At 65.2% G+C, this 106,633-nt stretch carries 114 protein-coding genes and 1 other RNA gene; 54 read left to right on the forward strand and 61 right to left on the reverse strand.

The features are described from left to right. Positions 1-306 precede the first annotated feature (306 nt). From ACR652_RS22730 to ACR652_RS22740, 3 genes are all read right to left on the reverse strand, one after another. The gene (locus ACR652_RS22730) at positions 307-867 is read right to left on the reverse strand and encodes a hypothetical protein (protein WP_434508754.1); all 561 of its coding nucleotides are present in this window, start codon (positions 865-867) and stop codon (positions 307-309) included. Then, positions 854-3,490 carry a leucine--tRNA ligase gene (gene leuS / locus ACR652_RS22735; protein ID WP_434508755.1) on the reverse strand — a complete coding sequence of 879 codons (2,637 nt, stop codon included), beginning with the start codon at positions 3,488-3,490 and terminating at the stop codon, positions 854-856. The genes ACR652_RS22730 and leuS overlap by 14 nt, the downstream gene beginning before the upstream one ends. A gap of 127 nt (positions 3,491-3,617) precedes the next feature. Further along, positions 3,618-4,202 (reverse strand): HdeD family acid-resistance protein, encoded by a 585-nt coding sequence (locus ACR652_RS22740; protein ID WP_434508756.1) that lies wholly within the window; start codon positions 4,200-4,202, stop codon positions 3,618-3,620. A gap of 170 nt (positions 4,203-4,372) precedes the next feature. Between ACR652_RS22740 and ACR652_RS22745 the strand changes: the two genes are divergently transcribed. Then, positions 4,373-5,047: a YggS family pyridoxal phosphate-dependent enzyme gene (locus ACR652_RS22745; RefSeq protein WP_434508757.1), complete on the forward strand. Its 675-nt coding sequence runs from the start codon at positions 4,373-4,375 to the stop codon at positions 5,045-5,047. A 9-nt stretch (positions 5,048-5,056) separates the two neighbouring features. Here the strand turns inward: ACR652_RS22745 and ACR652_RS22750 are convergent, their stop codons facing one another. Further along, a complete protein-coding gene (locus ACR652_RS22750) occupies positions 5,057-5,587 on the reverse strand; it encodes a L,D-transpeptidase family protein (RefSeq protein WP_434508758.1) in 531 nt (176 codons plus the stop codon). A 56-nt stretch (positions 5,588-5,643) separates the two neighbouring features. On the opposite strand from ACR652_RS22750, the gene ACR652_RS22755 reads away from it, so the two are divergent. The 6 genes from ACR652_RS22755 (at position 5,644) to ACR652_RS22780 (ending at position 10,706) form a co-directional block, all read left to right on the forward strand. Next, positions 5,644-6,225, forward strand: coding sequence for a winged helix-turn-helix domain-containing protein (locus ACR652_RS22755; RefSeq protein ID WP_434508759.1), 582 nt, complete (start codon positions 5,644-5,646; stop codon positions 6,223-6,225). A gap of 60 nt (positions 6,226-6,285) precedes the next feature. After that, the gene (locus ACR652_RS22760) at positions 6,286-6,732 is read left to right on the forward strand and encodes a cyclic nucleotide-binding domain-containing protein (RefSeq protein ID WP_434508869.1); all 447 of its coding nucleotides are present in this window, start codon (positions 6,286-6,288) and stop codon (positions 6,730-6,732) included. A 144-nt stretch (positions 6,733-6,876) separates the two neighbouring features. Then, the gene (locus tag ACR652_RS22765) at positions 6,877-7,269 is read left to right on the forward strand and encodes a hypothetical protein (protein WP_434508760.1); all 393 of its coding nucleotides are present in this window, start codon (positions 6,877-6,879) and stop codon (positions 7,267-7,269) included. 138 nt (positions 7,270-7,407) lie between these two features. Then, positions 7,408-9,036, forward strand: a complete 1,629-nt coding sequence (locus ACR652_RS22770) for an alpha-D-glucose phosphate-specific phosphoglucomutase (RefSeq protein WP_434508761.1) — start codon at positions 7,408-7,410, stop codon at positions 9,034-9,036. A 91-nt stretch (positions 9,037-9,127) separates the two neighbouring features. Beyond that, entirely contained in the window at positions 9,128-9,337 is a 210-nt protein-coding gene (locus ACR652_RS22775; RefSeq protein WP_434508762.1) for a cysteine rich repeat-containing protein, read from the forward strand. Positions 9,338-9,389: 52 nt separating this feature from the next. Next, positions 9,390-10,706: a DUF3422 family protein gene (locus ACR652_RS22780; protein WP_434508763.1), complete on the forward strand. Its 1,317-nt coding sequence runs from the start codon at positions 9,390-9,392 to the stop codon at positions 10,704-10,706. On the opposite strand, the gene ACR652_RS22785 is transcribed toward ACR652_RS22780, so the two are convergent. After that, on the reverse strand, positions 10,707-10,967 hold the full coding sequence (locus tag ACR652_RS22785; protein ID WP_434508764.1) for an exodeoxyribonuclease VII small subunit: 261 nt from the start codon (positions 10,965-10,967) through the stop codon (positions 10,707-10,709). It abuts the gene before it with no gap. A 74-nt stretch (positions 10,968-11,041) separates the two neighbouring features. After that, positions 11,042-12,442 (reverse strand): cation diffusion facilitator family transporter, encoded by a 1,401-nt coding sequence (locus ACR652_RS22790; protein ID WP_434508765.1) that lies wholly within the window; start codon positions 12,440-12,442, stop codon positions 11,042-11,044. Positions 12,443-12,569: 127 nt separating this feature from the next. On the opposite strand from ACR652_RS22790, the gene ACR652_RS22795 reads away from it, so the two are divergent. The 3 genes from ACR652_RS22795 (at position 12,570) to ACR652_RS22805 (ending at position 14,569) form a co-directional block, all read left to right on the forward strand. Continuing rightward, on the forward strand, positions 12,570-13,010 hold the full coding sequence (locus tag ACR652_RS22795; RefSeq protein ID WP_434508766.1) for a VOC family protein: 441 nt from the start codon (positions 12,570-12,572) through the stop codon (positions 13,008-13,010). Positions 13,011-13,462: 452 nt separating this feature from the next. Next, complete coding sequence (locus ACR652_RS22800; RefSeq protein ID WP_434508767.1) at positions 13,463-13,819, forward strand: hypothetical protein; 357 nt, start codon at positions 13,463-13,465, stop codon at positions 13,817-13,819. A 105-nt stretch (positions 13,820-13,924) separates the two neighbouring features. After that, complete coding sequence (locus tag ACR652_RS22805) at positions 13,925-14,569, forward strand: DedA family protein (RefSeq protein WP_434508768.1); 645 nt, start codon at positions 13,925-13,927, stop codon at positions 14,567-14,569. Here the strand turns inward: ACR652_RS22805 and ACR652_RS22810 are convergent, their stop codons facing one another. Further along, positions 14,570-15,079, reverse strand: a complete 510-nt coding sequence (locus ACR652_RS22810; RefSeq protein ID WP_434508769.1) for a DUF2244 domain-containing protein — start codon at positions 15,077-15,079, stop codon at positions 14,570-14,572. 48 nt (positions 15,080-15,127) lie between these two features. On the opposite strand from ACR652_RS22810, the gene nth reads away from it, so the two are divergent. Next, on the forward strand, positions 15,128-15,817 hold the full coding sequence (gene nth / locus ACR652_RS22815) for an endonuclease III (RefSeq protein WP_434508770.1): 690 nt from the start codon (positions 15,128-15,130) through the stop codon (positions 15,815-15,817). Positions 15,818-15,825: 8 nt separating this feature from the next. Here the strand turns inward: nth and recN are convergent, their stop codons facing one another. Continuing rightward, positions 15,826-17,502, reverse strand: coding sequence for a DNA repair protein RecN (recN, locus tag ACR652_RS22820; protein WP_434508771.1), 1,677 nt, complete (start codon positions 17,500-17,502; stop codon positions 15,826-15,828). Positions 17,503-17,609: 107 nt separating this feature from the next. Between recN and ACR652_RS22825 the strand changes: the two genes are divergently transcribed. Then, the gene (locus ACR652_RS22825) at positions 17,610-18,509 is read left to right on the forward strand and encodes an alpha/beta hydrolase (protein ID WP_434508772.1); all 900 of its coding nucleotides are present in this window, start codon (positions 17,610-17,612) and stop codon (positions 18,507-18,509) included. 98 nt (positions 18,510-18,607) lie between these two features. Here ACR652_RS22825 and ACR652_RS22830 read toward each other — a convergent pair whose 3' ends face one another. The 19 genes from ACR652_RS22830 to rnpB all read right to left on the reverse strand — a co-directional run bounded on the left by ACR652_RS22830 (position 18,608) and on the right by rnpB (position 41,636). Then, positions 18,608-19,498, reverse strand: coding sequence for an outer membrane protein assembly factor BamD (locus tag ACR652_RS22830; RefSeq protein ID WP_434508773.1), 891 nt, complete (start codon positions 19,496-19,498; stop codon positions 18,608-18,610). Positions 19,499-19,672: 174 nt separating this feature from the next. Next, positions 19,673-20,575, reverse strand: a complete 903-nt coding sequence (gene lpxC, locus ACR652_RS22835; protein WP_434508774.1) for a UDP-3-O-acyl-N-acetylglucosamine deacetylase — start codon at positions 20,573-20,575, stop codon at positions 19,673-19,675. Between the two features lie 190 nt (positions 20,576-20,765). Beyond that, positions 20,766-22,496 (reverse strand): cell division protein FtsZ, encoded by a 1,731-nt coding sequence (gene ftsZ, locus ACR652_RS22840; RefSeq protein WP_434508775.1) that lies wholly within the window; start codon positions 22,494-22,496, stop codon positions 20,766-20,768. Positions 22,497-22,651: 155 nt separating this feature from the next. Beyond that, positions 22,652-23,965, reverse strand: a complete 1,314-nt coding sequence (gene ftsA / locus ACR652_RS22845; RefSeq protein WP_434508776.1) for a cell division protein FtsA — start codon at positions 23,963-23,965, stop codon at positions 22,652-22,654. Between the two features lie 4 nt (positions 23,966-23,969). Then, positions 23,970-24,875, reverse strand: coding sequence for a cell division protein FtsQ/DivIB (locus ACR652_RS22850; RefSeq protein WP_434508777.1), 906 nt, complete (start codon positions 24,873-24,875; stop codon positions 23,970-23,972). 56 nt (positions 24,876-24,931) lie between these two features. Beyond that, entirely contained in the window at positions 24,932-25,855 is a 924-nt protein-coding gene (locus tag ACR652_RS22855) for a D-alanine--D-alanine ligase (protein WP_434508778.1), read from the reverse strand. 99 nt (positions 25,856-25,954) lie between these two features. Continuing rightward, a complete protein-coding gene (locus ACR652_RS22860; RefSeq protein ID WP_434508779.1) occupies positions 25,955-27,553 on the reverse strand; it encodes a hypothetical protein in 1,599 nt (532 codons plus the stop codon). Position 27,554: 1 nt separating this feature from the next. Next, positions 27,555-28,475: a UDP-N-acetylmuramate dehydrogenase gene (murB, locus tag ACR652_RS22865; RefSeq protein WP_434508780.1), complete on the reverse strand. Its 921-nt coding sequence runs from the start codon at positions 28,473-28,475 to the stop codon at positions 27,555-27,557. A gap of 133 nt (positions 28,476-28,608) precedes the next feature. After that, on the reverse strand, positions 28,609-30,018 hold the full coding sequence (gene murC / locus ACR652_RS22870) for a UDP-N-acetylmuramate--L-alanine ligase (protein ID WP_434508781.1): 1,410 nt from the start codon (positions 30,016-30,018) through the stop codon (positions 28,609-28,611). Between the two features lie 11 nt (positions 30,019-30,029). Then, on the reverse strand, positions 30,030-31,130 hold the full coding sequence (murG, locus tag ACR652_RS22875; protein WP_434508782.1) for an undecaprenyldiphospho-muramoylpentapeptide beta-N-acetylglucosaminyltransferase: 1,101 nt from the start codon (positions 31,128-31,130) through the stop codon (positions 30,030-30,032). A 1-nt stretch (position 31,131) separates the two neighbouring features. Beyond that, positions 31,132-32,298: an FtsW/RodA/SpoVE family cell cycle protein gene (locus tag ACR652_RS22880; RefSeq protein WP_434508783.1), complete on the reverse strand. Its 1,167-nt coding sequence runs from the start codon at positions 32,296-32,298 to the stop codon at positions 31,132-31,134. Then, positions 32,295-33,722: a UDP-N-acetylmuramoyl-L-alanine--D-glutamate ligase gene (murD, locus tag ACR652_RS22885; protein ID WP_434508784.1), complete on the reverse strand. Its 1,428-nt coding sequence runs from the start codon at positions 33,720-33,722 to the stop codon at positions 32,295-32,297. Before murD ends, ACR652_RS22880 begins: the two co-directional genes overlap by 4 nt. Before the next feature lie 2 nt (positions 33,723-33,724). Next, positions 33,725-34,807, reverse strand: a complete 1,083-nt coding sequence (gene mraY, locus ACR652_RS22890) for a phospho-N-acetylmuramoyl-pentapeptide-transferase (RefSeq protein ID WP_434508785.1) — start codon at positions 34,805-34,807, stop codon at positions 33,725-33,727. 12 nt (positions 34,808-34,819) lie between these two features. Next, entirely contained in the window at positions 34,820-36,238 is a 1,419-nt protein-coding gene (locus ACR652_RS22895) for a UDP-N-acetylmuramoylalanyl-D-glutamyl-2,6-diaminopimelate--D-alanyl-D-alanine ligase (protein ID WP_434508786.1), read from the reverse strand. Then, positions 36,235-37,692 carry a UDP-N-acetylmuramoyl-L-alanyl-D-glutamate--2,6-diaminopimelate ligase gene (locus ACR652_RS22900; RefSeq protein ID WP_434508787.1) on the reverse strand — a complete coding sequence of 486 codons (1,458 nt, stop codon included), beginning with the start codon at positions 37,690-37,692 and terminating at the stop codon, positions 36,235-36,237. The genes ACR652_RS22895 and ACR652_RS22900 overlap by 4 nt, the downstream gene beginning before the upstream one ends. After that, positions 37,692-39,485 (reverse strand): peptidoglycan D,D-transpeptidase FtsI family protein, encoded by a 1,794-nt coding sequence (locus ACR652_RS22905; protein WP_434508788.1) that lies wholly within the window; start codon positions 39,483-39,485, stop codon positions 37,692-37,694. The genes ACR652_RS22900 and ACR652_RS22905 overlap by 1 nt, the downstream gene beginning before the upstream one ends. After that, positions 39,482-39,958: a cell division protein FtsL gene (ftsL, locus tag ACR652_RS22910; RefSeq protein ID WP_434508789.1), complete on the reverse strand. Its 477-nt coding sequence runs from the start codon at positions 39,956-39,958 to the stop codon at positions 39,482-39,484. Before ftsL ends, ACR652_RS22905 begins: the two co-directional genes overlap by 4 nt. Then, a complete protein-coding gene (gene rsmH, locus ACR652_RS22915) occupies positions 39,958-41,112 on the reverse strand; it encodes a 16S rRNA (cytosine(1402)-N(4))-methyltransferase RsmH (protein ID WP_434508790.1) in 1,155 nt (384 codons plus the stop codon). Before rsmH ends, ftsL begins: the two co-directional genes overlap by 1 nt. Positions 41,113-41,247: 135 nt before the next feature. Beyond that, positions 41,248-41,636, reverse strand: an RNA gene (rnpB, locus tag ACR652_RS22920) — RNase P RNA component class A. Positions 41,637-41,804: 168 nt separating this feature from the next. On the opposite strand from rnpB, the gene ACR652_RS22925 reads away from it, so the two are divergent. Further along, entirely contained in the window at positions 41,805-42,209 is a 405-nt protein-coding gene (locus tag ACR652_RS22925; protein WP_434508791.1) for a hypothetical protein, read from the forward strand. An 80-nt stretch (positions 42,210-42,289) separates the two neighbouring features. Here the strand turns inward: ACR652_RS22925 and ACR652_RS22930 are convergent, their stop codons facing one another. Next, entirely contained in the window at positions 42,290-42,814 is a 525-nt protein-coding gene (locus ACR652_RS22930) for a hypothetical protein (protein ID WP_434508792.1), read from the reverse strand. Positions 42,815-42,910: 96 nt separating this feature from the next. On the opposite strand from ACR652_RS22930, the gene ACR652_RS22935 reads away from it, so the two are divergent. Continuing rightward, entirely contained in the window at positions 42,911-45,154 is a 2,244-nt protein-coding gene (locus tag ACR652_RS22935) for a primosomal protein N' (RefSeq protein WP_434508793.1), read from the forward strand. On the opposite strand, the gene ACR652_RS22940 is transcribed toward ACR652_RS22935, so the two are convergent. From ACR652_RS22940 to ACR652_RS22955, 4 genes are all read right to left on the reverse strand, one after another. After that, the gene (locus tag ACR652_RS22940) at positions 45,155-45,640 is read right to left on the reverse strand and encodes a hypothetical protein (RefSeq protein WP_434508794.1); all 486 of its coding nucleotides are present in this window, start codon (positions 45,638-45,640) and stop codon (positions 45,155-45,157) included. Between the two features lie 19 nt (positions 45,641-45,659). Next, positions 45,660-46,451 carry a DUF2092 domain-containing protein gene (locus ACR652_RS22945; protein WP_434508795.1) on the reverse strand — a complete coding sequence of 264 codons (792 nt, stop codon included), beginning with the start codon at positions 46,449-46,451 and terminating at the stop codon, positions 45,660-45,662. An 88-nt stretch (positions 46,452-46,539) separates the two neighbouring features. Continuing rightward, entirely contained in the window at positions 46,540-46,875 is a 336-nt protein-coding gene (locus ACR652_RS22950; protein WP_434508796.1) for an HdeA/HdeB family chaperone, read from the reverse strand. A 106-nt stretch (positions 46,876-46,981) separates the two neighbouring features. Next, positions 46,982-47,245 carry a hypothetical protein gene (locus ACR652_RS22955; RefSeq protein WP_434508797.1) on the reverse strand — a complete coding sequence of 88 codons (264 nt, stop codon included), beginning with the start codon at positions 47,243-47,245 and terminating at the stop codon, positions 46,982-46,984. Positions 47,246-47,537: 292 nt separating this feature from the next. Between ACR652_RS22955 and ACR652_RS22960 the strand changes: the two genes are divergently transcribed. Continuing rightward, positions 47,538-48,152: a hypothetical protein gene (locus tag ACR652_RS22960; protein ID WP_434508798.1), complete on the forward strand. Its 615-nt coding sequence runs from the start codon at positions 47,538-47,540 to the stop codon at positions 48,150-48,152. A 16-nt stretch (positions 48,153-48,168) separates the two neighbouring features. Here ACR652_RS22960 and ACR652_RS22965 read toward each other — a convergent pair whose 3' ends face one another. Further along, positions 48,169-48,471 (reverse strand): DUF6496 domain-containing protein, encoded by a 303-nt coding sequence (locus ACR652_RS22965; RefSeq protein ID WP_434508799.1) that lies wholly within the window; start codon positions 48,469-48,471, stop codon positions 48,169-48,171. Here ACR652_RS22965 and ACR652_RS22970 point away from each other — a divergent pair. Further along, positions 48,460-48,759: a hypothetical protein gene (locus tag ACR652_RS22970; protein ID WP_434508800.1), complete on the forward strand. Its 300-nt coding sequence runs from the start codon at positions 48,460-48,462 to the stop codon at positions 48,757-48,759. The genes ACR652_RS22965 and ACR652_RS22970 overlap by 12 nt on opposite strands. 115 nt (positions 48,760-48,874) lie before the next feature. Here ACR652_RS22970 and phaR read toward each other — a convergent pair whose 3' ends face one another. Beyond that, the gene (gene phaR, locus ACR652_RS22975; protein ID WP_434508801.1) at positions 48,875-49,507 is read right to left on the reverse strand and encodes a polyhydroxyalkanoate synthesis repressor PhaR; all 633 of its coding nucleotides are present in this window, start codon (positions 49,505-49,507) and stop codon (positions 48,875-48,877) included. 249 nt (positions 49,508-49,756) lie between these two features. On the opposite strand from phaR, the gene ACR652_RS22980 reads away from it, so the two are divergent. The 3 genes from ACR652_RS22980 to ACR652_RS22990 all read left to right on the forward strand — a co-directional run bounded on the left by ACR652_RS22980 (position 49,757) and on the right by ACR652_RS22990 (position 53,293). Continuing rightward, complete coding sequence (locus ACR652_RS22980; RefSeq protein WP_434508802.1) at positions 49,757-50,932, forward strand: acetyl-CoA C-acetyltransferase; 1,176 nt, start codon at positions 49,757-49,759, stop codon at positions 50,930-50,932. 179 nt (positions 50,933-51,111) lie between these two features. Beyond that, a complete protein-coding gene (gene phbB / locus ACR652_RS22985; RefSeq protein ID WP_434508803.1) occupies positions 51,112-51,837 on the forward strand; it encodes an acetoacetyl-CoA reductase in 726 nt (241 codons plus the stop codon). A 190-nt stretch (positions 51,838-52,027) separates the two neighbouring features. Beyond that, the gene (locus ACR652_RS22990) at positions 52,028-53,293 is read left to right on the forward strand and encodes a DUF2235 domain-containing protein (RefSeq protein ID WP_434508804.1); all 1,266 of its coding nucleotides are present in this window, start codon (positions 52,028-52,030) and stop codon (positions 53,291-53,293) included. A gap of 31 nt (positions 53,294-53,324) precedes the next feature. Here the strand turns inward: ACR652_RS22990 and ACR652_RS22995 are convergent, their stop codons facing one another. Beyond that, positions 53,325-53,597: a hypothetical protein gene (locus ACR652_RS22995; protein ID WP_434508805.1), complete on the reverse strand. Its 273-nt coding sequence runs from the start codon at positions 53,595-53,597 to the stop codon at positions 53,325-53,327. 67 nt (positions 53,598-53,664) lie between these two features. Between ACR652_RS22995 and ACR652_RS23000 the strand changes: the two genes are divergently transcribed. Next, on the forward strand, positions 53,665-54,129 hold the full coding sequence (locus ACR652_RS23000; RefSeq protein WP_434508806.1) for a MarR family winged helix-turn-helix transcriptional regulator: 465 nt from the start codon (positions 53,665-53,667) through the stop codon (positions 54,127-54,129). Positions 54,130-54,160: 31 nt separating this feature from the next. Then, the gene (locus tag ACR652_RS23005) at positions 54,161-55,453 is read left to right on the forward strand and encodes an epoxyqueuosine reductase (protein WP_434508807.1); all 1,293 of its coding nucleotides are present in this window, start codon (positions 54,161-54,163) and stop codon (positions 55,451-55,453) included. Positions 55,454-55,503: 50 nt separating this feature from the next. On the opposite strand, the gene ACR652_RS23010 is transcribed toward ACR652_RS23005, so the two are convergent. Continuing rightward, positions 55,504-57,588: an elongation factor G gene (locus ACR652_RS23010; RefSeq protein ID WP_434508808.1), complete on the reverse strand. Its 2,085-nt coding sequence runs from the start codon at positions 57,586-57,588 to the stop codon at positions 55,504-55,506. A gap of 154 nt (positions 57,589-57,742) precedes the next feature. Here ACR652_RS23010 and rph point away from each other — a divergent pair, with 154 nt between their 5' ends. From rph to ACR652_RS23085, 15 genes are all read left to right on the forward strand, one after another. Next, positions 57,743-58,459 (forward strand): ribonuclease PH, encoded by a 717-nt coding sequence (gene rph, locus ACR652_RS23015; RefSeq protein ID WP_434508809.1) that lies wholly within the window; start codon positions 57,743-57,745, stop codon positions 58,457-58,459. 145 nt (positions 58,460-58,604) lie between these two features. Continuing rightward, positions 58,605-59,234: an RdgB/HAM1 family non-canonical purine NTP pyrophosphatase gene (rdgB, locus tag ACR652_RS23020; protein ID WP_434508810.1), complete on the forward strand. Its 630-nt coding sequence runs from the start codon at positions 58,605-58,607 to the stop codon at positions 59,232-59,234. Positions 59,235-59,389: 155 nt separating this feature from the next. Beyond that, a complete protein-coding gene (gene adh / locus ACR652_RS23025) occupies positions 59,390-60,904 on the forward strand; it encodes an aldehyde dehydrogenase (RefSeq protein ID WP_434508811.1) in 1,515 nt (504 codons plus the stop codon). Between the two features lie 118 nt (positions 60,905-61,022). Continuing rightward, entirely contained in the window at positions 61,023-61,388 is a 366-nt protein-coding gene (locus ACR652_RS23030) for a DUF779 domain-containing protein (protein ID WP_434508812.1), read from the forward strand. 17 nt (positions 61,389-61,405) lie between these two features. After that, entirely contained in the window at positions 61,406-61,921 is a 516-nt protein-coding gene (locus ACR652_RS23035) for a methylated-DNA--[protein]-cysteine S-methyltransferase (RefSeq protein WP_434508813.1), read from the forward strand. Between the two features lie 63 nt (positions 61,922-61,984). Continuing rightward, positions 61,985-62,365: a flagellar basal body protein gene (locus tag ACR652_RS23040; RefSeq protein WP_434508814.1), complete on the forward strand. Its 381-nt coding sequence runs from the start codon at positions 61,985-61,987 to the stop codon at positions 62,363-62,365. Then, positions 62,362-62,781 (forward strand): flagellar basal body rod protein FlgC, encoded by a 420-nt coding sequence (gene flgC, locus ACR652_RS23045; protein WP_434508815.1) that lies wholly within the window; start codon positions 62,362-62,364, stop codon positions 62,779-62,781. The genes ACR652_RS23040 and flgC overlap by 4 nt, the downstream gene beginning before the upstream one ends. A gap of 208 nt (positions 62,782-62,989) precedes the next feature. After that, entirely contained in the window at positions 62,990-64,177 is a 1,188-nt protein-coding gene (locus ACR652_RS23050) for a tyrosine-type recombinase/integrase (protein WP_434508816.1), read from the forward strand. Positions 64,178-64,305: 128 nt separating this feature from the next. Continuing rightward, positions 64,306-64,530: a helix-turn-helix transcriptional regulator gene (locus tag ACR652_RS23055; protein ID WP_434508817.1), complete on the forward strand. Its 225-nt coding sequence runs from the start codon at positions 64,306-64,308 to the stop codon at positions 64,528-64,530. Between the two features lie 46 nt (positions 64,531-64,576). Next, positions 64,577-64,792, forward strand: a complete 216-nt coding sequence (locus ACR652_RS23060; protein ID WP_434508818.1) for a hypothetical protein — start codon at positions 64,577-64,579, stop codon at positions 64,790-64,792. A gap of 515 nt (positions 64,793-65,307) precedes the next feature. Beyond that, positions 65,308-67,713 carry a phage/plasmid primase, P4 family gene (locus tag ACR652_RS23065; RefSeq protein ID WP_434508819.1) on the forward strand — a complete coding sequence of 802 codons (2,406 nt, stop codon included), beginning with the start codon at positions 65,308-65,310 and terminating at the stop codon, positions 67,711-67,713. Positions 67,714-68,249: 536 nt separating this feature from the next. Further along, positions 68,250-68,600, forward strand: a complete 351-nt coding sequence (locus ACR652_RS23070; RefSeq protein ID WP_434508820.1) for a hypothetical protein — start codon at positions 68,250-68,252, stop codon at positions 68,598-68,600. A gap of 254 nt (positions 68,601-68,854) precedes the next feature. Then, entirely contained in the window at positions 68,855-69,145 is a 291-nt protein-coding gene (locus tag ACR652_RS23075; RefSeq protein ID WP_434508821.1) for a hypothetical protein, read from the forward strand. Beyond that, positions 69,145-69,624 (forward strand): hypothetical protein, encoded by a 480-nt coding sequence (locus ACR652_RS23080; RefSeq protein ID WP_434508822.1) that lies wholly within the window; start codon positions 69,145-69,147, stop codon positions 69,622-69,624. The genes ACR652_RS23075 and ACR652_RS23080 overlap by 1 nt, the downstream gene beginning before the upstream one ends. Continuing rightward, positions 69,621-70,064 (forward strand): hypothetical protein, encoded by a 444-nt coding sequence (locus ACR652_RS23085; RefSeq protein ID WP_434508823.1) that lies wholly within the window; start codon positions 69,621-69,623, stop codon positions 70,062-70,064. Before ACR652_RS23080 ends, ACR652_RS23085 begins: the two co-directional genes overlap by 4 nt. Here ACR652_RS23085 and ACR652_RS23090 read toward each other — a convergent pair. After that, positions 70,061-70,738: a hypothetical protein gene (locus ACR652_RS23090; protein ID WP_434508824.1), complete on the reverse strand. Its 678-nt coding sequence runs from the start codon at positions 70,736-70,738 to the stop codon at positions 70,061-70,063. The genes ACR652_RS23085 and ACR652_RS23090 overlap by 4 nt on opposite strands. On the opposite strand from ACR652_RS23090, the gene ACR652_RS23095 reads away from it, so the two are divergent. The 5 genes from ACR652_RS23095 (at position 70,731) to ACR652_RS23115 (ending at position 75,749) form a co-directional block, all read left to right on the forward strand. Then, positions 70,731-72,347, forward strand: coding sequence for a phage major capsid protein (locus ACR652_RS23095; RefSeq protein WP_434508825.1), 1,617 nt, complete (start codon positions 70,731-70,733; stop codon positions 72,345-72,347). The genes ACR652_RS23090 and ACR652_RS23095 overlap by 8 nt on opposite strands. Positions 72,348-72,456: 109 nt before the next feature. Beyond that, entirely contained in the window at positions 72,457-74,829 is a 2,373-nt protein-coding gene (locus ACR652_RS23100; protein ID WP_434508826.1) for a phage tail length tape measure family protein, read from the forward strand. A 42-nt stretch (positions 74,830-74,871) separates the two neighbouring features. Further along, positions 74,872-75,108 (forward strand): hypothetical protein, encoded by a 237-nt coding sequence (locus ACR652_RS23105; protein ID WP_434508827.1) that lies wholly within the window; start codon positions 74,872-74,874, stop codon positions 75,106-75,108. A gap of 165 nt (positions 75,109-75,273) precedes the next feature. Continuing rightward, a complete protein-coding gene (locus ACR652_RS23110; protein WP_434508828.1) occupies positions 75,274-75,510 on the forward strand; it encodes a hypothetical protein in 237 nt (78 codons plus the stop codon). Continuing rightward, entirely contained in the window at positions 75,507-75,749 is a 243-nt protein-coding gene (locus tag ACR652_RS23115; RefSeq protein WP_434508829.1) for a hypothetical protein, read from the forward strand. The genes ACR652_RS23110 and ACR652_RS23115 overlap by 4 nt, the downstream gene beginning before the upstream one ends. 331 nt (positions 75,750-76,080) lie before the next feature. Here the strand turns inward: ACR652_RS23115 and ACR652_RS23120 are convergent, their stop codons facing one another. Genes ACR652_RS23120 through ACR652_RS23130 form a run of 3 tightly spaced genes read right to left on the reverse strand, consistent with a single transcriptional unit; the run spans position 76,081 to position 76,964 of the window. Next, positions 76,081-76,374: a GcrA family cell cycle regulator gene (locus tag ACR652_RS23120; protein WP_434508830.1), complete on the reverse strand. Its 294-nt coding sequence runs from the start codon at positions 76,372-76,374 to the stop codon at positions 76,081-76,083. Between the two features lie 54 nt (positions 76,375-76,428). Further along, the gene (locus ACR652_RS23125; protein ID WP_434508831.1) at positions 76,429-76,731 is read right to left on the reverse strand and encodes a hypothetical protein; all 303 of its coding nucleotides are present in this window, start codon (positions 76,729-76,731) and stop codon (positions 76,429-76,431) included. After that, positions 76,728-76,964, reverse strand: a complete 237-nt coding sequence (locus tag ACR652_RS23130; RefSeq protein WP_434508832.1) for a helix-turn-helix domain-containing protein — start codon at positions 76,962-76,964, stop codon at positions 76,728-76,730. Before ACR652_RS23130 ends, ACR652_RS23125 begins: the two co-directional genes overlap by 4 nt. A gap of 99 nt (positions 76,965-77,063) precedes the next feature. Here ACR652_RS23130 and ACR652_RS23135 point away from each other — a divergent pair, with 99 nt between their 5' ends. The 9 genes from ACR652_RS23135 to ACR652_RS23175 all read left to right on the forward strand — a co-directional run bounded on the left by ACR652_RS23135 (position 77,064) and on the right by ACR652_RS23175 (position 81,614). Next, a complete protein-coding gene (locus tag ACR652_RS23135; protein WP_434508833.1) occupies positions 77,064-77,297 on the forward strand; it encodes a hypothetical protein in 234 nt (77 codons plus the stop codon). Next, on the forward strand, positions 77,290-77,454 hold the full coding sequence (locus ACR652_RS23140) for a hypothetical protein (protein WP_434508834.1): 165 nt from the start codon (positions 77,290-77,292) through the stop codon (positions 77,452-77,454). The genes ACR652_RS23135 and ACR652_RS23140 overlap by 8 nt, the downstream gene beginning before the upstream one ends. 378 nt (positions 77,455-77,832) lie before the next feature. Next, positions 77,833-78,168, forward strand: a complete 336-nt coding sequence (locus tag ACR652_RS23145; RefSeq protein ID WP_434508835.1) for a hypothetical protein — start codon at positions 77,833-77,835, stop codon at positions 78,166-78,168. 208 nt (positions 78,169-78,376) lie between these two features. After that, positions 78,377-78,595 carry a hypothetical protein gene (locus tag ACR652_RS23150; protein WP_434508836.1) on the forward strand — a complete coding sequence of 73 codons (219 nt, stop codon included), beginning with the start codon at positions 78,377-78,379 and terminating at the stop codon, positions 78,593-78,595. Next, positions 78,585-78,743: a hypothetical protein gene (locus ACR652_RS23155; RefSeq protein WP_434508837.1), complete on the forward strand. Its 159-nt coding sequence runs from the start codon at positions 78,585-78,587 to the stop codon at positions 78,741-78,743. The genes ACR652_RS23150 and ACR652_RS23155 overlap by 11 nt, the downstream gene beginning before the upstream one ends. A gap of 200 nt (positions 78,744-78,943) precedes the next feature. Further along, positions 78,944-79,261 (forward strand): flagellar hook-basal body complex protein FliE, encoded by a 318-nt coding sequence (locus ACR652_RS23160; RefSeq protein ID WP_434508838.1) that lies wholly within the window; start codon positions 78,944-78,946, stop codon positions 79,259-79,261. A gap of 12 nt (positions 79,262-79,273) precedes the next feature. Continuing rightward, positions 79,274-80,062 carry a flagellar basal-body rod protein FlgG gene (flgG, locus tag ACR652_RS23165; protein WP_434508839.1) on the forward strand — a complete coding sequence of 263 codons (789 nt, stop codon included), beginning with the start codon at positions 79,274-79,276 and terminating at the stop codon, positions 80,060-80,062. Continuing rightward, a complete protein-coding gene (flgA, locus tag ACR652_RS23170) occupies positions 80,059-80,517 on the forward strand; it encodes a flagellar basal body P-ring formation chaperone FlgA (RefSeq protein WP_434508840.1) in 459 nt (152 codons plus the stop codon). Before flgG ends, flgA begins: the two co-directional genes overlap by 4 nt. After that, the gene (locus ACR652_RS23175; RefSeq protein WP_434508841.1) at positions 80,514-81,614 is read left to right on the forward strand and encodes a flagellar basal body P-ring protein FlgI; all 1,101 of its coding nucleotides are present in this window, start codon (positions 80,514-80,516) and stop codon (positions 81,612-81,614) included. The genes flgA and ACR652_RS23175 overlap by 4 nt, the downstream gene beginning before the upstream one ends. On the opposite strand, the gene ACR652_RS23180 is transcribed toward ACR652_RS23175, so the two are convergent. From ACR652_RS23180 to ACR652_RS23275, 20 genes are all read right to left on the reverse strand, one after another. Further along, a complete protein-coding gene (locus ACR652_RS23180) occupies positions 81,608-82,687 on the reverse strand; it encodes an EscU/YscU/HrcU family type III secretion system export apparatus switch protein (protein ID WP_434508842.1) in 1,080 nt (359 codons plus the stop codon). The two genes, ACR652_RS23175 and ACR652_RS23180, sit on opposite strands and share 7 nt — an antisense overlap. Then, positions 82,688-83,710, reverse strand: coding sequence for a flagellar motor switch protein FliG (locus ACR652_RS23185; protein ID WP_434508843.1), 1,023 nt, complete (start codon positions 83,708-83,710; stop codon positions 82,688-82,690). 23 nt (positions 83,711-83,733) lie between these two features. Then, positions 83,734-84,081: a flagellar motor switch protein FliN gene (gene fliN / locus ACR652_RS23190; protein ID WP_434508870.1), complete on the reverse strand. Its 348-nt coding sequence runs from the start codon at positions 84,079-84,081 to the stop codon at positions 83,734-83,736. Between the two features lie 40 nt (positions 84,082-84,121). Continuing rightward, entirely contained in the window at positions 84,122-85,045 is a 924-nt protein-coding gene (locus ACR652_RS23195) for a FliM/FliN family flagellar motor switch protein (RefSeq protein WP_434508844.1), read from the reverse strand. Continuing rightward, positions 85,042-85,917, reverse strand: a complete 876-nt coding sequence (gene motA, locus ACR652_RS23200) for a flagellar motor stator protein MotA (RefSeq protein ID WP_434508845.1) — start codon at positions 85,915-85,917, stop codon at positions 85,042-85,044. The genes ACR652_RS23195 and motA overlap by 4 nt, the downstream gene beginning before the upstream one ends. A 74-nt stretch (positions 85,918-85,991) precedes the next feature. Then, a complete protein-coding gene (locus ACR652_RS23205; protein ID WP_434508846.1) occupies positions 85,992-86,462 on the reverse strand; it encodes a transglycosylase SLT domain-containing protein in 471 nt (156 codons plus the stop codon). 37 nt (positions 86,463-86,499) lie between these two features. Further along, positions 86,500-87,060: a flagellar hook-length control protein FliK gene (locus ACR652_RS23210; RefSeq protein WP_434508847.1), complete on the reverse strand. Its 561-nt coding sequence runs from the start codon at positions 87,058-87,060 to the stop codon at positions 86,500-86,502. 668 nt (positions 87,061-87,728) lie between these two features. Then, entirely contained in the window at positions 87,729-88,469 is a 741-nt protein-coding gene (locus tag ACR652_RS23215; RefSeq protein ID WP_434508848.1) for a hypothetical protein, read from the reverse strand. Positions 88,470-88,837: 368 nt separating this feature from the next. Continuing rightward, positions 88,838-89,845: a flagellar motor protein MotB gene (locus ACR652_RS23220; RefSeq protein WP_434508849.1), complete on the reverse strand. Its 1,008-nt coding sequence runs from the start codon at positions 89,843-89,845 to the stop codon at positions 88,838-88,840. Beyond that, positions 89,842-90,516, reverse strand: coding sequence for a hypothetical protein (locus tag ACR652_RS23225; protein WP_434508850.1), 675 nt, complete (start codon positions 90,514-90,516; stop codon positions 89,842-89,844). Before ACR652_RS23225 ends, ACR652_RS23220 begins: the two co-directional genes overlap by 4 nt. Beyond that, positions 90,513-92,183: a flagellar basal-body MS-ring/collar protein FliF gene (fliF, locus tag ACR652_RS23230; protein WP_434508851.1), complete on the reverse strand. Its 1,671-nt coding sequence runs from the start codon at positions 92,181-92,183 to the stop codon at positions 90,513-90,515. Before fliF ends, ACR652_RS23225 begins: the two co-directional genes overlap by 4 nt. Before the next feature lie 158 nt (positions 92,184-92,341). Beyond that, positions 92,342-93,235 carry a flagellin gene (locus tag ACR652_RS23235; protein ID WP_434508852.1) on the reverse strand — a complete coding sequence of 298 codons (894 nt, stop codon included), beginning with the start codon at positions 93,233-93,235 and terminating at the stop codon, positions 92,342-92,344. A gap of 172 nt (positions 93,236-93,407) precedes the next feature. Then, positions 93,408-94,301, reverse strand: coding sequence for a flagellin (locus ACR652_RS23240; protein ID WP_434508853.1), 894 nt, complete (start codon positions 94,299-94,301; stop codon positions 93,408-93,410). Between the two features lie 223 nt (positions 94,302-94,524). Further along, entirely contained in the window at positions 94,525-95,034 is a 510-nt protein-coding gene (locus ACR652_RS23245; RefSeq protein WP_434508854.1) for a YchJ family protein, read from the reverse strand. A gap of 141 nt (positions 95,035-95,175) precedes the next feature. After that, positions 95,176-95,409 (reverse strand): formate dehydrogenase subunit delta, encoded by a 234-nt coding sequence (locus tag ACR652_RS23250; protein ID WP_434508855.1) that lies wholly within the window; start codon positions 95,407-95,409, stop codon positions 95,176-95,178. Then, positions 95,399-96,226 carry a formate dehydrogenase accessory sulfurtransferase FdhD gene (gene fdhD / locus ACR652_RS23255; protein ID WP_434508856.1) on the reverse strand — a complete coding sequence of 276 codons (828 nt, stop codon included), beginning with the start codon at positions 96,224-96,226 and terminating at the stop codon, positions 95,399-95,401. Before fdhD ends, ACR652_RS23250 begins: the two co-directional genes overlap by 11 nt. Continuing rightward, positions 96,223-99,102: a formate dehydrogenase subunit alpha gene (fdhF, locus tag ACR652_RS23260; RefSeq protein ID WP_434508857.1), complete on the reverse strand. Its 2,880-nt coding sequence runs from the start codon at positions 99,100-99,102 to the stop codon at positions 96,223-96,225. Before fdhF ends, fdhD begins: the two co-directional genes overlap by 4 nt. A 9-nt stretch (positions 99,103-99,111) precedes the next feature. Continuing rightward, positions 99,112-100,662: a formate dehydrogenase beta subunit gene (locus ACR652_RS23265; protein WP_434508858.1), complete on the reverse strand. Its 1,551-nt coding sequence runs from the start codon at positions 100,660-100,662 to the stop codon at positions 99,112-99,114. After that, entirely contained in the window at positions 100,659-101,135 is a 477-nt protein-coding gene (locus ACR652_RS23270; protein WP_434508859.1) for a formate dehydrogenase subunit gamma, read from the reverse strand. The genes ACR652_RS23265 and ACR652_RS23270 overlap by 4 nt, the downstream gene beginning before the upstream one ends. Before the next feature lie 127 nt (positions 101,136-101,262). Beyond that, positions 101,263-102,162, reverse strand: a complete 900-nt coding sequence (locus ACR652_RS23275; RefSeq protein WP_434508860.1) for a LysR family transcriptional regulator — start codon at positions 102,160-102,162, stop codon at positions 101,263-101,265. A gap of 308 nt (positions 102,163-102,470) precedes the next feature. On the opposite strand from ACR652_RS23275, the gene ACR652_RS23280 reads away from it, so the two are divergent. Next, a complete protein-coding gene (locus tag ACR652_RS23280) occupies positions 102,471-103,988 on the forward strand; it encodes a D-alanyl-D-alanine carboxypeptidase family protein (protein ID WP_434508861.1) in 1,518 nt (505 codons plus the stop codon). Continuing rightward, positions 103,985-105,166: a CobW family GTP-binding protein gene (locus ACR652_RS23285; protein WP_434508862.1), complete on the forward strand. Its 1,182-nt coding sequence runs from the start codon at positions 103,985-103,987 to the stop codon at positions 105,164-105,166. Before ACR652_RS23280 ends, ACR652_RS23285 begins: the two co-directional genes overlap by 4 nt. A gap of 129 nt (positions 105,167-105,295) precedes the next feature. On the opposite strand, the gene ACR652_RS23290 is transcribed toward ACR652_RS23285, so the two are convergent. Then, entirely contained in the window at positions 105,296-105,757 is a 462-nt protein-coding gene (locus ACR652_RS23290) for a hypothetical protein (RefSeq protein ID WP_434508863.1), read from the reverse strand. 173 nt (positions 105,758-105,930) lie between these two features. Between ACR652_RS23290 and ACR652_RS23295 the strand changes: the two genes are divergently transcribed. Then, positions 105,931-106,146 carry a double zinc ribbon domain-containing protein gene (locus tag ACR652_RS23295; RefSeq protein ID WP_434508864.1) on the forward strand — a complete coding sequence of 72 codons (216 nt, stop codon included), beginning with the start codon at positions 105,931-105,933 and terminating at the stop codon, positions 106,144-106,146. Positions 106,147-106,348: 202 nt separating this feature from the next. Beyond that, on the forward strand, positions 106,349-106,633 hold a 285-nt coding region (locus tag ACR652_RS23300; RefSeq protein ID WP_434508865.1), incomplete at its 3' end, for a hypothetical protein.

The raw sequence follows: 106,633 nt of genomic DNA on the forward strand, positions 1-106,633 counted from the left end.
CTGCATGCTGGTGGAAGCGCCGATATGGCGGCTCGGGCTTGCGTCGGCCCCTTGCGAGCCGGCGGGCTGACCCTCCCCTGCATTTTCTGATCGGTTGAGAGGTTGGAAGGGCGCGCCGCCGCCTCTCGATGGATCCAAGAACGACATCCTCTCCTCCTCATGTCCGAAGCCGGCCGGCGGCCAGCCAGTCTAGGACAGGTCGTCTTCCCACCTGTCCGTGGAGGAGGATTTTAAGCTTAAGCCAGCGCTCCCGTCACGCCGCCCAGGATTTTATTTCTCCCCGTGACGCCTTGGCTGCGTCTACGCCTAATGCGCCGCCGCAAGCGCTGGCCCCCGCATCGCAAACTCGGTCGAAATGCGTGTGCGAATATTGTCGGCGATCATCTTGGCGTCGCGAATCTCGCCGTCGCGCGCGGCGCGAACGTTCGAGAAGCGGTTTGAAAAGCGGTCATAGCTCGCGATGTTGAAGGCCGTGCCCTTGAGCACCTCCGCATTCTGCGGCCAGGTGACGAGCCGGTAGTCGGCGTCGATGATCACCGTCGCGGAGGTCGCGCGGCCCGTGACCGTGTCGAGGATCGGGGTCTGCACGCGCTCCTGCAGGACGACGCTCAGCCGATAGCGCGGCTGGACGGCCGACCCCGTGCCGTTGAAGGCGTAAATGAGCTCGTTGCGCAAGTAGTGGCCGGCGCGCCCCGGAATTTCGTCGACCTCGATCGCCTGAAGCTCCGACGCCAGCGCCGAGGACTCGAAGGCGCCGCTCGCGCCGTACAGTGGCTCGACGCAGCCCGAGAGCGGAACCGCGCCGGCTAGCGCCAGCAGGCCAAAGAGCGCCCCGAGGCCAGGCCTCGCCCTGTCAAACGACCACATTGACGATCCTCTTCGGCACGAGAATGAACTTCTTGAGCGGCTTGCCTTCCATGGCCCGCAGGACGCCATCCTGCCCCAGGGCCTCTTTGCGAATCGTTTCTTCATCCGCGTCATGGGCAACGAGAATTTCAGCCCGCTTCTTGCCGTTGACCTGAACCGGCAGGCTGATCATCTCCTGCGCCACGAGCGCCGGGTCGGCGACGGGCCAGGACGCCTCCGATACCAGCCCTTTATGGCCAAGATCAGTCCAGCATTCCTCCGCCACATGCGGCGTCATCGGCGCGACGAGCCGCGCCAGCGCGTCCGCCGCCTCCCGGAAGGCGAAGGCAAGATCGGCGCCGACGGGGGTCTCCGTCACCGCGTCCAGCGCCGCCGTCAGCTCATTGACGAATTCGCGGATGCGGGCGATGGCGCTGTTGAAACGCAGCCGTTCGATGTTCTCGCTGACCTGGGCGATGGTCTTGTGCGTGGCCTTGCGCAGTTTCAGCGCCTCGGCGCCGACCTCGGCCGGCGGCAGGGTTCCCGCCGGAGCGGCGACGCGCCCGAGTTCGCCGGTGATGCGCCACAGGCGCTGCACGAAGCGCCAGGCGCCCTGCGCGCCCTCGTCGGACCAGATCACGTCGCGGTCCGGCGGGCTGTCCGAGAGCACGAACAGGCGAGCCGTGTCCGCGCCATAGCTCGCCACGATGTCGTCCGGGTCGACCGTGTTCTTCTTCGACTTGGACATTTTCTCGATGGGGCCGATCTGCACCTCGGCGCCGCCGTCAATCAGGAAGGCGCGGCGACGGCCGCCCTCGCCCGCCTCGATGCGGATCGAAGCCGGAGAAACCCAGCCGTCCGGCCCCTTGTAGGTCTCATGCACGACCATGCCCTGGGTGAAGAGCCCGGCGAAGGGCTCGGAGGCGGTCGCATGGCCCGAGTCGCGCATGGCGCGCGAGAAGAAGCGCGAATACAGCAGATGCAGGATCGCGTGTTCGATGCCGCCGATATACTGGTCGACCGGCAGCCAGCGCGCGAGCGCCTCCGGGGCGGCCGGCTGATCGGCGTTGTGCGGGTCGGTGAAGCGCGCGTAGTACCAGGACGAATCGACGAAGGTGTCCATCGTGTCGGTCTCGCGGCGGGCCGGCTTGCCGCAGGAGGGACAGGGGACGTTCTTCCAGGTCGGATGGCGGTCGAGCGGATTGCCGGGCTGATCGAAGGTCACGTCCTCCGGCAGCTTTACCGGAAGATCGGCCTCCGGCACGGGGACGGGGCCGCAGGTCTCGCAATGGATGATGGGGATCGGGCAGCCCCAGTAGCGCTGACGGGAAATCCCCCAGTCGCGGAGCTTGTAATTGACCTTGCGCAGCCCCTGCGGCCGAAAGAACAGCGCCGTCGTTTCGAGCCGGCTCGCAACATGCTCCTTGGCCTCCGGCACGGTGAAGCCGTCGAGGAAGTCCGAATTCACGAGCCGGCCGTCGCCGTCGAACGCCTCGACGCTGTCGGCGATTTTCCGTTCGAGCGCCTCCGCCTCCTCGCCCTCGGGGCACACCACGACCCTGAAGCCGAGGCCGTATTTGGTCGCGAAGTCGAGGTCGCGCTGATCATGCGCCGGGCAACCGAAGATGGCGCCTGTGCCATAATCCATCAGGATGAAATTCGCGACATAGACCGGCAGGGTCCAGTTCGGATCGAAGGGATGAACGACCCGCAGACCCGTGTCGAAGCCCTGCTTCTCGGCTGTCTCGATCGCCTCCGCCGACGTGCCGCCGCGCCGGCACTCCTCGCAGAACTCGGCCAGAGCCGGGTTCGCTTCGGCGGCCGCCCTGGCCAGCGGATGGTCCGCGGCGAGCGCCACGAACTTCGCGCCGAAGAGCGTGTCGGGCCGGGTGGTGAAGACCTCGATCTCCTGCGTTTCGCCCAGCGGCGCCGCGAGCGCGAAGCGCAGCAGCGTGCCTTCCGAACGGCCGATCCAGTTGCGCTGCATGAGGCGCACCTTCTCGGGCCAGCGGTCGAGCGTGTCGAGCGCCTCCAGCAGCTCCAGCGAATAGCTGGTGATCTTCAGGAACCATTGGGTCAGTTCGCGCTGCTCGACCAGGGCGCCGGAACGCCAGCCGCGCCCGTCGATGACCTGCTCATTGGCGAGCCCGGTCATGTCGACCGGGTCCCAGTTCACCTTGGACTTCTTGCGATCGACGATGCCGGCTTGCAGGAAATCGAGGAACAGCTTCTGCTGATGCTTGTAATAGTGCGGATCGCAGGTGGCGATCTCGCGCGACCAGTCGAGCGAGAGGCCCAGCGTCTTGAGCTGGGCGCGCATGGCGGCGATATTGGCGTAGGTCCACTGCGCCGGATGTGCGCCCGTCTGCGCGGCGGCGTTCTCCGCCGGCAGGCCGAAGGCGTCCCACCCCATGGGATGCAGCACGTCGAAGCCCCGCGCGCGCATGAAACGGGCGATGACGTCGCCCATCGAATAATTGCGCACATGGCCCATGTGGAGGCGTCCCGACGGATAGGGGAACATCTCCAGCACATAATATTTAGGGGCCGAGGGGTCGGCCCCGGCCTGGAAGACCTCGCGCTCCTCCCAGATCTTCTGCCATTTCGGCTCGGATTCGGCGAAATTGTAGCGATCGGGTCTCATGGGGCGCGCTTGTCCGGTCAAAGCGATTGGATTTGCCCCTTAAATGCCGGGCGGGCGGGGGGATGTCAAAGGGGACCCCGCGCGGGGGCGCCCCCGCTCCGCCCCGGCTCGCGCCCGAGGCCCGGGTCTAGAACGCCCGCCGGGCCGGCGGGCGGGCGGCAAGGCCCATCGCGACCCAGCCGACCCCCTCGAACAACAGGTTCACCCCGAGGAAAATCCCCAGCACGTAAAGGCCGGACTGCGGCCATTCGGCCAAAATGCAGACGCCGAGCAGCAGGCTCAGCGCGCCCCCGATGGCGATCAGCTCCCACCGCCCCAGATCGCGCAGGCGCCAGGCGAGGAGCAGCTTCAGCGCGCCCCCGAGGACGAGCAACGCCCCGATCAACACCGTAAAGGAGACGGCGGCGAAGATCGGGAAGCGGGCGGCGGCCACGCCCGCGAACAGCGTGAGCGCGCCAATGACGCCCCACAACGCCGCCCGCCCCCACGGGCGAATCTGGAAAGCGGTGACGATCTCCCAGGCGCCCGCGATGACCATGGCCGACGCAATATAGGCGATGGCGACCAGAGTCGCGGCCAGCGCGTTGAAGAGCGCGAAGGCGCCGCCGATGAGGAACAGCACGCCCAGCGCGACGATCCAGCCCCATTTGCGGCGGACATGCGCGGTCGCGACGCCGGCTGGATGGGTCTCGAACAGCTCTGCTCCGCTCATGTCTGCCTCCCGGGGGCCGTCCGCGCGGGGCGGCGGCGCATTTCGGGAGCTAACGGCGCCGGCGGCCGGGGGTTCCCGGCGCTTGCGTCTCCCCGCCGGCGCCGGTGTTTCCTCGCCGGGAGTTTTGGTGATAACTCGGCGCGCCCCTCCCCTTTTCCAGAGACCATGCCTTGTCCAGCACCGACCGCCTGAACGACGCCAAAGCCGCCATTCGCCGCGCCGCCGAGGATTGCGACCGCGATCCGGAAAGCGTCACCCTCGTCTGCGTCACCAAGACCTTTCCAGCCGAGGACGTGGTTCCGCTGCTTGAAGCCGGCCATCGCGTCTTCGGCGAGAACCGCGTTCAGGAAGCCATGGGCAAATGGCCGGGCCTGCGCGCGCGCTATCCGGGGATTGAGCTGCATCTGATCGGCCCGCTACAGTCCAACAAGACCCGCGAGGCCGTGGAAACCTTCGACGTCATTCAGAGCGTCGACCGGGAGAAGATCGCGCAGGCGCTCGCGGAGGAGATGTCGAGGCAGGGCAAGCGTCCGCGCCTGTTCATTCAGATCAACACCGGCGCCGAGCCGCAAAAGGCGGGCGTCCTGCCGCAGGAGGCCGACGCGTTCATCCGCCATTGCCGCGAGACCTTCGGGCTCCAGATCGCCGGCCTGATGTGCGTCCCGCCGGTCGACGAACAGGCCTCGCCGCATTTCGCGCTGCTCGCCGACATAGCCAGGCGCAACGGACTGAGCGAGCTGTCGATGGGGATGAGCGCCGATTTCGAGCTCGCCATTCAGCTCGGCGCGACCTGTGTCCGCGTCGGCTCGGCGATCATGGGCGCGCGGGACTATCCGCAGACATAAGCCCCGCCGTTACGTCACGACGATCTCGACCCGCCGCCCGAGCCTGGCCGCCAGCCGCCGCATGTCGGCGGCGCGCAGGGCCACGCAGCCGGCCGTGGGGCCAAGCTCCTGCGTGGCGATATGGAAGAAAATGGCGCTACCCCGACCGCGCACCCTGGGGACGATGTTGTAGTCCATCACGCCGACGACGTCGTAGAGCCGGTCCTTGCGCCACATCTCCTCGTGACTTGGCCGGAGCGGCGCCCGAAGCGGGCGATTGTAGAGGAAGGACCGCGCGTCGTCGCACCAGACGTCGTCCCGGCGCGTCAGCCGCCACGGCGCTTGCAGGGGCGCCGGGTTGCGCAGGAAGAAGGACAGCAGCCGCCAGCGGCCCGCCGGAGTCGCGCCGTCGCCCTCGCGCTTGTCATGGGTGATCCCGGCGCGGCCGAGCGCGCAGGGATAGAGCGTCGCCCCCGCGATGAGGCGCCCTTCATGCGGCTTGCCGCCGACGCGCCGGGCGACGCGCAGCGTCCCGAGCCTGGTTGCACGCGGAGTCTTCATGGAGGAATATCGCCTCTTCCGGTTTTGTCGTTCCATAGCAGAGACCGACGCGCTGCATGACACGAATGTTGTTCATCGCCGCAGGGCCGCCGCTGCTGGCGAGCCTGTCGGAGCAATTCGAGGCGCTCGGCGGCTTCGCGCTCCGCGCCCTTGACGACAAAACTCTGGAGAGCGTCCGGGACGCCCCGCCCGACTCCTCGGCGATTATCGACGGTGACTTTTGTGACGCCGCCGCGCTGATCCGCCAGCTGCTGGCGTTACAATTTGCAGGAATCATCGTCGTCATCGGCCCGGCGACCGAAGACGCGGACGCCGTGCTGACGCGCCCTTTCCGCTTCGCCGATCTGCTCGCGCGTCTCGCCGCGCCGGGCAGACGCAAGCATGCCGATGACGATCTCCCTGTCCGGCTGACCGAAAAGGAAGCGGCGATCCTCGCCCGTCTCACGCAAGCGGAGGGCGCCATCATTCCGAAGGCGGCGCTCCTTGCGGATGTGTGGGGCTATGGACCGAATGTGACAACACGCACGCTTGAAACGCATATCCATCGTCTGCGCCGCAAGATTGAAACAGACCCGCGACGCCCGCGGAAGTTGTTGACAGAAGACGGCGGCTACCGTCTTGCGAAATCCACAACATAACGCGCAAACCCCTCTCTCTCTCGTTGTGAAACCTGTCATAAGCTCACGTTCGTGACTGCAATGACTCTCGACGACGAAATTGAAAATCTCAGGCGCATTCCGCTCTTCGCGGCGTTTGAGCCTGCCGCCCTGCAAATGCTCGCCTTCTCTCTGGAGACGCGCCTGTTGCGCGGCGGCGATGTCCTCTTCCAGCAAGGGGAAACTTCCGATGGCGGCTTCGTGCTGATCCTCGGCTCGGTCGGTCTGTCGACGAATGGCGAGAACGAGGTTTCGCATGTCATTCGGCCGTGGGCGCTGATTGGCGAAATGGCGCTCGTTGCGCCGTCCCGCCGCCCGGTGACGGCGCGCGCGCTGGAGCCCTCCACCGTCCTGAAGATCGCCCGGCCCTTTTTCCATCAACTGCTGGAACAACATCCCGCGACGGCGACCCGTGTGCGCGACTTCTTCCGCGAGCGGCTCGTCGGTTTCACGCGCGCCGCGGCGTCGGATTTGGCGGTGCCGGACTGAGTCATATTTACGTTAGCCCGCGAAAAGACACAGAAATGCCTCTCGACGCGGAAAGATTCCGGTTTAGATTTGCTTTACCGACGCGTGAGCACGGCGGGGCGGCTGCGTTGCGTTTTTCTCGCCCGCCACATCGGGAGGTGTTTCATGAACAAGTGCCTCAAATTGGCGATCTCGGGAGCGCTGCTCGGCGCCATGGCGGCGTCCGCCGTTCCCACACATGCTCTGGCGGGCCCCATGGGCGTGGCTCCGCCGGCGACCGTCTCTCTCTCCGCCCCGGTCGACAAGGTCTGGTATCGCCGCTGGGGCGGCGGCTATGGCTATCGCGGCTACGGCGGCTATCGGCCCTATTACGGCGGCTATTATCGCCGCTACAATCCCGGAGCGGCGGTCGCCGCCGGCGTCGGCCTCGGCCTTCTCGGAGCCGGCCTCGCCGCCGCCAACAGCAGCTATTACTACGGCGGATACTATCCCTACTACAACTACAACTACGGCTATTATCCCGGATACTACTATCCGGGCTATTATGGCGGATGGTAAAAGGCCGGGCTCGTTTCTGGGCGGCGCGACAAGGCGCCGCCCCTTTTTTATGCTTTTTCGTCCATAAATCTTTCGGCGGCCCGTTCTCCAACGATTCCTGTTCGCGCCGCGGCGGGAGAAGCGGCTGCAGAGGCAGAGATGATCAAGGACATTGCGACGACTCCCTATCCTGACCAGCGCCCCGGCACGTCGGGCCTGCGGAAGAAAGTTCCCGTCTTCCAGCAACGCTTCTACCTCGAAAATTTCGTGCAATCGATCTTCGACTCGCTCGAGGGGTTTGCAGGTCAAACGCTCGTCGTGGGCGGCGACGGCCGTTTCTACAATCGCGAGGCGATTCAGAAGATCCTGAAGATCGCGGCGGCCAACGGCTTCGGCCGCGCCGTGGTGGGCCGCGGCGGCATCCTGTCGACGCCCGCCGTCTCCGCCCTGATCCGCTCGCTGGGCGCCTTCGGCGGCGTGGTGCTGTCGGCCAGTCACAATCCCGGCGGCCCCGACGGCGATTTCGGCGTCAAATACAATGTCGCCAATGGCGGCCCCGCGCCCGAGAAGGTGACGGAAGCAATCTACGCGCGCACGCGGGTGATTGAATCTTTCAGGATCGTCGAGGCTCCGGACGTCGACATTGATCGCCTTGGGGAAGCCCGGATCGGGGAGATGCGCGTCGAGATCGTCGACAGCGTGGCGAATTACGCCGCGCTGATGCAGACGCTCTTCGACTTCGACCGTATCCGCGACGCGTTCCGTGGCGGCTTTACGATGAAGTTCGACGCCATGTCCGCCGTGACCGGCCCCTATGCGCATGCGCTTCTCGAAGACATGCTCGGCGCGGCGCCCGGCACCGTGCTGAATGGCGCGCCCCTGCCCGATTTCGGCGGTCATCATCCCGACCCGAATCTCGTTCACGCCAAACATCTCTACGACCTCGCCATGTCCGACAGGGCGCCTGATCTGTGCGCGGCCTCGGATGGCGATGGCGATCGCAATCTGATCATCGGACGCGGGCGTTTCGTGACGCCGTCCGACAGTCTCGCGGTTCTCGCCGCCAACGCCCATCTGGCGCCGGGCTACAGGAACGGCCTTGCCGGCGTCGCGCGCTCCATGCCGACGAGCGCCGCCGCCGATCGCGTGGCGGCGAAACTCGGGATCGCCATTTACGAAACGCCGACAGGCTGGAAATTCTTCGGCAATCTGCTCGACGCCGGACTCGTCACCATCTGCGGCGAGGAAAGCGCTGGAACCGGCTCGAGTCACGTGCGTGAAAAGGATGGGCTGTGGGCGGTGTTGCTGTGGCTCGACGTGCTGGCGGCGCGCAAGCAGAGCGTCGACGCCATCATGCGCGAGCATTGGGCGACCTATGGGCGCAATTATTACGCGCGCCACGACTATGAGGAAGTGGAGAGCGACGGCGCCCATGACCTGATCAGGACGCTGCGTGACCGGCTGCCGTCGCTCGCGGGCAAGAGTTTCGGCGCGCTGGAGATCGAGACCGCCGACGATTTCGCCTATCACGACCCGGTCGACGGCTCCGACTCGCTCCATCAGGGTCTGCGGCTGATCTTCGCGGACGGGTCCCGCATCGTCTATCGGCTCTCGGGCACGGGGACGGCGGGCGCGACGCTGCGCGTCTATATCGAACGCTTCGAGGCCGATGCCGGGAAGCAGTTGGTTGAAACCCAGACCGCGCTCGCGGACCTTGTCCGCCTGTCGCGGGACATTGCGGAGATCGAACGCTTCACGGGGCGCAAGGCGCCGAGCGTGATCACCTGAGGAAACCCGACGGCGCTGCTTGTGGAAAGGATTGCGTTGACAAACCTTTGCGCATTATTACGCTTGCAGCGTTCTCTTCAGGAGCTATGAAATGCGCCGCATGTTTCTCGCCTTGCCGATCCTGACTCTCCTTGCGCCCCCTGCGTTCGCGCAGGGGACCCCCGAGCAGCGTCAGGCGTGCAAGGACGACGCCTATAAATTCTGCCCCTATGACGTCCCCGACCCGGACAAGGTGGAAGCCTGCCTGCGCAAATATATCCGCTCCATCAGCGCCGCCTGCCGCGCCCAGTTCGGCAAGTAACAGCCCTTTCCTTTCCGCCGCCGGGCCCCCGCGCTGGCGGCGGAGACTCCAAATGAACCACATCCGGCCCGCCTCACACTGGATCGAGCACGAGTCCCGCGCCGCAATTCTCGCCGAATTGCACGCGCGTCCGTTCCTGCCGCTGAAAGTGCCACGCCGGATTTATCACTTCGCATTCGCGACCAATGGCGACGAGGCGGCCGCCGACCGCGCGGCGGTGGCGCAACTCGCCCGCGACCATGGGCTGGAGCCGCCCGCCCCGGACGCCAAGTTCCACTACCTCATTTTGGGCGACTGGCGTCTGCGCTGGGAGCAGCATACGGAATTCTCGACGTATACCTGGTCGAGCGGCCGCGACGCGGCGATTCCCTTCAGCCATCCGGACCCCGTCGCCGCCGGAGAAATTTCCTTCCCGCAGCCGGGCCGGCTCGTGGTGGCGACGCATCTTTGCGTCCTGGGCGAAGAGGAGGCGCTCGAAGACCTCGCCGCCCTCTTCCAGTCGCAGAGCCTCTGCGTCATCGGCATCGGCAAGGAGCGCGCTCACGCCCTCACGGATTTCGCGGTCGACGCGCACGGCTTCACCCGCATGGCGATCCGCCTGCGCTCCGCCTCGCCGATGGAGGCGGGCCGCCTCGCGCAGCGCATGCTGGAAGTCGAGACCTATCGCACCATGGCGCTGCTCGGCCTGCCGCTCGCCCGCGCGGTCTCGCCGGAAATGTCCGCGATGGAGGAGCAGCTCTCGGAGATCACCCACGCCCTTTGCGCCGCGCAGGATTCGCAGGGCAATCACGCCCTGCTGAAGCGGCTTTCCGACATACTCGCCGCCAATGAGGCGCTCTCGACGCGCACCGCCTTCCGCTTCGGCGCCAGCCGCGCCTATCACGCGCTGGTGAAGAACCGCCTCGATCTTCTGCAGGAGACGAAGGAAGGGGAGTATCCGACGCTCTCCAACTTTCTGAGCGCGCGCCTCGATCCGGCGATCGAGACCTGCAACGCCGTCGAAGCGCGGCAGACGCGCTTTTCCACCGATGTGGCGCGCACCACCAATCTGATGCGCACGGGCGTCACGCTCGACATGGAGCGCCAGAATGGCGCGCTGCTCGACGACATGGTCCGCCGCACGCGGCTGCAAATGCGCCTCAACCGAATGGTTCAGGGCATTTCGGTGGCGGGTCTCGCCTATTATCTTGTCGGGCTGTTCGCGTTCCTGGCCAAGGGGATGATGGAGGCGGGGCTGCTGCCGGCGTCGATTTCGGCCGATCTCGCGGAAGCCGTCGCCGTGCCCTTCGCCGTCGCGCTCTCCTGGGCCTTCATGGCGCGGGTCCGCATTCTCTCGAAGCGCGCGGCCAGGGAAGAACTGCTGGACTGATCAGGGGACGTCGAGCGGAGCGACGCCCCTGGGCGCGCCATTCTCGCCAAGGCTGATCTTTTCCACGCGGGTCTCGGCTTCCGCCAGCAGCTTCTCGCAGCGCTCCTGAAGAGCCTTTCCGCGCGCATAGAGCCGCACCGACTCGTCGAGCGACACCGACCCCTTCTCCAGCTCGGCGACGATGCGCTCAAGCTCGGCCATGGCCGTTTCGAACGGCATGGCGGAGAGATCGTCGGGGGCGTCTGGCGGCTTGGTCGTCATGGCGGCCTTTCTATCTCAGCCGGAACCGCTTGGCTATCACGGGCCAATGTCGCCGCGGCGACATGGCCCTCCCCTCAATGATCCTCCGGCTCGGCGTGGCCCACGATGCGCAGGATTTCCGGGTAATCGGCCCGAACCCGGCGCTCCAGCTCGTCCACCGCCGCATGCATGGTCTCGACCGGCACGACGGCGTCCACGGCGCAATGATAGTTGACCACCAGCCCTCCGGCGGTCTCGCGCACCCGCACATCGTGGATGTTCGCGATATATCCGACCATTTCGCTGTAGCGGTCCAGCGCGGCGACGATCTCCTCGGCGAGTTCCGGCGGCGCGTCGCGCCCGATCAGCACATGCGGGGCCAGCGGCTCGATATGGGTCTCGATCTCCACATCGGCGCCGAACTCGTCGCGGATGGCCGCCTCGAAATCGGTCGCAATGGCGTGGGCGCGCCCCATCGGCATGGCGCCGTCCAGCTCGATGTCGAGCCCGATCGAGAGGCGCTCGCCGAGCTGCTGGGCCAGCACATGATGCGCCGTGAGATGCCGGCGCGCGGCGACGAGCATGATGCGCTCCACCACCGTCTCGTCGTCCAGCGCCAGCGGGTCGGCGGTGATGGTGACGCGGGCGTGGGGAACGGCGGCGAGGATCGCCTCCGAGACCGCGTCCTTGATTCGCGCCGCCTGCTCCACCCGCAGCGTCCGGGCGACGCCCACAGTCGCCTCGCCGATCACCTCGGCCCCGGCGCTGCGCAAGCGCAGGCTCTCCAGCGTCATGACGCCCGGAACGTCCCGGATGGCGTCCTCGATCTGCGGCGTGAGATCGCGGGGCGCGGCGTCCAGCAGAGTGTCGATGGTGCGCCGCCCGAGCCGATAGCCCGCGATGGCGATGAAGCCGGCGACGCCGAAGGAGGCGAGCGCGTCGCCCTGCGGATAGCCGTAACGGGCGGCCGCGACGCCCGCCAGCGCGAGCACGGAGGAGACCAGATCGCTGGCGAAGTGAATGGCGTCGGCCGCGAGGGCGTCGCTGCGCTCCTCTTCCGCGATGGCGCTCAACTGCCGCGACCGGACAAAATCGATCATGATGGAGCCAATGAGGACGCCATAGGCGGGCCAGCCGGCGTCGATCTGGACTTGCGTCTCGCCCAGCCGGCGGATCGCCTCGCCGACGACGATGAGCGAGAGGCCGAACAGCAGGCCCGTCTCGACAAGCGCCGCGAGCGCCTCATATTTCCCGTGGCCGTAATGATGCTCGGCGTCGGCGGGCTTCTCCGCCTCGCGGACCGCGTAAAAGGTCAGGGCCGTGGCGCCCGTGTCGACAAAGGCGTGGCCGGCCTCGGAGAGCAGCGCCAGAGAGCCAGACCACAGGCCGGCGGCAAGCTTGGCTGCGGCGAGCAGCGCGCTCGCGGCGATGGAGGCTTTGGCGGCGGTCAGCTTCCGGCTGGCTCCGGCGGCGTCGAGCGCTCTGGTCTCGGTCATGGGGGCGTTCATTCGGCTCGGCGGTGGACGGGCCTTGCTAGCAAGACGGCCCGGCGGCCGCAAACGGGCGGATGGGCCCCGCCCTGTGGAAATGTTGTAAGGATGGGTCCCCAACAGGAGTTCAGGGATGAAATTTCTGCATTCGATGATCCGCGTCGGCGATCTGGACGGTTCGCTGCATTTTTTCTGCGACATCCTCGGCCTGCGCGAGGTGCGGCGCACAGAGAACGAAAAGGGACGTTACACCCTCGTTTATCTTGCGGCGCCCGCCGATCTCGAAGAGGCGCGGCGCACGGGGGCGCCGACAATCGAACTCACCTGCAATTGGGACGAGCGCGACTATGCGGGCGGCCGCAATTTCGGCCATCTCGCCTTTGCCGTGGATGACATTTACGAGGTTTGCGAACGGCTGCAAAAGGCCGGCGTGACCATCAACCGCCCGCCCCGCGACGGCCACATGGCCTTCGTGCGCACCCCCGACGCCATCTCCATCGAATTGCTGCAAAGGGGCGAACCGCTCGCGCCAAGGGAGCCCTGGGCCTCGGCCGCGAATATCGGGACATGGTGAGACGCAAGCGCTTCGCCCTCTGTCAACGCGACAAGGGCGGCCTCGGCTGCTGCGTCGCACAAGCTCGGGTCTCTACAATTTTCTGCGCAGATGCAGCGAAGAATTTTTCATGAGCCAATGAAACCCTGGCCGAGGTGACGCGTTGGGTCCATACGGAGGCGCAACAAGGGCGCGTGGCGTCTTCTCGTCGCAAATGTGAGGCTGCTCGTCGTCACCCGGTCACAGTCGGAGCGTAGGGTAGCATTCGTGACGCGAGCCGTGAGCCATTCCCGCGGGAAGACTCACCGGCCCGCATCCTGCGTCCGGGCTTCTTTTCGAGGCTCGCGGATTTTGATGAGAACGGTTCATTGGCTGTTCAGCCAACGCCGTTCAGTTTTTCAGGCAGGCGCCTGAAAGGCGCGGCAGCAAAGAGGGCAGAGAGGCTGAAACAAGAAGGAAAAGCGGAGGACACCATGCTGGTTGCGGATCTCATTCATTCCTGCTCCAACGAAACGGTCGCTCAGGCCGCGCTTTCGTGCATCGGCGGCCGTTTCGCCGAGCGCGTCCGCGTGGCGGCGCATGAGAAGGGCATGAGTGTCGGGAGATTCGTTTCGGTGATTGTTCGCGACTTCGCGCGGCGCGCGGACGAGGGCGTTCGCGAGGCGCTGCGCGAGAGGATCAATGGCGACGACCAGCCGCTTCTGATGGGTCTGCGCGCGGTTCTCGAGCCGGCGCTTGAAGATGGAGCGATCTTCGCGGATGACGACCCCGTCATGTCGCGGCCGCTCATTCTCGGCCTGACCTGCGCCGGCGCGCACAGCTACCAATAATACGCCCGCTTTACGCAACGAAGCGGCATCGCCCTCCCGCGATGTCGCTTTTCGTTTGTTCGGGCCTATATGCCACGTTGAGCGCAGCGTTTCACGGTAGCGGCGATGAGCCATTTTCTCGATCAGGCGCAGATCGCCTCGATACTCTCGACCTACGGGTATTGGGCGATTTTCGTCATCGTCGCGCTGGAGAGCTCCGGCCTGCCGTTGCCCGGCGAGACCATGCTCGTGGGCGCCTCGATCTACGCCCGACTGTCGGGCGCGTTGTCCATCGACGCCATCGTGCTGGCGGCGGCGGGCGGCGCGATCGTGGGCGACAACATCGGCTACTGGATCGGGCGCGAATTCGGCTACCGCTTTCTGGAGCGCCACGGCTGGCGCGTCGGCATCGGCGCCGAGAAACTGCGGCTGGGGCAGTATCTCTTCTACAAATGGGGCGGCGCGATCGTGTTTTTCGGCCGCTTCGTGGCGCTGCTGCGCATCCTGGCCGCGCTGCTCGCGGGCGCCAATCATCTGCCGATCGGACGCTTCTTCCTCTTCAACGCCGCCGGCGGCCTCGTCTGGGCGATGGTCTTCGGCTTCGGCGCCTATTATCTGACGGCCGGCTTCGAGAGAATACACGGCTCCCTGGCGGCGCTCGGCGTGGCGGCGGCCATCGGCGGCGGCGTCGCCCTGTGGCGCTATTACAAGATCAACGAGGCGCGGCTGATGCGCGAGGCCGACGCCACGCTCTCCCAACGCAACAAATGATCAACTGAAACGCGGACCCAAGCGGGCAGTCGCGAGCGCGCGTCCCAAATCTCTCGCCAGTTCGGCTTTCTGGACGGGCCCGAGAAAGCCGCCAACCTCGATGGATTCCCCGCGATAGACGATCTCCACCCTCATGGTTCCGAATTCCTCGTGAACCATCTGTTCGAGCCGCACCCAGGACGGGTTGAAGCGCCACTCCCGCCGGCGCCCGCCCGCCCCGACCTTGGCGAAAACAAGCTCGATGGGGGTGAGGTCGAGCGTCTCATAGGCGCGCGCGTCGCGGAAACTCAGCCGGAAGGCGATGTAGAGCGCCAGCGCGTCGAGCCCCATGAAGCCGGCGACCGGCCAGGCGCCCATGATCAGGAACGGCAGCGCGAAACCGATCTGCGCCAGACAGAAAAGGACGATGAAGACATAGAAGGCGCGCGGCGTCATCGACCGGTGCGGCGTGAGCCGCGTCTGGTAAATCGGCGTCTCAAAAGCGTTCGGCGTCTCAAAAGGGTTCAGCATGGCCCAAACAGCGCTTTCGCCCCCCTCAAGATCAGTTATAACGCGCGAATGGCGGACGAAAACAGTTCAAAGCGCCGGCGCCCCGCGAAACGCCGCCCGCCGGCGGCCGAGGTGGCGCGGATCGAGGCGATTTTCGCGCGGCTGGCGGCGTCCAATCCCGAGCCCAAGGGCGAACTCCACTACACGAATCCCTTCACCCTTCTGGTCGCCGTGGCGCTCTCGGCGCAGGCGACGGACGCCGGCGTCAACAAGGCGACGCCCGCGCTCTTCGCCATGGCCGACACGCCCGAAAAAATGGTCGCGCTCGGCGAGGACAGGGTGCGCGAGGCGATCAAGACCATCGGCCTCTTCCGCAACAAGGCGAAGAATATCGTCGCGCTGTCGCGCTTGCTGATCGAGCGTCACGGCGGGGAAGTTCCGCCGGACCGTGACGCATTGACGGCCCTGCCGGGCGTCGGGCGCAAGACGGCGAATGTGGTGCTCAACATCGCCTTCCACCAGCCGACGATCGCCGTGGACACGCATATCTTCCGCGTGTCGAACCGCCTGCCGCTGGCCAGGGGCGCCACGCCGGAGGCCGTGGAAGAAGGGCTCCAAGCCATCGTGCCGGAGACATATCTGCTGCACGCGCATCACTGGCTCATTCTGCACGGCCGCTACATCTGCAAGGCGCGCAAGCCGGAATGCGGCCGCTGCATCCTGTACGATCTCTGCAAGTTCAAGGAAAAAACCGCCTGACGTCGCGCCTACCCAGCGCCCTCCAGCAGCCGCATGGCGGCCGCGCGCGCTTCGTCCGTGATGGCCGCGCCGGACAGCATCCGCGCAATTTCCTCACGCCGCTCGGCGTCCCCGAGCACAGAGACGCGAGTCGCGACGCGCTTGTCCTTGCCTTTGGCCGGCGGACCCTTGCTGATCCGCAGGTGACGGCTGGCGCGCGCGGCGACCTGCGGGGCATGCGTCACGGCGAGCACTTGCGCGTTTTTCGCCAGCCGTGCGAGCCGCTGGCCGATGGCGTCGGCGACGGCGCCGCCGACGCCCGTGTCGATTTCGTCGAAGACCAGCGTCGCGGTGGAGCCGCGATCCGCCAGCACGACTTTGAGCGCCAGCATGAAACGCGCCAGCTCGCCGCCAGAGGCGACCTTCGTGAGCGGACTCGGCCGTGAGCCAGGATTGGTCTGCACCCAGAATTCGACGCGGTCGATCCCCTCCGGCCCGGCGTTGGCGGGATCGCTCTCCACCTGCGTCGAGAAATGCGCGCCTTCGAGCTTCAGCGGCTTGAGTTCGCCGTCGACGAGCGCGTCGAGCCTCTTCGCCGCCTTCCGACGCGCGGCGGAAAGCGCGCGCGCCGTCTCGTCATAGGCGGCCCTGGCGGCCGAAAGCGCCTGCCCCAGTTTCACGAGCCGCGCTTCCGAGGCGTCGAGCGCTTCGATGTCGTCAGCGAATTTCTGAGCGAGCCTGGCGAGCTCCGGAACGGCGACCTGATATTTGCGCGCGGCGCCGCGCAGGGCGAACAGCCGCTCCTCCACCCGCTCCAGCTCAGCTGGATCGAAACGGGTCTCGGCGAGCGCCTGCTCCAGCGCCTGCTCGGCGAGACCCAGCGCGTCCACCGCCTGCGCCAGCGCGCGGGCGGGCGGCTCCAGGATGTGCGGGGCCTGAGGCAGCCGGCGTTCGAGCCGGCGCGCGACATGGCCGATCTCGGCGGCCGGCGCGCGGTCGGCGGCGAAAGCCCCGAGCGCGTCTCGAATGTCGGTCGCGACCTTCTCGGCGCGCTGCATGAACAGGCGCCGTTCCGCCAGCGCCTCCTCCTCCCCCTCCTGCGGGGCGAGCTTCGTCAATTCCTCATGGGCGTGACGCAGATACTCGGCGTCGGCCCGCGCCCGGGCGATGCGCTCTTCCTCATCGGCCAGAGCGCGCCGCGCCGCCAGCCAGGCGCCATGTTTCGCGCGCGTGTCATTCGCCTGGCTCGACAGACCGCCATGCGCGTCGACCAGCGCGCGGTGGACGCCGGGGTCGACCAGCGCGCGGTCGTCATGCTGGCAATGGATTTCCACCAGCTCGCCGCCGATGGCCCGCAGCGCCTGCGCGGTCGCCGGCTGGTCGTTGACGAAAGCGCGGGTGCGCCCGTCCGCCGCCTGCACGCGGCGCAGCACCAGCTCGTCCTCGCTCGCCAGCCCGAATTCGCGCGCGGCGAGATGGGCGGGATGGTCGGCCGGGAGATCGAAAACGGCGGTCACCTGCCCCTGTTCGCAGCCGGCGCGCACCAGCGAGGCGTCGCCGCGCCCGCCCAGCGCCAGCATGAAGGCGTCGAGGAGGATGGACTTTCCGGCGCCGGTCTCGCCGGTGAGGGTGGTCAGCCCATGCCCGAAATCCAGATCGAGCGCGTCGATCAGAACGATGTCGCGGATGGACAGACGGACGAGCATGACGCCTGGACTCTATCGCTTCTTGGCCGCGCCGAATGCAACGGACTTGCCGCCGGCGCCGTTATCCTGTGGACGGCGCAACGATTCGCCGCAACGGCGAGGTTGGCATGGCCAAAGATGAAATCAATGAGATTCGCGCGCTCCTCGCGTCGCGCCCGCGCCCCGTCGGCTGGGCCGAGCGGCGCGCGCGGATCGAGGAAGTTGGCGCCGCCTGGCCGGCCGAGGCCGATATCGAGCGCAGGCCTGCCTCCATCGGGGGCATTCCCGCCGAGTGGTCGCTTGCGCCCGGCGCCGATCCCTCGCGCGTCCTGCTCTTTTTCCATGGCGGCGGCTATTGTTCGGGGTCGATCGTCAGCCATCGGCGCATGGCCACGGAGGCGGGGCGCGCCGCCGGCGCCAGAGCGCTCGCCGTCGGCTACCGGCTGGCGCCGGAACACCCATTCCCCGCCGCTTATGACGACGCGCTCGCCGCCTGGCGCTTCGTGCGCGCGGAAGGGATCGCCGCCGGGCGCATCGCCGTCGGGGGCGACAGCGCAGGCGGCGGGCTCTCGCTCGGCCTCGCCATGCGGCTGCGGGATGCGGGCGAAGAAGGCCCCGCCTGCCTCTGGCTGTGTTCGCCATGGACCGACCTTTCGATGGCCGGGGAGACGATCGCGACCAAGGACGCCGTCGATCCGCTGATCCACAGGGCCTATCTCGAAGAACTCGCGGGCGCTTATCTTCCTCCCGGCATGGACCGCAGGGACCCGCGCGTATCCCCCCTCCATGGCGATCTCGCGGGCCTGCCGCCGATGCTGATTCAGGTGGGTTCGGATGAAACGCTGCTCTCGGATTCGACCCGCCTCGCGGCCGCCGCGGGCGCGGCGGACGTCGCCGTCACGCTGGAAATCTGGCCGAAGATGATCCACGCCTTCCAGCTCTGGAACGCGCGGCTCGCCAAGGGGCGGCGCGCGCTGGCGCACGCCGGCCGCTTCATTCAGTCGAGGACCAAGGCGCCCGCCGTCTAGAGCGGTTTCCGCCGAAGTGGAAACCGGTTCGGCGAAAGAAAGCGCGACAAAACAACAAGCCAGAGCCCCGGTCTGAGTCAATCAGACCGGGAAACGCTCTAGATGGCGTGCAGCGTCTTGCCTATCTTGGACAGCCAGGAATCCGTATATTCATGCGGCGTCAGGCCGTCGGCCTTCAACAGGGCGACAGCGTCCTTGTACCATTGCGAGTCGGGGAAATTGTGCCCGAGGATCGCCGCCGCCGTCTGCGCCTCATTGGTGACGCCCATGGCCAGATAGGCTTCGGTGAGACGATACAGCGCCTCCTCGGTGTGGCGAGTCGTCTGATATTTGCCCAGCACCTCGTGGAAACGGTTGATCGCCGCCGGGTAATTCTTGCGGGTCAGATAGAAGCGGCCGACCTGCATTTCCTTGGCCGCGAGCTGATCGCGCGCGACGCCCATCTTGTAGCGCGCGTCGGCCACATATTCCGACTTGGGAAATTTGTTGATCAGCTCCTGAAAGACCTGGAGCGACTTCTCCGCCGAGGACTGATCACGCATCACGTCCGGCACCTGGTTATAATAGGACATGCCGGCGAGATAATAGACGTAGGGCGTGTCCGGCGAGTTCGGATACAGCCCGATATAGCGCTGCGCGGTCTGCACCGCGTCGTCATAGGCGGGCTTTTCATATTGCGCGTAAAGGGTCATCAGCAGACCCTTGCGCGACCATTCCGAGGACGGATAGCTCTTCTCGAGGTCGGTGAACTTCTTCGCCGCGCCCTCGAAGTCCTTCGACTTGAGCTTGGCGAGACCCTGATTGTAGAGCGTGTCGGCGGGGATGTCGGGCGTGATCTCGGTCTTGTATTTCTCGCCGCCGCCGAACAGGCCGAAGCCGCTGGTGATCGAATCCATGATGTCGGCGCGGGCCGGCGCGGCGGACAGGGCCAGCGCCGCGGCCGCGACGAGCATGGCGGACGAACGGAATGAAGCAGCGAAAACCGGCATTGAAGCGTCCCTTGCGGCGGAGAGCCGCGACAGGCGTCGCTCTCCCGGCCGAGCTATTAACCCAATCCGCCGGCCCCCGCCACTCGCGGCGTCCAGAAGACCCGCGTCATCGCGGCGCCGGCGGCGCGCGGCGATGGACAATGCGCCGAACATGAGGCCGCGGGTCTGGCGAGATTATGGCGAAGGTCGCTGGCCCGGCGCCTCCGACGCGGCGAAGGTCGCGGTCGAGGCCTCGCGCCATTCCAGCGCCCCCGCCCGCATCGCCGCGTCGAGAAGCGCCATGTTCAGCGCATGCCCGCCCCTGAAGGAGCGGAAGGCGCCGATGAGCGGCGCGCCGGCGAGGGCCAGATCTCCCACCACGTCCAGCATCTTGTGACGCACGCATTCGTCGGCGAAGCGAAGCCCCTGCGGGTTCAGCACGGTCTCGCCGTCGAGCACCACCGTGTTCTCCAGCGAGGCGCCGAGAGCGAGCCCGTCCCGCCACAGGCGCTCCGCGTCGCGCAAAAAGCCAAAGCTGCGCGCGCGAGACAATTCGGACCGGAAGCTCTCCGGCGTGAGAGAGATGGCGCGCCGCTGGCGGCCGATCGGCCCCTCAAAGGCAATTTCGACGTCGAGGCTCAAGCCGCTGGCGGCGGGCGCCAGCTCGGCCCAGCCCGCGCCCAGCGACGCCTGCACCGGCCGGACCACCTGCAACAGCGCGCGCGGCGCCGGGAGGTCGACGATGCCGGCCTCGTCGATGGCGGCGACGAAGGCCTGCGCCGAGCCATCCATGGCGGGAACCTCGTCGCCCTCCACCAGAATGAGCGCATTGTCGACGCCAAGCCCGAAGAGCGCCGCGAGGAGATGTTCCACCGTCGACACGCTCGCCGCGCCACGCGACAGGCGCGTGCGGAGTTGCGTCGCGTCCACCCCGCGCCAGTCGGCGCGCAGTTCGGCGCCGCCGGCGCTGAACACGATCCCGGACCGGGGCGCGGCGGGCGCGAGCGTGACGCGCGACGGCCGATCGCCATGAACGCCGCGGCCGGAGAGCGTCACCGGGCGCGCGAGCGTCGTCTGAGCGGCGCGCGGCGCACGCACGGAGCCTCGAAACTTCTGGCGAATGAGTGGTTCCTCCCCACGCAGGATGCGCCGCCGTTTACAGCCGAGATTAGCCCAACCGGGCGGCCCGGCTCCAGTAACGGTTTCTTACAGATTATGACAGGCGGATAAACCCCGCAAAAACAAAGGCCCGCGCGAGGCAGGCCTTTGCGTGTCGCTGGCCTTCAGCTCAGTGATTGGACTGACGGCGCAGGAAGGCCGGGATTTCCAGGTGATCCTCTTCCATGGGACGCGGCTGCGGCGCGCGGCGGCCGTGCGGATCGAGCTGCGCATGCGGCTGCTGCGGCGCGGCGGCCGGGCGCTTGCCATATTCGGAGACGGTCTGCGACGGCTGCGGCGCGGGGGCGCGCGGCGGCATCGGCGGCTGCTGGGCCTGCGCCGGCGGCATTCCGTCTTCCTGACGGCTGGCGCCGAAGGACGCCAGACGCTCGAAGATGGACTTGCGGCGAGGATCATGCTGCGAACCCGCGTCGCCGCGATGCTGGCGCATCTGATCCTGAACCGGCTTCGGGAAGTCCTCGATCGACGGCATGCGCGGCGTGCGCGGCATTTCCGGCGGCGGCGGCACATAGGCGGCCGGCGCGGACTCGGCCATCATGCGCGGCGCGGGCTCCTGCATGCGCGGCTCGCCATAGGTCGGGCGCGCGGGGACCGGCTCCAGATAGACGCCGTTCGTCGTCATCTGCGCAGGCGCGGGCGGGGCCGGCTCATTATAGTAGTGCGACGGCGCGGGCGCCGGCTCGCGGGCTTCCGGCTGATAGGCCGGCGCGGGGGCGCGTTCGCGCTCCGGCATGGCGTAAACCGGCGCGGAGGTCTCGATCACCGGCATCGCGGCCGGCTGCTGCTTGGGCTGCTGCGCCTGCATCTGGGCGCGCATGCGCTCGGCGGCTTCGGCCATGCGGGCCATGCTGGTCGGATCATCGGCGGTGATCGCGGCGAGGTCGATGCCGGTGGCGACGACCGAGACGCGGATGACGCCTTCGAGCGAGGAGTCGAAGGTCGCGCCGAGGATGATGTTGGCGTCCTCGTCGACCTCCTGACGGATGCGGCTCGCGGCTTCGTCGACTTCATAGAGCGTGAGATCGTGGCCGCCGGTGATCGAGATCAGCAGGCCGCGCGCGCCCTTCATCGACACTTCGTCGAGCAGCGGATTGGCGATCGCCGCTTCGGCGGCGAGATTGGCGCGGCGCTCGCCGGTCGCTTCGCCGGTGCCCATCATCGCCTTGCCCATGCCGCGCATGATCGAGCGGACGTCGGCGAAGTCGAGGTTGATGAGGCCCTCCTTCACCATGAGGTCGGTGACCGAGGCGACGCCCGAATAGAGCACCTGATCGGCCATGGCGAAGGCGTCCGCGAAGGTGGTCTTCTCGGTCGCGATGCGGAACAGATTCTGGTTGGGGATGACAATCAGCGTATCGACGCACTTCTGAAGCTCGCCGATGCCGGCCTCGGCGATGCGCAGACGGCGCTGACCTTCGAAATGGAAGGGCTTGGTCACGACGCCGACGGTCAGGATTCCCATCTCGCGCGCGATCTGCGCGATGACCGGCGCGGCGCCCGTGCCCGTGCCGCCGCCCATGCCGGCGGTGACGAAGCACATATGCGCGCCCTGAAGCTGCTCGCGAATTTCCTCGCTGGCCTCCTCGGCGGCGGCGCGGCCGACTTCCGGCTGGGCGCCGGCGCCGAGACCCTCGGTGACCTGGAGGCCCATCTGAATGACGCGCTCCGCCGGCGAGGACGCGAGCGCCTGGGCGTCGGTGTTGGCGACGAGGAAATCCACGCCGGAGAGGCCGGAGGAAATCATGTTGTTGACGGCGTTGCAGCCGCCGCCGCCGACGCCGCACACCATGATGCGGGGCTTCAGTTCCCTCAATTCGGGGGCTTTCAGATTAATCGTCATTGCCAGGGCCTCTCGAAAATACACTGCTCGTCGGCGTCGGTTGTTCCAGTCCTTGGACGCGCCGTCGCCGTACGCTTCGTCCTCGGTTATTCCTGTCGCGAGGCCCGGCGGTCAGGCCGGATCGCCTCAATGTGGAGAATCACTTGCGGGTGATTCTAGAAGCTTTCCTTTAACCATCTACCAACTCGCCTCATGTAGCCGTCCGATCCCGTCGCCGCCCGCTCGCCGCGCCGGGGCTCGAAATATTCGCGCCCCGCGACTTGCGGATAGACGAGCAATCCCGCGGCGGCCGCGAAAGCCGGCGTGCGCGCGGGATCGGGAAGACCTTCGACGCCGATCGGGCCGCCGACGCGGACCTGGCCGCCCAGGATGCGGCGCGCGGATTCCGCCGCGCCGGTGAGCTGGCTCGCGCCGCCGGTGAGCACGATCCGGCGGTTGGGGCCGGACGCATAGCCGGCGCGCGCGAGACGATCGCGCAGAAACTCGAAGGTCTCCTCCATGCGCGGTCGAATGATGCGGACGAGATGCGACTTCGGCGCATGGGCCTTGTGATGGCCGTGCTCGCCGACGTGAACGAAGGAGACCGTCTCGCGCTCGTCCGAGGAGGAGGAAATCGCCGAGCCGTGGAACGTCTTGAGACGCTCGGCGTCGACGAGGCGCGCGTCGAGACCCCGCGCAATGTCCATGGTGACGTGATTGCCGCCCAGCGTCACGGCGTCGAGATGCACCATCTCGCCGCTCGCGAACACCGCCATCGAGGTCGAGCCCGCGCCCATGTCCACGACGATGACGCCCATCTCCGCTTCGTCGGGCTCCAGCACCGAGAGCGCCGCGACATAGGGCGCCGCCGCCAGCCCTTCGACGCGCAGATGCGCGCGCTCCACCGCCAGCATGAGATTGCGCGCGGACGCCTGATCGCAGGTGGCGACATGCAGATCGACGCCCAGCTCCTCGCCGATCATGTCCTTCGGCTCGCGGATGCCGCCGACGCCGTCGAGCGAGAAGCCTGTCGGCAGCGAGTGCATGGCGACGCGGCCGCGATGCAGATGATGCGCCGCCGAGGCCTCCAGCACGCAGTGGATGTCCGTCTCCGCGACTTCGCGGCCGCCGATGGCCCGCTTGGCGGTGAAATGCTCCGAGGCGAGACGCCCGCCCGAGGCGGTGACGATGACATGGTCGATCTGAACGCCGGCCATGCGCTCGGCGGCGTCGACCGTCTGGCGAATGGCGCGCTCCGCCTCGTCCATGTCGATCACGAGCCCGTGCTTGACGCCGAGCGAACGCTGGTGGCCGATGCCGAGCACGCGAATGCGATGGGTGCGCCAGTCGTTGGGCGCACCCTGCTTCATCGGCGTCACGCGCGCGATGAGGCAGGCGATCTTGGACGTGCCGACGTCGAGCGCCGCCAGCGTCGCCGAGCGGCGCGGCGAGAGCGGTTTCAAACGCGGCGGAACAAGCTGGGACTTCATCAGACTAACCACCTGTTTTCTTGGTCTTGCGCGGAAGCGCCGCCTCTCGCGCGGCGGCGGCTTCCTCGGTCAGGCGCACCGCGACGCGGTCCGGCTCGCGCAGGTCGATCGACATGATGTCCTTGTCGAGAATTCGGGCCTCATGTTGCAGACGCAGCAGCGTCTGCAGCGCGCGGCCGGGATTTTCCTCGGGCAGCTTGACGAGCACGCCGTTGGTCATGTCGAGATCCCAGCGGCGGCTCGCGACCAGCACGCCGGCCTTCACGCGCCGCGAGAGATCCCCCGCGATCTTGAGCAGCTCGAGAAACTCCGGCAGGCGCTTTTGCGCGCCGTCGCCAACCACGAAGGGCAGACCGAGGTAGCGCTCGTCGCGCAGCTCGTCGATGGCGACTCCGTCGTCGGCGATCACCGACACGCGGCCATCCTGCTGCCACAGCGCATGGGGCCGGCGCTCCTCCACCGCAATGACGAGCCGGTTGGGGTAAAGCTTCATCACCCGCGCGGACCTGATCAGCGGAATGGCCATCAGCCGATCGCGAACGGCCGCGGCGTCCAGAAAGGGCAGCGAGTTGCGCCCGTCGACGCCGGAGGCCGCCAGCAACTCCTTCTCGGTCATGCGCGACTGGCCCGAGATGGTCACCGCCGAAATGTCGAGGCCGACGGCGCGGGCGACCACGTCCCAGGGCTGCCCCTCGCGCGCGACGAGCGCGTCATAGCCGCCGTTCTGCTTCATGCCGGCGAAGGCGACCGCTCCGAACATCGCGAGGAGCCCGAGGAGGCCCATGCCGGGACGGCCGAGGAAGGCGTAGCGCTCCAGGGCCGACCCGCCGCCGGCGCCGCGGCGCGCGAAGGCGGGCGCGGGGGACGTGGCGGCGGGAGCCGCCGGGCCGGAGGCGGGCGCGCCCGCCATGCTCGGCTCGGCCGCCGGAAAATGAACAAGCGGAAGGGGAGCCGAGACCGACTCCCTTAACGATCGCAGGATGCGTCTTCCACCATCCATCTGACTAGCTCGCCGAATGAAAAACCCGCAAAAGCCGCCATTTCTGGCACGAGGGAGGTCTCCGTCATTCCCGGCTGCGTGTTGACTTCCAACACGACGAGCTCGCCCGTACCTCCGGGGCGGTCGTCGTATCGAAAGTCCGCGCGGCTGACGCCGCGGCACCCGAGAGCTCTATGAGCCTCGATCGCTAAATGTTGGACTGTTTGGTAAATTTTCTCTTTAAGAATTGCCGGAAGAATGTGTTTCGAACCGCCTTTCGCGTATTTCGCGTGGTAATCGTACCACCCGCCGTCGGCGGCGACGATCTCGATCACGTCGAGCGCCCTGTCGCCCATGACGGCGCAGGTCAGCTCCCGGCCGTGAATGAACTGCTCGGCGAGCATCAGATCGCCATGCGACCAGTCGGGCCGCGTCAGTTCCTGCGGCGGATGGGCCTGATCCTCCCGGACGATGAAGACGCCGAAGGATGATCCCTCGGAAACGGGCTTCAACACATAGGGAACCGGGAGCACATGGGCCTCGGCCGCCTCGCGCCGATGCACGACCCGGCCCTTGGGCACGGGGACCCCGGCGGCGGCCATGACGACCTTGGCGACGTCCTTCTTCATCGCCACGGAGGAGGCCAGCACGCCCGAATGGGTGTAGGGGATGCGCAGCAGTTCGAGCACGCCCTGAATGCAGCCGTCCTCGCCGAACTTGCCGTGCAGCGCGTTGAAGGCGACGTCCGGTTTCAGTTCGGCCAGAACATTGGCCACGTCGTGGCCGACGTCGACCGGCGTGACCCGGAACCCCTGCTCTGCGAGCGCCCTGGCGCAAGCCGAGCCGGAGCGCAGCGAAATCTCGCGTTCGGCGGAAAGCCCGCCCATCAGCACGGCGACGTGTTTGGTCATGTCTGTCTCTTGAATTTCGCGGAGCGAAAAAGCCCCGCTCGGGAACGCTGAACGCCGGCGACGCTTCGGGCCAGCCCACGCAATGGGCGCGAATCTCTCCTATCGGAAGCTACGTTGCGACGCTTCGGGGCGCGACGCCGCCACCCGCGCCTTGCGCGTCCAGAGCTCGATCTCCCCGGCCTCGCCGGTCTTTTCGAAGCCCTCGAGCACGCCCGCGGTTTCGGCCTGTTTCAACACCCATTCGCGTGTGCCTTTATCCTCGACGATGATGGCGTCGGGCGCGCCGGCCCGCACATCGGCGGCGAAGCCGGCAAGATCGCGTCGGCGATACGCTTCAAGCCGCGCGCGTGTCGCCTCGTCCGGCGCCTCGCGGATGAGATGCGCGGCGAAGCTCGCGGTCCACAGCGCATTGGGACGGCCCACCCATGTCCCTGCGAGCTGGCGCGTCACCGGATGGCCGAAGTCGAGCTGCCGCGCCATGGCGATGAGACGCGGATGGGCCGGCGCGACGCGGGCGAGCTCCGCGCGCAGGCCGGGATGCTCCTCGCCATCCGAGATCAGATTGGCCGCGCCGAACAGCGCCGGGAGGCAGATGAAGATCGGCAGGAACACGAATTTGAACGGACCGCCATCGCACGCGGCGCGGGCGCGCGGGTGGGCGTGAAGCAGGAAAAAGCACCAGGCCAGCAGCGCGAGCGCAAGTCCGGGATAGGCGTGGTTGGTCCAGCCTTTGCCCTGGATGAAGAAACCGGCCAGAAAGCCTGCGGAGGCGAAGGCGCAGACCCGCGCCGCCGCAGGCGCGACGAAGGCCGGGGCCGCCGACGGATGGGCGAAGCCGCGCGCCGCCGCCACCGCCAATCCCAGCAGAAGCGCGACGTTGAACGGCGCCGCCGACAGCAGGGCGAGCTTGACCCAGCCCTCGCGCGCCGGCTGATAGACTTCGAGGATGGTCGGCAGCGCATAATGCGCATAGGCCGGAAAGAAGACGAGCGTGGCGGCTCCATAGAGCGCGCAGAGCCCCCCGGCGATGATCGCTTCCGGCGTCAGCAGCAGCCGGATCGAACGCTCGCGAAGGGCCAGCGCCGCTGCGGGCAAAATGATCGCCAGAATGAAAAACGGCTTGAAGCAGACGGCGATCCCGGCGCCGAGGCCGGCGAGGACACGCAGCGGGACGGCGACGCGTCCGCCTTCGGCGCAAACGGCAAGAGACGCCAGCATGGGCGCGAGCGCCAGCAGCGCCACATGTTCGCGTTCGGCGAACACAAACGCCGGCGCGACAAGCAGCAGGAAGACGGCCGCGTTGAGCAGCAGCCGCCACTCCTCGCGCGAGCGCGGCGCGCCGGCGCGAAAGATCAGCGCGCAGAGCCCAAGCGACAGGCCGGCGGCGAAAAAGACGAGCCCCGCCACGACCGGCTCGACGGCGAGGCCGAGCGCGCGGGCGAGCGCCACCGCCGGGACGAGGGCGAGAAAGGCGGCGGGCGGGTTCGGGTCCGTCACATCGACATAAGGAACGGCGCCGTCGGCGACCTTCTCGGCGAAAGTGATGAACCAGGACACGTCGCAGTCGAGATGACCCGCGATCTGCTGCGCCAGGGCGAGGCAAAGGAGCGCCAGGGTCGTCCATGGACTGGCGAAAATGGCCGCCGCTCTCGGGACTTCCCGAACGACAGCAACGCCGCGCGACGTGAGGAGGCTCATCTCAAGGGACGCCGATCCGTTTGATTTCCCAATGCAGCTCGACGCCGCTCGTCTCCTTCACCCGGCGCCGGACGGTTTCGCCCAGCGTCTCGATGTCGGCGGCGGTGGCGTGGCCGCGATTGATCAGGAAGTTGCAATGCATTTCGCTCACCTGCGCGTCGCCGACGATCAGTCCACGACAGCCGGCGGCGTCGATCAATTGCCAGGCCTTGTGGCCTTCCGGGTTCTTGAAGGTAGAGCCGCCGGTCTTTTCCTTGATCGGCTGCGAGGCCTCGCGCGCCTGCGTGATGCGGTCCATCTCGGCAAGGATCGCCTGCGGGTCGCCGGGGCGGCCCTGATACAGCGCCTGCGTGAAGATCACGTCGTCGGGCGCGGAGCAATGGCGATAGCTGTAGCCCATGTCGGCGGTGGTGAAGACGCGGATGTTTCCGTCCCGGTCGACGCCGCGCGCTTCGATGAGCGCATCCTTTGTCTCGCCGCCATGGGCGCCGGCGTTCATGCGCAACGCGCCGCCAATGCCGCCGGGGATTCCGCGATAGAAGGCCAGCCCATCAATGCCCGCGTCCGCCGCCGCGCGCGCCGCCTTCACGTCAGGCACGGCGGCGCCGATCCGCAGGCGGCATCCGTCTTCGACCTTCATATCGCCGAAGCCCCTGGCGGAAAGACGGATGACGACGCCGATCACGCCGCCGTCGCGGATGATGAGATTGGAGCCGAGACCAATGACCGTGACCGGGATTTCCTTTGGCAGGCGCGCGAGGAAATAGGCGAGATCGGCCTCGTCGGCCGGCATGAAGAGAAGTTGCGCCGGCCCGCCGACGCGAAACCAGGTATAGGGCGCGAGCGGTTCGTTGGCGGTGAGTTTCCCGCGCAACTCGGGCATGAGGGCGATGACGCCGGGGGAGACATCGGGGAAGCTCATGCGCCCCCTCCCCACCCCTCCCCCGCTTCGCGGGAGAGGGAGCAGATTCGGGTCTTCATCAAGCGCGCTGATCGTGAGCGTCCCCTCTCCCGCTTGCGGGGGAGGGACAGGGAGGGGGTTGGTCCGGTCGCCATCACGCCTGCCCGCCCGCCGCGAGCTGCTCCGGCAGCGCATAGGCCCACTGGGTGATGTTCCCCGCGCCCAGGCACACGACGTAATCGCCCGGAGCCACAATCTCGCGCACCATCGCCGGCAGCACCTCCGGCGACGGCAGACCCACCGCGCGGCGGTGGCCATGGGCGCGGATCGCGTTCACCAGCGCGTCACGGTCGACGCCGTCGATCGGCGGCTCGCCGGCGGCGTAGACATCGGCGACGATCACGACGTCGGCGTCATTGAAGGAGGTCGCAAAGGAGTCGAAGAGCGACTGCAAGCGCGTATAGCGATGCGGCTGCATCACCGCGACGACCTTGCCCTTGGTCGAGGCGCGCGCGGCGCGCAACACGGCGGCGATCTCCACGGGATGATGGCCGTAATCGTCGAAGACCTGCACGCCATTCCATTCGCCGGTGCGGGTGAAGCGGCGCTTGACGCCGCCGAAGCCCGCGAGCGCCCTGCGAATCTGATCGGGCGAGAGACCCAGTTGATAGGCCACCGTCACCGCCGCCGTGGCGTTGAGCGCATTGTGATGGCCGGGCATGGGCAAAAGGAGATTTTCCAGATAGGTCGCCTGCGCGGTCTTCCGGTCCCGCAGCAGAATATTGAAGCGCGACACGCCGCCTTCGAGATTGACGTCGAGCAGGCGCACGTCAGCCTGCGGATTTTCGCCATAGGTGACGACGCGGCGATCCTCGATTTTGCCGACGAGCTCCTGCACTGTCGGATGATCGAGACACATCACGGCGAAACCATAGAAAGGCAGATTCTCGATGAAATTGCGAAAGGCTTCCTTGATGGCGTCGAATGTGTGGAAATGATCGAGATGCTCGGGGTCGATATTGGTGACGATCGCCACATCGGCCGGAAGCTTCAGGAAGGTGCCGTCGCTCTCGTCCGCCTCGACAACCATCCATTCGCCGGCGCCCAGGCGCGCGTTGGTGCCATAGGCGTTGATGATGCCGCCGTTGATCACGGTGGGATCGAGTCCGCCCGCGTCGAGCAGTGTTGCGACAAGTGACGTTGTCGTCGTCTTGCCATGCGTGCCGGCGATGGCGACGCACTGCTTGAGGCGCATGAGTTCCGCGAGCATCTCCGCGCGGCGCACGACCGGCAGGCGCTTCTCGCGCGCGGCGACGAGTTCGGGATTGTCGCGCTTGATGGCCGTGGAGACCACGACGACCGCCGCGTCGCCGAGATTCTTGGCGTCATGGCCGACGAAGACCGTGGCGCCCTTTTCCGACAGACGCTTCACATTGGCGTTTTCGGTCGCGTCGGAGCCCTGCACCTTGTAGCCAAGATTGAGCAGCACCTCGGCGATGCCCGACATGCCGATGCCGCCGATGCCGACGAAGTGAATGGGGCCGAGATCGCGCGGCAGTTTCATACCTGTCTCCGTTAGGACGCGCGGGCTTGCGCCACGCTCAAAATCAGATCGGCCAGTCTTTCGGCGGCGTCCGGAACGCCCACCCGTTTCGCGGCTTGCGCGCGAGACGCGAGGTCCTGTGGCGCGTCGATGAGCGCCGCCAGCCGCGCCGTGAGAAGCGCCGGCGAGAAGTCGCTCTGCTTCACCGTTTCCGCCGCTCCCGAGTCTTGCAGAACGGCGGCGTTCGCGGCCTGATCGCCGTCCAGCGAATGCGGCAGCGGCACGAGCAGCGCGGGACGGCCGATGACGGCGAGTTCCGACACCGTCGAGGCGCCCGCGCGCGACACGACGAAATGCGCCTGCGCGATGCGCAGCGGAAGATCCCTGAAAAAGGGCGCGATGTCGACGTGAACGCCAGCGCTCTGATAGATCGCCTCGACGCGTGGAATATCTTCCGCGCGCGTCTGCTGCACGACCCGGATGTGCGCGCGCAGAGTCTCGGGAAGAGCGGCGATGGCCTCGGGCACGATATCCGCCATCACGCGCGCGCCCTGCGATCCGCCGGTGACGAGGAGCCGGAAGACGCCCTCATCGAATGTCGGATAAGGCAGCTTCGCCGCCTCGAGCACGGCGGGACGCACCGGATTGCCGGTGACGACGATCTTGCCCTGCAAGGGCGCGGGCACGGACAGATTGGGCAGGCCCGCCGCGATCCGGTCGACATGGCCGGAGAGGAAGCGGTTCGCCTTCCCCATGATGGCGTTCGACTCGTGCAGCACGCTGGGGATCTTCAGAAAGGCGGCGGCGAGCAGCGGCGGCACGGTGGGATAGCCCCCGAAGCCGATGATGGCGCGCGGCGCCAGTCTGCGCAGCAGCGCCGCCGACTGCGCCGTTCCGTAAGCGAGGCTGGCCACGGCCCGCGCCTTGGCGACCAGCGAGCCGCCGCGCGGCGTCGCCGAGGGGATGCAGTGCATCGCGCGCGCCGGAAAGCTTCCGCCATAGGCGAGCGCGCGCTCGTCGGTGACGAGATCAACCGTGGCGCCGCGCGCATTGAGCGCATGGGCGAGCGCCTCGGCCGGGAAGAGATGGCCACCGGTGCCGCCGGCGGCAAGAAGGATGGGCGCGTCGCTCATGTCAGGCCGCCGCCGCAACGGTCGCGGGGCCGCTCGTCGCCGCAACCTCGGTGAGAATGCGCGTGCGCGGGCGCTTGCGCGTGACGGCAAGCAGGAACCCCATGCCGAGCGACAGGGAGATCAGCGAGGAGCCGCCATAGGAGACGAAGGGCAAAGTCATTCCCTTCGCAGGCATGAGATGCACATTCACCGCCATGTTGATGCAGCTTTGCAGGCCGAACAGCATGACCAGTCCTGCGGTGGCGAAGCGGCAGAAGGGGTCTTCATTGCGCGCTGCGAGCAGCAGGCCGCGCACGACGATGAAGGCGAAGACGAGCGCCAGCGCGATGCAGACGATGACGCCGAACTCCTCGCCGATGACCGCGAAGATGAAGTCCGTATGCGAGTCCGGCAGAATGCGTTTCACCGTCCCCTCGCCCGGCCCCTTGCCGAACCAGGAGCCAGCGATGAAGCTTTCGAGCGCGGTCTCGGACTGGAAGTTGGAGGGCACGCCCGCGACGGGCGGCGGCGGTTCGAGAAAGGCTTCGATGCGCGCATGGACATGGGGCACGAATTTATAGGCGAGCCCCGCCGCCAGCACCGCGACGCCGCCGAGCCCGACGACCCAGATGAGATGCAGGCCGGCCATGAAGAACAGCGCGCCCCAGACGATGGAGACCAGCATTGTCTGGCCGAAATCCGGTTGCAGCACGAGCGGGCCAATCGTGACCGGGAAGAGCAGCAGCGCCAGCCAGTTTCCGGGCACGTCCTTGCGGCGCGCGCCCTCCGAAAAGGCCCAGGCCACGACGACGACGAAGGCGGGCTTGAGAAATTCGGAGGGCTGAATCCCGAAAATCCAGCGCTTCGCGCCCTTCACTTCCTGGCCGAAAAAGAGCGTTCCGACGACAAGCGCCAGCGAGATGACGAAGATGACGAGCGCCACGCGCCGCACCAGGCGCGGCGGCAGGAAGGACGCGCCGATCATCACCGCCAGCGCCGGCAGCAGATAGGCGACCTGGCGGTTGACGAAATGGAAGGTCGGAAGATGCAGGCGTTCCGCGACCGGCGGGCTGCCCGCCATCGCGAAGACCAGACCCGCGACGATGAGCAGGCCAATGCCGGCGAGAAGCCATCGGTCGACCGTCCACGCCCAATCCGAGAATGCGGTTCGCTCGGCGCGCGAAATCATGAATGACCTCCTCTGCGGGCGGCAATGACGGCGTGCAGGCCCTGCACGAGCTTGCGGAAGGTGTCGCCGCGCACCTCGAAATTGGGGAACTGATCGTAAGAGGCGCATGCGGGCGACAGCAGCACGACCGGTTCGTCCGCGCCATCCGTCAGCGCGTCGAAGGCCGCGCGCTGGATGGCGACGTCGAGCGTCTCGCAGCGTTCATAGGGGAGCGCGCCGTCGAGCGTGCGCGCGAAGTCGTCGCTGGCGGCGCCGATCAGATAGGCCTTGCGGATGCGCGGGAAATAGGGGCGCAGCGGCTCGATGCCGCCTTCCTTCGCCTTGCCGCCGGCGATCCAGTAGATATCGGTGAAGCTCGCCAGCGCCTTTTCGGCGGCGTCGGCGTTGGTCGCCTTGGAGTCGTTGACGAAGAGCGCGCGCTCGATGCGGCCGACCTCCTCCATGCGATGCGGCAGGCCCGGATAGCTCAGCAGTCCTTGCGCGATCTCGTCGTCTTCAAGCCCGCATTCCCAGGCGACGGCGGCCGCGAAGGCGGCGTTCTGCGCATTATGGGCGCCGCGCAGCGCGCGGGCGCCCGCGAGCGCGCCGAGCAGCTCCGCCTCCTCCGGAGGATGGCCCTGTTCGCGGTAGTAGACTTCGCCATTGTCCACATAAAAGCCCCAGTCGAGCGCGCGCGCGCCGGAAACCGGCGCGACCCGCTGCTCCGGGGCGGCGTTGGCCGACAGCCGCGCGCCGATGGCGTGCGTATAGGGGTCGTCGACGCCCACCAGCGCCACTTCCGCGCCGGCGACCAGCCGCTCCTTGACCGCGGCGTAATTCTCCATCGTCCCATGACGGTCGATGTGATCCGGCGTCAGATTGATCAGCACGCCGATCGTGGGCTTCAGCGACGGCGTGAGGTCGATCTGGAAGGACGAGCACTCGATGACGTGAATGCGCTCGTCGGACGGCGGCTCCAAATCGAGGATCGGCACGCCGATATTGCCGCCGAGCTGCACGTCGCGGCCCGATTGGCGAAGAATGTGAGCGATGAGCGCCGTCGTCGTCGATTTGCCGTTGGTTCCGGTGATGGCGATGAAGGGCGAGCCGCCGGTATGCGCGGCGCGCTCGCGGCAGAAGAGCTCGATGTCGCCGATGATCTCGACCCCCGCCACGCGCGCCAGCGGCACGGTCCAGTGCGGCGTCGGATGCGTCAGCGGCACGCCCGGCGTCAGCACCAGCGCGGCGAATGTCGACCAGTCGGCGATGGAGAGGTCTTCGAGCGGCACGCCCTGCGCCACCGCCTTGAGACGCCCCGCCTCGCCATCGTCCCAGGCGTGCACATGAGCGCCGCCCGCCATCAGCGCGCGGGCGGTCGAGAGGCCCGAGCCCCCCAGGCCGAACAGCGCGACATGCTTGCCCTTGAAGGTTGTGACCGGCGTCATGATCACCTCAGCTTGAGGGTCGCGAGACCCATGAGCGCCAGCACGAAGGCGATGATCCAGAAGCGGATGACGATCTGCGGCTCCTTCCAGCCCTTCTGTTCGAAGTGGTGATGGATCGGCGCCATCAGGAAGATGCGCTTGCCCGTGGCCTTGTAATAGGCGACCTGGATGATGACCGAGGCGCCCTCCAGCACGAAGAGGCCGCCGACGATGACGAACACGAACTCCTGCTTCACCGCCACCGCCACCGTGCCGAGAAGCCCGCCGATCGCGAGCGAACCGGTGTCGCCCATGAAGATCTGGGCCGGCGGCGCGTTGAACCACAGGAAGCCGAGGCCCGCGCCGATGAAGGCCGAGCAGACGATGGTCAGTTCGCCGACGCCCGCGACATAATTCACCCCGAGATAGTTTGAAAAGATCGAGTTGCCGACAAGATAGGAGAAGATGGCGAATGTGCCGACCGCGATCATCGACGGCACGATGGCGAGGCCGTCGAGACCATCCGTGAGATTGACGCAATTGCCCGCCGCGACAATGACGAAGGCGCCGAAGACGATGAAGAAGGTCCCCATTGAGCCGATGTAGCCCTTGACCATCGGGATGGCGAGTTTCGACATGTTGTCGCCGCCGACCTTCATGAGGAAATAGCAGGCGATCGCCGCGATGAGGAATTCGATCGCAAGGCGGGCCTTGCCGGAAAAGCCCGCGTGCGACTGCTTGGTGACCTTCAGATAATCGTCGTAAAAGCCGATCGCCCCGAAGGAGGCGGTGACGAACAGGACGATCCAGACGTAGGCGTTGCTGAGCTTGGCCCAGAGCAAGGTCGCGGCGATCAGCCCCGACAGGATCATGAGCCCGCCCATTGTGGGCGTGCCCTTTTTGGTCAGCAGATGCGATTGCGGCCCGTCGGTGCGGATGGGCTGGCCCTTGCCTTGCCGGATTCGCAGCGCGGCGATCGTCTCCGGCGCGAAGAAGAAGACGAAAAACAGCGCCGTCGCGGCCGCCATGGCGGCGCGGAAGGTGATGTAGCGGAAGATGTTGAGCGGGCTGTACCAGGAGGACAGCTCCGCGAGCAGCGTCAGCATAGATCGGCTTCCTTAGCTGGCCGTCCCGGCCGCGAATGTTTCCCTCAGCACGCCGCAGATCCGCGAGACGCGCGACCCGTTCGAGCCTTTCACCATGACGACGTCGCCCGCGCGAACCTCACCCAGCACGGCCTCTTCCAGCTCCAGCGGCGTGGCGCGATGGGCGGCGCGCATCGCGTCCGGGGCGGCGTAGAAGAGGCGCGACATCAGCGGACCCGACGTAAACAGCAGGTCCACCCTGGCGCGCGCGAGGTCCTCCGCCAGACCGGCGTGGAGATCGGCGCCCTGTGGCCCGAGCTCCAGCATGTCGCCGAGCACCGCGATGCGCCGGCCGCCGACGCTCGGCTCCGTTCCGCTGAGCAGCTCCAGCGCGGCGCGCATGGACGTCGGATTGGCGTTGTAGCTCTCGTCGATCAGCGTGAACGGTCCCGTCCGCGTCGACAGCGTCTCGCGCTGGCCGCGCCCGGCCGTCGGGGTGAAATCGGCGAAGGCCTGCGCGGCCGCCTCGACGTCGACGTCGAAGGCGAGCGCCACGAGCAGCGCGGCGAGCGAATTCAGCGCCAGATGCCTGCCGGGCGCGCCGATGCGATAGACGAGACGACGCCCCAGCACATCCGCGGTGATCTCATGAGCGTCGTCCACCTTGCGGTAATCGAGAAGCCGCGCCTGCGCGCCCTCGGATTCGCCGAAGTCGAAGACATGCCCGGCGTAGGGCGAGGCCGCCTCCGCGAGGCGCGCGAAGTGATCGTCATCGCGATTGATGATGGCGACGCCGCCTTCGAGGCCCGTGAAGATTTCCGCCTTGGCGTCGGCGATGGCCTCGACCGAGGCGAAATGCTCCAGATGCACGGCGGCGACGCGGGTCACCACGGCGACATGTGGGCGCACCTGTGCGACGAGGCCCGTGAGTTCGCCCGCGTGATTCATGCCGAGCTCGAACACGCCGTAGCGCGTCAACGCCGGCATCCGCGACAATGTGAGCGGAACGCCCCACTGGTTGTTGTAGGAGGCGACCGAGGCGTGGGTGGCGCCGAAACGCGACAGCATCAGCCTCGTCATGTCCTTGGTGGAGGTCTTGCCGACGGAGCCGGTGATCGCCGCGACGAGCGCCGCGGTGCGGTCGCGCGCGCGCATCCCGAGGAGTTCGAGCGAACGCTGAACGTCCTTCACGACGAGCAGCGGACCGGCGCCGACGAGCTCCTTCGCATGCGTCTCGTCGATCACCGCCGCGGCGGCGCCTTTTTCAAAGGCGGCGCGGACGAACTCATGGCCGTCGCGCGCTTCTCCCCTGATGGCGACGAAGAGATCGCCGGCCTGAAGGGTGCGGGTGTCGATCGAGACTCCCGAGACCTCGCGGGCCAGCGCGCCGCTGACCCGGGCCTGAAGGGCGCCCACCAGCGCCAGTCCCGACCAAAGTGGTTCCTGCCTCATGAACCGTGCTCCCGCAACGCATTTGCGACGACTTCGCAGTCTGAAAAGGGGAATATGCGATCGCCCACGATCTGGCCAGTCTCATGGCCTTTTCCGGCGACGACGAGCACGTCGCCGGGGCGCAGGTCCGCAACGGCCCTGGAAATCGCCTCGGCGCGATCGGCAATCTCGATGATCCGCGCCGCGCCCCCGGCGCCTCTCGCGCCCGCAAGGATCTCCGCGCGGATCGCGGCCGGCGGCTCGCTGCGAGGATTGTCGTCGGTAATGAAAACGATATCCGCCGCGCGCGCGGCGATGTCACCCATCAGCGGCCGCTTTCCCTTGTCCCGGTCGCCCCCGCAGCCAAAAACGACGATCAAACGTTGTTTCGTCAGCGGGCGCAGCGTCGCGAGGACCTTTTCCAGCGCGTCGGGCTTGTGGGCGTAATCCACGAAGGCCGGCGCGCCGTCGCGGTCGCCGATGAGTTCGAGCCGACCCGGCGCGCCCGCGAGATGCGCGAGCCTTTCGAAAACCGCCGCCGGCGTGTCTCCGCAGGCAATGGCGAGCCCCGCCGCGACAAGCGCGTTGGACGTCTGGAAGGCGCCCGCCAGCGGCAGCTCGACCGCATGGTCGGCGCCCCGAAAACCAAGCCGCAGGCTGGTCGCCAGCGCATGTGGACGCGCCTCTTTCAGCGTGATCGCCTCGCCCTTCGCGCCGACTGCGAAGATCTCCAGCCCACGCGCCGCGCAAACGCCCATGACGTGCGCGGCGACGTCGCTGTCGGCGTCGACGACAGCGGTTTGTCCCGGCTGAAGCAATGTGTCGAACAGGCGCATCTTCGCCGCGAAATACTCTTCCATGTCGCGGTGGTGGTCGAGGTGATCGCGCGAGAAGTTGGTGAAGCCGGCCGCTGTCAGACGAACGCCGTCCAGACGGCGCTGATCGATCCCGAGCGAGGACGCCTCCATGGCTAGATGCGTGACGCCACGCCCCGCGAGATCGTCCAGAATCCTGTGCAGCTCCACCGGCCCGGGCGTCGTCAGCGCGCCGTAATGCGCGCCCTTCGAGTCCACGACGCCGACCGTGCCGAGAGAGGCCGCTTCATGACCCATCGCCGCCCAGATCTGGCGCAGGAAGGCGACCACGGAGGTCTTGCCGCTGGTTCCCGTCACCGCGACGATGGTCTGCGGCTGACGCGGATAGAAACGCGCCGCCGCATGTGCGAGCGCCGCGCGCACGTCGGGGACGACGATGAGCGGCAGGGAGCATTCCGCCGCCCGCTGCGCGACGACGACAACGGCGCCACGCGCTTTCGCGTCATCCGCGAAGGACAGGCCATCGCCGGCGTGACCGGGGACGGCGAAAAAGGCGAAGCCCTCGCCAACGGCCCGGCTGTCCGCCGAAAGACCGGCGATGTCGCGCCCCGCGAGGGCGGGGTCGAGGTCGGTCCTGGCGAGGAGCTCTGCGAGACGCATCAGTGGCCATGGCCTCCGGTCGCGGGAACATTGGCCTTGCCATAGCCGAGTTTCGCCAGCAGCGGGAAGGGCGTATGCGGCGGCTCGAAACGCGGCGCGAGGCCGAGGATCGGACCAACGCGCTCGATGATCTGGCCCGTCACATAGCCGGAATTATAGGCGGCGGTCGCATAGCCGCCTGTCTCCGGCAAGCCTTGCGGCTCGTCCATGATGGTGAGGAAGAGATATTTGGGCTTGTCCGCCGGCGACACCGCCATGAAGGTCGTGAACAGGCGATTCTTGGAATAATGGCCGCCGATCACCTTCTCCGCCGTGCCGGTCTTGCCGCCGACGTAATAGCCGTTGATGTCCACCTTCTTCGCCGTGCCGATCTCGGCGTTGAGGCGCATGAGATAGCGCATGGCTTCGCTGGTCTCGGGCTTGATCACCTGTTCGGCCGTCTTCATGGCCTCTTCCTGGGAGCGCTTCAGGAAGGTCGGAGCCATCAGATAGCCGCCGTTCATCAGCGCGCCGACGGCCATCATGGCCTGCAAGGGCGCGACCGCGAGACCATGGCCGAAGGCGATGGTCATCGTGTTCAGCTCGCCCCAGTTCCTCGGCACGATCGGTTCGGCGCTCTCGGGCAGTTCCGTGCGCATGCGGGTGAGCTGGCCCATCTTCCTCAAAAAGGCCTTGTGCCGTTCGACGCCCTGGCCCATCGCCATGCGCGCCGTGCCGACGTTCGAGGAATAGGTGAAGACTTCCGGCACCGTCAGGGCGCGGTTCTGCGCGTGATAATCGTGGATCTTGAAGCGTCCGAAGGACAGGGCGCCGCGCGCGTCGAGGCGTGAGTTGAGATTGACCTTGCCGGAGTCGAGCGCCATGGCGATCGTCAGCGCCTTGAAGGTCGAGCCCATCTCGTAGACGCCGACGCTCATGCGGTTGATATGCAGCGGGTCGAGCGCCTCGGTCGGCTTGTTCGGGTCGTAATCCGGATAGGACGCCAGCGCGACCACTTCGCCCGTGTTGACGTCCATGATCGCCGCGCCGCCCGCCTTCGCCTTGAAGTGCTCGACGCCCTTGACGAGTTCGTCGCGCAGCGCATGCGTCGCGCGGATGTCGAGCGACAGCGCGATCGGCTGAAGGTCGTCCGGCGTTCCGCCAAATCCGAGATTGTGCAGATCGGCCAGACCCTGCCCGTCGATATATTTCTCGATCCCGGCGATGCCCTGATTGTCGACGTTGGCGTAGCCCAGCACATGCGCGCCAATGGGTCCGTTGGGATAGACGCGCTTGTTTTCGGCAATGAGGCCGACGCCCGGCAGGCCGAGATGGAACACCTCGTCGCGCTGATGCGGCGAGACTTCGCGCTTCACCCAGACGAAGCCCTTTTTGGAGCCGAGGCGTTCGCGCAGCTCCTTGGAGTCCACGTCGGGCAGAACGGCGGTGAGCAGCTCCGTCGCCTCGTCCTTGTCGATGAGGCGAGGCGGCTCGGCGAAGACGGACATGACTTTCACGTCGCTCGCCAGCACTTCGCCATTGCGGTCGACGATGTCGGGACGCGAGGCGGCGACGGCTTCGGCGGCGGCGCGGCGCGTCGTGGCCGGCTCGGGCTTGAAGCCGAGATAAACGAGCTTGCCGCAGATCACGGCGTAGAGCGCCAGAAAGCCGATCGCCGCGAGCTTCATGCGCGGCGCGCTGGACTGGATGTTGGTCGAGAAGACGCGGCCGATGAAATCCGACCATTTCGACGGCTTCGCCGCCGGGCGCGGCGGGGGCGTTTCGGCTTCCGGCATTTCGAAAGGCTCGGTCATGGTTTCTTCGGCTCCTGGCTCGGACCCTGCTGATTTGCCGCCGCCTTGGCCGTGGGCGCGACTTTCGGGGTCGCGCTCTTCGCCTTCGCCGGCTCCGACTTCGGCGTGTTGGTGGGCGCGGCCGGCGCGGCGGGCGGCGTCGCCGGCGCGGACAATCCGATCTCGCTCAATTTGGCGCCAATCGAGTCCCCGCGCGTCTTCTGAGGCAGGGATTGCGCCGAAACGAGCTGCGTCACCTGTAGCGGCGTGTAATCGGGCAAATATTTGTCCGCGAGCGGCTGAAGCCGTTCAGGACGGGTCATAAAGGCCCAATCGGCCCGCAATACGGCGATGGCGTCGCGCTCGGCCTTGATTTCGAGCTTCGTCTTGGCGATCTGCTCCGCCCGGTAGCTGGTCTGATATTTGATCGAATAGGCGTAGACCGCCGAGCCGACCAGGACGCAGATCGCGAGGATGTTGAGAATCCGCAGCATCAGGCTCTTCCCTTGTCGCGCGCCGGAAGCCGGGCCAGCCGCATGAGTTTGTCGCCGAGCGCCAGCGGAGCGGCGGCGGTGCGCGTCGCATGGCGCAGCTTCGCGGAACGGGCGCGCGGATTGGCCGCGATTTCCGCGCGGGTCGGCGCGATCGGCTGACGCCCTTCGCAGACGAAACTCGTCGGCGGCGGGGCCGCTTCGCCCGGCAGGCGACGCGAACCGGTCTCGCCGCGTCCGCAGCGCTCGGCGAGGAACTGCTTCACGATGCGGTCTTCGAGCGAATGGAAGGTCACGACGACGAGCCGGCCGCCCTCGGCCAGCACGCGCTCCGCCGCCGAGAGGCCGTCGAGCAACTGGCCGAGTTCGTCGTTCACGGCGATGCGCAGCGCCTGGAAGCTTTTCGTGGCGGGATGAATGTCGGTCGGCCGCGCCGGCGCCACGCGCGCGATCATTTCGGCGAGCGGCCGGGTCGAGGTGAAGGGGGCGAGCTTGCGGTCGTGAACGATGGCGCGCGCGATGCGGCGCGCGGCGCGCTCCTCGCCGTAGAAATAGAGAATGTCGGCGAGCGTCTCCTCGTCGGCCTCATTGACGATGTCGGCGGCGCTCGGACCCTTGCCCTCCATCCGCATGTCGAGCGGCCCGTCGCCCCGGAAGGAGAAGCCGCGCTCGATCTGATCGAACTGCATGGACGAGACGCCGATGTCGAAGACGACGCCATCGAGCGGCGCGAAGCCCTGCGCGCGCGCCACCTCTTCGAGTTCGGAGAAACGCGCCTCGACGAGGACGAGGCGCCCCTGCGCCGCGGCGACGAGATCGGCGCCCGCGCGGATCGCGGTCGGATCGCGGTCGAGCGCCAGCACCCTGCCGTCGTCGGCGGCGAGAATGGCCCGCGTATAGCCGCCGGCGCCGAATGTGCCGTCGAGATAACGCCCGCCCGCGCGCGGCCGCAGGGTCTCGATCACCTCGTTCAGCAGCACCGGAACATGCCGGACGGGGCCGTTCGCTGCCGGGTCAAAATCCGCGCCGTGGTCGCCCATCACGTAACCTCTCGCGGTCTCCATGGCCCGGCCCACGCGCCGCCGCCCCGCGCGCGGGCCTTCGGCGGACCGGCTCGCGGTGAGGATCGGGTGCGGCGACATCGTCTGGCGGGGCATCGTCGTTTCAAGAAATGGGCAAAGCGGCGGCGCGCCGCGGCGCCTGCTGGAGCGCCAACCGGCATTAAGCTTTGTTAGTCTTAAGGGAGGGTTTACGCACCCGGCCGCGCTGCGCCGATTTGAACCAAAAAAGCAAGAGCCAGCCGGCCTGTAAGCCGGGTTCTGTATGGCGCGGGCCGAGGTTTCCCCCGAACCGCGCGTGACGGCCATTCCTCTGGGACGGTCGTCGCCGACCGCCTCGAGCAACCAACCCGGGCGACATCCCGGAGACGGGTTGAAAGCTTTTGACGGCTTTCCGTCGCCCCTATTCGGTTTTGCTCCCGGCGGGGCTTGCCATGCCCTCGGCGTTGCCGTCGAGGCGGTGCGCTCTTACCGCACCCTTTCACCCTTGCCGGGACAAGCCCGGCGGTTTGCTTTCTGTGGCGCTATCCCTGGGGTCGCCCCCGCCGGACGTTATCCGGCGCCGTGTCTCCGTGGAGCCCGGACTTTCCTCTGCATGACGCAGCGGCCGTCCAGCCGACTGGCTTCGTCAGGGATAGGGACGGCGGGCCGGAACGTCAAGGCGCGCGCGCCGGCCGCCCCTCGCCGCTCAATCCGAGCAGGCGATACCTTGGCATTTGTGAGCGGCTGTCTCAATGAGGGCACGGTACGAGCCCTTCGCCGAAGGGCGCCCTCTTTGGGAGTTCAGCAGCATGAGCCTCTTCATGCGCCTTGGCGCCGCCGCCGCGGTCGGCGCCTTCCTTCTCGGCCAGACGGCCGGGGCCCTCGCCCTGCCGGTCTCGCCGACCTCGGAAATCGACGGGAACATCTTTCAGATCCGTCACGTCGGCGGCCACCGCCCCGTGGGCGGACACAGACCCGTCCATCGCCCGCCGGCCTTCCGCCCGCCGGTCCATGTGCGTCCGGGCCATGGCGGTTGGCATAGGCCGCATTACGGTTGGCGTCCGGGCGGGGCGATCGCGGCCGGCGCGGCGATCGGCGTGCTGGGCGCGGCGGCGGCCGCGGCCTACGCCGCCTCGGCGGCGCCGGCGCCGGGCCTGTGCTGGTATTACACCAGCGCCAACTATCGCTCGGGTTTCTGGGACGCCTGCCGGTAAGATCGGTTCGGGATTGCCCCCTCCCCAGCCCTCCCCCGCTCTCGCGGGAGAGGGCGCAGATGCGGGCCTTCATCAAACAGCTATGACGAACGCCAAAGCGGAAGCGGCCTCGTCCGCGTCTCCTCCCGCATCCGATCCGACGCCAGCGCCCCGCCCGCCAGTCCGACGGAGAAGGCGAGATAGGCGACGAGCATCGCGCCCTTGGAGAGCACGAGCTCCCAGCCGGGGGTGAAACGCTTCGGCGTGGCGCCGTAATCGACCACGGCGGCGACGCCGGCCATGGCGGCTGCGTCACGCAGCAGGGCCTCGGGCGTGCGCGGCGGATTGAGCGCCAGCCAGGCCTCGAAGGGCGCCGCCCAGAAGATGGCGGAAAGCACATGCGTGGCGAAGCCGACGAGCGTGTGCCGCGCCGTCGGCAGCTCCACCTTTGCGGCGGCGTCGCCATTGAGCCAATGGCTGGTGGCGTTGATGGGCTGGAGCGCGCCCTTGCCTTCGAGTTTCGCGGCCGCCGCAAGCGCCGCCGCCGAAATGAGCGCCGCAACGACCCCTGTCACCACCGCCGACGCGCCAATCCGTGGCCATTCCGTTTCCACTGCCCTGTTCATCCGCGCCTCCTCGCCGCCCGTCCGGCGGTTGAACCTTGCGCGCGGCGCGGGGTTCCGTGGCTTCCGGCGCGGCGCTTTATGCTTTAAGCCCGCGCCATGAGCGCAGCGCAGGACGAGTCGACAGGCGCGCGGGTGGTCGATGTGCTGGCGCCCGTCGCCGTCGACGCGCCCTACTCCTACCTCGCGCCGCCCGGCCTCGGCCTGCAGCCGGGGGACAGCGTCAGGATTCCGCTCGGACCGCGCGAGGCCTATGGCGTCGTCTGGTCGGTCGCAGCGCATTCCTCGCCACGCAGCAATCTCAAGTCCGTCATCTCCCGGCTCGATCGCCCGCCGCTGGCGCGAAAGCTGCGCGACTTCATCGACTGGCTGGCGCGCTACACGCTGACGCCGCGCGGCATGGCGCTGCGGCTCGCGACGCGCGCGGCGGAAGACGCCGCGCCCGACGCGCCGCGCACGCTGTACCGCGCGACAGGCCGCAGCCCCGAGCGGCTCACGCCAACCCGCAGGCGCGTGCTCGCGGCTGCGGAGGGCGGCATGACCTTTTCCAAAAAGGCCCTCGCCGAGGCCGCCGCCTGCACGGCGGGCGTCCTCGACGCGCTCGTTGACGACGGCGCGCTGGAAGCGGTCGCCGCGCCGCCCGAAGCTGTCGCGCGCGCGCTCGATCCGGACTTCGCGGCGCCGATCCTCGAACCGGCGCAGCGCCTTGCGGCGGAGTCGCTCACAGAGGCCGTGCGCGCGAGAAGCTTCAGGCCCTTTCTGCTGGAAGGCGTCACCGGCTCCGGCAAGACCGAAGTCTATTTCGAGGCCATCGCCGCCGCGCTGAAGGAGGGCGGCCAGGCGCTGGTGATGATGCCGGAGATCGCGCTCACCGCGCAGTTTCTGGAGCGCTTCGCCGCGCGTTTTGGCGAGCGGCCGGCGGAATGGCATTCGGGCGTCAGCGACAGGAAGCGCGCCCGCATCTGGCGGGCGGCGGCGACCGGCGAATTGAGCGTCGTCGCCGGCGCGCGCTCGGCGCTGTTTCTGCCCTTCAACAATCTGCGCCTCATCGTCGTCGACGAGGAACACGAAGGCGCCTACAAGCAGGACGACGGCGCCTCCTATCACGCGCGCGACATGGCGGTCGTGCGCGCCCGCTTCGAAGACGCGGCCATCGTTCTGGCCTCGGCGACGCCCTCGATCGAAACGCGCGTGAACGCCGAAACCGGACGCTACGATCATCTGCGGCTGCACGCGCGCGCCGGCGCGCGCCCCATGCCGATCCTGGAGCCGATCGACATGCGCCGCGAAGGCCCGGCGCGCGGCCGCTGGATCGCGCCGCGTCTCGCCTTCGCCATTGGCGAAACCATCGGGCGGGGCGAACAGGCGCTGCTGTTTCTCAACCGGCGCGGCTATGCGCCATTGACCCTCTGCCGCGATTGCGGCCATCGCTTCCGCTGCGCGCAATGCGACGCCTGGCTCGTCGAGCATCGCTTCCGGCGCGCGCTGGTGTGCCATCACTGCGGCCATGTCGAGCGGCGGCCTGACACATGCCCCGAATGCGGCGCGACCGACTCGCTTGCGGCCTGCGGCCCCGGCGTCGAACGCCTCGCGGAAGAAGCGGCGACGCTCTTTCCGGACGCGCGCATGCTCGTGCTGTCGTCGGATTTTCCCGGCGGCGCCGAGCGCCTGCGCCGCGAGCTGGACGAGATTGCGAACGGCGCCTTCGATATTGTGATCGGCACGCAGCTTGTCGCAAAGGGTCACAACTTTCCCCAGCTCACGCTGGTCGGCGTGGTGGACGCCGATCTTGGTCTGGGCAGCGGCGATCCGCGCGCCGCCGAGCGCACCTTTCAATTGCTCAATCAGGTGACGGGGCGCGCCGGACGCGGCGACAGGCCCGGCCGGGGTCTCATCCAGACCTTCCAGCCCGAGCATCCTGTCATCGCGGCTTTGCTCTCGGGTGACGCGGAGACATTCTACGCGCAGGAAATCGCGCTGCGCCAACGCGCGGGCCTGCCGCCTTTCGGGCGCCTCGCCGCGCTCATCGTCTGGGGGAAGGATGCGGCGGCGGCCGAAAGTCATGCGCGCGCGATCGTCCGCGCCGCGCATGAACTGCCGCAGTCTCCGCGCTACCGCGTCGCGGCTCTGGGCGGCCTGCCGGAAGCCGATGAGATCATGATGCTCGGGCCCGCCGAGGCGCCAATCGGGCTCATTCGCGGGCGGTTTCGTTATCGTCTGCTGGTGAAGGCGCCGCGACGCGCCGATGTGCAGGGCTTCCTGCGCGATCTGATCGCCGCCGCGCCGAAACCGCGCGGCGGCGTTCGCGTGCAGATCGACGTCGATCCGCAGACCTTCATGTGATCACATCGGATTGACGACGACGTAATAAACGCCGTTGTTGCCGAACCGCGGCGCCAGCCACGCGCCGTCGCAAACATAGAAGGAGTCGCCGTTGACCATGCGATCCACGCAGCCGGTGGGAAGCGTCGCCAGCGTCATGCCGATCGCATAATTGCGCGCCACGGCGTTGGCCGCCGCCGCCGCGCCGATCGCCGCGCCCGCAGCCGCCGCGCCGCAGGCGTAGCACCCCCCGCCGTAATAGCTGTTGACGACGACCGGCCCGTGATAGCCGTATCCGCCCCAGCCGCCGGCATGCCAGCCGTCGCCGTGCCACGTGCCGCCCCAACCGGCGGCGCCGCCGGCATGCCAGCCGCCCGCGACCATGCCGCCGTCAGGCCCGCGCGCGACGAAGCCGCCGCCGCCGAAACCACCGCGCCAGGCGAAAGCCGGCGTCAGAGCGAGACTCGCCATCGCGACGACAAGCGCGCGAAAAAACATCTTCTTCATGGTGTCCTCCGGATGGCGCTTACTTGGCTGACGCGGTTTCGCCCGGCTTACCGAACTTGATATGGCCAGCCTTGGCCGCGCCAGGCGCGCGCGCGAATTTGAGTCCGCCGGCGTTGAGCCGCCAGTTGGCGAATTCGATCATGCTGCGCGATTTGCCATTGGTCGGCGTCACCCAGATGAGGCGCGGCAGCTTGTCCTTCGCGCCGATCCACAGTTGCGCCTGATAATCGGGATTGGCGATCGCGACAATGTCCGTGGTCGTTCCGCCCACGACATTGGACTGGCCCATGACAAAGGCCGACGTCAGCTTCTCGGTCACCGCCGCATAAGGGTCGGCGACGATGAAATCGACGAAGGGGAAGTAGAGGCCAGCCTTGTTGAACGCCGCCTCCAGCATTTCGTCGAGATTGGCCGGCGCGGATTCGACGGCGATCATGTTGGACGCCGGCAGATACACGGCGAATTCCTTGCCGTCGTAATAGAACTCGGAGGGCGGACCGTCGCCGAGCGCCACGACCTTGAGCTTGTCCGGCCGTTGCAGGCTCACATTGGTGCTGACCATGTAGAACAGCGGCTGGCCGTTGGCGGCCGGCTCGTCGAAGGCGCGCCGCACGTTGAACGACATGGACTTGGCTTTGGCCAGCGTGTCGCTCATGCCTTTCAGAATGTCGAGCGCGGCCGGCGCAATGGCGGCAGGAGCGGCTTTCGCAGCCGGCGCCGGAGTTGGCGTCGCGGGCGTTTCGGCGCGAAGCGGCGAGAGCAGGCCCGTCGCGCAAGCCGCCCCCAACAGGATTCCATAAATCGGTTTCATCTCATTGTTCTCCTGCGCGCCGCCTGGGTTGAACGGATCATTGTCGCAGCGCAGAAAGAAGCCCGGCCGAAGGCCGGGCTTCATCAGATTAGTGAGAGTCGCGCTCTTCCTTGAAGATCTTGTCGAGCGCGTGAATGATCTTCTCGTCGCGGTGCGCCTTGCAATAGACGATGACCATGTGCTCCTCGCCGGAGACGCGCGCATAATGATAATAGTGCTTTTTCGCCAGACCATTGTACCAGCCGGAATACCAGTTGGCGAGCGCGTTCGCGTCTTCCTGATAAGTGTCCGCGAGCTGCGCGCAGGTCAGCGCCTGCACGTCGAGGAAGCCGTTCTTGTCGACATAGGTGTCGAGGCCAGTGGCCGCCCAGGCGCTTCCCGCCGCCGCAACGAGCGCAGCCGCGCCCAAAATGAAACCACGCATGTCATATCTCCGTTTTGACCGCAGTCGAATGCTGCGGCGCGATGAAATTTCGCCCCGGCGCCAAGCGCCGCCCGAGCGTCCCCTTGTCACTTCAGGCGTTCAACTCTTACTGCCTGGCGAGGCCGCAAGCCTCGACGCCTTCATCCTTGAAGCAGCCGCTGCGATCGCATTGGGAGCGCGCCATGGCGCATTTGTCGATGCATTTCGCGCTCCCCTCTCCGCCGCCCGGAAACCGCGCCGTGCAGGCGTCAAAGCATTGATTATACGCCTGTGAGCAGGTTCGCGGCGCGGCGCCGGCCTGCGCAAGAACCGGCGCGGACGCGGCGAGAACGTAAAGCCCGACAGCGGCCGCCACAGCCCATTTCTTCATTTCGCCCCCGATATTTGATTGAGTGGTTGTCAAAGAGACGTAAGGAATCGATACGAGTCGTTACGCCACCGCAACCTAGCAAAAGCCGGCGCGTTCAGACAGAGAAGTTCCATACTAATTTCTTACACTAGCGCGGGCTCGAAGAAGCTTCAGCTTTACAATAAGCAGCCGCCGCAAGTCTGGAATCAGCGGCAGACTGTCTGATTAATGATGGAAAGCGCGGTCGCAATGGTTGAAAGGAATTGTCAGGCTGTGTTAACGGACCCTTTACTCTGCGTTCTTGGGGGCAGGTATGCGCGACGGTTTTTGCACTGTTTTTGACCTGTCGCGCAGAGGCGCCGGTCTTGTTGTCGCCCTCTCCGCCATTCTGGCGCTCGGCGCGCCCGCCGAGGCGGGATTTCTCGAAGACCTCTTCGGAATCGATGACGGCGTCCAGCATGCGCCGCCGCCGCCGCGCGCGCGCGCTCCCAGAAACAGCGGACGCGGCGACTATTCCATCCGGGTGCTGGAGGGACGCAAGGCGTCGGGCGGCGCGCAGAAGAACGCCGACGGCGATCGCCGGGACTATGTCGCGGGTTCGAGGCCTCAGAAGCCGCGCCTCTGCGCCACGCCGGAGCAGGCCGCGACCGCCGCCCCCTCCTCCGCCTATCTGCGCGACGAAACCCTGCGCGCCGGCGACAGCGTGGTCACCGATGGCGACATCGTGGTGTTCAAGGGACGCAGCGCCTGCCCGCATACGGCGGCGGATTTCGTGTCCGTGGCCCGGTCCGATCTTCCCAAAGCCAAGCGCAACGCCCTGGTCGCGCTCGAGCAGGCCATGAAGTCGCCGGCGCCGGTCTTTACCGTTGGCGCTCATGCGCGGCCCCGGCTGGTCGGCCAGGTCACCGAAACGCGCCCAATCGAATAAGCGGCGCGCCAGCCGATCAGGCGCCCCCGCTTTTCCCTTTTCCGCGCCCGTGCAGCGTTCGGTCCTGCGCGTCCTTCCCCTCCGCTTCCGCCTCCGCCGTCTCTCCCCTGCGTTCCTTCTCCCTGGTGTTTCGCAGGCGCTCCTTGTTCTTTTGCGGGCTTTCCTGATTGCTGGCGCCCGCCTCGTGCAAGGCGATGGCGATGGCCTGCCGCGGGTTCTTCACCTTGCCGCGGGCGCCGCCGCTTTTGAGTTCGCCGTGCTTGTATTCATGCATGACGCGGCGAATGGTTTGCTTCTGGCTTTCCGATTGTTCGGCCACGACGCACTCTCCAGGACATCACGCCCCTCGCCTTCGCCGGTATTCTGGCGCGCCAACGCCGATCGAAACGCGCCAGGCGGGAGCTTATTTCCCGGCCTCGCGCGCGGCGGCCTCGCGCAGGCCCTGAGCGATCATGGCCCCGAAGGCCTCATGTTCGTCGTCGGTCAACTGGTCGAAGCTCTTGCCGAGAGACTTCGCGAATTGTTCTTCAAGTTCAGCGATCGAGGGTATGCCGTCTCCTTCCCCAGCGCGCCCTCTTCAAACCCGATCGAAGACGAAAAGCAATAAAAATCAATCCAGTGTGGCTGGCTGGCCATCTTCCCCACACACAGGCGGGCGGTCCCGCGCCTGCTCCAGACGCAGCCGCGCGCCCGGACCCATCAGTCGCGGCCAGGGGCGACGCCTACCCCTTGGACAGATTGTCGATCCGCTTGTTCAGCTCGTCGAGCTGGCGCTTGAGCTCGGCCACATCCGGGCCGCCCTCCTTGCCCGCTGACGAAACGCCCTCGTGCTCCTCCATCGACGGCCCTGTCGTGCCGGCGACGCTTTCGGTCGGCAGGCCGAAGGGGTTGAACATGGTGAGCGCCTGGCGGAAGACAGCCATGTTCTTGCGGGTCTGTTCCTCCATCGCCTGGAACGCCTGGCGGGTCGGCTCGGCGAAAGGGCCCGCGGCCGGGAGCGCGGAGGTGAACTGGTCGCGGAACTTCTGCTGTTCCTTGGTCAGCTTGTCGATCGAAAATTCGAGGTAGCTTGGCACCAGCATCTGCATCGAGTCGCCGTAAAAGCGAATGAGCTGGCGCAGAAAGGCGATCGGCAGAAGGCTCTGCCCGTCCTTGCCCTCCTGCTCGAAGATGATCTGGGTCAGGACCGGGCGGGTGATGTCCTCGCCGGACTTGGCGTCGCAGACGACAAAGTCCTCGCCGCGCTTCACCATGGAGGCGAGATCCTCGAGGGTTACATATGTGCTGGTGCCGGTGTCATAGAGACGTCGGTTGGCGTATTTCTTTATTATCGTAGGTTTCTTTTCCGTCGCCATACGCCTGTCGCCGCTCCCCTCGATGTCCGGGGCGCCCTGAAAAAAGGCCCAACCCCGGCCAATCGACGATAAGCGCATTTTGGCGCCTGCGGCAATATTTTCCTCTCGGACGGCTTTCGCTCCAGCTCAATTCCGTGCAAAACGGGCCGCGGCTTGACTTGCGCAAGCGCGAGATGCTCAACCACCTTCGCCCCCGGCCGGGCGCTCGAGGGCTTTTTCGGCCCCACCAATCTTTAAAGGGAGACAGACATGACGACCGATATCGTGATCGTTTCCGCGGCGCGCACCGCCGTCGGATCGTTCAACGGAGCCCTTGGAACGGTTCCGGCCCACGAGCTCGGCGCCGCTGCTGTCAAAGCCGCTCTCGAACGCGCCAAAATCGAGCCGGGCTCGGTCGACGAGGTCATTCTCGGCCAGGTGCTGACCGCGGCCCATGGCCAGAACCCCGCCCGTCAGGCGGCCATCAAGGCCGGCATTCCCGACAGCAAGACCGCCTTCGGCATCAATCAGGTCTGCGGCTCCGGCCTGCGCGCCGTGGCGCTCGCCGCCCAGCAGATCCAGTCGGGCGACGCGACCATCATCGTCGCCGGCGGCCAGGAGTCCATGTCGCTGTCGAACCACGCCGCGCAACTGCGCACCGGCACCAAGATGGGCGACGTGAAATTCCTCGACACCATGATCATCGACGGCCTCACCGACGCCTTCAACAACTACCACATGGGCATCACCGCCGAGAACGTCGCCAAGCAGTGGCAGATCACCCGCGAGCAGCAGGACGAGTTCGCGGTGAAGTCGCAGAACAAGGCCGAGGCCGCGCAGAAGGCCGGCAAGTTCAAGGACGAGATCGTGCCTGTCACGATTTCCACCCGCAAGGGCGACCTGATCGTCGACGCCGACGAATACATCAAGCACGGCGTCACGCTCGAGAGCGTCTCCAAGCTGCGCCCGGCCTTCATCAAGGACGGGACGGTGACCGCCGCCAACGCCTCCGGCATCAATGACGGCGGCGCGGCGTTGGTCGTCATGAGCGCCGCCGAGGCCCAGAAGCGCGGCCTGACCCCGCTCGCCCGCATCGCCTCCTGGGCGACCGCCGGCGTCGATCCGAGCGTGATGGGCTCGGGCCCGATCCCGGCCTCGCGCAAGGCGCTGGAGAAGGCCGGCTGGAAGGTCGGCGATCTCGACCTCGTCGAGGCGAACGAAGCCTTTGCCGCCCAGGCCCTCGCCGTCAACAAGGACATGGGCTGGAACACCGACATTGTGAACGTGAACGGCGGCGCCATCGCCATCGGCCATCCGATCGGCGCGTCCGGCGCCCGCATCCTCGTGACGCTGCTGCACGAAATGGGCCGCCGCAACGCGAAGAAGGGTCTCGCCACGCTCTGCATCGGCGGCGGCATGGGCATCGCGCTGACGGTCGAGCGGTAAGTCACGCTCCCTCTCCCCGTGATCCGGGGAGAGGGTCGAGGTGAGGGGCAAGGCGACAGCGGCGCGCGTTGGCGTGTCGCAAGCAAAGACGCGGAGCCCGTCGTGGCGGCCAGCCCCTCACCCTGGCCCTCTTCCCGCAGGCGGGGAGAGGGACATTCATCTTCGAGGGAGGGACACACATGGCAAGAGTTGCAGTCGTCACGGGAGGCACCCGCGGCATTGGCGAGGCGATTTCCAAGGCGCTGAAGGCCGCCGGCTACAACGTCGCCGCGACCTATGCGGGCAATGACGAAGCCGCCAACAAGTTCAAGGCGGAGACGGGCATCCCGGTCTACAAGTTCGACGTGTCGGACTACGACGCCTGCGCCGCGGGCGTCGCGGCCATCGAGAAGGACCTCGGCCCGGTCGAGATCCTCATCAACAACGCCGGCATCACCAAGGACCGTCTGTTCCACAAGATGGAGCTGGCGCAGTGGCAGGCGGTGATCAACACCAACCTGAACTCGCTGTTCAACGTCACGCGCCCCGTGATCAACGGCATGCGCGACCGCGGTTTCGGCCGCATCGTCGTCATCTCGTCGATCAACGGCCAGAAGGGCCAGGCGGGTCAGACCAACTACTCCGCCTCCAAGGCCGGCGACATCGGCTTCGTGAAGGCGCTGGCGCAGGAGAGCGCCTCCAAGGGCATCACCGTCAACGCCATCGCGCCGGGCTACATCGCCACGGAGATGGTCAAGGCCGTGCCGCAGGACGTGCTCGACAAGCACATCATCCCCTATATCGCGGTGGGTCGCCTCGGCGAGCCGGAAGAGATCGCCCGCGCGGTTGTCTTCCTGGCCTCGGACGACGCCGGCTTCATCACCGGCTCGACGCTGACCATCAACGGCGGCCAGTATCTGGCCTGATTTTTACGCATCCTGGAGCGTGAACGAGCCGGCGGCCCGCAAGGCCGCCGGCTTTGTTTTGCCGGCGCCGGGGCGCGCCTTTGCACGCCCCCGTCCCCAACTGGCCCGACGACGCGGCTCAGGTTGCGCGCGCCGCCGACTCGGCGGAGTATCATGGTCGGAAGGCTCTTCCTTTTTCAGAGAGGATTTCATGGACGACGTCGCGCCCCGGCCGCATCCGCACAAGCGGCTTGTTGTTTTCTGTGACGGCACCTGGAACAAGGAGGATCAGAAAAGCAGGGACGGCCGACCCTGCCCGACCAATGTCTTGCGCCTCTTCGAACTGACGCGGGCCGGCGACGGCGATGGGTGTGTACAGATTGTCGATTACGTGCGCGGCGTTGGAAATCGCTGGGACGAGCGGTTGACGGGCGGCGGCTTCGGCCTCGGCATGTCCGACAACATCAAGGGCGCCTACCAGTTTCTGGTCAGCAATTACGAAGACGGCGACGAGATTTTCCTCTTCGGCTTCAGCCGGGGGGCCTTCACGGTCAGAAGCCTCGCCGGCATGATCTACAATGTCGGGATCTTGCGCCGTGACAAGCTTCATCTCCTCGAGGAAGCCTATGCGCATTATCGCAGCTCCGACCCGAAATGGCATCCCGGCAGCGACCTCTCGCAGGCGTTCCGGCAGGCCAATACGCATGGCAAGGAGACGATCAAGTTTCTCGGCGTGTGGGACACCGTGGGCGCGCTGGGCGCGCCGTTCGGATTTATTCTCGGCAAGCTGCTCAACCTGTTCTTTCCGACCCAGTTCCACGACACCAAGATCAGCCCGATCATCCTGAACGCCTATCACGCCTGCGCGATCGACGAGAAGCGCTGGCCCTTCCGTCCGACGCGCATGGAGCTGACGGAGACCCGCAAGCGCGAGGCGGCGGAGGCGAACGCGGCCGCCGGCAAGACCAGGATCTACAATTACGAGGAAGTCTGGTTTCCGGGCGTGCACTCGGATGTCGGCGGCGGCTATCCGGAGTCCGGCCTCTCCGATTGCGCCCTGCAATGGATGGTGCGAAAGGCGGTGGACCACGGGCTTTGCGTCAATCCGTTCTCGTCTGTCGCCTCGCGGCCGTTCGATCCCGATCCGCTTGCGCCCATGCACGACTCGCAAACCCCCTGGTACCGGATCACCACGAAACTCTTCGTCTATTGGCCCAGGCCCCTCCTGAAGCTGGTGAACAAGAGTGACGCGCCGCTCCTCGACCGCGTGCAGGAAAATGGCGACTTCATCCGCCAGCTCGACCACTCGGAGGCGCTTGGCGCCGACATGTCAGCCTTTCCGATCAAGGACGGATTTGAAATCGATCTTTCCGCCTGCGCCCGCGAGAGGCTTGCCGGCGACCCCGCCTACAAGCCGATGAACATTTCTGAGAGCGCTGGCACCCGATCCAAAGCGGAGGCGCAGCCGTCTTCCTAGCTGAATCCGCGGCCGGGATTGGCCCGCCGCCTCAATGATCCGGCGCGCTGCGATGCTTGCGCATGAGGCAGGCGACCACGCTCTTGTCGGGACCAAGCGTGATCTTCTTCGCGCAGCGCGAGCGTGACGGCGGCTGGTCGGATGTGGCGGCGGGTTTCTTCAGCGTCACGGTCTGAAGGCCCTCGGCGGCCAGGCCTGAACAGCTCAGTCCCGTCACGCCCAGAAGAATCATGAACATGCGCATGTCGATCCTCCAGCGGCGCAGCTTCCCGGCGAGGCAGGCGACCTCGCGGGTCTCAAGCAAGACAGATAGGGCGCTGCATGGCCCCGCACATTGACGGCAGGCATATAGGGGCATATACATCTTTCTCATGAGCCCGCCCGATCCCGCCGATGTCGGAGCCTGTGCGCAGAGCTGCGCCGCCGCCAATGTGCGGCGCGCCAGCCGGGCTGTCACCAGGCTCTATGGGCAGTTCATGGCGACGACGGGCCTTGAACCGACGCAATATTCGCTGCTCGTCGCCTGTTCGCTCACCGGCGGGGCGACGGTCAGCAAGCTTGCCGAGGTCTTCGTGATGGACCGCAGCGCCTTGGCCAGAAACCTCGCGCTCATGGAGAAACGCGGGCTGGTGAAAATCAGGCCGGGCGAGGACCGGCGCACCCGCAAGGTGTCTCTCACGCCCTTCGGCGAGTCCACCCTCGCCAACGCCATGCCACACTGGCGCGCCGCGCAAAACGCGGTGGAGCAGCAGTTCGGCGCCGAGCGTCTGCAAAAGCTTTTGTCCGAGCTGCGCGATCTCATGAAGATTGCCTCCCGGGCGGATCCGAGCGGCTGAGTCTTTTCTCGTGCAAAAAGGGGTATATGCAATGAATTTAGCTGCGCATCCTCTCGCCGCCACGCTCGACGCCGACGCCTTGCGCGATCTCGTGATGGAGGCAGGCGCCGACGACATGGGCTTCGTCTCGATCGGCGACCCGGCGCTCGATGATCAACGCGCGGAGATTCTGTCCGTCTTTCCCTTTGCGCGAACGCTCCTGTCCTTTGTCGTGCGGATGAACCGGGAGAATATCCGCAGCCCGGCGCGCTCATTCGCCAATCTGGAGTTCCACCAATCAAACGACGCCTGCGACACGACGGCGCGGGCCATCGTCAGGGCCTTGGAGGCGCGCGGACGGCGCGCCGGCTATCCGCCGGTCGGGTTTCCGATGGAAGCCGACAACTGGCCCGGAAAGCTCTGGGTCATCTCCCACAAGCCCATCGCCGTCGCCGCCGGCCTCGGACAAATGGGCCTGCATCGCAATGTCATTCATCCGAGATTTGGCAGCTTCATCCTGCTCGGAACCGTCGCGGTCGATCTCAATGTCGCGCATGACGGCGCGCCGCTCGATCATAACCCCTGCATGGAATGCAAGCTCTGCGTGGCCGCCTGCCCCACGGGCGCCATCGCGCCGGACGGCCATTTCGACTTCGCGGCCTGCTACACGCATAATTATCGCGAGTTCATGGGCGGCTTCTCCGATTTCATCGAGACGGTCGCGGAAGCGAAGAACGCGCGCGACTATCGCCGCAAGGTCGAGGACCAGGAAACCGTGTCCATGTGGCAGAGCCTCTCTTACCGGCCGAATTACAAGGCGGCCTACTGTCTGGCCGTCTGCCCGGCGGGCGAGGATGTCATCGGCCCGTATCTCTCAAGCAAAAAGGCCTTTCTGGAAGGCGTTGTGGATCCGCTGAAACGAAAAGTCGAAACGATCTATGTGCGGCGCGGATCGGATGCGGAAACCTACGTCCTGCGCCGCTTTCCCCACAAGCGCGCGAAGCGCGTGGGCGCGGTCTTGCGGCCCGCGACGGTCGATGGGTTTCTCGGGGCGCTGAGGCACATCTTTCAGCGCAACGCATCCGCGGGACTGTCCGCCACCTATCATTTCACCTTCACGGGCGCCTCGCGCCGTCAGGCGACGGTCGCCATCGCCGACAGGAAACTGCGGGTCAGCGACGGCCTTGTCGGCGCGGCCGATCTTGCGGTGACGGCCGACGCCGACACATGGATACGTTTCCTGCGCAAGGAGGCGAGCCTGCCCTGGGCGCTGATCAGCCGGCGCATCCGCATGTCCGGCGACCCGAGGCTGCTCGCCGCCTTCGGGCGGTGCTTTCCATCTTGACGAAGCCCCGTCCGGCCTTCGCTGGGCAAAGGTCGGACGCTCGCGGAAAGCTACCCCACGGCAGCCCGCGCGGGCTGATGGCCGGCGTGGGCGGCGACGATCTCGCGCGCCTGCTTGCCGACCACCTCGGCGAGATGATCGAAACGCGCGCGAAAGAACCCCGCGCCCGCCGTCGCCGAACGCAATTCGACGATCAGATTATCCATCTCCGCTTCGGGAATCAGAGCCTCCAGCTTGTCCCAGCCGTCCCAGCCCTCGCGCGGACCGAAGCCCATGATCTGCCCCCGCCGGCCAGACGCGAGGCTCGTCGCGCGCGACATGGCGTCGCTCGGCACGAAAATGTCCACGGCGAGCACCGGTTCGAGCAGCACCGGGTCGGCCTTGCCGAGCGCCTCGCTCATCCCGATTCGCGCGGCGGTGCGGAAGGCCATGTCGGAGGAATCCACCGTGTGATAGGAGCCGTCGGTCAGCACGGCCTCGACGTCGACAACCGGAAACCCGAGCGGACCATGGGCCAGCGCGTCCTGGCAGCCCGCCTCCACCGAGGAGAAATATTGCTTGGGCACGGCGCCGCCATGGACGCGCTCCGCGAAGCCGAACCCCTCCCCGCGCCCGCGCGGGCCGATTTCCAGCACGACGTCGCCGAACTGGCCGTGCCCGCCCGACTGCTTCTTGTGACGGCCGCGCACCGTGACCTTGTGGCGAATCGTCTCGCGATAGGCCACCGTCGGGCGCGTGACCTCCACCGCGACGCCGAAGCGCGATTGCAGCCGCTCCAGCGCGACGCGCAGATGCATCTCGCCCTGGCCGAAGAGCTTGATCTGCGACATTTCCTGATCATGCACGAAGACGAGCGAGGGGTCCTCCTCGACGAGCTTCGCCATCGCGGCCGCAAGCCGCATTTCGTCCTTGCGATCCTTCACCGCGAGCGCGACGGCGTGCACGGGATCGGGAACCGGCGCGTGGGTCGTGAGGGAAGCACGATCGGCGCGCGCGTCGGCGACGATCGTATGGCCGGTCTGCGCATGGTCGAGGCGGCCGAACGCGACGACCTCGCCTTCCTTCGCCACGGAAAGCTTGGACATGTTGCCGCCCAGCAATCGCGACAGCCCTGAAATGCGATCCTCTCCCGCCGCCGAGACAGCCGTCTCGCCATCGTCGAAAGCGCCGCGCAGGACGCGGGCGACGGACAGCTTGCCGCCGTGCGGCGTGTGAATGGTGCGCAGGATGCGCGCGAGCGGCGGACCATTGTCCGGCACGCCGAGACGCGCGCGAACCTCCGCCACGCCCGGCCCCTCGTGACGCAACGCCTTGAGCAGGCGCGTGACGCCCGCGCCGCGCTCCGCCGAGCCAATGAACAGCGGCGCGACCAGACCCGCGCGCAATTCCCGCGTCAGATCGTCGAAGATCTGGTCGCGCGGCGGTTCGATGTCGGAAATCAGCTCCTCCATCAGGGCGTCGTCGTAATCGGCCAGACGCTCCAGCATGGAGTAGCGCGCCTCTTTCTCCGTCGCCGCCTCGCCTTTCGGGATTTCGACGATTTCGGATGGCGCATGTTCGCGATAGACATAGGCGCGTTCGAGCGCGAGATCGATGAAGCCAATGGCGACGCCATTGTTCCAGATGGGAATCTGCCGCAGCAGCAACGGCGTGCGCGAGGCCGGCTGGAGGATGCTCAGGGCGTTGCGCGCGTCGATTGTGGTCGCGTCGATCTTGTTGAGGAACAAGAGATGCGGCACCCCGAATTCCTCGAGCTGACGCAGCACGAGTTGCAGAGCCGGGACCTTGCGCTCCTCGGCTTCACAAACGACGACGGCGGCGTCGACGGCGGGGAGGATGTTGCGGGCCTCGTGCGAAAACTCGACGGAGCCTGGAAGATCGATGAAGGTGTAGCTGTCGCCCATGAAATCGACAGTCGCGACGTTCGCCTCGACGCTCATCTTGTGGGCGCGCGCCTCGGCGCTGGCGTCGCCGACGCTCGCGCCGGCCGCGGCCGAGCCCTGCCGCGGGATGGCGCCCGCATGCGTCAAGATCGATTCGAGAAGTGTGGTCTTGCCGCTCTGGAAGGGGCCGGCCAGCGCGATCAGCCGGGGACCCCGCGCTCTCGCTTCGTGGGAAGAGTGCATCTCGCCCATCTTATCCTCCCTTATGTGCGGAGCCTGTTGAACCGGCTCCGTCGAATCATGCTCCCACCACAATCCCCGAAGCGCAAGGATGAAAACACTGGCGCTTCCAACGGGAGCCAAAGCGGGTTAGAACGCCTCTAATTTACAGCGCACAGGAGTTTTCATGCGTCCCAGCAAACGCGCGCTCGATGAGATGCGGCCCGTCAGCTTCGAGCGCGGAGTCGCCCGCTACGCCGAAGGCTCCTGCCTCGTGAAGTTCGGCGCCACCCATGTGTTGTGCGCCGCAACGCTGGAAGACAAGCCGCCGCCGTGGCTGCGCGGCCAGGGGCGCGGCTGGGTGACGGCGGAATACTCGATGCTGCCGCGTGCAACGCACACGCGCACGCGCCGCGAATCCTCCGCCGGCAAGCTCACCGGCCGCACGCAGGAGATCCAGCGCCTCATCGGCCGCTCGCTGCGCGCGGTGACCAATCTTCCCGCCATGGGCGAGCGCCAGATCGTTCTCGACTGCGACGTGATCCAGGCTGACGGCGGCACGCGCACCGCCTCCATCACCGGCGCCTGGCTTGCGCTGCGCGACTGTTTCGAATGGATGCGGGCGCGCTCCATCGTCAAGGAGAACCCGTTGCGCGACCACGTCGCCGCGGTCTCCTGCGGCATCTTCAACGGCGCGCCGGTCCTCGACCTGGATTACGCCGAGGACTCGACCGCCCAGACCGACGCCAATTTCGTGATCACCGGCTCCGGCGGCCTTGTCGAAATTCAGGCGACCGCGGAAGTGGCCGTTTTTTCGCCGGACGAACTCTCGGCGATGCTCGCGCTCGCGCAAAAGGGAGTCGGCGATCTTATTGCGCTGCAAAAGGCGGCGCTGGCGGGGTAAGCCCCCACCCCAGCCCTCCCCCGCTTTCGCGGGAGAGGGAGCAGGTTGCCGCCCTCTCCGAGACCGCTGATCGCGAGCGTCCCCTCTCCCGCGAAGCGGGGGAGGGACAGGGAGGGCGTCCAAGCAAAATCGACAAGGCTGCGTCATGACTCACCGCAAAATCCACGGCAAACTCGTCATTGCGACGCACAATCCCGGCAAGCTCTGGGAGCTCCAGCAATTGCTCGGACCGCATGGCGTTGACGCCGTTTCGGCGGGAGAACTCAACCTGCCCGAACCGGAAGAAACCGAGACCACGTTTCGCGGCAACGCAGCATTGAAAGCGCGCGCCGCGTCCATGGCCTCCGGCCTGCCCGCTTTCGCGGATGACTCGGGCCTGTGCGTCGATGCGCTCGATGGCGCGCCGGGCGTCTATTCGGCGCGTTGGGCCGGAGAGACGCGCGATTTCAAGGCCGCCTGCGAGCTGGTGCGGGCGGAACTGGAAAAGCGCGGCGCCAAGCCGCCCTATCGCGCCAATTTCACCTGCGCGCTCGCGATCGTCTGGCCGGATGGCCATATCGAGGAATTCGAAGGCCGCGTCGATGGCGAACTCGTGTTTCCGCCCAAGGGCGACAAGGGGTTCGGCTACGATCCGATCTTCAAGCCCGATGAGCTCGACAAAACCTTCGGAGAGATGATGTCGGCGGAAAAGCACGCGCTGCCGGGCGACGGCTCGCGCGCGCTGTCTCACCGCGCGCGGGCGTTTCAGGCGCTCGCGAGGGCCTGTCTCGATTAACGCAACACGGAGGCGGCCGCTGCTCGAGCTCGAGCGCCCAATGTGGGCGTGGAAGGGACTTCGGCGCTTTCTCTTGGCGCGGGCCTGTGCGTTATTATCTTTCGGCTAAATGCCGCGCAAAAGCGCGCGCCGCGAGGAACGCAGGAAGGCCCGCCATGACGAAGCACGAGACTCTCGCCGCCAAACCGCCGTTCAAGGCGCGCTACGGCAATTTCATAAATGGCGAATGGGCCGACGCGAAATCCGGCCGCACATTCGACAACATCTCGCCCGTCACGGGCCAGAAGGTCTGCGAGATCGCGCGCTCCGACAAGGACGACATCGAGGCCGCGCTCGACGCCGCCCACGCCGCGAAAGCCGCCTGGGGCAAAGCCAGCCCCGCCGAGCGCGCCGGCGTGCTCAACAGGATCGCCGACCGCATGGAGGCGAATCTGCAACTGCTCGCCACGGCCGAGACCTGGGACAATGGCAAGCCGATCCGCGAGACCATGGCCGCCGACGTGCCGCTCGCGATCGACCATTTCCGCTATTTCGCCGGCGCCGTGCGCGCGCAGGAAGGCGGCATTTCGGAAATCGACCACGACACCGTCGCCTATCACTTCCACGAACCGCTCGGCGTCGTTGGCCAGATCATCCCCTGGAACTTCCCGCTGCTGATGGCGGCGTGGAAGCTCGCGCCCGCGCTCGCGGCCGGCAATTGCGTCATCATCAAGCCGGCCGAGCAGACGCCCGCGAGCATTCTCGTCTGGGCCGAGGTCGTCGGCGATCTGCTGCCCAAGGGCGTGCTCAACATTGTCAACGGCTTCGGTCTCGAAGCCGGCAAGCCGCTCGCGTCGTCGAACCGCATCGCCAAGATCGCCTTCACCGGCGAGACGACGACGGGTCGGCTGATCATGCAATACGCCAGCCAGTCGCTGATCCCCGTCACGCTCGAACTCGGCGGAAAATCGCCGAACATCTTCTTCGAGGACGTGGCGCGCGAAGATGACGACTATTTCGACAAGGCGATCGAAGGCTTCGTCATGTTCGCGCTCAATCAGGGCGAGGTCTGCACCTGCCCGAGCCGCGCGCTGGTGCATGAGAAAATCTACGACCGCTTCATGGAGCGCGCGCTCAAGCGCGTCGCGGCGATCCGGCAGGGCCACCCGCTCGATCCCGAGACGATGATCGGCGCGCAGGCCTCATCCGAACAGCTCGAGAAAATTCTTAGCTACATCGACATCGGCAAGCAGGAGGGCGCGAAGGTCCTCGCCGGCGGCGAGCGCAATACGCTCGAGGGCGATCTTGCCGGCGGCTTCTATGTGAAGCCCACAGTCCTGCAGGGACACAACCGCATGCGCGTGTTCCAGGAGGAAATCTTCGGTCCCGTCGTGTCGGTGACGACCTTCCGGGACGATGAGGACGCATTGCACATCGCCAATGACACGCTTTACGGACTGGGCGCCGGCGTGTGGAGCCGCGACATCAATCGCTGCTACCGCTTCGGCCGTGCGATTCAGGCCGGGCGCGTATGGACGAACTGCTACCACGCCTATCCGGCGCATGCCGCCTTCGGCGGCTACAAGCAGTCCGGCATCGGACGAGAGAACCACAAGATGATGCTGGATCATTATCAGCAGACGAAGAACATGCTGGTGAGCTACAGCCCGAAGAAGCTGGGGTTCTTCTAGAGCCCCTCCCCCCCTCCCCCGCTGCGCGGGAGAGGGAGAAAATTGGCGCCTTCATCGAGAAGGCGGGTCGTGAGCGTCCCCTCTCCCGCGACAGCGGGGGAGGGACAGGGAGGGGGCCTTGCCGCAACCACCAGACAGAGTCACCGCCACGCCCGCCGCGCTCGATCTCATTGCGCGGCTGCGGAGCGAACATGGCGACATTCTCTTTCATCAATCCGGCGGCTGCTGCGACGGCTCGGCGCCCATGTGCTATCCGCAAGTCGATTTCCTCGTCGGCGACCATGACGTCAGGCTTGGCGAGATTGGCGGCGCGTCTTTCTACATCGGCGCCGCGCAATTCGATTACTGGAGACACACGCAGCTCATCATCGATGTCGTGTCGGGCCAGGGCGGCATGTTCTCGCTCGACAATGGCACGGGCCGCCGCTTCCTGACCCGCTCGCGGCTGTTTACGGATGAAGAGCTTTCCGCGCTGGGGTCATAAATGGGTGAGAGAGATTCATGGTGCAGAAAGAGACCCTCTTCGTCGCGCTCCGGCCGTGCAGTCTCGGCCTCGCGCTCGTGGCGACAAGCGAGAAAGGCATCTGCGCGCTTCTGCTCGGAGACGACGCGGATGCGCTGAACGCCGAACTCGCCCGACGCTTTCCGCAGGCGCGCATCCGCGCGGCGGACAGCGCTTGCGAAAGCCTCGCGGCCGAGGCGATCGCGCTGGTCGACGCCCCCGACAAGGCTCGCGCCATTCCGCTCGACCTGCGCGGAACACCTTTCCAGCGCCGCGTCTGGGACGCGCTGCGCGCCATCCCCTCCGGGCGGACCGCGAGCTATGCGGACGTCGCCAACAGCATCGGCGCGCCCAAGGCGACGCGCGCGGTCGCCGGCGCCTGCGCCGCCAATCCTGTCGCCATCGCAGTGCCCTGCCACCGCGTGCTGCACCGTGATGGAACCCTGTCCGGCTATCGCTGGGGCGTCGCGCGCAAACGCGCGCTGCTCGAGCGAGAGGGATGCGACATCCGCTAGGCCTCCAGCCAGACACAAGCGCCCGCGCCTAGCCTCCAGGATGATGATCTCAAGAGGCTGAATATGGAGCCGGTGTATCTGTTCAACCTGATCGACCGGCACAAGAGCTGGCTGTCGACGCGACATTCGCTGGTCGCGCAGAATGTCGCCAACGCCAATACGCCCGGTTACAAAGCCATGGACACGTTGCCCTTCGCGCGCGTGATGGAGCGCAGCGCGCTGGACATGGCGGGCGCCGACCCGATGCACATGCGGCCTTCTCCTGGGGAAGCCATGGCCGCCGCCGCGAAGCCGGCGGAAGGCTGGGAGACGACGTTTTCCGGCAATACGGTGTCGCCCGAGCAGGAGATGATCAAGGTCTCGGAAATTCGCGGCGCCTTCACACTGGCCACCAATCTCCAACGCAGCTTCCACAATATGTGGATGTCGGCGGTGCGCACATGATCGACCCGCTCGAAGCGTCTCTCAAGATCGCCGGCTCGGGCCTCTCCGCGCAATCCGCGCGGCTGCGGGTCGTCTCGGAAAACATGGCCAACGCCCAATCGACCGGGCGCACCGCCGGCTCCGACCCCTATCGGCGCAAGACGATCTCCTTCGCGAATGAGCTCGACCGCGCGAGCGGCGTCAAGCTCGTGCGCATCAACACGATCGGCGCCGACCCGACCGCCTTCGCCGTCGAGCACGATCCGGGCAATCCGGCGGCGAACGCCAATGGCGACGTGAAACGACCCAATGTGAATCTGCTCGTCGAAATGGGTGACATGCGCGAAGCCAATCGCACCTATGAAGCCGATCTGCAAATCATGAAACAGGCGAACGATCTCGCCGCAATGACCGTCGACCTTCTGAAAGGCGCCTGATGTTTCCGCCTCTAGCGGCGATATGGCCGTTCACAGTCGTTTATGCCTGAACTCATAGACCGTTGAAAATGCTCGTTTCACGGCGCTCAACCGTGCACGCTTGTTCACAACCGTTCACCACAATAGACTGCAATTTGTGGGCTGTTCTGGGGGTCGACCGGCGGCAAGCCCACAAAATCGGAATTGTGGGCGGCGTTGTGGGGCGAGCATGAAACTAAACGCGAGGCGCGTTGCGACGGCGGGGCCGGGCAAACATGCGGACGGCGGCAATCTCTTTTTGGTCGTCAGCGAGGACGGTCGCAAGAAGTGGAAGTTTATCTTCACCTTCGGGAAGCGACGCCCGGAACTGACGCTAGGCCCCTATCCTGATCTTTCCTTGAGCGACGCGCGCGAGGCCGCGCTCGCCGCCCGGCGGCTTGTGCGAGAGGGAATCAATCCCGTCGACAAACGGCGCGCGGAGAAGAAGCAGGAGTCGACTACGTTCGGCGCCGTCGCGCGCGAGCTGCATCAAGATAAGAGCATCCGCTGGCGCAATGAAAAATACCGGCGGCAATGGCTCACCATCTTGGAGACGCACGCCGCGCCGATATGTGGGACCGATGTCGCCGCAGTCGACACGACTGCCGTTCTGAGCACGCTCAAGCCGCTCTGGAGCACAAAGCACGCGACCGCTACGCGACTGCGCGGCTACATCGAAAGCGTGCTGGACGCGGCGAAGGCGCGCGGGCTGCGGACTGGAGAAAATCCGGCGCAATGGCGCGGCCATCTCTCTTCGATCCTGTCAAAGCCCCCGGCGACCGCGAAGAAACATCACGCGGCGTTGCATTACCGCGACCTTCCCGAATTCGTCGGAAAGCTGCGGCAGGCGCAACGGACCTCCCTTGCGGCCTTCGCCCTCGAGCTCACGATCTTGACCTGCGTCAGGACAAACGAAGCGCTCGGCGCCAGTTGGGCGGAGATCGATATGAACGGCGCCGTCTGGTCTATCCCGGCGGGGCGCATGAAAGCCGGGAAGGACCATCGTGTTCCCTTGTCCGACAGGGCGCTTGAGATCCTCGCCATCCTCCGCGCGGCGTATCCAGGCGAATACGTTTTCCCCTCCCGACGTGCTGGAAAGCAGATGAGCGCCGTCGCCATGTGGCAGGTTCTCGCACGCATGGGCCTGAAGGGCGAGGCGTCGGTTCACGGCATGCGAAGCGCATTTCGCGATTGGTGCGGTGACACTACGAATCACCCGCGCGAGATCGCCGAGCAGGCCCTCGCCCATGCCGCCGGCGACGCGACGGAACTGTCCTATCGTCGCGGCGACGCGTTACAGAAGCGGCGACTTCTAATGCGGGACTGGGCCGACTATCTGGAAAGCGGCTTAATAGGCGACAAAACTAACCCGAATTAAATCTAATAGGTGACAAAACTAACCCTAATTAGGCAAATTAGGTGACAAAACTAACCCTATTAAAAATCAATGGTTTATGGGCTATTTGTTGTTGACAGAGCAGTATGGTGGACACTAGTTTTCTACTAATGAAAACTAAGGAGACCGCTATGCAGCGTGATCAGAATGATGTTGCGCCGAAGGCGCGCAGGCTCAAAGACGCCAGCCGAGTATCGGGGCTGAGCACGGCCTATTTTTATAAGCTGGAGAAGCTCGGCAAGTTGAAGATGGTGCGCGTCGGCGGCCGGACGCTTGTTCCCGAATCGGAACTGAATCGCCTCTTGCAGATCAGCAGCGGCGGAGAAGCCGCCTAATCCGGATAGGCGCGCAAAAACAATCACTAACTAGTGGAGAAAGATTATGCAGAATGAATCCGCCGAAAAGCTCGCGCTCTTCAATAAATGCCACGACTCCAGAGTCCGCTATCTGATCGAGCGCTCCGATGAAATTAAAGCGGGCAATGTCCGCTACCTCGCAGAAAAGCGGGCGCAGGAGGAAGCCGACAAAAAGAAATGGGCTGCTCTCATGTCGCGGATGTCCGCCCAGCACTCGCACCCCGGCGGCGACGCCGCCTGACCTGTGAGCACACCCATGAACCGCTTGGATCGAAGGCCGCGCCCGCGCGGCCGCGCACCGCCGATCGCCCTTCCGGAATTTGACGTCAATCCACACTGAGGGGACCATTCATGCGCCTAAAAACTAGCTCCAAAGAATACATCGAGCTCGCCGCTGGCGCCGGATTCGAGCTGATAGATTGCCGGATCGGGCGCCATGTCCGTGCGATGTTTCGGGCGCCCAGCGGCGGCACTATCCTGATGTTTTTTCCCAGGACGCCAAGCGACTGGCGCGGCCGGCGAAATTTCATCGCGACGCTAAGGCGAGCTGCAAACCATCCCGTCGGCTCGCCGCGGCCCTTAATCTACTGAGCACAAATGAAAAAAGACGCTCCTGACGGGGAGCGCCTTTTTCCTATCTTCGTTGGCCGCTCGGAGTTGAGAGCGTCGCCACCGCGCAAACCAAATCACTCGCTATTTATACTAGCGCGCGGCGACAAAATCAACCCCGGATCGGCCTCAACTGTAGAGGCCATCATGTCCCCCGTCGAGATCACGAATGAAGAGTTTCTGCGCGCGCTTGCTGGCGATGAATGGGGGCGCGTCCCCATCCAGTCATTTGCCGCCGGGGACAATGATAAATGGGTTTCCCATCCGGCGAAAAAGGTCATCCCGAAGCTGACTGGCGAAACGGCGAATTACTTTTGCGTGAGTCTTTTTCGGCGCGCTGGCGACGGAAGGTTTCTGCGGACAAAGGAGCTGTTCGAGAGGCAGTTCGTCTTTGTCGTCGACGACGTCGGGACGAAGGTCAACGAGGGCGCACTGCGTCTGACGATGCCGCCGGCGACCTATGAGCTGGAGACCTCGCCGGGTAATTTCCAGTTCGGCTATAAGCTCACAGATGCGACCGACGCCCGCGCCACGGAGGCGCTTGTCTCGCGTATCATCGGCGATCCAGAGATCAACCCAAGTTTGCGCGATCCGGGGATGAAAAGCGTGACGCGAGTCGTGCGCGTCCCCGTCGGCTCCAATGTGAAACCTGCCGTCCTGGAAAAGAACGGCGGCAAGGGCTGGCCGCACCGGCTTTGGGTGTGGGAGCCGTCGCGCGTCTACACGGTCGCGGAGCTCGCCGACTGGCTAGACGTGGATCTTACGCCCGAGGCGCTGTCGAAGTTCAAGGGCGTTGGCGGAACACGCAACGCGACGACGGAAGAGTCAGAGGCGGATTACGTCAGGCATTTCTTTGAGACCCGAGACATGGTGCTCGACGCCACACCCAACGCCGCCGGATTTATCTCTGTGCGGTGCCCATGGGCAGACGAGCACTCTGACGGCCGAGAGGATGCGGGCTACCGCCCGGGGCTGAGGGGCTTCCAATGCCACCACGGCCATTGCGAGGGCCGCACGATGGACGACCTGCGGCGCTGGGTGGCGGAGAACGTCACACCCCAGGAGCAGGCGGCGGCCCTGGCCGAGACGTTCGGCGACTTCGACATGAGCGACCCGCTGTTTCAGGCTGAGATCAAACGGGCGGAGGCCCGATATGAGGAAATGCGCATGCGCACGGAAGCGAAATTTAATGCAACGCGAGATTCCGTCGAGAGCGATGGTGAGAGAGACGACGATCGCGACGAGGGCGTGCAGACTCCGGAATACTCGGAGGATTGGCTTGCGCTGCTATTTGCTGAGCGTTTTGGCCATATGCTCCGCTTCGTCCCAGTCTGGGGGAAATGGCGCGTCTATGATGGCCGCGTCTGGCGAGACGACGAGAAGCTCTCGACATATGATGCGGCGCGTAAAGTCTGCCGCGCGGCTGCAAATTCGGCAGAAACGGCGGCCGAGAAAAAACGGCTCGCAAGCGCCAAGACGCGCGCCGCTGTCGTCAACATCGCCCAGTCTGACCCGCGCCTTGTCGCGACCGTTGGACAGTGGGACCAAAACCTTATGTGGCTTAACACCCCCGGCGGCGTTGTCGACCTTGAGACGGGCGAGATGAGGCCGCATCGTCCTGATGACTACCTCGGCAAGATCACGTCTGTTGCTCCCGGCGGCGGCTGTCCCACATTTTTGAAGTTCCTAATGCGTATCACGGGCGGGGATCGCGACTTCGTCGCGTATCTTCGCCGGGTGTTTGGCTACTGCCTCACTGGGCTCACGACAGAAGATGCGCTTTTCTTTCTTCACGGCTCAGGCGCGAACGGAAAGTCGACGTTGCTGCGCGTCGTCAAAACCATCTTGAACGACTATGCGCTGTCCGCGCCGTCCAGCGTTTTTACCGCAAACAAATTTCAATCTCACCCTACAGAGATTGCGCGGATGCACGGCAAGCGCTTGGTTGTTTCGTCTGAAATCGAGCCAAATCAGAAATGGGCGGAATCCCGCATCAAGGAATTGACCGGCGGCGACGAAGTTTCTGCCCGGCTGATGCGGCAGGATTTTTTCGACTTCGTTCCGCAAATGAAACTACTCATTGCTGGCAACCACAAACCCGGATTGAGCGACGTATCGGAAGCATTCCGGCGTCGTCTCTATCTGCTACCCTTCGTCGTCACGATCCCGGCGTCAGAGCGCGACAAGGACCTTGAAGCGAAGCTGATCGCCGAGAGCGGCGGCATTCTGCAATGGATGATCGAAGGCTGCGCGGAGTGGCAGAAGATCGGGCTTCAGCCGCCGCCGGTGGTGACGCTGGCTACGGGTGAATATCTCGAAAGCCAAGACCGCGTAGCACAATGGATCGAGACGGAATGCGAAAAGAAGGCAGGCGCGCAAAAATTGCTGATCAGCGATGCGCGCAAGAAATTCAATGACTGGGCGACCACGCATAACATCGAGCCGTTAGGTCGAAAGGAGTTCCGGGAGCGCATAGAACGCCTCGGCCATACCGTTAGGGAAGTCTCCGAGGGCTTCGTGATCCAGAATCTTGTGCACGGTGGACCATTTTGAACCGGCGGGAGGGGCTCGCGAGTCCCTTCATTAACGCCGTGGACTTGGCTGTTATGGAGTTTGTGGAGTTTCCCCCTATATAACCCGTCCTCGCTTTTTCTCTTCTATACGCGTGACGCGCGCGCCCACGCACAGGATACGGGTCATAAAGGGAGAAAGTCCACAAACTCCATAACGCAATAAATAGTGAATTAGGGGACAAAACTAACCCTAATTGCGTCGCGCGTTTTGCGTCCCTTTTCAACCACCGGCGATCGTGTCGACCGGCGACAACGAGGACGGTTATGGCGATCAATCTTGCTAATGCGACGGGACCGAACGGCTCGCGGTTGCTGCGACTGCCGCGCCAGCCCGCACCCCACCCAGCGACGCAGCCCCCAGCGACACAGCGCCCGGCGCCCGCGCCGCCGCGTCCCGATGTATTCGAGACCCTGCGTAACGCGCGACCGCGCCGGGCGACTCGTCAGCAAATCGAAATGCTCGCCGCGAAGTGGCGCCGGGGCGCGTGATAATTCTCCTAACAACGAGGCCAGCACATGACGGACATCGGAACGCCGCTGCTCACGATCGGCGATGCATGGTTGATCACGAGTCGCGGATTGGTGCGCTTGCACGACGCCGCGTTCTTTCCGCCCGAAGAGATCAAGCGCCGGATCAAGGAGAAGATCATCATTGGGTTGATCAGCGACCCGGCCGTCGACCCTGAGATCACTGTGACCGCGATAGCCGCCGCGACCGCCATCCACGACGGGCGCCTGTGGCGCACCGATGTCGGGCTCCTGATCCGGCACATGCTCCTCGAGCAGGAGCGGCGGCAGGAGCAGGCCGACGAAGAGCTGCGCGAGGCGCTCGGCGCGGGGGCAGGCAAGGCCGCTGGCGTTGTGTAGCAGTCTCCCGGTGGGTGGTAGCCGATCGACCGGCAAGGCCACCAAGCGGGCCTCCCTGTGGCTGTGCCTTGACCATTGGTGCGAGAGCGTAACCATTAGCCCGAGGCATCGCCACAGGGCGGGGGTTAAAGTTAAGTTCACGCATGGGGGCCCGTAACCGGCCGCAGGCTCATTCGGCGGCCAGGCGCGCGCGCTGAGCGAATTTTTTCCGTGCTAAATAGTGTTACACTAAGGCCAATAACTGGAGATCCAGAATGAAGGCGCCAACCAAAAAGACAAGACGCACGACGCGGCCTCGCACTAAGGCGGCTCCGCCTCCCGAGCCGCTTGATCCCGTCGCCATTCTGGAGGCGATCGCCCGCAATCCTCGCCTCAAACCGACCCCACGCGTCGCGGCGGCGCGCGAGCTCCTGCGGTATCGGACGACGCTCGCCGCGCAAGCTGCCAACTCGCCTGAGGCCAAGAAAGACGCCATGCCCGAGCGCATCGTTCGCGACCTGAACGCCAAGGCTCTCGCCCTCTTGACCACGAAGGGATCTGCATAATGGAAGACGATAATATCCCGACCATTGGCGAGCACCTCGGCGTGCCGCTCCACGCCTACCAGGATGATGCGCGCCTCGCCGTTGTGCGTGGCGACATTGACGCCGTAGACGCGATGACAGACTGGCAACAACTGTGGCGCGTCATTCGCGAGCGACGCCTGGCGCCCGAGGCGCTGCTCTACGCAGAAGCGAAGTTGCGAGTCATCCATTCGTCTGCCGCGCTGTCTCGCATCACACGGCCAGACTTCGACCTCGAGCTGCTTGGGGCCTACACAGCCGGCCTTGACTCGATGAAGTGGATCGATCCCCGGCACTACGGGTCCGTCCTACAGAACGTCAGGCCCCCCGGCGACAATAGTCTGACCCCGCGCTCGCCCGAGAGCCGCGCAGCCGTCGAGGCCGAGAAGGAACGCCGTCTGGCCATCGGGCGGGCGCGATATGAAGCTGCCCGCGCGGCGCAGAAGTCGAGGGCGGGATGATGGAAGATCCGCTCGAGATCGTGGCCGCGCTCCGGCGCGCCACGCAATTGCTCCAGGGCTTCGCGCCTGACGTCGAGCTACTCGTCGAGGCGCTGGAGCGATACCTCGCCACCGGGGGCGCTACACCCCTTGAGGAATGCCTTGGGCTCGCCGCGGCCCCCGGCGGCCGCTCCTGGGCGGCCCAGGAGGCTCAGGAGCGGCGGGATAGGGCGTTACGCGCGATGGCGCGGCAGACGGGCTGGGGGGCTGTCCGGATGGCCTCCGAGATCGCAAAATACGCGGGCAACGGGTGGACCAGAGATAAGGCGCGCGCGACCCTGCCGGATCGATATGCCGGCACATACAAGCAGCACCTTTTCGAGGCGTTCCGCGCCGCCCCCGGCGGCGATGTTCCGAGCTCGGCGAAGCAAATTAGGCGCATAGTGTCCGGGGGACATTAGCTCTCAGTTTTCATGTCCTCGGCGACGCGCGATCCTCCTCTTAGATCAGAAGGAGCAGGCGCGTGAAAATGCCCGATAATGATGAGTTTCTCCGCAGGCTGGAAGCCACGACGCTCGGCGCGACCATCACCCGAGAGATTCAGGAAGCTCGTTTGAGCGAGCGCACAGCGCTCGCCAATGAGCTGGCCGCCCAACACAAAAACGTCGAGAAAGAATTCCCTCGGCTCGAGGCGGCTGCCGCAAAAACTTTGGCCGCGGTCCGAGAGGCCGAGGCCGCTCTCCGCGCAGCGCGCGACAAGCACGCCCGTGCCGCCGGCGCGAAGACGATGGCTTCGCTCTCCTATACGGCGCGCTGTCAGGAAATCGAGCACGAGCTCGCCGCGACCGCCTCGCCGCTGATCGCCGAGTTCATTGAAAAAATGAAGGATGACGCCGAGGCCACGCGCAAAGCCATCCAAACCACTCCAAGAACGGAAATCGACGTGTGGGCGGCCCGCAATGTCGTGCGGACCGAAAGCAACGCCGACCGTATCCGGGCGCGCCTCTCGGCGATTGCCGCGGCGATCGAAGCCGCGACGGAAGCGGCGTTGCTCGCCGACCAGAGCGGAATTCCAGCGCTCTTGCACCGCCTTGAAGCGGACCTTCCGCACGTCGAAGGAAAGTGAAATGACCAAGCATTCCTCGCCCTCTACTATGCGCGTGCAAGGCAGTGTGATGACTCGCCTTGCCTCCGTCCAGCCCGGCGACCTCGCGGCGCGGACGGATAAAACAATTTCCTTCGTTTTCGCAAATCCGGGCGCTGTCCGAGGCGATAATCACCAAATTATGAAAGGCGCCTGGGTCTCCAACTGGAAAGGTCAGACCCGCGACGGCCTCACAAGCTTCCGGCGAAATCCGGTTGTTATCGAAGGCCACGATCCGACCGGGCGCGCCGTTGGAAAAGTCACTTCGATCATGGAGCTGCCTGACGGGCGCCTGACGGGCACAATCCTGTTTGCGGACACGGAAGACGGCGCGGAACTCTACGAACTTTATCGCAGCGGCGCCATGTCCGCGTGCAGCATCGGATGGATGGTCGTTGACGCAAAACGGTCCACAGACCCGGCGCGCGGGCTGGGCGCGCTCGATATTCAGAAAGCCGAGCTCATGGAAGTTTCACTTGTCCCCGTCGGCGCCGACGAAAACGCCCTTGTGCTCGGCCGCGCCGTGAAGCGGTCCGACCGGTCCCGCGCCTATGCGGAGGCAAGGAACTCGGCGACGTTCTCCAGCTTTGGCGAGCAGATGCAGGCCATCTGGAAAGCGCGCGCCAGCGGCGAACACGATGCGCGCCTTGTTCGTGCGCCGGCTGGCGCCGGCGAGATCGACGGTTCAAACGCCGGCTATCTCGTCGACACGGCCTTTCTACCAACTTTGGTCGAAAGCTTGTTCAAGGAATCGGTCATTTTGCCGCTGTGCGATGTTCGCGAGACGAGCGGTCCGCTTGCTGATGTGAAGATCCCGGCGATCGACGAAACTAGCCGTGCTGACGGTTCCCGGTACGGTGGCGCGTTAGCTGCATGGGTGAGTGAAGGAAGCGCGCCCGCTGCAAGCACGCCCCGCTTCCGGCAGTTGTCCTTCAGCGCAAAGAAATGCGTCGCGCTCTGCTACGTCAGCAACGAGCTGTTCAACGACTCACCGATGCTGGAGTCGTCGCTCCGCGCGGCGTTCTCGGCGGAAATGGCGTTCGCGGTCGAGAAGGCGATTTTCTCCGGGACTGGCCCGGGACAGCCGCTCGGCATCCTGAATAGCTCGGCGAAAATCACAGTAGCGAAAGAGTCCGGGCAGGCGGCGAAGACCATCGTCTACGAGAACGTGCTCAACATGTACCAGAGGATGGTTGCGGGCTCACGCCACCGTGCCGTTTGGCTAATCAATACCGATATTGAGAAACAGCTCTTCGCAATGTCGCAGGCGATCGGCGCAAGTAGCATTCCCGTCTATCTGCCGGCGAGTGGCGGCGCGAGTCTCTATCCGACGTTGTTCGGCAGGCCAGTGATCCCGGTCGAGTATGCCTCGACGCTCGGAACGGAAGGAGATGTCACCTTCGTGGACTTTTCGAGCTACATTTGTGTTCATCAGGGCATGAAACTTTCGCTATCGGCCGACGTGCAATTCGTGAGCGACCAGAGCGTGTTCCGCTTCGTCTATCGGCTGGACGGTCAGAATGGTTTCTACACGCCGGTGCTGCCGTTCCAGGGCACGGAAACCAAGTCGAATATCGTCACGCTCGCTACCAGAGCGTGATGTTCCCAGCTCGCCGGTGTGATGGCCGTCGAGATCTTTCTAGGACAAAGCCAGACGAACATTGCCGGGGGACTACGGCCCCCCGGCGACTAAGGCAGGAAGGTTTCAAATGGCCAGCGCAGACGCGATCATTTCCGAAATTGAAATTCATGTCGCCACGCAAGGCGCCGCGCAGGCCGCTGTAGAGCTGGACAAGCTCACCGCGTCATTCGATCGGACGTCGAAGGTTGTCGAGTCTGCCGATCGAGGCCTCCAGCGTTTCGCGAAACAGGACGCGCTATTCAGACAGATCAACCAGCTTGAGAGCGCGCAGAAAGCTCTAAACCGCGCGCAACAGCAAGGGCTCGCTGGCACGGCTGCATATAGTGCCGCGCAACGCGTGATTGAGCAGCGACAGGCGACCGTTGCCATGATGACCGCCACCGGCGGCGGGAAAACAGGCGGTCTCGCTGCTTACGAAGCTATAAATATGTCCCGTCAGTTTCAGGACATCGCCGTGTCGCTCGGCTCTGGCCAGCATGCCATGACTGTCTTTATGCAACAGGGCGTGCAAGTTTACGATATTCTCGCGTCGCATCAGGGGGGATTTACGGCGGGCGTCAAAGCCATGGGGCAGAGCCTCCTCGGCCTGCTATCTCCCGCGCGGATTATGGGCGCCGGCGTTGTCGGCGCGATTGCCGGCATCACCTTCGGCGCGTCCGAGGCGACAAACGCTCTTGTCGACCTCCAGAAGCAGGCAGAGAAGATCGGAGCGCGTCCATCCGGCATCATGAATGCGAATGTCGTCGGCGCACGCGCCGGATTGACGCAGGATGAAACCGGCTCGGCGATTGCGAACGCCTCAAGGAGCTTCGAACAATTCAAGCGCAACTCTGGCGACGTTTTGAGCGTCGTCAAACAGATCGACGCCGGGTTTCTGTCGACCCTCGACCATGTGCAAACTCTCCCGCAATACATTGACGCCGTTGGCAACGAGATAAAGAAACTGCCGGCGACAGAGAGCATGAGCCTCGCTCAGGCATTACTCGGGCAGGACGAAGGCCGCGCGCTCTTCAACTCCGTCGACGAACTGGCGCGCGCTCTTGGCAAAACATCCGCTCCGCTTGACGAAGCGGCGCGCTATGCTTCCGACCTCGAGCGCCAAGTGAATGCCGCCGCGCAGACGGCGCACAATGAGCTGCTCGCTTCTTTCGAAAAGCTCGCCGTTCCGCTCACTGACGTGAAAATGGGATTCTATGCGATCGAGAGCGCGATTGCAGACGCCATGACGAAGGCGGGCCAGTTCTACAATCTTCTGCGCAGCTACATTCCGGACTGGACCAGCAAGAGCGGCTGGCTCGAGCCGCCTGCGGTCGAGAAGGGACCGGCGCAGACACTCCCGGCAATCGAAATAGGCGCGTCACGCCAGCGCTATGTGGGATATGACGCCGCGAGCAAAGCGTCTCGCGCCGGCGGCAAATCAGACGCCGAAAAAGAGCTGGAGAAGTATCAGTCTGTCAGCAAGGAACTTGAGGACCAGATTCGCCTCGCGTCGTCACTCGGCGACGCGCACAAGGCCGTGCAGGCGGAAATCGACAAAAGCAATTGGCTTGAGAAGCTCGGGTCCGACGCCTCGAAAGAGCACAAGGATCACATCGGCGAGTTGGTCGACAAACTGACGGCCGCCAAGACTGCTCAGGAAGCGTTGAACGAGTCTACGAAGACGTTCAACGATGCTTACAAAAGCGTGACGGGCTCCGTCTCAGGCGGCCTGAAAGACTTGCTCCTCAACAATGGCAAGCCGAAAGACGTCGCCGCGAGCTTCCTGAAGAGCATGAATGGCAACATCTTCGACGCCGCGATGACTGGCTCCGGGCTGATGGCGAAGCTCTTGAACCTTGAGGGCAAGGACGGCGCCGTGGGCGGCCTGTTCGGCAGTCTCGCCTCTATGCTGCATCTCGATGGCAAGGCCATGCAGACGCAGACGATGAACGTCAACGCCGCAACCGTGAATATGAGCGGAGGCATTCCGGGCGTTCCTGGCGCCAATGTGCCGGGCGTCGGCGGCCTCTTCTCCGGGCTCGGAAATCTGTTTCAGCCAAAAGACGGCGCGAGCGGCAGCGGATTCTTTAGCGGGATCAGCGATTGGCTCTCGAGCACCTTCCATTTCGCCGATGGCGGCATCATGGGCCCGACAGGGCCGATCCCCTTGCGGGCCTATGCGGGCGGCGGCGTGGCCAACTCGCCCCAGCTCGCTCTCTTCGGCGAGGGCAGCGGCCCTGAAGCATTCATTCCGCTCCGGGGCGGAAAGGTCCCCGTCGCCATGGACGGCGCGTCCAAGGGCCACCAGAACCCTGGCGTGACCGTCCATAACTACGCGGGCGTCGATGTCGAGCCGCGTATCACGAAAGGCCATGTCGAGATCATCGTCGGCAAACGTGTGGCGCAAGCCATGGCGCAGGTCCCGTCTTTGGTCGCCGACGCGCAGCGGCGGAAGCCATGACGGCCCAACGGGCCTTAATCCCCAAGGAAAGAGAGATCAAAAATGATTATGCAGGAAGATGAGATCGAGGTGAAGGCGGCGCTCACTGAGCACGTCGGTCTTATTTGGAAAGCGCTGCTCACAGCCGGCGTTATCAACCACACGCAGTTTCTCGACCTCATGAACGCGGCGGCGAAATCGTTCTCTCTCGACGTCGGGCGCGATGTTGCGAAAGCATTTGCGACAAGCGCCGCGTTCCTGCCGCCGGAGCTGATGAACCATCCGAGCTTGAAGGGGTGACGAAGGTTGGCGACGCCGGAACGAGCAGCGCCGCCAACCCTCGCCTGAGTGTCTCGATGCCAGGCTTTGCAACGGTCACAGAGAGGCCCCGTTGCGTGACCGACCGTCGCACCAAGAGCACGGTTTGACAATTGGGGATTCCCCGGAGTCGCAGGCACCCGCGTGGTGCTGACTATCAGCAAGGAAATTATGATGGCCGAAAAACTACGGGCCTTTCCGGGGGCAGCCGGAAAGGCCCAAGCTGATCACAAAATTGAGGGTTTCACGATCAATTCCGAGCCTAGCGCCGCCGCTGACGGGCTGCAAGCTCGCCGCCGCCGGTTTCTGGAGCGCCGCGGCGTCCCTGAGCCGCTGGTCGAGATCGTCGCGGAGCACGCCTTCGGTCCGGAGGCGCGGCAATGAACGCGCCGGCGATCATGACGGCTCCGCCGATCAGATGGGCGATGCTGAACAAGGCCCAGCGGAGCGCCTGGCTGGACGTTCTGGAGAAATTAGCTGAAGCCGAACGTCTCCCGCGCCGCGCCGTCGCCGCTCTCGACATTGCCCTGGATTTAGACGCCGACCGAAAGGCGATTCCGCCGCATGTCGCCGCTGCTCTCGAGCGCGCGATCGTGGACGCGCGGACGTTTCTGGGGCTGTGAGGGCGAGGACCAGTTATCATCGAGCCCAACTTTGCGAGCCTCCTTCTTTGCGGCGTCGGACAACCCGGCGACCTTCACGGCGCGGTGGGCGTCGTCTTTATCGATCCCAAGTTCGCGAGAGGCGGCGCGGACGCCGCTCTCCGGCCTACCTTCTCCTGTCCGTCCACGCTTGGAGAGTTTTGTCCCAACTTGGGACGAAACGCCATCCAGCTTAGTCTTTTCATTTGCCAGCCTGATCCACTCAGCGACGTGCTCATCACGTTCGAGCGCCGTGAGTTCCGCGCGATGCAGGTTCTCGCTGATCTCCCACAAGCGCGCGTGGACCAAATCCTCACCGGCGGCGATCAGTCCCCATTGGCCTTGTCGCCGAGCCGTGCGGGCGCTTCGGGACAAAGGCGCGCTCCCGGCACTTCGGACAATATGAGGACCCTGGCACTGTTGCCTCGCCGCAAAAATACTCAGTAACGGGACCTCGCCGGTCCCAAATGTCGCCGAGCGGCCACCGGCATTCCCCGTGCTCCAGATCCAAGAGCGTCTTGCCGCGCGGCGCCGGCGATGGCTCTGAGGCTGCATCCTCGGCGGCCTCGCCGGCCTCGGCTTCGTCGATTACTGCCGCGTCGACCATGTGCGCTCCCCGGGTGAATCACTACCGGGGGCGGGCTCTTACCATGGATGGGCGTCACACGCTCTCCCGCGTGGGCAGGGGCCGCCGCTCCTGCGTCCCGGGCGGCAGGAGGCGCTCGCAAGCCTCCCGGGCCTCGCGCCCGGATTCCGCGACCCCCGTCCCGCCGTTCCCCGGAACGCCATCCGGCGTGACCAGGACGAACCAGGCCCAGCGGCCGGCGTTGGGCCCAAAGCCGTAGTGATAGATACGGGCGATCGGCCGGCCGTTGTCGTATAGGAGCGACCAATCGTCCGGCGCGGCCTCTACGGAGCCGTCCAGCCGCTTGAATGAGGTGCGGCGCCAGTCGCGCTTCGTCATTCCTGCCGGGCCTTCCTGAGCCTCACGCCCGGGCCTTCCCCGTTCTCATCCACGAAGATGACCCCGGCGGCCTCGAGGGCCTGCCGGATGGCGGCGTTCGCATGACCTGTCCCGCTCGGATCAGTTTCCGCGCGTGTGACGGTGTTGCGATGGACGTTCGCCTTCTCTGCAAGGTCCCTGACCGTCCAGTTCAGCAGCCCCCGAGCGGCTCGAATTTGTGCACTTGTCACCATCAATAACGCCTGCTAGAGTGCATTTGTCACCATCAAGGTGCTATTAGCACAATCCGACACGGAAAGCACCCCTTTCCATGGACGGCGGAGGCTTGCCCAATGCAATTCGACCACAGCTTCGTGCATAGCTTGCCGCCCACGCTCCCGGCGGCCGTTGTCGAGACGACTCGGCGCGTTATCGCCGAGCGGCGCGCCGCAGGGCTCTCCGTTCAATTCCTGCGCGAGGACGGCCGGCGCGACGAGTGGCAGTTCAACACCCTCGCCCAGCGCGACGCCTTCGTGCGGCGGCTCGGCGCCGCCGCCTATGCGATCAGCGGGGGCGATCATGTCTGACCAGACCGTCGTTACCCTGATCTTCCTGACCCCCTTCACGCTGCTCTGGACGGCCTTCACGATCGCCGAGACGTGGCGCGCCTTCGAGGGCGCTTTCGCCCGCAGGGCGGCGGCTGATCGCGCTGTAGCTGCCGCAATCCGCCGCCGCCGGCGATAGCGCGCCAGAATCCGCCGCCTGCCCCACACCTAGGCGGCGGGGAGGGGTTTCCGAAGCTGCCCCCGCTGCCTCCGGGAACCCCTCGCATCCAACCATTGCCGCCCCGCACGCGGGAGCGGACCTCGCGCTGGACGGTCTCAGACGGCAGCGGCGGGAGGATCACGGCCTACTGCGGGGCGCGTCCCTAGGCCACGGGCAGACCTGAAGGCGAAGGCCCGGACGCCGGCGCAACGGCATGCGTCGCAAGCAGTCGCCGACCCGTGCGCGCCGCATGCAGCACGGGGGGCTCACGCGCAAGACGCGGGAGACCATCGGCCCGCCCCGCGACGTCGCCGGGGCTGGTCGACCTATGGGCTCGCAACCGGGAGGATCAAGGTGATGATCCCTCTAGATTCCAGAACAGAAAAACACGCGTGCGCGTCGCGTGCGCATGATGCGCGCCCACGCGGAGACGCCCTCGCCGAGATCGTCGCGATGGTGGAGCGAATGGCCGTGGAAAAACGATCGGCGCGCCAGATCGTCGAGGCCGTGCGGGCCTATGCCGCAGACCGCGCAGCGCCGCCGACGCCGGCGGCCGCGCTGGTCTGGATCCCCGCCGGCTCAGACGAATGGCGCGCATGGGCAGCGCACTGGCGCGAGACGAAGGGCAAGAGCCCGCCCGTGGACAGGCGGGGAGGCTGGTTCTTCCCGTCGAAATGGCCGCCGGTGGTATAGGCGGAAAAATTTTTGTAGGTTTGCAAATCGCGAGGCGCGAAAGAAAGCAAAATTAAAACAACCAGTAGAATAGCAAACTACAAAAGCAACAAAGCCAACCATACGAAAAGGTAACTATGCGGCTATTTACGTTCCAATATTTTTGAAGCAGCATTGTCATGCGCAGTTAATTCATGCGCTTTTTGGCGATAATCTTGGAGTATGAAAAATGCTTGTGGAATTTGCAACGACGGGCAGGGATGCATATGAGGCCCGCGCCAACCTCGAGAGGCTTATCGACAATTTCCGAGACGGTCCGCATGGCCAGCTCGATATCGTTCCCGCTGGTCCGACGTTCCTCGGCGACGGCGAGACGGATGACGAGGCGCGGATGTATGTCGTCTGCGACGTCACGAGCCCGGGGAGCGGCGACAGCGATGAAACCTGACCGGCGCGCCATCATGCTGGACGCCCATAGGCGTTTCCGGGACGGGCAGCGCCTCGGGCTCGGATGGACCTTCTCGCAATGCCTGACGACGGCGTGGGCGGCGGCGAAGATCCGGAAGAGCATGGACGCCGCGCGGATGGCGGCGTGAACCGTGGCCTTGCCGTTGCGGAATCAAAGCGTTATCGTTTCTGAACGCCGGTGTTCTCCAAGCCGGACCAAGAAACGCCCTGACCGCGGATGAACCGGCAGGGCGTTTTTCGTTTGTGGGCTCCACTGTGGGCTAAGCACTTCCGCTTATGGTTTTATCTTTATTATTTTCAATATGTTACGTCGCGATTTAGGCGCCTGATGTTTCCGCTCGCCTCCATCGCCGCGACCGCCGTCGCGCCTCTTGCCGAAAGCATTTTGACACGGACCCCGGCCCTTGTCGCTGGCGCATCCCCCGCCGCCGCCTCCTTCGGCGACATTCTCGGGCAATTCGCCGCCTCCACGGTGGACTCTGTGAAAAGCGGCGAGGCGAGCGCGATCGCCGGCGTCGAGGGCAAGGCCTCCGTGCAGACGGTCGTCAGCGCCGTCATGCAGGCGGAGCGCGATCTTCACACGGCCATCGCGCTCCGCGACAAGGCCGTCGCCGCCTATCAGGACATCATCCACATGGCGATTTGAGGAGCGCGTATCGTGAGAGCACTCGCTATCGCCGCAACAGGCATGAGCGCCCAGCAGCAGAATATCGAAGTCATTTCGCACAATATCGCGAACATCAACACCACGGGGTTCAAGCGCTCCCGCGCCGAATTCACCGATCTGCTGTATCAGACCGAGCGCCTCCAGGGCGTCTCCAATCGCGGACGCGACGCGACGGTGCCGCAGGGATCGCAGTTCGGTCTCGGCGTGCGCACCGCCGCCGTGCGCAGCCTGCAACAGCAAGGCGCGATGACCAATACCGGCAACCCTTACGATCTGAGTCTCAACGGACATGGCTGGTTTCAGATCCTCGGCGCGGACAATGAGACGGTTTACACCCGCGCCGGTTCGTTCAGCACCAATGCGACAGGTCAGCTCGTCACGGTCGACGGCTATCAGCTCAGCCCGACCATCACCGTGCCGAGCAATGCGCTCAGCGTTTCGATCAGTCAGACCGGCGTCGTCTCCGCGATGATCGCGGGTCAGACCGATCCGCAACAACTCGGACAAATCACGATCGCCACCTTTCCGAACGACGCGGGTCTCGAGGCCCTCGGCGGCAACCTCTTCCGCCAGACGGCGGCCTCCGGACAACCCATTGTCGGCGTGCCCGGCGATCCGGGCTTCGGCGTCGTCAATCAGGGCTATCTCGAAAGCTCGAACGTCGATCCCGTCAAGGAGCTCGTCAATCTCATCTCGGCGCAGCGCGCGTTCGAACTCAATTCCAAGGTCATTCAGGCCGCTGACGAGATGGCGGGCACGATTTCCAAGGGCATCAGATGATGCGACTCCTCAGGGGCGCGCTCACGGCCGCGCTCGCCTGCGCCTGCGCCGCCAGCGCATGGGCGCAGGAAGCATTTCCTGTTCCGCGCGTCACCATTTATCCCGGCGACAAGATCACCGACTCCATGCTCGACGAGCGCGGCGATGTCGTGCCGCGTGACAGCGAGCCGCTTTATATCCGCTCGCGCGAGGCGTTGATCGGCAAGGTGGCGCGGCGCACGCTTCTGCCTCGCCAGCCCATTCAGATCATGGCCGTCGACAATCCGCGTGTCGTGATCGTGGGCGCGCAGGTCAAGGTCATCTTCGCCGAGGCGGGGCTTGATATCGTCACCTATGGCATTGCGCAACAGGCCGGAGGCGTCGGCGACATCATTCGCGTCCGCAACCAGGACAGCGGCCTCTTCATCTCCGGCCGCGTGCAAAGCGACGGCTCGATCCGCGTCGGCGAAGGATGATGCGCCGATTCATCGCCGTCGCGGCCTTTCTTCTTCTGACGCGGGTGGCGCAGGCGGATGTGCGCATCAAGGATATCACCGCGCCCATTGGCCCGCGTGATTATCAGCTCATCGGCTATGGTCTCGTGATCGGTCTGCAAGGCACGGGCGACACGCTCCGCAATGCGCCCTTCACCGAGCAGTCCGCGTCCGCCCTGCTTGACCGCATGGGCGTCAATGTGAAGCCAAACAACACCATGCGGACGCGTAACCTTGCGGCGGTCATGGTCACGGCCGCACTTCCGCCCTTCGTCGGCTGGGGCTCGACGATCGACGTCACCGTCTCCTCGCTGGGCGACGCAACCTCTCTGATGGGCGGCACGCTGGTTCTCACGTCGCTGACCGGAATCGACGGCGCCGTGTACGCCATCGCCCAGGGACCGATCGCCGTTTCCGGCTTCGCGGCGCAGGGGCAGAACGAATCCCTCACCCATGGCGTCGCGACAGTGGGACGCATTCCAAACGGCGCCACGATCGAGCGCGAGCCGCCGCGCCCCACGGCCGACGGCCCGCTCGTCCTGCAATTGCGCAATCCCGATTACACGACCTCCGTCCGTATTGCGGACGCCGTCAACAAATTCACCCGTGAGCGCTACAAGGCGCCGCTGGCGCAGGAGCGCGACGATCGCAGCGTCATGCTCAGACTGCCGAGAGGCGCGCACGCCACACGCTTCCTCGCCGAGATCGGAGACCTGCGCGTAGCGGTGGAGACGCCGGCGCGCGTCGTCATCGACGAACGCACCGGCACGGTCGTGATTGGCGCGGATGTTCAGATTTCCCCGGTCGCCGTGACCCACGGCGGCCTGACTGTCCGCATCACGGAAACGCCAGAAGTCTCACAACCGGCGCCGCTCTCGAACGGTCGGACGACCGTGACCAACCAGACCACAATTACCGCCGCCGAGCAAAGCGGTCAGGTCGCGATGATCGCCGGTCCGACGCTGAAGCAGCTCGTGCGTGGCCTTAATGAAATCGGATTGAAACCGACGGGCATCATCTCGATCCTTCAGGCGATCAAAAGCGCCGGCGCGCTCCAGGCCTACCTCGTCATTCAGTAACCGCGCCGCTGCGCCGACAGCCCCTCGAGATAATGGATCAGCTCGGCCACCGGCCGATAGAAATCCTGGGGGATCATCTTGTCGACCTCCACGAATTCATACATGGCGCGCGCCAACTCCTTGCGCTCGATGACAGGCACGCCATTTCGCTCCGCGATCTCCCTGATCCTGAGCGCCACAAGATCCTTGCCCTTCGCAACCACCATGGGCGCGCCGCCCTCTTCACGCACATATCGCAAGGCGATGGCGTAATGTGTCGGATTGGCGATCACGAAGCTCGCCTTCGGCACCGAAGCGATCATGCGGCGGCGCGCGCGGTCTTGCGCGAGCGAGCGCATGCGCGCCTTCACGAACGGATCGCCCTCCGATTGCTTGAATTCCTCCTTCAGTTCCTGACGGCTCATCCGCAGATCGCGGCGCCACTTGAATCTGGTCCAGAGGAAATCACCGAGCGACAGCACGGTCATCGCGATCGCCACCACGCTGGTCAGATCGAAGATGAGGCCGAGCGCGGTCGCGGGCAGATGTGACGGATCCATCCGAAGCGCGTCGACATAGGCGTGGCGATCGCCCGAACCGACTACCGCCATGGCGCCGCCGACAATTGCGATCTTGAGCGCCGACTTTGCAAGCTCGACCACGGATGCGACGCTCAGCAATCGGCCGAGGCCGGCGCCCGGCGAAATTCTGGACAGATCCGGCAGAATCCGATCGAACACGAAGCGCGGCAAACCCTGCACGAAGGACCCGGCGAGACCGGAAACCACGATCAGAACGAGGACAGGCGTAAGCCCGCGCGCAAGCTCCGCCGCCAATGCTTCGAGATAGCGCATCGCATCGGCGTCAGATCGAAGGCGGAGCGCGCCCGCGTTTCCGAGCAGGAGCCCGAGCGCCGCGGCAAGACTCGCGCCCGCCGGCTTGATGAGAAATGCGGTCGCGCCAAGAAATCCCAACACTCCAAAGGCGGTCCCAACGTCTCGCGAAACGGGCGTCTTGCCCTGTTCGAGCGTGTCGTTAATCTTCTTGTCTGTGGCCTCTTCCGTCTTGGAATCGGCGTCCTCGCTCTCCGACACTTATGCAACCTCGCCACGCTTCTCGGCGGCGAGATCGATGAGACCCTGTTCGGAGAGACGCAGCACGATGTTGGCGATTTCACGCTGCGCGGCGACAATGTCCTTGCGCGGCGGCTCGGCGGGAGACGCGGGCTCCGCCTCCACCATGCGCCGGGTTCGCTGCGACAGGCATGGCAGCACGGCCTCCCGCATATCGGATTCAGCGCCGCGCAACGCCAGGATCACGCGCTCCGTGGGCGCCTGATCGAAGATCATCATGCGCGCCTTCTGGCTGAGACCGACGATATCCTCGAAGGAGAAGATCATGCTCTTGAGCTGCTCGGCGAGAACAGGCTCCGCGACGGATATGCCTTCGATGATCTCGACGATCTGCTCCCGCTCGAGCTGATTCACGATGCCCGCGACGCGCGCGCTTACTTCCGCCGTCGACGGCGCGTTGGTGGCAGCGAACAGATCCTCCTGAAGCGCCTCCTCGACAAGATGCAGCACATGCTCGGAGACCGGCTTTGAAACAAGCATGCGTCGCATGGTTCGTGAGCGAAGCTGCGCGGGCAGGAGCGCCAGCACCTTCGCCGCAGTTGGCGGGTCCACGCGGGCCAACATCACCGCCGCCGTCTGAGGATGCTCGTTAGCGAGAAAATCAGAGAGGACCTTCTCCGACAAGGCGCCAATGCGCTGCCACAGGAACTTGTTCGATCGGCCGCGCAGTTCCGACATGATGTCGGCCACCTGCTCATCCGGCAGGGCGCTGGCCAGAAGCTCCTCCGCAACGGACTCGCCGCCAAGAAGATCCGGCGCGCCATTGCTGATCTCGTCGATCAGCCCATTGCAGATATGCTCCAGAGTCTTCGACGGTATCGCATCAAGCCGCGCGGCGACGCGCGCGATGTTTTTCAGCTCTCTATGATCGAAATGCTTCAGGATACGACTCGACACGTCGCGATCCAGCGCCAGCAGCACGGCGGCGACCTTTTCCGCGCCTCCCAGCGGGCGCCCGGACTCCTGCGCGACAAGTGTCGACATAGCGGTTTCGGTCGGCTCCGCGCCTATCGGGATTGTTCGTTCTGCGGTTCACAGATTTCAGTCAGCGACACGCCGAAGCGCGCGCCATCTTCTTCGACGACGACGACCTCGCCACGCGCGATGGTGCGCCCATTGACGACAACATCAACAGGGTCGCCGACACGATGGTCCAGTGGCACGACGGCGCCTCGGCCCAGCTTCAGCAGGTTGGAGACCGGCAGCGTCGCGGAGCCCACGACGACCTGCAAGACAACCGGAATGCGCAGAATCGACTCGATCCGGGTCGAGTGACCTTTGGCGGGCTCTGCGGTCTCCTTCGGAAAAGGACCGTCATCCGAAGACAGGAGCTGGTCCAGGTCGTCGCCGTCCATGTCCATATTGCTCATCGCCGCACCATCCTCTCAAACTTAATCAAACGCCAAGAATGTTTTCGATGTAAGACTCTCGCGGGTCCGAAAACTCCTCAAGGCGCACCGTATACATCCCGTCCTTCTGCCCCAATGTGCACCAGAACAGCGTGCGGTCCTCTGCAACGACTCGGATCGGGTCGGTGGGCGCGATCGGCAGGCGAAGCACATCGCCAACTTCCAGCCGCGCAATGTCTCCCAGTGTAAAACCTCGCGCTTCGATGCGAACTTCCGCCTTCACCTCTGTGCGCACGACATTGTTGTAGAGCTTTTCGGACCATTTCTCGTCTGTTGCATTGCCGTCGGCGCTCGGCGGGCGTGACAGCGCCGAGCGGAAGGGATCGATCGCGCTGCGAGGAAGAGCGAAGACGATCTGCCCTTTGTGCTCTCCGTAGCTAAGCGCCATTTTGACATAAGCAACAACGGTCGCCCGGGCGCCGAGCGCAAAAAATCCCGCGCCCTCGAGCGAGGTCTCGCGCTCAAAGTGGAGTTCGGTCAGCGACGCGAAGGCCTCCGCGAATCCGCCAGCGAGCTTTTGCACCGAATATCCGATGACGCGGTCCTCGATCCGTGTCGGCGGCCGGTCTTCGGGCGCTTCCACGACACCCGAACCAAGAAGGAATTCAAAGACGAGATTGCGAAAGACGCCATCAACCGAAACGGCGACGCGGAAATCGCCCTCCTGACTCCTGAAGATATAGACTTTGCCATCGCGCTCGACCTTGTCCACAAGCTCGACAAGGCGCGAACCCTGGAATTGGTCAACCGAAATCAGCGCGCCCTCGACATATCGGCTCAGGAAGCCGGCGAAAATTTCGCCGGTCTGATTGAAAACAGCAGTCAGGCCGGGCATGCGATCGATCGTCGCATCCCCGACAAGGACAAGCGTTTCGTCCGCTCCCGTTTCCTTGTAGAGGCTTTTGATCATGCCGCCTGGGCCGCCCCCGCGCCGCCGTTGAGCGTCTCGTTCTCGACTTCATCGATCGACGGACGGTCATGTGATGGAATGGATTTGCGTCCATGTTCGATCGCGACCTGCGGTAGCGCGCCGTTCATGAACGCCAGCAATGTCTGCTTGATGATGAGATAGACATGGCATTCTTTTGTCCGCGCCACCTTCACCTTATAGGCAAGCGGCGTCATGATTTCGTAGGAGACAAAGATGCCCGCAAAGGTCCCCACCATGGCGGCGCCAATCAGGCCGCCAAGAAGTTCCGGAGACTGATCCAACGCGCCCATCGCCTTGATCACGCCGAGCACAGCCGCGACGATTCCCAGAGCAGGCAGGCCGTCGCCAATCGCCGTGAGCGCATGATAGGGCTTCAGCTTGTCATGCTTGATCGAGGAAATTTCCTCGTCGATCAGCGCCTCGATCTCGAATGTCTTCACATTGCCGATAATGTAAAGCCGGCAGTAATCGCAGATGAAGGTGACGATCTCCTGGTTCTTGAGCACGTTCGGAAACGCTGTGAACAGGGCCGACTCGCTCGGCGCGTCAATATGCCCCTCGACCTCGGTTCGTGATTTGCTGCGCAACTCTCGCATCAGCGCGTGCAGCAGACCCAGAATATCGAGATAATCACGCCGCTTTGGCGTCTTCTCCAGAATCGCCTGAACAATCGCCTTCCCGGTATCCTTGATCACCTTCATGGGATTGGCGACGATGAACGTTCCCAGCGCCGACCCCATGATGATCACGAATTCCCAAGGCTGCCAAAGGACGATGAGGTGCCCCCCAAGCGCTGCAAAGCCGCCAAGCATGCAGCCCATTGTCACGATGAGACCGATGACGAAGCTCATTTCATCACACTCTTTCTTCCTCTGGACAAGCTCTGGATAAGTTGCAGGACTTACCCGAGCCTGATGCAGACAGGCTAATGTCCACAGAATGCGCTCGCTTCACGCGTCCAGGCGCCGAACCCGCTCGCCACCATGTTGCGGATCACGGCGCAAACATAGGTCTTTTGCGCCGGGGCATTGCCCGGTCCGGCATGATAGCGGGCGACGGTGGCTGTCCAGCTTCCCTCCTTCTTGTGCAATTCCGAGAGAAAGCGCGCCGCATAGTCGACATTTCGGGAGGGATCGAACATTTCCTCCACAGAAGCAAACTGCTTGCCGTGATAGCGGTAGTTGATTTGCATACACCCAATGTCGACGAGCGACTCGCCCTGTCTTCGCGCCCGCGCGAACGTGGCCATTGCCTCAGTGAGAGTCGCGTTGAAGGCGGGGCGCCCATGAATATTCATCGCGTAAACATGCAACCCCTCGCGCTGGCCCGTCTCCGTCAGGGCGACGGCGTAGAGGACTGGAAGCGGCACGGCGCTCTTCTTCGAGGCGCGGATCATTTCCGCTTCGCAGATATTCTCAGCCGCGAGCGCGTGACTAGAGAATAACGCCGATAGGCCCAGAAGTCGGAGAAATCCGTTCGCGCCTGCGCGCGTTGGCGTTTTGCCTCGGCCTTTGTCCCGGTCTGTCATCATGTGTGAACCCACGCTCTCCGGCAAACGCCGGCTGTCGATCCGCGCCGCCTGCGCCTCCCTCCGCGCCCGTCGCCGCGGCGACGGGATGCGCGACATTGACCACGACTTCGTAGGACTCGAGGCGCAGGCCCCTCTCCCCGATCGCGGCGCTCAATGTCTCCCGGGTATCGGTCAGCAAGGCGGAGGTCGACGCATTCTCCGCCACGATCTGGATATCCACCCCTGAATGAGTCATGCGCATCCGCACCGAGATTGCGCCAAGAGACGCCGGCTCGACTTCGAAACTCACAATCTTCTGAACGTCCTTCGGCTTGTCCATCGCCTCGAGGGGTCGATGGATCTGTATGTCATCTTCGATGCCCCCGGTCGGCGTCCCGCTTGTCAGCGTATTTGCGATCATCGCGGGGAAATGCGTTTGGATCTGGCTGACATGAATGGTCATGGGCAAGGCTGGCTGCGCCATGTCCGGACGGTTCGCGTCTTGAAGTGAAGGCTCCCACTCTGCCGACGCATGCCGCTCAAGTCGTGACGCAGCCTGGTTCATCGCGTCATGACACGTCGATGGGACGAGAAGGGCCTGTTCGGGTTCGTCTCCAAGGATCGGAGCGAGGACGGCCTGCGATGAGGGCTGCATTGCAGCCCGAGCTGCGGAGCGCGCGCTGCGCTCCGGGGAAGGTTTTGGCGGCCCCTCACCTGGATCAGGAGCCGGCGGACTTGCAGGCGGCAGGTCGCTGTTTGCTTCGCAACTCATCGCAGGCGCCGCGGGCGCAGAAAGCTGCTTGATGACTTCTGAAGGCAGAGACGAGGGAAGAGGGTTCGGAGCGACAAGCGCGACAGCGTCGCCCTCAGCTTGCTTTGCATCGCGGTCTTTCCTCGGCTTCTCCGCCTCCCCGTCAGGAGGCGCTGGAAACAATTGCAGGCTAAAAGCTGCGCCCGCTGGCGCCAGGGGCGGAGGCGAGGAAGCAGGCTGTTCGTCCGAGGTCTGAGCTTGTTGGTCCTTCTTTCCGCTCAATTGCCCCATGACGCGCGCAAAGGCGCCTTTCGACTCTGCGTCATCGCCGGCGCTCGCATTTGCGCGCGCCGCCGGCAATGCGGATGCGACGCCCAATAGCGCATCGAGCAGGATGTCTGTCATTGCGGCTCCGCTCTTTTGAGGAGTTCATCGCTCTTTGCGAGCGCCTGTCGGACGGATGCGGCAATTTGATAATCACCATCCTGCTGCGTGTCCGCTGTCCCCGCTTCTCGCTTCTCAAGACCGCTCTTGACACTGGAGGCGATTTCCACAAGCGCGTGATCCTGCTTGTCGAGTTCGCTCACATCCGGCGGAGACGGGTTTTGTTGACTCTTTTCCTGTATGAGCGCGGCGATGATGTTTCGATAGGCGGTAATCCTCTTCAATGTCAGCGGATGTGTCGCAGTTTTGCTCGCGTTGTCGACCAGTCGCTGGGCCTCGTCAAACTTCCCGGCAAGAATCGCCATGCGCGCGACCGCGAGACCAAAGCCCACGCGCTCCGCCGCTGGCCCTTTTGCGAAGATCGGTTCGAAGCGGGGCGCGCGTGGCAGGAAGTCAGGATCGCCTATCGTGGCGCGCCGCAGCACGTCCCAGAAATTCCGTGCATAGGGCGAAGCGGCGTATTTCGAGACATATCGCGCGGAGAGGAGCGCCAATTTGCTGACGTCGCGAACCGGGTCAAGAATGGCAATCTCGCGACGCAACGCTGCCTCTTCAACGAGAGACCCCGGCATCAGCAGCCGGGCGAGATCAAAGAGAGCGATCGCTCTGGCAGGGTTCTCGCCAATCACCGCGCTTCCCTGCACGAGAGCGAGATGCCCACCCAGCATCGGCGGCAAATGTCGCGCATCGAAATTCATTAGCGCCTCGGGAAGGCCGCCATTGCCGCCCTCCGCATATTCAATGCTCGCGCCAAGGAGAGGCGCGAGCTTCCCTGCAAAGAAGTCGGCTTCGTGAATTTCGCGCAGTCCCGGCGCCGCGCCCCCGCACAAGAGGTAGACAATCGCGGCTCGCTGATTGCGTTCGTCCGCCCATCCTTCCGGCTCGACCGCGCCAATCTCCTTGTCGATCACGTCGAACTGGCGCACCGCCGCGTCACGCGCGTCGGCGTCTCCGGTGACCATCCGGTTCTGCAGGACATTCAGGTCCCGCACCAGCGCAGCAAACTCGTCGGCGCGCGCGCCATTCAAGAGGATGAAAAGAAACGTCACAATACAGACCGCGCGGATCATCGTGCGGGGCCCTTCAGCAGGATTTCAATGCGCCGGTTCAGCGGCGACAATGGATCGCTTGGGACTTTTGGCTGACGATCAGCGAATCCGACGATCTTGCCAATGCGCGCCGCAGGCAGGCCGCCCCTGATCAGCATGTAATTGACAAGCGTGGCGCGGTCGCTGGACAGGCGCCAATTGTCATAGTTCTTTCCCGCATAGGCGCGCGCGTCGGTATGTCCGCGCAGCTCCACTTCGCCGCGCTTGCCTGACAGGATTTTGCCGATATCGGCAAGAATGCGGACGAGCTGTGGCCTGGGCTTGATGGAGCCAACATCAAACATCGAGAAATTCGAATCGTCTGTCAGGCTGATCAGGAGTCCGTCCTCGCTCTGCTTCACTTCTATCTTCGGCGCGTGCTGTTCCTGCGCCGCGACTTTCTCGACTTCCGCCTGAAGCTCCGTCGCGATCTTCGCCTGCTCGGCCTTCCCTTTTTCGGCGGCGTTGACTCCCTGCCCGTGACGCGGCGCGGATTTCTCGCCTGGCGGAGATTGTGTGGATTCGGCCGGGGGCGCTTCAATCGGTGCGCGCCTGTCGGTCCGGGCGCTTCTGTCAAAGGGATCGCGTAGCGTTTGCGGTTCGCTTGCACGGGGCTCGCCTTCCGCAATCGCATCCAGCGCCTTCAGGGGATTCTTCTGCAACTCTCCTTCCAGATCCTTCGCGCCCGCGCCCTCCTTCTTGTCGGAAGGAGTCGAAGCCACCGCGCTTTTGCCTTCGGCGCCGCTATTGGGATCGCGCAGACCCTTGTGGGCGCTGGTCACATCGACGAGCTGCACCGGATTGAAATATTGAACGATGACAGCTTTCGTCTCCTTCGATGTGGAATTGATCAGCCACATGACCAGGAAAAACGCCATCATGGCGGTCATGAAGTCCGCGAAGGCGAGCTTCCAGACGCCGCCGTGATGTTCTTCCTCGCCTTCGACCTTCTTTTTGATGATGATCGGCGGTCCGTCATGACTCATGCGACTCCACTCCTGCTTTCAGAGAGACGGCGCATCCAGGCGTCTAGACGCGTCTCGAGTCTGGCATGCGCGAGATCAATCTGCACGTCGACGCCTTCGGTCTCGATCAGCGAAACGGAGGCTTGCACAGAGCCGAGGGTCTGCGAGAGTCGCTCGATCAAGTCCTTTGGACCCTCGACGCGAATCGCGGGCGCCTGCTCATCGGCCAACGCACGGCGCGTCGCTTCAATCAGATCTTCACAAGCGAGTTCCTCGATCTCACGCGCGACGAAGGGCGCCAGAATGCGCGCGACATCGCTTCGGAGCTGCTCGAAGGCAGTCGCGAGGCTCTCGGCCATCCGTTCGCTGAGAACATTCGCCTGCGTCTCGGCCCATTGCGCTCGGGCAAGGCGCAAGGCCTCCTCATGCGCCGCTTGCTGCGTCTGTAACGCGGCCTCCCTCTCTTCCTCGAAGGCGCGGCGCAACGCATCGATGTCGACCGCAGCCGGCTCTGGCTCCGGGTCAGGCTCTGGCTCCAACTCCGCAAATTCGAACAGGGGCGTCTCCGGATCGAAAGCTTCGACCGGCGCCGCTTCGAATTCCGCCATCCCATGCGCCACGAAACCGGGCGCCGGATCGTCGAAGCGCAACAGATAGGCTGAAACGGAACGTATGCTCGCGCTTCTGGTCACGATCTCATCCATTGCTTCATGATGGCGGCGGCGTGAGCGTCATCCTGTTCAATCAGCCGTTCGAGCTTGCGGCGCGCGGTGTCCTTGGCCGCTTCGACAACGCCGTCAAAGAGTCCGCCCGGCATGACGAATCCGCCATCCTCCGTCATCCCCAGCATTGGTGGAGCCATTGGCTCGAAGGCCGGCTCGATCGCAAGGGGCGCCGGTTCGGCGCCCATCAGCGGAGGCGCCGACTCGCCGCCCTGCTCCGCCGTCAACGCCGGCGGCGGTTCGGCGAGGAGCGCGCGGCGCGCCGGCGCGAGTCCGAAGGCCACGATCACGGCGGCAATGCCGATCGCCGTGAGAGCGTTTATGAAAGAGCCGATATGATTGCCGAGCATGGCCATCAGGCCGGGATTTTCGACCGGGGACATTTCATGCTCGTTGAAGGTAAAATCCACGGCTGTGACCTTCAGCGAGTCTCCGCGCTCCTTCTTGAGGCCCGCGGCGGAAGAGATGAGTTGCTCGATTTCCCTGAGCTGCTTTTCGATCGCCTCAGGCTTTGGCGCCTCCTTGTTGGGCTCCGCAAAGGCCGCGCGATTGATGAGCACCGCGACCGAAAGCTGCTCGATATTGTAGCCGCCGCTGACGGTCGTCACCGTCTTCGACGAGAGCTCGAAGTTCGTGAGCTCTTCGCTCTTCTTGCTCTCGTCGTTGGATTGCTTGGTGTCGCCGCCAGCGTTGGCGCCGCCTTGCGGAATGTTTCTATCGACGCTTGTCGATTGCCCGGCGCTGTTATTTTGGGACTGAGCGCTTTCCTTGACGGTGCGCACGGAGCGCTCGACGCGCGAGTCCGGATCATAGATCGTCTCGTTGATCTGTTTGCGATCCGTATTGACCCGCGCGCGCACGCTGACCTGAAAGTTGGCGAGCTTCAGATATGGCGTCAGTGTGCGGCGGATGTTGTCCTGTATGTCCTTGGAGATGTTTTTCTCAAGGGAGAGCGTCTTCACCGGAATGGCGTCGTTCGCTTCTCCGTCGGAAGACGAGAGGATCATGCCATCCGTATTGAGAACCGTCACCTGATCCACCGTCATGCCAGGCAAGGATGAGGCGACCAGATGCCGGATCGCCTGCGCGGCGCTGGAATCGTCGGGTCCTTCGGTTCGGATGATGACGGAAGCCGAGGGCGGCTGCTTGGCGCGGCGGAAGGATCCCTCGTCCGGCATGACGATATGGACGCGCGCGGCCTTGACGCCGCGAATCAACTGGATTGTTCGCGCCAGCTCGCCTTCGAGCGCGCGCACACGCGTCACCTCCTGCATGAAGGAGGTCAATCCAAGCGCGCCAACCTTGTCGAAAAGCTCATAGCCCGCATTGGCGCTCTGCGGTAGACCACGCTCGGCGAGAAGCATGCGCGCCTGAGATGTTTGGCCATAGGGCACCGATATGGCGTTGCCTTCCGGATTCACGTCGAAGGCGACGCCGCTCGACTTCAGCGCCGCGCCGATGCGGCTGACATCCTCACGATCCAGACCCGCATAAAGCACCTCGAAATTCGGGCGCGAGAGATAATAGCCGGCGGCGGAGACAAGCCCCACGACGAGCGCGAATGTCAGCGTGAGGGCGGCGAGCTTGCGTTTGCCGAGCGCATTCAGATTATCGAGGATGAGAGTGAGACGATCCATGGCGGAGAAGCGGGCGATCCCTGTTGCTGCAACGCCAAGAGTCTGCTCGAGGGCTTGTGCGAACGTTGCGTCCCGGTTCTCAAATCATTCATTAACAAGAGATTAACGAAAGTCAGACCGGACCGGCGCGCGGCCTGCGCGCCAGCCCGGACGCTGGGTCACTGGAAGAGCTTCATGATCATCTGCGCGTTCTGGTTCGCGATGGAGAGCGACTGAACGCCGAGCTGTTGCTGAGTCTGCAACGCCTGAAGACGCGTTGAGACGTCATTCATATCCGCATCGACCAAAGACGACACGCGGGTCGTCAGCGACTCGTTCATCACCTTGATGAAGTCGCCCTGCTGACGCACGCGCGTCTGTGTCACGCCGATCTGCGCGGCGTAAGTCGTCAGATCGGCGATGGCCTTGTCGGCGTTGGTCAATGTGTCCTTGATTGTCGCAGTCGAGAGGTCGGCGGTGGTCAGTGAGGTGAAGTTCGTCGCGGCGGCCGCGTTGCCGCCCTGCGAGGCCTCCAGAATGCCTCCGCCGCCGCCCGTGCTGTCGATCAGCGTGCTGACCGAGAGGTCGATCGTGCCGACGACCGAGTCATTGACGCCCGAGCCATTGGCGTAGGAAGCGATGAATTTCAGGGGGCTGGTCACCGTTCCGTCGGTGACGTTGAGGCCGGTAAACGTGGCGGAAGCGACGACGCTGGTGAGCTGTTTGCCGAGCTCCTGCACGCTGGTGAGAATCTTGGCGAGATCCGCGCCAGGCTGCTGGGCCTGAGCGATTCCCGACTTGATGTCATTCATGACCTTGATCGCGCTCTTGACGGCTGCGGAGGCGACGTTGAGAACCGAGTCGGCGCCCGACAGGGAGTCGCTGATCGTCATCAGCACGGATTTGTCCGATTTCATGGACTCCGCAATGCCCCAGGTCGACGCATTGTCCGCCGCGCTGGCGATCTTCAAGCCGGTCGCAATTTCACTTTGGGTTGTGTTGAGCGCGCTCTGAGTCTTGCGCAGCGACTGCAGGGCGGTGATCGCAGAAGGGTTCACGAGAATGCTGGCCATTGAGATGTCCCTTTTTCGGTTCTCTGTGAGGAAGGGACATACCGGTGTCGCGCCGGTTCGACGGATGAGGCGTCATGCCGCGGGCCTTGGCCCGTCCGAAGCATCTAGCAAGACAAACGCACAGGAGCCGACGCCGCTTTCATGTGGCGCGGCTCCTGCGTATCCGAAGCTGTTACTGGAAGAGCTTCAGAATCATCTGGGCGTTCTGGTTCGCGATGGAGAGCGACTGAACGCCAAGCTGCTGCTGCGTCTGCAACGCCTGCAGACGGGTTGAGGTTTCGTTCATGTCAGCGTCGACGAGCGACGAGATACCGGTGGTGAGCGCTTCGTTCATGGTCTTGACGAAGTCGTTCTGTTGCGTGACGCGCGTCTGGGTGGCGCCGATCTCGGAGACGTAGGTCGTCAGATCCGCAATGGCCTTGTCGGCGTTGGTCAGCGTATCCTTGATCGTCGCGCTCGAGAGGTCGCCGGAGGTCAGCGAGGTGAAGTTCGTCGCGGCGGCGGCGTTGCCGCCCTGCGCGGCCTCCAGAATGCCCGTGCCGCCGCCAGCGCCGTCGATCAGCGTGGTGATGTTGAGGTCGATGGTGCCGACCGCCGAGTCGTTGGTGCCGGAGCCATTCGCATAGGAGGCGATGAATTTCACCGGAGAGGTCAGCGAACCGTCGGTCACGTTGAGCCCCGTGAACGTCGCGGAGGACACGACGCTGGAGAGCTGCTTGCCGAGCTGCTGCAGGCTGGTGAGGATTTTCGCGGTGTCCGCGCCCGGCTGCTGCGCCTGGACGACGCTGGCCTTGATGTCATTCATGACATTGATCGCGCTCTTCACGGCGGCGGAAGCGACGTTGAGAACGGAATTGGCGCCGGAGAGCGAGTCGCTGATCGTCGAAAGAACGCTCTTGTCGGACTTCATCGACTCCGCGATCGCCCAGGTCGAGGCGTTATCGGCGGCGCTGGAGATTTTCAGGCCGGTGGAAATTTCCTTCTGGGTGGTGTTCAGCGCGTTCTGTGTCGTGCGGAGAGACTGCAGAGCTGTGATCGCGGAGGGGTTAACGAGAATGCTGGCCATTGGACGTGTCCCTTGTTGGACTGAGAACAAGTAAGGGACATACCGGTGTTGCACCGGCTCATCGGAAAAGGCGTCATGCCACGGGCCTTGGCCCGTCCGAAGCAACTGTCGACGGGATTTACGCTTCGCGCTTCACAGCGCCGACGACACAACCTTAGCTGAAGCCGCGACGTTTGAAAGGGTAATGCCAGAACGGGCTTAATGATCGCTTAATAGCGCAGCTTCAGGCCGCAGCGCCGCAGCACTTTTTGTATTTCTTGCCGGAGCCGCAAGGACAGGCGTCGTTGCGACCGGGCTGCGGACCCTTCACGATCGGCTGGTTCTTGCGGTTGGCTTCTTCCTGGAAATACCAGCGCCCGTCGATCTTGCGAAACAGCGACCGTTCGCGATGCGCGTAGCTTTCGCCCTCGTGATCGAAGTGAGCGATGAACTCGACATAGCCGGCGTCGTCGCCTTCGCGCCCCTCTTCCGTCGAGACAAGCTCGAGTCCGAGCCACTGAGACTGCCTGGCCCAGTGGGTGATGGCCTTCTTGTCGAAGTCGTCCCGCGTGCCGGGCGCCAGCGTGGTTTCGAGATAGTCGATGTCGCCCCGCACGAAGGCCGTGTAGCGCGAGCGCATGAGCGACTCGGCGGTCGGCGGCGCCTGGCCGTCTTCGAGAAACGGCTTGCAGCAATCGGCGTAATCGCGCTTGTCCTCGTCGATCACGCGGCAGGGGCAGATTGCGTCGGTCATGCTGGGCTCTCGATTGTCGACACTTCAAGTGCGCCATGCCTAAGCGACGGCGCGCGCCGCGTCCAGACCTTTGAAGACGAAAAGAGCGGCCCGTGGTTGGGGCCGCTTCTTCGGCGCTTTTTCATGAAATCGGAAGGGGCGTCAGGCCGCGCCCTTCTTCTCCGCCTCGAGAAGCTTGACCGCCTCGATCGCAATCGGGGCAAGCCCCGCGCCGCCATGTTTCACATGCTCGCTGATCGCCTCGCGCATATGGGGAGCCCAGAACTTGCGCAGATGCTCGGCCATGCCGGCGGCGGCGCCGATCTTCTGCGCGCCGAAGAAATCGCCGATCTGATTGGCCATTTTCACGAGCTTTTCGACTGAATTATGCGACATGAGCGGAAACCTGTTCGAGGATGCGTCCTGGATGGGTGAAGACTTCGAAGTCGCGGCCCCGCATCACGGCCACGAGCGTCATACCGCATTTTTCGGCGCTGCGAACCGCCAATGCGGTCGGCGCCGACACAGCGGCAATGATCGGCGCGCCGATGCGGGCGGCCTTCTGGACGAGTTCGACGGAGACGCGGCTCGTCATCAGCACCACGCCCTGCGAGGCCGCGATCCCCTGGCGCGCCAGCGCGCCGGCGAGCTTGTCGAGGGCATTGTGGCGGCCGACGTCCTCGCGGACGAGCAGCGCGCCGGAGATCGGATTCCAGAAGGCCGCGGCGTGAACGGCGCGCGTCTCCTGATTGATGGTTTGTTCGCCGGGCAGGCGCGCCATCGCCTCGATCAGCCCTTCGGCGGTCACTGTCAGCGCATTGTCCAGCGTCGGCAGCACGCGCGTCGCCGCCTCAAGGCTCTCGACGCCGCAGAGGCCGCAGCCGGTCGGGCCGGCCATGGAGCGCTTGCGCGCCGCATAGGCCTCCTGCCGGTCGCCGCCGAGCCAGGTGCGCAATTCGAGGCCGAGCTCGGAGGCGAGCACTTCGACTTCGCCCGCGTCTTCCGGTCGATCGACCAGCCCCTCGGTCATCGCAAATCCGACCGCGAAGTCCTCGAGATCGGCGGGCGTCGCCATCATCACCGCATGAGTGGAGCCGCCATAGGTAAAAGCGATCGGCGTCTCCTCGGGGATCACGCGTGAAGAACGCGCCGTCACATCGTGACGGCGCGCCAGGCAATCCACTCGAAGAGAGGCCGACGGTCTGTCGATCATTCCGCCGCGTCGATCGTCGTCGCGATCCGCCGGGCCTGCTCGGACAGTTCGCGATACTTCTCCTGGAACTCGGTGGGGCCGTTGCTCTTGGAGATTTGAACGGCGGTCACCTTGTATTCCGGACAGTTGGTCGCCCAGTCCGAATTGTCGGTCGTCACGACATTGGTGTTGCACAGCGGATGATGGAAGGTCGTGTAGACCACGCCGGGCGCCACGCGATCGGTGATCTGGGCGCGAAGGGTCGTCTCGCCGGCGCGGCTCGCAACCTTCACCCAGTCGCCCTCGCAAACGCCGCGCTCCTCCGCGTCATGCGGATGGATTTCAAGCACGTCCTCCTCGTGCCAGCGGCTGTTCTCGGTGCGGCGGGTCTGCGCGCCGACGTTGTACTGCGACAGGATGCGGCCCGTCGTCAGCAGCAGCGGGAAGCGCGGCCCAACCTTCTCGTCGGTCGGCACATATTCGGTGATGACGAACTTGCCCTTGCCGCGCGCGAAGCCGTCGATATGCATGATCGGCATGCCTTCCGGCGCGTCGTCGTTGCACGGCCACTGCACGGAGCCCATTTCATCGAGCTTGGCGTAGGAGACGTTGCGGAACGACGGAGTCAGCCGCGCGATCTCGTCCATGATCTCGGACGGGTTGTGGTAGTTCCAGCCCATGCCGAGCTTCTTGGCGAGGAGCTGGGTGATCTCCCAGTCGCCATAGCCGTTCTTCGGCGTCATCACCTTGCGGATGCGCTGGATGCGGCGCTCGGCGTTGGTGAAGGTGCCGTCCTTCTCGAGGAAGGAGGAGCCCGGCAGGAAGACATGCGCGTAATGCGCCGACTCGACCAGGAACAGGTCCTGCACGATCACGATTTCCATGTTCGCCAAAGCGGCGGAGACATGGCGCGTGTCGGGATCGGACTGGAGAATGTCCTCGCCTTGCAGATAGAGGCCCTTGAACCGGCCCTCGATCGCCGCGTCGAACATGTTGGGGATGCGCAGGCCCGGCTCGGAGTCGAGCTTGACGCCCCAGTCCGCCTCGAACACCTCGCGGGCGGCCGCGCCCGAAATGTGCTGATAGCCCGGCAGCTCGTGCGGGAACGAGCCCATGTCGCAGGAGCCCTGCACATTGTTCTGGCCACGCAGCGGGTTCACGCCGACGCCGCGACGACCGAGATTGCCGGTCGCCATGGCGAGATTGGCGATGCCCATGACCGTCGTCGAGCCCTGGGCATGCTCGGTCACGCCGAGGCCGTAATAAATGGCCGCATTGCCGCCGGTGGCGTAGAGCCGCGCGGCCGCGCGAACGTCCTCCGCCTTCACGCCCGTCACGGATTCGAGCGCCTCGGGGCTGTTGCGGTCGAGCGACACGAAGTCGGCCCAGGCCTGGAACTCGTCCCAGTCGCAGCGATGCCGCACGAAGGACTCGTTGACGAGGCCCTCCTTCACGATCACATGCGCCAGCGCCGTGATCATCGCGACGTTGGTTCCGGGCTTGAGAGCCAGATGATAGTCCGCCTGCACGTGCGGCGACTTCACCAGATCGATGCGGCGCGGATCGATGACGATTAGCCGCGCGCCCTCGCGCAGGCGCTTCTTCATGCGCGAGCCGAACACCGGATGGGCGTCCGTGGGATTGGCGCCCATGACGAGGATGACGTCGGCCTCATCGACCGAGTCGAAATCCTGCGTGCCGGCGGAGGTGCCGAAGGCCTGGTTGAGGCCATAGCCGGTCGGCGAGTGGCAGACGCGGGCGCAGGTGTCGACATTGTTGTTGCCGAAGCCGGCGCGCACGAGCTTCTGAACGAGATAGGTTTCCTCGTTCGAGCAACGCGAGGAGGTGATGGCGCCGACGGAGCCTTTGCCATATTTCGCCTGCACGGTCTTCAGCCGGTCTGCGGCGAAGGTCAGCGCCTCGTCCCACGACACGACCCGCCAGGGCTGGTCGATCGATTCGCGGATCATCGGATTCAGCACGCGGTCGCCATGATGCGCGTAGCCATAGGCGAAGCGCCCCTTGATGCAGCTATGGCCGTGATTGGCCTTGCCGTCCTTCCAGGGAACCATGCGGACGACTTCCTCGCCGCGCATTTCGGCCTTGAAGGTGCAGCCCACGCCGCAATAGGCGCAGGTGGTGATTTCGGAATGCTCGGGCTGGCCGATGTCGATGACGGACTTCTCGGTCAGCGTCGCCGTCGGGCAGGCCTGCACGCAGGCGCCGCAGGAGACGCATTCCGACTCCATGAAGGCTTCGTCCATGCCGGGCGACACGCGCGAGTCGAAGCCGCGGCCGGAGATCGTCAGCGCGAACGTGCCCTGCACTTCCTCGCAGGCGCGCACGCAGCGGTTACAGACGATGCACTTGGACGGATCATAGGTGAAATAGGGGTTCGACTCGTCCTTGGGCTTCCAGTCGAAATTCGCCTCGCCATTGTTGCGGGCGAAGACATGGTTCGCGCCGTCGTAGCCATAGCGCACGTCGCGCAGGCCCACGGCGCCGGCCATGTCCTGCAATTCGCAGTCGCCATTGGCGGCGCAGGTCAGACAGTCCAGCGGATGGTCGGAGATGTAAAGCTCCATCACGCCGCGGCGGATGGCGGCCAGACGCGGGGTCTGCGTCTTGACCGAGATGCCGTGCGCGACCGGCGTGGTGCAGGAGGCCGGCGTGCCGTAACGGCCCTCGACCTCGATCACGCAGAGGCGACAGGAGCCGAAGGCCTTGATGCTGTCCGTGGCGCAGAGCTTCGGGATCTCGGTCCCGACCTCCATCGCCGCGCGCATGATCGACGTCCCCGCGGGAACAGTGACGCTCTTTCCGTCAATGGTCAGCGTGACCATATCCTCGGATGTGGACTCTGGCGTCCCGTAATCTGTCTCTTTGATAAGCGTCATGGCACTACCTCACTCGGCGGCTTCAAGGGCCGGCTTGCGGAAGTCCTCGGGGAAATGACGAAGCGCGCTTTCGACCGGATACGGCGCGAAACCGCCCAATGCACACAATGAGCCAAACTTCATCGTGTGACACAGGTCCTTGAGAAGCTCGATGTTCTTCTCGACGTCCTGACCATTGCGGATCTTGTCGATCGTCTCGACGCCGCGCGTCGAGCCGATGCGGCAGGGCGTGCACTTGCCGCAGCTTTCGATGGCGCAGAACTCCATGCCGAAGCGCGCCATCCAGAGCATGTCGGTCGCATCGTCGAACAGGACGATGCCGCCATGGCCGATCAGGCTGTCCTTCGCCGCGAACGCCTCATAGTCGAAAGGCAGGTCGAACAGCGACACGGGCACATAGGCGCCGAGCGGCCCGCCGACCTGCACCGCCTTGACCGGACGCCCCGTGCGGGTGCCGCCGGCGATCTCATTGACGATCGTGCCGAGCGGGATGCCGAAGTCAGTCTCGAACAGGCCGCCGTATTTCACATTGCCGGCGATCTGCAACGGCATGGTGCCGCGCGAACGGCCGACGCCGAGATCGGCGTAATGCTTCGCGCCCTTCTCCAGGATCATCGGAATGGTGGCCATGGAGAGGACGTTGTTGATCACCGTCGGCTTGCCGAACAGGCCGACATGCGCCGGCAGCGGCGGCTTGGCGCGCACGATGCCGCGCTTGCCCTCGAGACTTTCGAGCAGCGACGTTTCCTCGCCGCAGACATAGGCGCCGGCGCCGATGCGCAGCTCGACGTCGAAGTCGAAGCCGGAACCCTTGATGTTCTTGCCGAGCCAGCCCGCTTCGCGCGCCTTCTCGATCGCCGCGTCGAAGACCTTGGCGACGACCGGATATTCCGAGCGCAAATAGACGTAGCCCTTGGAGGCGCCGACGGCGTAGCCGCAGATGGCCATGCCCTCGATGAGCGAGAGCGGGTCGCCCTCCATGATCATGCGGTCGGCGAAGGTGCCGGAATCGCCCTCGTCGGGGTTGACCACGACATATTTCTGGCCGGGCGCGCAATCGGCGACCGTCTTCCACTTGATGCCCGTCGGGAAGCCCGCGCCGCCGCGGCCGCGCAGGCCCGACTTGGTGACCTCCTCCACGACGGCCGGAGCGCCGACCTCGAACGCCCGCTTCAAGCCCTTGAAGCCGCCATGAGCCTCGTAATCCGCGACGGAGAGCGGATCGATCACGCCGCAGCGGACGAAGGTCACGCGGTTCTGACGCTTCATCCACGGATGCTCTTCGACGAGGCCGATCGCGAGCGGATGCGCGCCGCCCGTCAGGAAGCCCGAATCGAACAGCGAGGCGACGTCCTTGACCTTGGCCGGACCATAGCCGACGCGGCCCGCGGGGGTCTCCACCTCGATCAGGGGCTCGAGCCAGAGCATGCCCCGCGAGCCGTTTCTCACGATCTCGACCTGCTGGCCGCGGGCGGCCGCTTCCTTGGCGATGGCGGCGGCGAGGCGGTCGGCGCCCATCGCCACGGCGGCCATGTCCAGCGGAACGTAAATCTTCGTCATTTGCCCTTCGCCTCCTCGACGAAAGCGTCGAGCGTCTCGGCGTCGACCATTCCAACAGGTTCGTTGTCGTAGAGAGCCGACGGGCTATGGGCGCAGAGGCCCAGGCAATAGACCGGCTCGACCGTCAGGGAGCCGTCGGGCGTGGTCTTGCCCCATTCCAGCTTGTGGCGGGCGAGAAACTCGTTCGCCTGCTTCTCGGCGCCCATCGACTGGCAGGATTCGGCGCGGCAGATCTTGAGGGTGTGGCGTCCGTGCGGCGACGTATGGAAGTCATGATAGAAGGTTACGACGCCATGCATCTCGGCGCGGCTGATGTTCAGCGCCGTCGCCATCTCCTTCACTGCGGATTCGGGAACATGACCGAATTCCGCCTGAAGCGCATGTAAAATGGGGAGTGCAGGTCCTTCGAGGCCCATATGAGCCGCAATGATCTCCCGCGCCCGCTCGTCGCTATAAGGAGCAGCGCCAGCCATTTCTTCCCTCGCTTTGGGGCGTCGAGCTCAAGACAAGCGCCCTTGATTGGTTTTGTTCCAGAGAGACTGCCGGAAATCCGGGCTCCGATCAATACCGTCTCGACCGTTGCGTCATAGGGCTTGCCTATCAATCGCTCAATGCGCCGCTTTCTGCGAGCGCCTTTGCCTCTGCAACGAGCGCGCCAACGAGCGGAATGACCGGGTCGCGCTGCGGCGCGACCAGCCCGATTTCATAGCCCGCCTCCGGCTCAACGATGGGAATCGAGCGCAGCGGCGGCTCTGCTCCCATTGTTTTTGCAAGCTTTTCCGGAAGGATCGTCGCCCAGCGCCCGGATCGCACATGGTCATAGAGCAGAATGACCGAATTCGATTCGAGGATGGGCGCCGGCTCCGCCCCACCCGCGCCAATTAGTCGCTCGACGATGCGGCGGTTCTGCATGTCCGGCGTCAGCAGACACAGATCGATGCGGCCCACCTCCGCCCAGGTCACCCGGTCGCGGTCGCCCAGCGGATTGCCCTCGGTGGTCAGCAGGCGATAGCGCTCCGAGCAGAGCGGAACCGTGCGGACGCGGCCGAGCGGCTCGTTGTCGAGATAGGTGATGCCCGCGTCGATCTCGAGATTGTCGAGCATCGCCAGCACTTCGGTCGAGGAGGCGGAGACCACCTTGAAGCGCACATGCGGGTGCTTGTCGCGGTAGGGCGTCGTCAGCGCCGAGACGATCCCTTCGGCGGTGGGAATCACGGCGATCTTGAGCTGGCCCGAGAGGCCCTCGCGCAAGGTCCGCACCTCCTGGCGCATGGCGCGGGCGTCGCCGACGATGCGCTTGGCCCATTCCAGCACGCGCTCGCCCTCGGCCGTCAGGCCGTGAAACCGCGAGGAGCGGTTGACGAGCAGCACGCCGAGCGAGTCCTCGAGCTGCTTGATGCCAGCGGACAGCGTCGGCTGCGTGACGCCGCAGAGCTCCGCGGCGCGCGAAAAGCTCTTTTCGCTCGCGACGGTGATGAGGAATTCGAGTTTGTCGATCACTTCGAAACGTTCCGGCGCGGGGCTGCGCCGTTCCCTGTCGAAAAGGCGGTCCCGCGCGACGGAGGGGCAACGGCGTCCAAGCGCCTTTTTCGATCGACGGACTTAGCACATCCCGGGCCGAAACGCCCGAAAAAATCCTGTGGAACCAACGCGCCCGCGCGGGGGCTGGGCCGCCGGCGAAGGCGCAGCTTGCGGCCCAATGTCATCATGAAGGTCACAATTTCCCCTCATTTGAACCTTTTCGGAATGTCCTCTAGACAAATTTTAAGTGAACGGCCCTGTCACGCCGACCGAGTGAGACTTTGCCAATGACGACGATCAGGACATTCTCCCGTCTCGGCGCTTTTGCGTCTTTCCTTGTCTCCGCCCTGGCGCTTCCGGCGCAGGCCACGCCATCCCTCGTCATCGACGTCGCCTCGGGCGCCGTTCTGTCGCAGGATCAGCCGACGGCCTCCTGGTATCCGGCGTCCCTCACCAAGCTGATGACCGCCTATGTCGCGCTCGACGCCGTGCGCGCCGGGCGCATCAGCATGGACACGCCGCTGATGATGTCGCCGCGCGCCTGCCGCATGGCGCCGTCGAAGATGGGCTTCCGGGCGGGGTCGGAGGTGACGCTCTACAACGCCCTCATCATGCTGATGGTGAAGTCCGCCAATGACATCGCCGTCGCCATCGCCGAGGGCGTGTCGGGCTCGGTCGAGGCGTTCGCGGAGGAAATGAACCGCGCCTCCCAGAAGCTCGGCATGACGCAGTCGGTCTGGGTCAATCCGAACGGGCTTCCGGACGCGCGTCAGGTGACCTCGGCCCGCGATCTCGCGCTGCTCGGCCGGGCGCTTTACGTGGATTTCCCCGAATACGCCCATCTCTGGAACATCGGCGCGATGAAATTCGGCGCGCAGATCCACCCCACCCATAACGGCCTGCTGGGCCGCTATCCCGGCGCCGAGGGCATGAAGACCGGCTTCACCTGCCCCGCCGGCTTCAACGTCGTGGCCTCCGCCACGCATGGCTCCCAGCGGCTCATCGCGGTGGTGCTCGGCGCGCCCTCGGCCGCGGCGCGCACCGCCAAGGCGGCGGCGCTGCTCGACCGAGGCTTTCAGACCAGCGGCGCGCAGGGGACCGTCGCCTCCATCGCCGCGAGCGGCCCGACGCAGGCCCCCGACATGCGCGACAGCGTCTGCCGCAACCGGGGCGCCGCCACGGCCGAATTCATGAGCGAAGTCGAGGATGTCCCGATCGCCATCGGCGGCGGCTCCACCGGCATTCCGCTGCTCGACGCCGCGGGTCAGCAACAGATCAGCGCCAAGCAGATCGCCCATCTGCCGCGTCCGCATTTCGAGCCGGTGGCCGTCTACGCCGGCCGTGCGCCCGGCTATGCCGGCCCCGTGGCGCGCGCTCGCGCGCCAGGCGCGCCGATCGGCGAGCAGACCGATTTCACCGCCTACGCCAATCCCGAGCCCGCCGCCGACGGCGCGTCGCCGATCAGCCGCGCGGCCCCGGATGCGGTGAAGATGCGGAAGGGAAAGCGCGCGGCGAAGCGCGCCGCGCCCCTGCCGACCCCCGCCCCCGTGGACAGCATCATCGACGAGGGCGCCGGCGCGAGCGACGAAAAGCCTGAGAAACCCAAGGCCGGCGCAGCCGCCAAGGCCCCGGCGAAGACGACCGCAGCCGCCAAGTCCGCAACCGGAAAGGCCGCAGCCGCCAAGACCACATCGGCCAAGACAGCGCCGCCGCCCGCGCCGGACGGCGCCGCCAAACCGGCCGGGAAATCGGCCGCGAACGCCAAGACCCAGGCGGCCGCCAAATCCCAGGTCAAGACTCAGTGAGCGACGAAAATCCGGCGGCGGCGCGCCGCCCGCCGCCGCCTGTTCCGCTGACGATCCTCACCGGCTTTCTCGGGGCGGGGAAAACGACGCTGCTCAACACTCTGCTGGCGGCGCCGGAACTCGCCGACACGCTCGTTCTGATCAATGAATTCGGCGAGATCGGCCTTGACCACCTCTTCATCGAGAAGGTCGAGGGCGACATGGTGATGATGAGCTCGGGCTGCGTTTGCTGCACGATCCGGGGCGATCTCGTCACCACGCTGGAGGATTTGCTGCGGCGGCTGGACAACGGCCGCATCAAGCCGTTTCGCCGCGTCGTGCTGGAGACCACGGGTCTCGCCGATCCGGCCCCCATCCTCCACACCATCATGAGCCACCCCTATCTCGTCCTGCGCTTCCGGCTCGACGGCGTGATCGCCGTGGTCGACGCTGTGAACGGCGAGGCGACGCTCGACGCGCATGAAGAGGCGGTGAAACAGGCGGCCGTGGCGGACCGGCTGGTGATGACCAAAACCGATCTGCCCGAGGGCGCCGCGCGCGCCGCCGGCCTCGCCGCGCGCCTGCGGGCGCTCAATCCCGGCGCGCGCATACTGGATGCGGCCAAAGGGGAGGCCTCGGCGCCCGCCCTGCTCGACTGCGGCCTCTACGATCCGGCGACCAAGAGCCCGCGGGTGCGCGAATGGCTGAACGCCGAGGCGGTCGACGCCGCGCATGATCATCACGATCACGACCACGATCATGGCGCGGGCCATGATCATCACGGTCACAGCCACCATCACGCGGACGTCAACCGTCATGATGATCACATCCAGGCTTTCTGCCTGACCGGCGATCAGCCGTTCACGCCGGCGTCCTTCGACATTTTCATCGACCTGCTTCGCCACACGCACGGGCCACGCCTGTTGCGCGTCAAGGGCGTCGTCGCCCTTTCCGACGAACCCGACCGGCCGGTGGTGATCCATGGCGTGCAGCACGTCTTCCACCCGCCGCACCGGCTGGAGGCGTGGCCGGACGAGGACCGCCGGACGCGCATCGTCTTCATCGTGAAGGATCTCGACCGCGCCTTCGTCGAAGGGCTTTATGCCGCGCTGATCCACAGGCCGGCGATCGACACGCCGGACGCCGAGGCGCTCACGAAGAATCCGCTGGCTCCGCCGCGAGGCGGCCTGCTCGGATAAGTCCGCGCACGGCGGACGCGCGCGCCTGCGGGAGACGCCGCGCGATCACGCGCGCCCCACGCACCCGGCCGCTGGCAAGACACAGGCCGTCACGCCCCGGGCGGGTCCGCCCACGGGCGCGGATCGGCCCTAGTTCTCGTTGATATCCTTGACGGTGATCTTGTTGAAGGACTTCTCGATGTCGGCCGCGCCGGCGACGCCGTGATGATCGGCGACATTGACCGTCGTCTCGACCCGAACATTCGAAATCGACTTGCTGCGAATGGACACGTTGTTGGAGCCGATCGTCACGATCGCCGCCTTGCCGCCCACGCCGGAGTCGACAATGCTGCCGATGGTGAAGGCGCCTTCCTCGATGACGATCGGCATGTGCTCCTGTTCGACCGCTTTGGAGTCGATCTGAACCGCGCCGCCGGGGAGCGCGCCGATGTTCTGGGCCACGGCGCCGATGTTATTGACGCCAATGTTGGTGACGCTGCCCACATTCACGCCATTGGCGGAACCGACGTTCGGCTGAATGGAGATCGGATCGGCCAGCGCCAGGCTCGCCGGAGCCAGGGCCGCGGCGAGGAGAAAAAGTCTTTTCATCACGCACCTGCTACTTACGCATACTATTGGAACCGAGGCATCATCCCTGCAAAAGCTCGGCCGCGCCAGCCAAATTGTGCAAAGCTCGTTTTTTCGCGAACGCTGTTGCAGAAACGGCACAGACACAAAAGCAGGGGCCAGCAGACAGCGGCGAGAGGCTCTGCCATATTGCCAGGATGCCGCTCGACGTCCCCGCCGCGCTCACCCGGATCGCCGCCCTCGCGCGCCGCGCCGGATCCACGGCGCTCGATGTCGTCTATCCGCCATCCTGCCTCGTCTGCCGCCGGGCGGTCGCGGAACAGGGCGCGCTATGCGCCGCCTGCTGGCGGGATATCGCCTTCATCGAGCGCCCCTATTGCGAGCGGCTGGGAACGCCTTTCGCTACATCGTGACAAATCAAATTAAAAACAAATAGATAGCGCCTGTTTTTCTTCCCAGAAATCAAGCCATCGCAACACTATCGCAACAAAAACGCCCTGCCGGTTCATCCGCGGTCAGGGCGCTTTCGTCATCATCGGGGATATGCTGGAGTAATTTACGGTCGGAACTTGTGAAAGTCCATCCCGAGGCTATCCTGCGGGCGGAGGTGCGCCCATGGCCAAATCACAGAAGGCAGTTCCGCTTGCGTCCATGCGTCTCGCCAAGGCGTCCTATCTCGCCGGCCTCGGCCACTCGGCAGCGGAGATCGGCGCCGCCACCGGCATGAAGACCGGCCACGTCTACTGGCTGCTGTTCACGCACCATATTCGCCTGGCGCCGAAGACGGCCGCTGACGTTGTGCTGCCGCCGATAATGGTCTCCCGGAAAACGATGGGCGATGTCGAGCACCTCTCGAAGACCCTCGCGCTCCCGCCGGATTGGATGCTTGCCCGCCTGCTC

The organism is Methylocystis sp., assembly GCF_051061225.1.
Taxonomy (GTDB): Bacteria; Pseudomonadota; Alphaproteobacteria; order Rhizobiales; family Beijerinckiaceae; genus Methylocystis.

Excerpts from the sequence above, each read along its gene's own strand:
- ACR652_RS22730 (WP_434508754.1), bottom strand. The coding sequence starts at position 867 with ATGTGGTCGTTTGACAGGGCGAGGCCTGGCCTCGGGGCGCTCTTTGGC.
- leuS (WP_434508755.1), bottom strand. The coding sequence starts at position 3,490 with ATGAGACCCGATCGCTACAATTTCGCCGAATCCGAGCCGAAATGGCAG.
- ACR652_RS22740 (WP_434508756.1), bottom strand. The coding sequence starts at position 4,202 with ATGAGCGGAGCAGAGCTGTTCGAGACCCATCCAGCCGGCGTCGCGACC.
- ACR652_RS22750 (WP_434508758.1), bottom strand. The coding sequence starts at position 5,587 with ATGAAGACTCCGCGTGCAACCAGGCTCGGGACGCTGCGCGTCGCCCGG.
- ACR652_RS22755 (WP_434508759.1), top strand. The coding sequence starts at position 5,644 with ATGACACGAATGTTGTTCATCGCCGCAGGGCCGCCGCTGCTGGCGAGC.
- ACR652_RS22760 (WP_434508869.1), top strand. The coding sequence starts at position 6,286 with ATGACTCTCGACGACGAAATTGAAAATCTCAGGCGCATTCCGCTCTTC.
- ACR652_RS22765 (WP_434508760.1), top strand. The coding sequence starts at position 6,877 with ATGAACAAGTGCCTCAAATTGGCGATCTCGGGAGCGCTGCTCGGCGCC.
- ACR652_RS22770 (WP_434508761.1), top strand. The coding sequence starts at position 7,408 with ATGATCAAGGACATTGCGACGACTCCCTATCCTGACCAGCGCCCCGGC.
- ACR652_RS22775 (WP_434508762.1), top strand. The coding sequence starts at position 9,128 with ATGCGCCGCATGTTTCTCGCCTTGCCGATCCTGACTCTCCTTGCGCCC.
- ACR652_RS22780 (WP_434508763.1), top strand. The coding sequence starts at position 9,390 with ATGAACCACATCCGGCCCGCCTCACACTGGATCGAGCACGAGTCCCGC.
- ACR652_RS22785 (WP_434508764.1), bottom strand. The coding sequence starts at position 10,967 with ATGACGACCAAGCCGCCAGACGCCCCCGACGATCTCTCCGCCATGCCG.
- ACR652_RS22790 (WP_434508765.1), bottom strand. The coding sequence starts at position 12,442 with ATGACCGAGACCAGAGCGCTCGACGCCGCCGGAGCCAGCCGGAAGCTG.
- ACR652_RS22795 (WP_434508766.1), top strand. The coding sequence starts at position 12,570 with ATGAAATTTCTGCATTCGATGATCCGCGTCGGCGATCTGGACGGTTCG.
- ACR652_RS22800 (WP_434508767.1), top strand. The coding sequence starts at position 13,463 with ATGCTGGTTGCGGATCTCATTCATTCCTGCTCCAACGAAACGGTCGCT.
- ACR652_RS22805 (WP_434508768.1), top strand. The coding sequence starts at position 13,925 with ATGAGCCATTTTCTCGATCAGGCGCAGATCGCCTCGATACTCTCGACC.
- ACR652_RS22810 (WP_434508769.1), bottom strand. The coding sequence starts at position 15,079 with ATGCTGAACCCTTTTGAGACGCCGAACGCTTTTGAGACGCCGATTTAC.
- nth (WP_434508770.1), top strand. The coding sequence starts at position 15,128 with ATGGCGGACGAAAACAGTTCAAAGCGCCGGCGCCCCGCGAAACGCCGC.
- recN (WP_434508771.1), bottom strand. The coding sequence starts at position 17,502 with ATGCTCGTCCGTCTGTCCATCCGCGACATCGTTCTGATCGACGCGCTC.
- ACR652_RS22825 (WP_434508772.1), top strand. The coding sequence starts at position 17,610 with ATGGCCAAAGATGAAATCAATGAGATTCGCGCGCTCCTCGCGTCGCGC.
- ACR652_RS22830 (WP_434508773.1), bottom strand. The coding sequence starts at position 19,498 with ATGCCGGTTTTCGCTGCTTCATTCCGTTCGTCCGCCATGCTCGTCGCG.
- ftsZ (WP_434508775.1), bottom strand. The coding sequence starts at position 22,496 with ATGACGATTAATCTGAAAGCCCCCGAATTGAGGGAACTGAAGCCCCGC.
- ftsA (WP_434508776.1), bottom strand. The coding sequence starts at position 23,965 with ATGAAGTCCCAGCTTGTTCCGCCGCGTTTGAAACCGCTCTCGCCGCGC.
- ACR652_RS22850 (WP_434508777.1), bottom strand. The coding sequence starts at position 24,875 with ATGGCGGGCGCGCCCGCCTCCGGCCCGGCGGCTCCCGCCGCCACGTCC.
- ACR652_RS22855 (WP_434508778.1), bottom strand. The coding sequence starts at position 25,855 with ATGACCAAACACGTCGCCGTGCTGATGGGCGGGCTTTCCGCCGAACGC.
- ACR652_RS22860 (WP_434508779.1), bottom strand. The coding sequence starts at position 27,553 with ATGAGCCTCCTCACGTCGCGCGGCGTTGCTGTCGTTCGGGAAGTCCCG.
- murB (WP_434508780.1), bottom strand. The coding sequence starts at position 28,475 with ATGAGCTTCCCCGATGTCTCCCCCGGCGTCATCGCCCTCATGCCCGAG.
- murC (WP_434508781.1), bottom strand. The coding sequence starts at position 30,018 with ATGAAACTGCCGCGCGATCTCGGCCCCATTCACTTCGTCGGCATCGGC.
- murG (WP_434508782.1), bottom strand. The coding sequence starts at position 31,130 with ATGAGCGACGCGCCCATCCTTCTTGCCGCCGGCGGCACCGGTGGCCAT.
- ACR652_RS22880 (WP_434508783.1), bottom strand. The coding sequence starts at position 32,298 with ATGATTTCGCGCGCCGAGCGAACCGCATTCTCGGATTGGGCGTGGACG.
- murD (WP_434508784.1), bottom strand. The coding sequence starts at position 33,722 with ATGACGCCGGTCACAACCTTCAAGGGCAAGCATGTCGCGCTGTTCGGC.
- mraY (WP_434508785.1), bottom strand. The coding sequence starts at position 34,807 with ATGCTGACGCTGCTCGCGGAGCTGTCCTCCTGGTACAGCCCGCTCAAC.
- ACR652_RS22895 (WP_434508786.1), bottom strand. The coding sequence starts at position 36,238 with ATGAGGCAGGAACCACTTTGGTCGGGACTGGCGCTGGTGGGCGCCCTT.
- ACR652_RS22900 (WP_434508787.1), bottom strand. The coding sequence starts at position 37,692 with ATGCGTCTCGCAGAGCTCCTCGCCAGGACCGACCTCGACCCCGCCCTC.
- ACR652_RS22905 (WP_434508788.1), bottom strand. The coding sequence starts at position 39,485 with ATGACCGAGCCTTTCGAAATGCCGGAAGCCGAAACGCCCCCGCCGCGC.
- ftsL (WP_434508789.1), bottom strand. The coding sequence starts at position 39,958 with ATGCTGCGGATTCTCAACATCCTCGCGATCTGCGTCCTGGTCGGCTCG.
- rsmH (WP_434508790.1), bottom strand. The coding sequence starts at position 41,112 with ATGCCCCGCCAGACGATGTCGCCGCACCCGATCCTCACCGCGAGCCGG.
- ACR652_RS22925 (WP_434508791.1), top strand. The coding sequence starts at position 41,805 with ATGAGCCTCTTCATGCGCCTTGGCGCCGCCGCCGCGGTCGGCGCCTTC.
- ACR652_RS22930 (WP_434508792.1), bottom strand. The coding sequence starts at position 42,814 with ATGAACAGGGCAGTGGAAACGGAATGGCCACGGATTGGCGCGTCGGCG.
- ACR652_RS22935 (WP_434508793.1), top strand. The coding sequence starts at position 42,911 with ATGAGCGCAGCGCAGGACGAGTCGACAGGCGCGCGGGTGGTCGATGTG.
- ACR652_RS22940 (WP_434508794.1), bottom strand. The coding sequence starts at position 45,640 with ATGAAGAAGATGTTTTTTCGCGCGCTTGTCGTCGCGATGGCGAGTCTC.
- ACR652_RS22945 (WP_434508795.1), bottom strand. The coding sequence starts at position 46,451 with ATGAAACCGATTTATGGAATCCTGTTGGGGGCGGCTTGCGCGACGGGC.
- ACR652_RS22950 (WP_434508796.1), bottom strand. The coding sequence starts at position 46,875 with ATGCGTGGTTTCATTTTGGGCGCGGCTGCGCTCGTTGCGGCGGCGGGA.
- ACR652_RS22955 (WP_434508797.1), bottom strand. The coding sequence starts at position 47,245 with ATGAAGAAATGGGCTGTGGCGGCCGCTGTCGGGCTTTACGTTCTCGCC.
- ACR652_RS22960 (WP_434508798.1), top strand. The coding sequence starts at position 47,538 with ATGCGCGACGGTTTTTGCACTGTTTTTGACCTGTCGCGCAGAGGCGCC.
- phaR (WP_434508801.1), bottom strand. The coding sequence starts at position 49,507 with ATGGCGACGGAAAAGAAACCTACGATAATAAAGAAATACGCCAACCGA.
- ACR652_RS22980 (WP_434508802.1), top strand. The coding sequence starts at position 49,757 with ATGACGACCGATATCGTGATCGTTTCCGCGGCGCGCACCGCCGTCGGA.
- phbB (WP_434508803.1), top strand. The coding sequence starts at position 51,112 with ATGGCAAGAGTTGCAGTCGTCACGGGAGGCACCCGCGGCATTGGCGAG.
- ACR652_RS22990 (WP_434508804.1), top strand. The coding sequence starts at position 52,028 with ATGGACGACGTCGCGCCCCGGCCGCATCCGCACAAGCGGCTTGTTGTT.
- ACR652_RS23000 (WP_434508806.1), top strand. The coding sequence starts at position 53,665 with ATGAGCCCGCCCGATCCCGCCGATGTCGGAGCCTGTGCGCAGAGCTGC.
- ACR652_RS23005 (WP_434508807.1), top strand. The coding sequence starts at position 54,161 with ATGAATTTAGCTGCGCATCCTCTCGCCGCCACGCTCGACGCCGACGCC.
- ACR652_RS23010 (WP_434508808.1), bottom strand. The coding sequence starts at position 57,588 with ATGGGCGAGATGCACTCTTCCCACGAAGCGAGAGCGCGGGGTCCCCGG.
- rph (WP_434508809.1), top strand. The coding sequence starts at position 57,743 with ATGCGTCCCAGCAAACGCGCGCTCGATGAGATGCGGCCCGTCAGCTTC.
- rdgB (WP_434508810.1), top strand. The coding sequence starts at position 58,605 with ATGACTCACCGCAAAATCCACGGCAAACTCGTCATTGCGACGCACAAT.
- adh (WP_434508811.1), top strand. The coding sequence starts at position 59,390 with ATGACGAAGCACGAGACTCTCGCCGCCAAACCGCCGTTCAAGGCGCGC.
- ACR652_RS23035 (WP_434508813.1), top strand. The coding sequence starts at position 61,406 with ATGGTGCAGAAAGAGACCCTCTTCGTCGCGCTCCGGCCGTGCAGTCTC.
- ACR652_RS23040 (WP_434508814.1), top strand. The coding sequence starts at position 61,985 with ATGGAGCCGGTGTATCTGTTCAACCTGATCGACCGGCACAAGAGCTGG.
- flgC (WP_434508815.1), top strand. The coding sequence starts at position 62,362 with ATGATCGACCCGCTCGAAGCGTCTCTCAAGATCGCCGGCTCGGGCCTC.
- ACR652_RS23050 (WP_434508816.1), top strand. The coding sequence starts at position 62,990 with ATGAAACTAAACGCGAGGCGCGTTGCGACGGCGGGGCCGGGCAAACAT.
- ACR652_RS23055 (WP_434508817.1), top strand. The coding sequence starts at position 64,306 with ATGAAAACTAAGGAGACCGCTATGCAGCGTGATCAGAATGATGTTGCG.
- ACR652_RS23060 (WP_434508818.1), top strand. The coding sequence starts at position 64,577 with ATGCAGAATGAATCCGCCGAAAAGCTCGCGCTCTTCAATAAATGCCAC.
- ACR652_RS23065 (WP_434508819.1), top strand. The coding sequence starts at position 65,308 with ATGTCCCCCGTCGAGATCACGAATGAAGAGTTTCTGCGCGCGCTTGCT.
- ACR652_RS23070 (WP_434508820.1), top strand. The coding sequence starts at position 68,250 with ATGACGGACATCGGAACGCCGCTGCTCACGATCGGCGATGCATGGTTG.
- ACR652_RS23075 (WP_434508821.1), top strand. The coding sequence starts at position 68,855 with ATGAAGGCGCCAACCAAAAAGACAAGACGCACGACGCGGCCTCGCACT.
- ACR652_RS23080 (WP_434508822.1), top strand. The coding sequence starts at position 69,145 with ATGGAAGACGATAATATCCCGACCATTGGCGAGCACCTCGGCGTGCCG.
- ACR652_RS23085 (WP_434508823.1), top strand. The coding sequence starts at position 69,621 with ATGATGGAAGATCCGCTCGAGATCGTGGCCGCGCTCCGGCGCGCCACG.
- ACR652_RS23095 (WP_434508825.1), top strand. The coding sequence starts at position 70,731 with ATGACCAAGCATTCCTCGCCCTCTACTATGCGCGTGCAAGGCAGTGTG.
- ACR652_RS23100 (WP_434508826.1), top strand. The coding sequence starts at position 72,457 with ATGGCCAGCGCAGACGCGATCATTTCCGAAATTGAAATTCATGTCGCC.
- ACR652_RS23105 (WP_434508827.1), top strand. The coding sequence starts at position 74,872 with ATGATTATGCAGGAAGATGAGATCGAGGTGAAGGCGGCGCTCACTGAG.
- ACR652_RS23115 (WP_434508829.1), top strand. The coding sequence starts at position 75,507 with ATGAACGCGCCGGCGATCATGACGGCTCCGCCGATCAGATGGGCGATG.
- ACR652_RS23120 (WP_434508830.1), bottom strand. The coding sequence starts at position 76,374 with ATGGTCGACGCGGCAGTAATCGACGAAGCCGAGGCCGGCGAGGCCGCC.
- ACR652_RS23125 (WP_434508831.1), bottom strand. The coding sequence starts at position 76,731 with ATGACGAAGCGCGACTGGCGCCGCACCTCATTCAAGCGGCTGGACGGC.
- ACR652_RS23130 (WP_434508832.1), bottom strand. The coding sequence starts at position 76,964 with ATGGTGACAAGTGCACAAATTCGAGCCGCTCGGGGGCTGCTGAACTGG.
- ACR652_RS23135 (WP_434508833.1), top strand. The coding sequence starts at position 77,064 with ATGCAATTCGACCACAGCTTCGTGCATAGCTTGCCGCCCACGCTCCCG.
- ACR652_RS23140 (WP_434508834.1), top strand. The coding sequence starts at position 77,290 with ATGTCTGACCAGACCGTCGTTACCCTGATCTTCCTGACCCCCTTCACG.
- ACR652_RS23145 (WP_434508835.1), top strand. The coding sequence starts at position 77,833 with ATGATCCCTCTAGATTCCAGAACAGAAAAACACGCGTGCGCGTCGCGT.
- ACR652_RS23150 (WP_434508836.1), top strand. The coding sequence starts at position 78,377 with ATGCTTGTGGAATTTGCAACGACGGGCAGGGATGCATATGAGGCCCGC.
- ACR652_RS23155 (WP_434508837.1), top strand. The coding sequence starts at position 78,585 with ATGAAACCTGACCGGCGCGCCATCATGCTGGACGCCCATAGGCGTTTC.
- ACR652_RS23160 (WP_434508838.1), top strand. The coding sequence starts at position 78,944 with ATGTTTCCGCTCGCCTCCATCGCCGCGACCGCCGTCGCGCCTCTTGCC.
- flgA (WP_434508840.1), top strand. The coding sequence starts at position 80,059 with ATGATGCGACTCCTCAGGGGCGCGCTCACGGCCGCGCTCGCCTGCGCC.
- ACR652_RS23175 (WP_434508841.1), top strand. The coding sequence starts at position 80,514 with ATGATGCGCCGATTCATCGCCGTCGCGGCCTTTCTTCTTCTGACGCGG.
- ACR652_RS23185 (WP_434508843.1), bottom strand. The coding sequence starts at position 83,710 with ATGTCGACACTTGTCGCGCAGGAGTCCGGGCGCCCGCTGGGAGGCGCG.
- fliN (WP_434508870.1), bottom strand. The coding sequence starts at position 84,081 with ATGGACGGCGACGACCTGGACCAGCTCCTGTCTTCGGATGACGGTCCT.
- ACR652_RS23195 (WP_434508844.1), bottom strand. The coding sequence starts at position 85,045 with ATGATCAAAAGCCTCTACAAGGAAACGGGAGCGGACGAAACGCTTGTC.
- motA (WP_434508845.1), bottom strand. The coding sequence starts at position 85,917 with ATGAGCTTCGTCATCGGTCTCATCGTGACAATGGGCTGCATGCTTGGC.
- ACR652_RS23205 (WP_434508846.1), bottom strand. The coding sequence starts at position 86,462 with ATGATCCGCGCCTCGAAGAAGAGCGCCGTGCCGCTTCCAGTCCTCTAC.
- ACR652_RS23210 (WP_434508847.1), bottom strand. The coding sequence starts at position 87,060 with ATGGCGCAGCCAGCCTTGCCCATGACCATTCATGTCAGCCAGATCCAA.
- ACR652_RS23215 (WP_434508848.1), bottom strand. The coding sequence starts at position 88,469 with ATGAATTTCGATGCGCGACATTTGCCGCCGATGCTGGGTGGGCATCTC.
- ACR652_RS23220 (WP_434508849.1), bottom strand. The coding sequence starts at position 89,845 with ATGAGTCATGACGGACCGCCGATCATCATCAAAAAGAAGGTCGAAGGC.
- fliF (WP_434508851.1), bottom strand. The coding sequence starts at position 92,183 with ATGGATCGTCTCACTCTCATCCTCGATAATCTGAATGCGCTCGGCAAA.
- ACR652_RS23235 (WP_434508852.1), bottom strand. The coding sequence starts at position 93,235 with ATGGCCAGCATTCTCGTGAACCCTTCTGCGATCACCGCCCTGCAGTCG.
- ACR652_RS23240 (WP_434508853.1), bottom strand. The coding sequence starts at position 94,301 with ATGGCCAGCATTCTCGTTAACCCCTCCGCGATCACAGCTCTGCAGTCT.
- ACR652_RS23245 (WP_434508854.1), bottom strand. The coding sequence starts at position 95,034 with ATGACCGACGCAATCTGCCCCTGCCGCGTGATCGACGAGGACAAGCGC.
- ACR652_RS23250 (WP_434508855.1), bottom strand. The coding sequence starts at position 95,409 with ATGTCGCATAATTCAGTCGAAAAGCTCGTGAAAATGGCCAATCAGATC.
- fdhD (WP_434508856.1), bottom strand. The coding sequence starts at position 96,226 with ATGATCGACAGACCGTCGGCCTCTCTTCGAGTGGATTGCCTGGCGCGC.
- fdhF (WP_434508857.1), bottom strand. The coding sequence starts at position 99,102 with ATGACGCTTATCAAAGAGACAGATTACGGGACGCCAGAGTCCACATCC.
- ACR652_RS23265 (WP_434508858.1), bottom strand. The coding sequence starts at position 100,662 with ATGACGAAGATTTACGTTCCGCTGGACATGGCCGCCGTGGCGATGGGC.
- ACR652_RS23270 (WP_434508859.1), bottom strand. The coding sequence starts at position 101,135 with ATGGCTGGCGCTGCTCCTTATAGCGACGAGCGGGCGCGGGAGATCATT.
- ACR652_RS23280 (WP_434508861.1), top strand. The coding sequence starts at position 102,471 with ATGACGACGATCAGGACATTCTCCCGTCTCGGCGCTTTTGCGTCTTTC.
- ACR652_RS23295 (WP_434508864.1), top strand. The coding sequence starts at position 105,931 with ATGCCGCTCGACGTCCCCGCCGCGCTCACCCGGATCGCCGCCCTCGCG.